Here is a 102,168-nt window from a genome sequence, read left to right as displayed (position 1 = left end):
TGTCCTGGTTGACCCAGTTCCGCAGTCCCTCGGGGCTGACGCCGATGTCCCGGGCGATCTCGGTGACCGTCTTGCACGACGAGTACACCAGAGCCACCGCGTCGCACTTGAACTCGGGCGTGTACCGCTTGCTCGTATTGCTCTTCTTGCTCACTACCTGGAACTGCTTCCTCCGGGACCGTCCGTCCCAGTATCAGGCTGTCCGGGCAGCGGGGGGAACTTCACGCCGGGCATGTCCCGTGACAGCAACTTCGCGGTCGGGGCGGCGATGGTCGGGCTCACGCACACGGATGTCGTACTGGCGATGCTTCATGAGGCCCTGGCCCGGCCGCCGTACGATGTTCCCCTGCCCACTCCCGTGTTCTCCAGCACCACGGTGACGCGGGAGTGAGTATCCCCTCGTAGCGTGGAGCCCGTGATTGCAGTCGCGCGCCCAGAATCGTCCTGTACGTCCACTCACGCCCAGCGTCCCCCCGCGCGACCGCGAACCGCGCCAGCGCCTCATCGTCCGAGAACGCACAGATGCACCGCACCCCGTTGAAATCCGCGGTCCACAGACTCCCGTAGTCGTCGAACGGCACCAGCACGGCAGTACGCCGGAATTCGCCGAGCAACCGCGCAAACTCCCGCCGCGCGGCCGCTACCTCGCCGGCCGATTTCCCATCCGGTACGGTCCCCGTCGGCGCAGGCTGGGCCACCGGCACCTTCAGCTGCTTCAGCTGCAGCTGGTACTTCGGAACCGGCACTTCCCCCAACTCGCTCAGATTCGAAAGCCGTTGAGGCTTCGATATGTCGTCCCCGTTCGCATTCACTCGCGCATGCTGCCACGCGACCATTTCCGGGAGCAACGCCGGGTTTAGGCATCATCGAGTGCTGAGGCGATTGGCTGGGCCCCAGGGCTCAGCCGATCAGGGCGGCCAGGGCCAGGAGTAGTACGGCCGTTACGTAGGCGAGGACCGCCGCGTGGACGCAGCGGAGTTTGGCCACGGCGATGCGGCTCACGGCGTGGAGTTCGGCGGCGAGACCGGTCATGGGGTCCTCCGCCGTCGCCGCTAGGGCGGCGGTCAGGGCCGCGCCGCCGCCGGTGCGGTGAATGTGGCCGAAGTAGGCGATGGGGTGGCCCGGGCTCCAGTCGGCGCGCAGCTGGCGGGGGGTGACCGCGGCCAGCAGGAGGAGCAGCGCGAAGAGCCAGCCCGCGCAGGCCGTCCACCACAGGATCTCGGCAGGCCAGCTCAGCCGGCCCGGCTGCCAGTGCGCTCCGGTGAGCGCCCCGGCGGCCACGGCTCCGGTGGTGCCGGCCACGGTCAGCAGGCCGAAGGCCTTCACGTCGGCCTGGGAGACCTCCCGCCGGGTCTCGTCGAGGAGCCGTACGGCCAGCTCGGCCGCGGGTGTGGGCACGGGAGCGGTCATGGGGTGCCTCCGGTCGGGTCCGGCGCGGCCGCGAGGGCGGCGCGCAGCGGTGCGGCGTGTTCTTCGAGTGCGGGGTCGGCAGCCGTGAGGGCGTCCAGGACAGTCGCGAGCCGTACGCGGTCGGGGCGGTCCGGGACGAGCCGGGCGACCTGGTCGCGGGCGCGGGGATACCGCAGGGTGGCGGCGAGTGCGGTGATCAGATGCGGCTCGTTGGTCCGGTCGTACAGGGCCTTGTGCCAGATCGCGCGGGCCTCGCGCCTGGTCCGCTCAGGGAACGGGAGATCGGCGTCGAGGAGTACCTCGAACAGCAGGGGCTCGGCGTCCGGATAGTCGTCCAGCGTGCAGGCATGAGCCCGGCACAGGACCTCCAGGGCGACCTGCTGCCGCCGGGCCTCGGGGTGGGTGACCCACTCGTGCACCCGGGCGACGATGGCGGCGACACCCTCGGGGTCCGCCGTCACACCGAGTTCGGACAGGACGTACCCGGCGGTGCCGTGCAGACTCGCCTCCGTCACCGCCCCGTCCTCGTCCGGCTCGTGCTCCTCCGGCCATATCAGCGGCTCCAGCAGGTCGAGCACCTCCCCATGGCGGGTTCCGTCGAACCACTGGAGGGTGATCAGCGCCGCCCAGCGGTAGTGCGAACCGCGTTCGGGAAACTCCCGCAACAGCTCCAGGACCTGGGTGCCCCTCGCTTGGTCGCCCCCCACGGCCAGCCCCAGCGCGTTCGCCGCGACCGCGGCCGTCGACTCGTTCTCGCTCCCGGCCCAGTCGACGAGCATCGGCCGGGCCACCCCGCGCAGATCCAGGGCGGTCAGCACCCCCAGGCCGTCCATCAGGGCGGTCTCGGCGGGGTCGAGAAGATGGAACGGCACGGCGGGGTTCTCCCCCAGCGGCACCAGTCCGCCCAGCCACTCCTTGAGCGGGCCCCGCACCACCGGGTGCTCGAACCAGAGCTGCGACAGCACATGGAGGACGTCGTCCGGGTCGCGGAAGGCGACCAGCTCCCTGGGGTGGCCCTCCCACTGCGTGCCCTCGGCCGGGATCAGCTCCGCGTGGGCCAGGCCGAGCAGCCGGGGCAGCCGGTCCGGGTCGAAGAGGGTGCCGCGTGGTTCCGGGCGGCCGCGTTCCTTCGCGTACAGCAGCTCGGCGAGCTGATCGCCGCACTCGACGAGCAGCGGGTAAGGCGCCGGGCCGAGGAAGGCGAGCGCGATGAGGAACGCCTTGTCCCAGAGCGAGACATGGGAGTTGCCCAAGGCGTCCGCGACCCTCCTGCGGTCGGTACGGATCGCGTAGGCGGCGAGCGCCGAGCGGGGGACGGTGCCGTGGTGGTGGCACGCCAGCATGGTGGCGTACTCCCGGCAGTCCCGCGGCCGGGGCGGTGAGTCGAGGAAGGCCTCGGTCTCCGGGAGCTGGAGCAGGCCCTGCCCGTGCCGGTGGTACGTGTCGTCGCCCAGCCGCAGCCGCAGATGCCGGCCGAGGACGACCTCAGGGGCGGCCGGCTCCCAGGCGACGCTGGGTACGTCGCTGAGGCGTACGCCGTAGTCGGTGACGATCACCGCGTACTGGTCGCGTTCGTGGAGCAGCGCGCCCAGCGCCTCCAGGGTGGTGCGGGTCAGCGGCTCGCCGTCCTTGGCCAGCGGCAGGACGAAGCCGCCGGGTCCGGAGTGGCGGGCCAGCTCGTCCATCGGGGCCGCGGTCTCCGGGAGCCGGAAGATCTCCCGGTCGGTGGCCTCGGACAGCAGCCGGATCGCCGCGGTCGTACGCCCGGTGCCCGGCTGCCCGCGCAGCACGGCGACGCGCTGCTCGTCGAGGACCTGCCGGGCGTGGCCGTGCCGGGGGCCGGGAGCGTACTCGCGCGCGACGGCCGCGATGCGTTCCTTGCTGATCGTGCCGGCGAGCAGGGGCAGGGCGTCGGCACTCTGGACGTACGTGGTGTGGGTGTAACCGCCGTGGTAGACGTTCCCGATGGTGTTGCGGCCGCCGTGGATGTCCTGAAGGGTCAGGGCGGCGCGCGGGCCGCGCTCGGTGCGGCGGCCCCGGCCGGCGGCGCGGCCGCCGGGGTCCCTCTCGTCCGACGCCATGTCAGTCCTCCGGGCCCGCGTCGCCGTGGTGTACGGCGCCGTGGAAGACGTTGCCGATGATGTTGTCGCCGCCGTGGATGTCCCGGACGGTGACGGTGGCGGCGGTCGTCCCGCGCCACGGCTCCGCGTGGGAGGGGACGGCGGCGGCGGGTTTCTCGCCGTACAGCCAGCCCAGCAAGGTCTCGTCACGGCTTCGCACGAGGATCTGGTGGAAGCGCTCGCGCCGGATGCCCTTGTGGTCGGGGCGGACGGCCTCGTCGTAGACGGCCTGGGAGACGCAGAGCGCGAAGGCGTCCTCGGGCCGCTCGCGCAGCCGCCGCTTCAGCGGGTCGCTGCCGAGCAGGACGAAGGCGTCGTTGACCGCGAAGCCGAGGACGTCGTCCTTGCGGAACGTCACCGCGCCACGGTGCAGTACGAAGCGCTGGCGTACCGGCGGGCCGGGCGTGCGCCGGTTGTGGTCGTCGAGCTCGTCCGGCACGGTGACGAGCAGGGTCCGCAGCAGGACGGGCAGCGGTACCCGCGGGTCGACGGCGACGAGCGCGCCGTCGCCACGGTAGGCGATCACGCAGTGGTCCGGGCGGGCGCCGGCCGCGTCGAGCAGGGCGTACATCACCGTGTCGAGGGCCTCGCTCACCGCGGTCAGCCCTTTGTCGTTGCGGGACTTGGAGTCCTCGGTGTCGATCAGCAGCAGATCCCGTCGGGCGTCCGCCTCATCCGTGTGCACAGTGCCTCCTTGAGCGTTCCTCCTCATCGTCGGTCGGCCGCGAGGGGGCGACAATGTCAGATGGCGTGTTCAACACGGGCAGTCCGGGCCGCCGTTGGGGCCCCGGGGCGGGAGGTCATGGCGATGACGACCGGGACGACCGGCGGGAATCCGGACAGCTATCTGGCCCGGCTGCGCGGGGCGGAGCTCGACCAGGTGCTGCGGCTCGGCACACCGGCCTCGAAGGAGCCGGGCGAACTGCTGCTGCGTGAGGAGGAGGAGTCCCGCCATGTGCTGCTGATCCTGGACGGCTGGGTCAAGGTCGCCCTGCCGGACTCGGACGGCCGGGGTGTGCTGCTGTCCTTGCGCGGACCGGGCTCGGTCGTCGGCGAACTGGCCGCGATCGACGGGCATCCCCGGCTCGCCCGGGTGACGGCGGGCAGCCGGGTGCGGCTGCGGGTGATAACCCGCGAGGCCTTCCTGCGCCATCTGGAGTCGGCGCCCGGCGCTGCGCTCGCCCTGCTCGGCGTGGTCGCCGACCGGTTGCGCGCCTCGGACCGGAGCAGGCTGCGTACGGCGGTACGGGACACCCCGGACCGGCTCGCCGCGCTCCTGCTCGAACTGCTCGCGTACGGATCGGGGCAGGGCCCGGTGCCGACGCGGACGCCACCGGTCGGGCTGACCCAGACCGAACTGGCCGACGCGCTCGGGGTGTCGCCCCGCACGGCGGCCCGGGCGCTGCGCACGCTCCGCGAGGAGGGTGCGGTGGAAACCCGTCGCCGGGCGGTGGTCGTCCTGTCCCCGGCGAAGCTGGCCGCACGGGCGGCGGGCGGCCGCTGACGGGGGGGGGCGGCGGGCGGACGGCGCCGTCAGGCGCCGTCAGGCCTCTCGACGAGGTTGGGCCTGTGGGCCCAATCAGGCCAGGGCGGCTGCGGCCAGGCCCGTTCAGGCCGAGCCGAACCCGGCTGACATGAGGCCCTGTCGAGGACCATGCCGTGTCGCGATCAGACCTGCCTGAAGTCACGCCCGCTGCGGCCGGGCCGCCGGGGCCAGAGCCGATGCAGCAGGCCCCCGGCAAACCCGCTGCGGCCAGACCCGCCTGACGTCACGACCGCTCAGGCCGGAGCCACCGCCGCCAGACCGCCTGCCGCCAAGCCCCCCAGCCTCACGCCTTGTTGAGGTGCGTCCAGAACTCGTCCCACGTCAGCTTGCCGTCGCCGTTGCCGTCCTGGGCGTTGATGACGGCCTGCGCCACCGGCTCGGTGACGTGGAAGTCGCCCAGCTGCGCCATGACGCTCTTGTACTCCGCGGCCGTGATCTGACCGTCGCCGTCCACGTCGAACCGCTCGAACGCCTTGCGTGCCGACTCGATGTCCGCCACTGCATCCACCCCTGTGTTCTCTGGTGCCCTTGTTGACGGGAGTCAGATTATCGGTGCGCTCGTGGCGCCCCGCATCGTGGTTCGATCGGCCCTCGCCGGGCCATACCGTTCACCCTTCCGTAACACGGAAAGCATATTTCGCGCCACGGAAAGTCAAGTTCCGGCCAAACAGAGCGCATTGCTCTCGTCACTCTCCGGCGCCACACGTAGCTTCATGCCGTCGTCGCCACACCAGGAGCACAGGGCTCCCAGGGACAAGCGACGCGAGGGCGATCACTCAGTGACTCTCATCGAAGACACCTTCACGGTCCGGCCCTTCACCCCCCTCTGCAACATCATCTGGGGCGAGGGCGATCACGTACTCATCGGCGTCTCGCCGGGCAACAGTTACTTCAACGCCGCCCGGATCGCCGAGCTGACCCGCTGGGCCACCCGGCGCTTCACCGCGGTGGACTTCGTCTATGCCGACCTGCACGTCGCGGAGATGTTCGCGGCGCTCGGCCATGACGAGGAGCACGCGGCGCGGCGGGCGGCCAAGGAGCTCAAGGCGGTGCGCCGAAGGGTGGTGGCCGGGGTGGAGGCGGCCGGGCCACCAGGCGTGCCGATCCGGGTGCGGGCTCTCTCCGAGTTCGCCGCCAACCCGGTCTACACCCTGCTGCACCGCCGCGTACGTCACTTCCTGGCCACGGACGCCGAGTTCCGCAAGGGCTGCGACGCCATGGTCGACACCTTCCTCGCCCCCAAGGTCGCGGGCGGCGCCCCGGTCACCGAGCGGCAGCGGACCGCCTGCCTCGACTACATCGCCGCCGAACTCCCCTTCTTCCTGGACACCCCGGGCATCCTCGACGTGCCCTCCTCCGTCTCCTGCTACCACCAGCTGATACCGCTGACCGAGCTGCTCTACGCCAAGGGCGGCGGTCTGCGCGCCGCCCGGAACCAGGGCTACGCCGTCGTCTGCCCCGCCGAAGGGAGCACCGGCCATGACCGTCGAGCCGCTTGAGACCCTGGAGTTCCCGCTGTCGCGGCGTGGCGACGTAATGCCGGCCGAGTGCGCGGCCCTGCGCGAGAAGGCCCCGGTGGCCCGGGTGCGTACCCTGACCGGCGACTCGGCGTGGCTGGTGAGCAGCCACGCGCTGGCCAAACAGGTCCTGGAGGACGAGCGGTTCAGCCTGCGGCACACGGCGTCCGAGGGGGTGCCGAGGCAGTACGCGCTGACGATCCCGCCCGAGGTCGTCAACAACATGGGGAACATCAACAGTGCGGGGCTGCGCAGCGCGGTGATGAAGGCGCTCAACCCACGCGCCGACGGACTGACCGAGTGGCTGCGCGCGACGGCGGACGAGCTCATCGACGCGCTGTTGACCGAGGGCCCGCCGGCCGACTTCCGGGCGGGGTTCGCCGACCCCTTCTCGGCGGCGCTGCACTGCCGGGTGATCGGGGTGCCGTTCGGCGAGTGGCGGCGGCTGATGTCCGGTCTGGACATCGCCTTCATGACCAGCGCCGAGCCCTTCGACGGGTCGCGGGTGAACTGGTACAAGGACGTCGACCTGATGGTCCGCCGGCTGAACGCCCCGCCGGAGCGGCGCTCCGGTCTGCTGGGCGCGCTCGCCGCCCTGCGCGAGGAGCGTGAGTCGGCGCATCTGACGGACGAGATGCTCGCCACGGTCGCGGTCTCGCTCTTCGGCGCGGGCGCGGTCTCCACGTCCTCGTTCCTGGTCCTGGCGGTGCTCGCGCTGCTTCAGCACCCCGAGCTGATCGGGTACCTGCGCGAGCACCCGGAGCGGATGGACCGGGCGGTGGAGGAGCTGCTGCGCTGGAACCTGTCCATCGGTGACGGTCTGCCGCGGATCGCGCTGGAGGACGTACGCCTCGGGGAGACGCTGGTCCGCAAGGGCGAGCTGGTGCTCGTACTGGTGGAGGCGGCCAACTTCGACCCGGCCGTCTTCAAGGATCCGGAGCGCCTGGACCTGGCGCGTGAGGACAATCCGCACCTGTCGTTCGGCGCGGGGCGGCACTTCTGCCCGGCCACCGCGCTGGGGCGGGCCCATGCGGCGACCGCGCTCGCGGCGCTGGTGGAGCGGATGCCGGAGCTGAGGCTCGCGGTGCCGCCGGAGCAGCTGGTGTGGCGTACGGGCTTCATCAAGCGGCTGCCGGAACGGCTGCCGGTGTTGTGGTGACCGGCCCGTGAGGAGGCGGCCCCCGGTGTGCGTGCGCCCGGGGGCCGTCCGCCGTGGCGGCCCAAAGCAAGTTTCAGCGGAAGACGCCGGTGTGGCCGAGGGAGTAGCGGCCGGGCTGCGGGTAGACCGCGAGGCCGTGGGGGCCGCCGCCGACGGGGATCCGGGCGAGCTGCTTCCCGGTCGTGGTGTCGATGGCGTACACCTCGGAGTCGTAGCGGCCGGACAGCCACAGCACCTTGCCGTCCGACGAGACGCCGCCCATGTCCGGGGAGCCGCCGTCGGGCAGCCACCACTTCTTGGCCAGCTTGTTCTGGGCGAAGTCGAAGACGGAGATGGAGCCCTCGCCGCGGTTGGGGACGTACATCTCCTTGGAGTCGCGGGAGATGTAGAGACCGTGGCAGCCCTTGCCGGTCGGCAGGAGCTTGGGCTCGGTGAACTTCTCGCCGTCCAGGACCCACATGCCGTGGGCCATCATGTCCGCGATGTAGAAGGTCTTGCCGTCGGGCGAGATCTTCACGTCCTGCGGCATGGCGCCCTCGAAGGGCAGCTTCTGCTGGCCGATGACCTTCATCTTCTCGGTGTCGACCTTGAGGAGTTCGCCGGAGAACTCGCAGGAGACGATGAAGTACTTGCCGTCGGCGGAGAAGTCGGCGTGGTTGACGCCGTAGCAGGAGACCGGCTCGGTGTGGACGCGGTCCATGGTGTGCGGGTCCCGGAAGACCAGCTCGCGGTCGAGGGAGGCCATGACGATCGCGTGCTTGCCGTTGGGCGTGAAGTAGAGGTTGTACGGGTCGTGCACCTCGACGGGCTTGCCGGCGACGCCGGTGGCCGGGTCGATCGGGGTGAGGGTGTGGCCGCGGTTGTTGTTCACCCAGAGCGTCTTCAGGTCCCAGGAGGGGACGACGTGCTGCGGCTGGATGCCGACCGGGATGGTCTCGACGACCTTGTACGTGGCCGGGTCGATCACCGAGACCGTGTTGGAGTTGGTGTTGGGGACGTAGACCCGGGACGGGAAGCCCTTGACCACCGGGGAGAGGTTGCCTGGGCGGTTGGCGGAGTAGATGTCCTTGGGGTCGAGGACGGGCGGCATGCCGGGGAGCCCGGGTGGCGTGGCCGGCTTCTTCTTCGTCACGCCGGGCGGCGCGGCGCCCTTCGTGCTGCTGTCCGTCGCCCGGTCCGAGGAGGTCCCGCAGCCGGCGAGGGCGGCGAGCAGCGCGGCGGCGAGCAGGATCGTCGATCGCTTGGTCAGGTGCAGCATCAGGTCAGCAGCTCCGTGGTGGTCACCGCGCGCAGACCGCGGCGGTCGAGTTCGTCGAGCAGGGCGGGCAGGGCGGCGACCGTGTCCGCGTAGCCGAAGTGCAGGCTCACCACCGATCCGTTGCGGATCTGCCGGGTGACCGTGCGCAGGACGGCGGGGGCGCCGGGCGAGGTGAAGTCGAGCGAGTCGACGTCGTACGACAGGACGTGCGGGTAGCCGGCCCGCTGGGCGAGCCGCTGGACGAGCGGGGAGGCAGCCTTGGCGCGGGAGGGCCGGAACCACGTGCCGATGGAGCCGGTGAGCCGCCGCAGCCGGGTCGCGCAGGTGGTGATCTCGGCGTAGGCCTCGTCCTCGGCCATGGCGTTGATGTCGAGGTGGCGCTGGGTGTGGTTGCCCAGCTCGTGCCCGCCGTCCAGGATGCGGCGGGCCATGGCGGGGTGCTCGTCGAGCCAGCTGCCGACGGCGAGGACGGTCAGGCGGGCGCCGCCGCGTTCGGCCTCGGCGAGCAGCGCGCGGGCGGTGGCGGGGTCGCCGCCGCCGTGGAAGGTGAGCGCGACCCGTGGGCGGCTGGTGGGTCCGTGGGTGATCTGCGCGGGCCGTCCGGGGAAGCGCCGGGGCCCAGGGGCCGGGGCGGGCGCCGGTGGGGTGGTCTCGGGCGCGGCGGGGACCGGTGGGGAGTCGTGGCCGGCGCAGGCGGTGGTGAGGGCTCCCGCGACGGCGGCGGCAGCGCCCATCCGCAGTGCGCCGCGGCGGTCGGTCAGGATCACGCGACCATTTAAGGGGGATAAAGACTGGTTCGGGGTGATTGACCCTCTTGGCGCCCTTTCGGGTCGCGGGGGCTCCGCTCTAGATCACGAGCGTCGAAACAATCAGCGCGCCCCATATTTATTCATAGTTTATGAGGCCAGTGGCTCACCTCACCTACGATTCACTGGTTAACTGTGGCGCTATGGTCTGATTTGCCCAGGTAGGCTCTTTTGGCGGCAAGGCCCCCGTCTGCCATAGTCGGAGACACGACCCCCATTGACCCGGGTTCAGGTCGCCCGAGCACCGTGGATACACCCCCCCGATCCGCGGCGCTCCATACACAGAAGCCCCCGCACGGGGGCTTCTGTGTATCAGCGGTCGGTCACGCGCATCTCGAACCAGGTGGTCTTCCCGCGCGGCAGCAGGTCCACGCCCCAGCGGTCGGAGAGCTTGTCGACGAGGAAGAGGCCACGGCCGCTGGTGTCCAGCTCACCCACCGGCATCAGGCAGGGCAGCCCCCGGGAGGGGTCGCGCACCTCGATCCTGATCCAGCCGCGGCGGCGGAGCATACGCAGCCCGAAGACCCGGGCGCCGGTGTGCCGGACGGCGTTGCCGACGAGTTCGGAGACGAGCAGCACGGTGTGCTCGGCCACCTGGGGGCCGAGCCCCCACTGGCGCAGGACCACGCACTGGGCGAGGCGGCGGGCGGTGGCGGCGGACTCGGGCCGGGACGGCAGCCGCACCTCACCCTCGACCGGATTGCCGAACAACTCGAGTACTTTCAGCGCCTGTTCGTCGTCGACGGCCGGCGCCCACCGCGCGGCCGTAGCGCCGCCACGCTGCCGCGGTTGCTCCATGTCCTCCAGGCCCGCCATGCCCCCATCATGGCTGCCCAAAGGGGCCCACGGGGCCGTTCCCGGGGAATCGGTCCCCCGGAGCTGACGGCCCCGGAGGCGTCGATCGGCATATGCCTGCGGCATGCAAATGGCCTCGCACCCATGCCCACCTGCGATGACACCGCGCGCACGGACGATCACGGATGATCACCGGTCGCGACGGCTTAAGGCTGCCTTAAGGCGTGGCTAAACCACCCACATGGTTGACGCGGAGCAACTCGGGGTTGATCAGAGGAATTTGGCCTTCCCCGGGCCCTCCTCCACGAAGCTGCGCATTCCGCGCTCCCGGTCCTCCGTCGCGAACAGCCCGGCGAACCAGTTGCGTTCGATGGTCAGGCCGGTGTCGATGTCGGTCTCCAGACCGGCGTCCACCGACTCCTTGGCCGCCCGCAGGGCGAGGGCCGGGCCCTGGGCGAGCCGGGCGGCCCAGGCGCGGGCCTGCTCGTACACCTCGTCCGCGGGGACGACCCGGTCGACCAGGCCGAGCGCCAGGGCCTCGTCCGCCTTGACCATACGGCCGGTGAAGATGAGGTCCTTGGCCTTGGAGGGGCCGATGAGGCGGGACAGACGCTGGGTGCCACCCGCGCCGGGGATCAGGCCGAGGAGGATCTCCGGCTGGCCGAGCTTGGCGCCCTCGGCGGCGATCCGGAAGTCGGCGCAGAGCGCGAGCTCGCAGCCGCCGCCGAGGGCGTATCCGGTGACCGCCGCGACGACCGGCTTGGGGATGCGAGCCACGGCGGTGAAGGAGTCCTGGAGGGCCTTGGAGCGCAGCACCATGGCCGTGTGGTCCATGTCCTGCATCTCCTTGATGTCCGCGCCGGCCGCGAACACCTTCTCGCCGCCGTACAGAATCACCGCGCGGACGTCGTCCCGGCGGGTCGCCTCCTCGGCGAGCTCGCGCAGCCGGTCCTGGGTCGCGATGTCGAGCGCGTTCATCGGCGGGCGGTCCAGGCGGATCGTGCCGACACCTTCGGAGACTTCGAGAGAAACGGTCATGGGGGCAGGTTAGCCCTCGTTAACGCGCGGGGGCCCGGTGCTGTCGGTCACAGCACCGGGCCCCCGCGCGGAACGCTTACTTGATCCACTCCGACCAGGGCATGTTCCAGCCGTTCAGGCCGTTGTCCGGCTTGATCTTCTTGTCCTTGGAGTTCTTCACGACCACGACGTCACCGATGATCGAGTTGTTGTAGAACCAGGCGGCCGGCGTCCCGCCGTTGCCCGCCCCTCGCACGTCCCGCAGACCGACGCAGCCGTGGCTGACGTTGGCCGAGCCGAAGGTGCCGCTCGAGGCCCAGTAGTTGCCGTGGACGAAGGTGCCCGAGGTCGACAGACGCATCGCGTGCGGCACGTCCTTGATGTCGTACTCGCCCCCGAAGCCGACGGTGGCGCCGTTCATCCGGGTCACCTTGTACTTCTCGCTGATGACCATCTCGCCGTTGTACGTCGTCGTGGACGGCGCGCCCGCGGTGATCGGGATCGTACGGATCGTCTTGCCGTCCCGGACGACCTTCATGGTCTTCTCGCTCGCGTCCACGGTGGAGACCTGGCTGCGGCCGATGGTGAAGCTGATCTTCTTCTTCTGCTTGCCGTAGACGCCGGGGCGGCCCTCGACGCCGTCCAGGTTGAGCTCCACGGTCACCTTGGTGCCCGCGGCCCAGTACTTCTCCGGGCGGAAGTCGAGGCGGTCGTTGCCGAACCAGTGGCCCTCGATCTGCACGGCCGGCACGGCCGTCACCTTGATGGCGTTCTCCACGGCCTGCGGGTCGGTGATGCCGCGGGTGAAGTTGATGGAGACCGGCATGCCGACGCCGACGGTCTGGCCGTCCTCGGGCGTGTAGTGGCCGATGAAGGTGTTCTTCGGGACGAGCGTGGTGAAGGTGGTGTCCTTCGCCGACTCACGGCCCTCGGCGTCCTTGGCGACCGCGTGCACCTTGTACTTGGTGCCGGCGGACAGGTGCCGTACGGGCTCCCAGCTGGCGCCGCCCGCGCCCATCTTGCCCTCGACGGCGTTGCCCTTCGAGTCGGTGACGGTGACCGTGGTCAGCGCGCCCTGGGCGGCGGTCACCTTGAGGGCGCCGCTGGTGGCGACCGACTCCGCGCCGTCCTTCGGGGAGACCGTCACCACGGCCTGGGAGGCGGAGTTCTCGGCGGCGGCGCCGCCCTCCTTCTTCCCCCCGCCGTTCTTGCCACTGCCCGCGGCGTCGCCGCCGCCGCAGGCCGTCACCAGGAGCAGCAGCGCCCCCAGTACCAGAGCCAGCAGACCGGTGCCCCCGCGCCGCCTGCCGCCCACCCCTGCCGATGCTCCCGATATCGGCTGCCCGTTCACGATGTCCGTCTCCCCTCGCACGGCCAGGCAACGCCATGGCCCGCACCCCCGCGCACTCCTCTCGCACGCACGGCGATAGATAATCACACCGCGGACAGCTCGCGTTCACCGCGAATGTCACCGTTCAGTCCCAACTTGTCCGGGACGGACGGGGTGCCACGGGCGGGGTCCAAGGGGCGCGGGGGGCGTCGGGGCGGGGGTCAGCCCAGGGCGGATCCGGCCTTCCACTGGGTCCAGTCCAGGTTCCAGCCCCCGAGGCCGTTGTCCGGAGCGACCTTCTGGTCATGGGAATTGACCACCTCGACCACGTCGCCGACCAGGGTCCGGTCGAAGAACCAGCCCGCCGGGGTGTCGGGGCTGCCGCCCTTCTCGTCGCGCAGGCCGACACAGCCGTGGCTGACGTTGGCCTTGCCGAAGGTGGCGGGGTCGGCCCAGTAGTTGCCGTGCAGGAAGGTCCCGGAGGCGGTGAGCCGCATCGCGTGCGGCACGTCCTTGATGTCGTACTCGCCCTGTCCGTCCTTCTTCTTGAAGCCGACCGTGGCGCCGTTCATCCGGGTGACGTCGAACAGTTCGGTCACCACCATCCTGCCGTTGTACGTGGTCGTCTTCGGCGCCCCGGCCGTGATGGGCAGGGTGCTCACCAGCTTTCCGTCGCGGCGCACCTCCATGGTGTGGGCGGCCGCGTCGACGAGGGAGACCTGGGAGCGGCCGACCTTGAAGCCGACGGTCTTGCGCTGGATGCCGTACACCCCCTTGGCGCCCTCCACATCACGCAGCGCCAGGTCGACGGTGACCTCGGTGCCGGGCCGCCAGTACTCCTCGGGGCGGAAGTCGAGCCGGTCCTTGCCGAACCAGTGGCCCTTGATCTCCACCGGCGGGTCGGAGGTGACACGGATGGCGCGCTCGACCGCGGCGCGGTTGTCGATCTGCCGGTTGAAGGTGAATGAAACGATCATGCCGGTGCCGACGATCGAACGGTTCTCCGGTTTGAAGTAGCCGATGAACCTCTCCTCCGGCACGAAGGTGGTGAAGGTGGTGTGCCGGGCCGAACGGCGGCCGTGGGCATCCAGGGCGACCGCGTCGACGCTGTACTTGGCGGCCAGCGCGAGCCTCGCCCCCTCGGCGGGCCGCCAGCGCAGCCCGTCCTCGCTGATGTCGCCGGGGACCTCCGCGCGCTGGGCGTCCTCGACCTGGACCACCTTGACCCGTTCGAGGCGGCCGCTGGGTACCCTGATCTCGACGGGGCCGTCCGCCGGAACGTTCTTGGTGCCGTCCTCGGGGGTGACCCGGATGATGTCGCCGGGCGCCCGGGCCTTGCCGGGCAGGCCGAGGGTCCCGCGGCCGCCAGGCGCGTCGTCGCCACCACCGTCACCGCCTCCGGTGCAGCCGGCCAGGGAGGCCGTCAGGGCGGCCACCGCGAAAGCCAGGACCACACCGGTGCGCGTCCGCTTCAGTACGTGTCTCACGCGTGGCCCAACGACCACCACCCTCCAGGGGAAACGTGCGTGCGGGTCATGTTGGGAGTGGACCACTCCGGGCAGAACAGGTGGAGGACCATGTGCGGGGAGCCACGGCCGGGACGCCGTCGGCGCCCGCGGCACACAGGGCCCGACGAGCCGCGGGAGGCCGACAGGTGTCGAGCGCAGCCGAGCAGGAGGCGGTACGGGAGGGAGCGGTGCTCTCCCCTGCCGTGGAGCAGGTCCGGGAGCGGCCGGGGCCGGTGGTGTGGCCGGGCGCGCCGACGCCGCTGGGGGCCCGGTGCCGGGTCGGGCCGGACGGGGTCGCGGGTACGAACTTCGCACTGTGGGCGGGCGGTGCGGAGGCCGTGGAGCTGTGCCTGTTCGCCCCGGACGGCACGGAGACCCGGCTGCCGCTGACCGAGCTGACCCACGAGATCTGGCACGGTTTCGTGCCGGGAGTGGCGGCGGGGCAGCGGTACGGCTACCGGGTGCACGGCCGCTGGGACCCGTGGACGGGGGGCCGCTGGAATCCGGCCAAGCTGCTCCTGGACCCGTACGCACGAGCGGTGGACGGGGAGTTCACGCTGCCGCCGGAGGTGTACGGGCACGTCCGGGACTGGCCGCAGCAGCATGTCGCCGACACGGTGCGCGACGAGCGGGACTCGGCGCCGTACGTCCCCAAGGGCGTCGTGGTGCAGGACGACGACGACTGGGCGGACGACCGCAGGCCCAAGACGCCGTGGCCCGACTCGGTCATCTACGAGCTGCACGTGAAGGGGTTCACCAAGCTGCATCCGGGGATCCCGGAGCGGTTGCGGGGCACGTACGCGGGGCTCGCGCATCCGGCGGCGATCGAGCATCTCGTACGGCTGGGGGTGACGGCGGTCGAGCTGCTGCCGGTGCACCAGTTCGCCCACGAGGACCATCTGCTGCGCCGGGGCCTGAAGAACTACTGGGGCTACAACTCCATCGGCTACTTCGCGCCGCACGCCGCCTACAGCGCCTCCGGCACCGCCGGGCAGCAGGTCGGCGAGTTCAAGCGGATGGTGCGGGCGCTGCACGACGCCGGCATCGAGGTCATCCTCGACGTCGTCTACAACCACACCGCGGAAGCCGGCGAACTGGGGCCGACGCTGTCCCTGAAGGGCATCGACAACCGCGGCTACTACCGCCTCCAGGCGGACGCCCGCCGCTACGCCGACTACACCGGCTGCGGCAACACCCTGCACGTGGTCCAGCCGCAGGTGCTGCGGCTCATCACGGACTCGCTGCGGTACTGGGTCACGGAGATGGGCGTCGACGGCTTCCGTTTCGACCTCGCGGCGGCCCTGGCCCGCTCCATGCACGACGTCGACATGCTCTCGCCGTTCCTGGCGGTGATCGCCCAGGATCCCGTGCTGCGCCGGGTCAAGCTCATCGCCGAGCCCTGGGACGTCGGCAACGGCGGGTATCAGGTGGGTGCGTTCCCTCCGCTGTGGACGGAGTGGAACGACCGCTACCGCGACGCGGTACGGGACTTCTGGCGCGGCGCGCTGCCGGACGTACGGGACCTGGGCTACCGGCTGTCGGGGTCGAGCGATCTGTACGCCTGGGGCGGGCGGCGGCCGTACGCCTCGATCAACTTCATCACCGCCCACGACGGTTTCACCCTGCGCGACCTCGTCACCTACGAGCACAAGCACAACGAGGCCAACGGGGAGGGCAACCGGGACGGCACGAACGACAACCGGGCCTGGAACTGCGGGGCGGAGGGCGAGAGCGACGACGAGCGGATCACCGCACTGCGCCGCCGGCAGATCCGCAACCTGCTCACCACCCTGCTGCTGTCGACCGGGGTGCCGATGCTGGTGGCGGGCGACGAGATGGGCCGCACGCAGGGCGGCAACAACAACGCCTACTGCCAGGACAACGAGATCGGCTGGCTGGACTGGTCGCTGCTCGACCAGCCGGGACCCGGCGGGCTGCTGGAGCTGACGACCCGGCTCCTCGCGCTGCGCCACACCCATCCGGTGCTGCGCCGCCGCGCCTTCTTCGACGGGCGGCCGCAGGGCGCGGACGGGCTGCGGGACCTGGCGTGGTTCACCGCCGAGGGCAAGGAGATGACGGAGGCCGACTGGTACGCGCCCCGGGCGACGCTGGGGCTCTACCTGTCCGGCCGTGACATACCGGGGCGGGACGCGCGCGGCGAGCAGATCACCGACGACAGCTTTCTGACACTTCTGCACGCCGGGGACCAGCCGCTGGAGTGCCGGCTGCCGGGCCCGCCGTGGGCGGAGGCGTACGAGCTGGTGGTGGACACCTCCCGGGAGGACCAGTCGCACGCGCCGGGCAGCATCCACCAGGGCGGGGAGAGCGTGACGGTGCCGGCGCGTTCGGTGCTGCTGCTGCGGGTGCGGACCTGAGCGGGCCCCGTCAGCCCAGGATCTTCCGCTCGTACGCCACGGCGACGGCGGCCGCCCGGTCCTTGGCGCCGAGCTTCGCGTAGACGTGGGTGAGGTGGGTCTTGACGGTGGCCTCGCTGATGAACAGTTCGGCGGCGATCTCGCGGTTGGAGGTGCCCTTGGCGACGAGTTCGAGGACTTCGCGTTCGCGGGCGCGGGGGTCGAGGCCGGTGGTGAGCTCGTCGAGGACGACGACCCTGGGGTCGCCGACGAGGGCGAGGGCGATGAACAGGCGCTGTTTCTGGCCTCCGGAGAGCTTTCCGAAGCGGGTGGAGAGCTTGTCGGTGAGGCCGGGGCGTTCGGCGAGCGTCCGCCAGTCGGCCGGTGCGGGGTAGCAGGCCGCGTACAGCTCCAGGGCCTCGTGGACGGTGAGTTTGGCCTGCAGCTCGCTCTCCTGGAGCTGCGCGCCGAGGATCCGGGTGACCTGCTCGCGGTCGGCCACGGGGTTCGTGGCCGGCGACCCGGACGGTGCCGGCGTCGGGGACGCGCAGCCCCTCGATGCATTCGACGGTGGTGGTCTTGCCGGCGCCGTTCGGGCCGAGGATGCCGAAGATCTCACCCTCGCCGACCGTGAAGGACACGTCGGCGACGGCCGTCCTGCCGCCGTAGGCCTTGGCCAGCCCGCTGACCTCGATGATTTCCATGCTGCGAGCCTGCCGGTCGGGACGGGGGCGGAGCATCGGCCATCGGGCTCGAACGGGCATCGTCCGATCGGCTGATGGCGGGTACGACCCCGCGCGGGCGTGCCGGGACGGCGGGCAAAAACCGGTGGGCGTTGTCAGGGGTGAACCGTAGGCTCGGGCCTGATGCCGGAGAACCATGCAACCGCCAAGGAAACCAAGGGTGCTTCGTCCGTACGGACCCTGCTGAGACTGTGGCCGTACCTCAGGCCGGTACGGGCGCGGTGGTTCGCCGCGGGCGTCGTGGCGGTGACCGCGTCGTGTTTGAGCCTGCTGATTCCACTGGTGTTGAAGTGGATGGTGGACGGGCCGGTCGCCGAGCGGGACCCGGGCGGGGTGTGGCTGGGGGCGCTGTATCTGCTGCTGCTCGGTGTCGCCGAGGCGCTGCTGTTCGGTCTGCGCCGGTGGCTGGTGGCCCGGCCGCTGACCGGGGTCGAGGCGGCGATGCGGGCGGATCTCTACCGGCATCTGCAGCGGCTGCCGGTGGCGTTCCACGACCGGTGGCCCTCGGGGCAGCTGCTGTCGCGGGGGACGGCGGACCTGGCGATGCTCCGGATGTTCCTGACGTTCCCGCTGATGTTCATAGTCGTCAACGGCGTGACGGTGGTGGCGGGTTGCGCGGTCCTGCTGGCGCAGGACTGGCTGCTGGGCCTGATCCTGCTGGTGCCGGTCGTCCCGCTGATCGTGATCTGCGCGCTCTTCGAGACGAAGTACGCGCTGGTGGCCCGCCGCGCCCAGGACCAGGTCGGCGATCTGACCACGGTGGTCGAGGAGAGCGTCCTCGGCATCCGGGTCGTCAAGGGCTTCGGCCGGCACCGCGCACAGGCGGAGGCGTTCCGCACGCTGGCGGTGCGGCTGCGCGGTACGGAACTGGACAAGGCGCGGCTGCTCGCCGCGATCTGGGCCGTCATCATGACCGTCCCGGAGCTGGCGGTCGGCGCCGCGCTGGTCCTGGGCACGGTGCGGGTGGCGGACGGGGCGATGTCGGCGGGCACGCTGGTGGCGTTCCTGTCGACGGCGCTGGCGCTGCGCTGGCCGGTGGAGTCGATCGGCTTCCTGCTGGCGATGACGCAGGAGGCGGCGACGGCGACCGAGCGGTACTTCGAGGTCCTCGACGAGCCGGTCGAGGAGCCCGCGTGCCGTCCCCGGGCAGAGTCGGTCAAGGCCCCGGGCGGCGGGCTGCGGTTCGACGGCGTCACCTTCCGGTACCCGGACGCGCCCCCCGGTACGGACCCCGTGCTCGCCCGGATCGATCTGCACGTCCGCCCCGGCGAGACGATGGCGCTGGTCGGCGCGACCGGCTCCGGGAAGACGACGCTCACCGCGCTGGTGCCACGGCTGCACGAGGTGACGGCCGGGCGGATCCTGCTCGACGGCGAGGACATCGCCACGATGGAACGGTCGCGGCTGCGGGAGCTGGTCGCGGTGGCCTTCGAGGAGCCGACGCTGTTCTCGGCGAGCGTCGGCGAGAACGTGCTGATGGGCGCGGGCGGTGAGGCGGACGAGGGCGCGCTGCGGCGGGCGCTGGCCGTGGCCCAGGCCGGGTTCGTGGACGGCCTGCCGGACGGTGTGCGCACCCAGGTCGGCGAGCAGGGGCTGAGCCTCTCCGGCGGCCAGCGCCAGCGCCTGGCCCTCGCCCGCGCGGTCGTGGGCCGGCCGCGCTTCCTGGTCCTGGACGACCCGCTGTCCGCGCTCGACGTGCATACGGAGGCGCTGGTGGAGGCGGCCCTGCGGGACGTGCTGCGCGGCACGACGGCCCTGGTCGTCGCCCACCGGCCGTCCACGGTGCAGCTCGCGGACCGGGTGGCGCTGCTGTCGGGCGGCCGGATCACGGCCGTGGGCACCCATCACGAACTGCTGCGGGAGAGCGCGGAGTACGCCTGGCTGATGTCGGGCACGGAGGCGGAAGGCGGCGGCTCACGATGACGACACCCACGACGGCGCCGGTCCCGGGCGGGAGCGGGGGCGGAGGCCCCGCTCCGGAGGAGGACGCGACCGATGGGGGCCGGGGTTCGGGCCCCGGCCGCGACGCCGACGCGACCGGCACGACCGGTGCGACCGACGGGACCGGTGCGACCGACGGGACCGGTGCGACCGACGGGACCGGTGCGACCGACGGGACGGACAGGATCGGCGAGGACGATCTGCCGACGCCCCCGGGGGCCACGGGGGCGCTGTTGCGGTCGTTGCTGCGGGAGCACCGGTGGTGGGTGGCGCTCTGCGCCGTGCTGCTGCTCCTTCATCAGGCCGCCGTGCAGGCGGGGCCGCTGCTCGTGGCGTACGCCATCGACCGGGGAGTACCCGCGCTGCGGCAGGACGACTACGGGCCGCTCGTCGCCGTCGGCGCGGGGTACGTCGGCTGCGCGCTCGGGGGCGGGCTGTTCCAGTACGCGTTCATCCGCGCCTCCGCCCGCGTCAACCAGAGCGTGCTGCTCGACCTGCGCGGGCGGATCTTCCGGCACGCCCAGGCCCTCAGCGTCGACTTCCACGAGCGGTACACCTCCGGCCGGCTCATCTCCCGTTCCACCACCGACGTCGAGTCGCTGCGGGAACTGCTCGGCGAGGGGCTCCAGGAGCTGGTCGGGGTCGTGCTCGCGTTCGGGTACATCTCGGTGATGCTGCTCTGGCTCGACCTGGGCACCGGCGCCGTGGCGCTGGCCTCGCTGCTGCCGCTGTTCCTGATGGTCCGGCGCTACCGCCGCCGCTCGCGGGTCGTCTTCGCCGCCCGGTCGACGGCGATCGCGGCCGTGATCGTGAAGTTCGTGGAGACGATGAACGGCATCCGGCCGGTGCGGGCGTTCCGCCGGGAGCGGGTCAACGACGCCGAGTTCGGGGCCCTGAACGACCGGCACGCCCGCCGGAACGCCGACGGGATGCTGGAGATGGCGCAGTACGTCGTCGGCTCGCGCCTGATCGCGAACACCGCCGTCGCGGGCATGGTCCTGTGGGGCGCCCACCGGGTCGCGAGCGGCGCCCTCGCGCTGGGTGTGCTGGCGGCGGCGGTGCTCTACCTGCGGCGGCTGTACGACCCGATCGACCGGCTCGGGATGTTCCTCAACTCCTACCAGTCGGCGGCCGCGTCCCTGGAGAAGATCGCCGGGCTGCTGGCCCAGGTCCCGTCGGTCCCGGAGGCGTCCGCGCCGCGCGCGCTGCCGCCGAGGCGGGGCGGTGCGGGGCGGGAGGTCGTCTTCGAGGACGTGCGGTTCGCGTACCGCACCGGCGGTGAGGTGCTGCCGCGGTTCGGTCTGACGATCCCGGCCGGGCAGACCGTCGCCGTGGTCGGGTCGACCGGCGCGGGCAAGTCGACCCTGGCCAAGCTGCTGGCCCGGTTCTACGACCCGACCGGCGGGCGGGTCCTCCTCGACGGCGTCGATCTGCGCGAGCTGGCCACGCCGGAGCTGCGGCGGGGCGTGGTGATGGTGACGCAGGAGTCGTTCCTGTTCTCCGGGACGGTCGCGGACAACATCGCGATCGGGCGGCCGGAGGCGACCCGGGAGGAGATCGAGCAGGCGGCCAAGGCGATCGGCGCGCACGACTTCATCACCGGCCTGCCGGACGGCTACGACACGGACGTACGCAAGCGGGGCGGCCGGATCTCGGCGGGCCAGCGGCAGTTGGTGGCCTTCGCCCGTGCGCTGCTCGCGGACCCGGCGGTCCTGATCCTCGACGAGGCGACCAGCTCGCTGGACGTACCCGGTGAGCGGGCGGTGCAGCGCGCGATGGACACGGTCCTCGCGGGCCGTACGGCGGTGGTGATCGCGCACCGACTGTCGACGGTGGAGATCGCGGACCGGGTGCTGGTGATGGAGGCGGGCCGGATCGTGGAGGACGGTGCGCCGGCCGAGCTGATCGGCGGCACGGGGAGGTTCGCGGGGCTGCACCGCGCGTGGCGCGAGAGCCTGGTGTGACCGGCATTGTGCGACCTGCCATGCCGGTCGGGGCACGGAAGCTGATGTCCGGTCGTCGGCCTCGTCCCAAGGTATGCGTGCGCCAGCACACGCATATGACTCTGAAGCGTACGACCGTCCACGTCGACGAAGAGGACCTCGCTCTGACCTAGGAGGCCGTGGCGCGCCTGGGCGTCCCGGAGGAGGAGCCGCTCGACTTCCCCACGTTCGACAGCGGTGATCCCGGCCGTCGACGAGGGCATCCTGCGCACGGCGGCCGCCGTCATGGCCGTCCACGCCGACCTCGCGCTCGACCTCGCCGACGCCGTGAACGTCACGCTCGCCCAGGAGTACCGAACGGACTGCCTGCTCACGGTCGACGAGCGGGACTTCCGTGCCGTACGCCCCCTCACGGCACACAAGGCGTTCCGGCTGCTGCCGCACGACCGCCGACGGTCTACCGACCGCTCCGTAGTCCGGCCTCGCGGTCGTGACGCCGGCTCCTTCACCGCCCCCTCGGTCAGCCGCGTACCGGTGTCGGCCGAGGCTGGGGCGTCAGTGGGCGCGTGCCGCGGAGCAGGGTCGCGCTGAGCGTCGCCGCCAGGAGCATGACGGCCGCCGCGCCGGCCGCCGCCCAGGTGAGGCCGGCTGTGAAGGCCTCCCGGGCCGCCCTCCCCACCTCGGGTGAGCCGGTGGCCAGGGCGGCGCCGAGGGTTTCGTGGGACGGGAGTTCTCGGGTAGAAGACGGCCGCGCCGATCGAGCCGAGGAGGGCCATGCCGAGGGCGCCGCCCAGCTCCTGGCCGGATTCCAGGACCGCCGCCGCCGAGCCGGCCCGCTCCGGCGGGGCCGCGGCGAGGGCGAGTTCGTTGGCGAGGGTCATCGCGGAGACCAGGGCCGAGGCGTAGACGGCGGAGGCCGCGAGGACGGTCCACAGCGGTGAGTCGGTACGGGTCTGGGTCAGCCAGGCGAACCCGGCGCCGGCGACGAGGAAGCCGCCCGCCATCACCCGGCCGCGGTCCAGCCGCTGGGCGAGCGCCGCGGCGAGCGGGGCTCCGGCCAGCACGCCCGCCGACGGGGCCAGGCTCCACAGCGCGGCCTCGAACGGGCTCTGGCCGAGGACGACCTGGAGGAACAGGCCCGGCAGGACAGCGGGATCACGGACGAGGAGTGGATGGTGCGGAACGAGCCACGCTTCGACGCGATCTCGGCGGCCGGTTCTTACCCTCTGCTCTCCGGCCTCTCGGAGGACCCGGAGTTCACGCTCGACCTCGGGACTCTCTTCGAATTCGGGCTGCGGAGAACGCTGGACGGCATCGCAACCATGATCGACGAAACGTCCGGTTAACGGATACCGGCTTTCGGGCAACGGACGAGTTCTGGCCAACTTGTTGACGCGCTCCTGACAGATGCCCGTCACGACTGTCACTCTTCCCCCGGCTCTGCGTATCACCGCTCCACAGCTCTGCTTGCACGCCCGGACGGCCCACCCAGCCGCCGGTACCCCCCTCGCAAAAGGAGTCCGCGTGAGACCCACGCCCAGCCGTCGCGCCACCGCGACGGGCGCTCTGATCGCCGCCGCCATGCTCGCCGTGAGCGTGCAGACCGGCGCCGCCACCGCCGACGACCGGTGGGTCGCCGCCCCCAAGGCCCAGGCCGCCGGCCAGGCCGACCCCGGCGCCCTGCCCGCCGATCTCTCCCCCGCCCAGCGCACCGCGCTGATACGCGCGGCCGACGCGGCCAAGGCGGACACCGCCAGGAAGCTCGGCCTCGGCTCCCAGGAGAAGCTGGTCGTCCGCGACGTCGTCCAGGACCGGGACGGCACCACGCACACCCGCTACGAGCGCACCTACGCCGGACTTCCCGTCCTCGGCGGCGACCTGGTCGTCGCCGCGACGAAGACGGGCGCGACCGAGAGCGTCACCAAGGCCTCCCGCGAGCAGCTGAAGAACGTCGACACCGCCACGGCCGTCTCCCCGGCCGCCGCCGAGAAGCAGGCGCTGAGCGCCGCCAAGGCGGAGGGCTCCAAGGCCACCGACGCCGAGCGCGCCCCGCGCAAGGTCGTCTGGATGGCGAAGGGCAAGCCCGTCCTCGCGTACGAGACCGTCGTCGGCGGCCTCCAGCACGACGGCACCCCCAACGAACTCCACGTCGTCACCGACGCCAAGAACGGCAAGAAGCTCTACGAGTGGCAGGCCGTCGAGACCGGCACCGGCAACACCATGTACAGCGGCCAGGTGACGCTGGGCACCGCGCCGTCGTACACACTGACCGACACCGGCCGCGGCAACCACAAGACGTACAACCTCAACCGCGGTACGTCCGGCACCGGCACGCTCTTCTCCGGCTCCGACGACATCTGGGGCGACGGCACCCCGCAGAACGCCGAGACCGCGGGCGCCGACGCCCACTACGGCGCCGGTCTCACCTGGGACTACTACAAGAACGTGCACGGCCGCTCCGGCATCAAGGGTGACGGCGTCGGCGCGTACTCCCGGGTCCACTACGGCAACGCCTACGTCAACGCCTTCTGGCAGGACAGCTGCTTCTGCATGACGTACGGCGACGGCGCGAACAACACCAAGCCGCTCACCTCGATCGACGTCGCGGCCCACGAGATGACGCACGGCGTCACCTCCAACACCGCGGGCCTGCGCTACAGCGGCGAGTCCGGCGGCCTGAACGAGGCGACCTCCGACATCTTCGCGGCCGCCGTCGAGTTCTACGCCAACAACCCCAAGGACCTCGGCGACTACCTCGTCGGCGAGAAGATCGACATCCGGGGCAACGGCACCCCGCTGCGCTACATGGACAAGCCCAGCAAGGACGGCTCGTCCAAGGACTACTGGTACGCGGGCATCGGCAACGTCGACGTCCACTACTCCTCGGGTCCGGCCAACCACTGGTACTACCTGCTCTCCGAGGGCAGCGGCACCAAGACCATCAACGGCGTGAACTACGACTCGCCGACCTCCGACGGCCTCCCGGTCGCCGGCATCGGCCGTGACAAGGCCTCGCTGATCTGGTTCAAGGCGCTCACCACGAAGTTCAACACCACCACCGACTACGCGGGCGCCCGCGCCGGCACGGTCGCGGTGGCCAAGGAGCTGTACGGCGCCACCGCTCCCGAGGTCACGGCCGTCGAGCACGCCTGGGCCGGTGTCAACGTCGGTCCCCGCCCCGGCGGCGACCCGCAGCCCGGCAAGGTCTTCGAGAACACCGCCGACGTCTCCATCCCGGACAACGGCGCCGCCGTCACCTCGGCCGTCAGCGTCACCGGCATCACCGGCAACGCCCCGGCCGCCCTCAAGGTCGACGTCGACATCGTCCACACCTGGCGCGGTGACCTGGTCGTCGACCTGGTCGCCCCGGACGGTTCGGTCTACAACCTGAAGCCCTTCAGCTCCGGCGACTCGGCCGACAACGTCAAGGCGACCTACACGGTCAACGCCTCCTCCGAGGTGGCCAACGGCTCCTGGAAGCTCCGCGTCCAGGACAAGGCCCGGCTGGACACCGGCTACATCAACAGCTTCAAGCTGACCTTCCCGTAACACCCCGGCTCGGACCGGCAGACCGCCCGGAGGGGATCCGTCCCCTCCGGGCGGCCGCGCGTGTGCTTAGGCTGACGCCATGATCAGGGTGCTGCTGGCCGACGACGAGACCATGATCCGCGCCGGGGTGAGGGCCATCCTCGCCACCGACCCGGGCATCGAGGTGGTCGCGGAGGCCGGCGACGGACACGAGGCCGTCGAACTGGCCCGGCTCCACCGGCCCGACGTGGCCCTGCTCGACATCCGGATGCCGCGCCTGGACGGCCTCGGGGCCGCCGAGGAGCTGCGGCGTACGGTGCCGGCCACCGCGGTCGTCATGCTCACCACCTTCTCGGACGACGCCTACATCGCCCGTGCCCTCGGCTCCGGCGCGCGCGGCTTCCTGCTCAAGTCCGGGGACCCGCGCGAACTGCTCGCCGGGGTACGGGCGGTGGCCGAGGGCGCCGCGTTCCTCTCCCCCGGGATCGCCCGGCGCGTCCTCGACCAGCTGGGCGGCGAGCGGCTGTCCCGTACCGCCGAGGCGCGCACGCGGCTCGAACCGCTGACAGGACGCGAGCGCGAGGTCGTCGCACTGGTCGGCGCGGGACTGTCCAACGCCGAGATCGCGGCCCGGCTGCATGTGGTCGAGGGGACCGTGAAGGCCCATGTCAGCGCGGTCCTCGCCCGCCTCCAGCTGCGCAACCGCGTCCAGCTGGCGATCCTCGCCCACGACGGCGGGCTCGTCGAGGACTGACTTTCGTCAGGGGTCACGGCCCGGGCCGCTCGGGCAAGCTGGTCGGATGCGCCGCGCACGACTCCGTCACCTCCTCCTCGACCTCGGCCTGTGGGCCCTGCTCGCCACCCCGGTCCTGCGGCGGCGGGTGCGGCGGGGCGTCGCCCAGGCGATCTGGATCCCGCTCGCCCTGCTCACGGCGCTCGCCGTGGTGATGCTGGGTTTCGGGCTCTACACCCAGTCCCGCTCGTTCCTCGACGGCGACGACTACTCCGCGCTCCGCACCGGGCAGAGCCGGGGGACGGTCGAGGAGCGGCTGCCGCCGCGTCCGCTGGACGGGCCGCCCGCGACCGCCCCGGCCGAACCGGCCGGGGCGGACAGCTGCCTGTACTACCGGTCGACGCTGATCGCGGCCGTCCCGGTCTTCCGGCTCTGCTTCACCGGCGGCGTGCTGAGCGACAAGGCGCTCATCTCATGAGGACGCCCGCCCCCTCCCCGGTCGACTCCGTGGGCAGCGCGACCAGGCCCAGGTCCGCCCCGGTGGCCAGGAGCCGGTGGGCGGGCAGGATCCGGACCGTGCAGCCGAACGAGCCGGTGCGGTCCAGGGCGAGCGGCCCCTCGAAGCACCAGCGGCCCTCCAGGTCGGGCCCGCCGGTGGGTTTCAGGGTGCAGATACGGGCGTCGCCGATCCGGTCGTCGGTGTCGACGCGGCCGGCGACCGCCTGGACCTCGACGTCCTCGGGGCGCAGTGGGCCGAGCGCGGCCCGCACGCGCAGGGCGAGGGTGGCGCCGAGTTCGACGACCCCGCACTCCTCGCCAGCCTCCACGTGGTCCACGGCGACCTCGGGCCAGGCGGCCCTGACCCGGGCCTTCCAGGCGGCCAGTTCCCGGGCCCGGTCGTGGTCGAGGGCGCGGTGGGCGCGGGCCGCGGGGGCGTAGAGCCGCTCCACGTACTGCCGGACCATCCGGTCGGCGAGGACCTTCGGGCCGAGGTTGGTGAGGGTCCTGCGGACCATCTCCGTCCAGCGTTCGGGGACGCCCGAGTCGCCGCGGTCGTAGAAGCGGGGGGCGACCCGGTCCTCGATGAGCTCGTAGAGCGCGTGGGCCTCCAGGTCGTCGCGGCGGTCCTCGCTCGGGGCGCCGTCGGCGGTGGGGATGGCCCAGCCGAAGTCGGGGTCGAACCACTCGTCCCACCAGCCGTCCAGGACGGAGAGGTTGAGGCAGCCGTTGAGCGCGGCCTTCATCCCGCTGGTGCCGCAGGCCTCCAGGGGCCGCAGGGGGTTGTTGAGCCAGACGTCGCAGCCGGGGTAGAGCGTGCGGGCCATGGCCATGCCGTAGTCGGGCAGGAAGACGATCCGGTGGCGCACCTTCGGGTCGTCGGCGAACCGCACCAGCTCCTGGACGAGCCGTTTTCCGCCGTCGTCGGCGGGGTGGGCCTTGCCGGCGACGACGATCTGCACCGGCTGGGTGGGATGGAGCAGCAGCCGGGTGAGCCGTTCGGGGTCGCGGAGCATCAGGGTGAGGCGTTTGTACGAGGGGACGCGGCGGGCGAAGCCGATGGTGAGGACGTCGGGGTCGAGGACGGAGTCGATCCAGCCGAGTTCGGCGGTGACGGCGCCGCGCTGGCGCCAGGAGGCGCGCAGCCGGTCGCGTACCTCGCCGACGAGCTGCTCGCGCAGGGTGCGGCGGAGCTGCCAGAGCTCGGCGGGGGCGGGGTCGGGGCCGAGGCGGTCCACCTCTGGGGCGACCCAGGTGGGGGCGTGGACGCCGTTGGTGACCGAGGTGATGGGGACTTCCTCGGGGTCGAAGCCGGGCCACAGACCCGCGAACATCTCCCGGCTGACCGCGCCGTGCAGGGTGGAGACGCCGTTGGCGCGCTGGGCCAGGCGCAGCCCCATGACGGCCATGTTGAACAGGCCGGGGGTGCCGCCGGGGTAGGTCTCGGTGCCGAGGGCGAGGATCCGTTGGACGTCGACGCCGGGCAGTTCGCCGCCCTCACCGAAGTGACGTCCGATCAGGTCGCGGTCGAAGCGGTCGATGCCCGCGGGCACCGGGGTGTGGGTGGTGAAGACCGTACCGGCCCGCACCGCCTCCAGCGCCTCGTCGAAGGCGAGGCCTTCGCCGGCCAGTTCGCGGATGCGTTCGAGGCCGAGGAGTCCGGCGTGGCCTTCGTTGGTGTGGAAGACCTCGGGGGCGGGGGCGCCGGTGAGCCGGCAGTGGGTGCGTACGGCGCGTACGCCGCCGATGCCGAGGAGCATCTCCTGGAGCAGCCGGTGCTCGCTGCCGCCGCCGTACAGCCGGTCGGTGACGTCGCGTTCGCCGGGCTGGTTCTCCTCGACGTCGGAGTCGAGCATGAGCAGCGGCACCCGGCCGACCTGGGCGACCCAGATGTGGGCGTGCAGGGCGCGGCCGCCGGGCAGGGCGAGGGAGACCCGGGCAGGGGTGCCGTCCTCCTCGCGGAGCAGGGTCAGGGGCAGCTCGTGGGGGTCGAGTACGGGGTAGTGCTCCTGCTGCCAGCCCTCGCGGGAGAGGGTCTGGCGGAAGTAGCCGTGACGGTAGAGGAGCCCGACGCCGGTGAGGGGGACGCCGAGGTCGCTCGCGGACTTCAGATGGTCGCCGGCGAGGATGCCGAGGCCGCCGGAGTACTGGGGCAGGGCGGCGTTGATGCCGAATTCGGGCGAGAAGTAGGCGATGCCGGCCGGCAGGTCGCCGTGTTGTTCCTGGTACCAGCGCGGTCTGTGCAAATAGTCGTCGAGGTCGCCGGCCGCCGCGGCGAGGCGGCCGAGGAAGTCCTCGTCCGCCGCGAGTTCGGCGAGCCGCGCGGCGGGGACGGAGCCGAGGAGCCGGACGGGATCACCGCCGGCGGCCCGCCAGCCGTCGGGGTCGACGGAGCGGAACAGCTCTCGGGTCTCGGCATGCCAGGACCAGCGCAGATTGCGGGCCAGGTCGCTGAGTGGTCGAAGGGTGTCGGGGAGGACGGGGCGCACAGTGAATCGACGGATTGCCTTCACGTGTTCCACCTTCGCAGGGGAGGTACAAATGGGGCGAACACACCACGCTGTGCGTCCGGCCGTGTCCGCACGACGGTAGACCGGCCCTCCCCGCGCAACCACGGCGCACGGAGTCACGGGCGCTCGCGGGGGCGCGGGGTCAGATCGGTGCGCCCAGCGGCGGGGCGTAGGGGGAGCCCCGGTTGACGGTGGCCGCGTCGAAGGCTCCGGTGGCCGCGTACCGTGCCGCGATCTCGGCCAGTTCCTCGCGCGGGATGACCTTCTCGATGTCGGTGAAGCCGTGCGGGGCGCGCTCGTGCGCCAGATTGATGACGATCTCGGGGCCGAGCTGCCGGTTGGCGTGCTGGAGTGCGGTCGTCGCGGGCCTGCGGTCGGCCTCGTAGGCCTGGAGCGCGGCGGCGGGGTCGCGGTGGTGCACGGCGAGCGCGTGTGCGAGGGCGCGGGCGTCGACGACGGACTGGGTGGCGCCGTTGGAGCCCGCCGGGTACATGGCATGGGCCGCGTCGCCGATCAGGGTCGTACGGCCGTGGCTCCAGCGGTCGAGGGGTTCCCGGTCGACCATCGGGTACTCGTAGGCGGTGCCGTCGGAGGCGCGCAGGATGTCGGCGACGGCGACGCCGTCGAACTCCCAGCCTTCGAAGTGGTGCACGAAGCTCGCCACGGGCACGGGCCGGTTCCAGTCGCCCCTGATGGTCTCGTCACCGGCGGCGGACGGCCCCACCAGCGCCCAGTTGACCAGGACGGCGCCGTACGCGTCCGGCTCGGTCAGCGGGTAGACGACGGCCTTGTTCCGGTCGTCGCCGGCGATGAACATGGTGTCGGGGGCCTGGTCGGCGGCCATCCAGGAGGTGCCGCGCCAGATGAGCCGGCCGTTCCAGGGCGGGGCGCCCTCCTCGGGGTTCAGTGCGGCGCGTACGGCCGAGCGGATGCCGTCGGCGCCGATGAGGAGGTCCGGTTCCAGGGAGGCGTGGCCGCGTACGGCTCCGTCGCGGTGTTCGAGGCGGACCCGCGGGCGGCCGCCGGGGTGGACGTCGACGCCGCTGACCCGCACTCCGGCGACCAGGGCGGTGGGGCCGAGCCGTTCGCGTACGGCGTCGGCGAGGACCTGCTGGAGGTGGCCGCGGTGCAGGGAGAGCTGGGGCCAGCGGTAGCCGGCGGCGAGACCGCGCGGGGTGCGCGAGATCAGACCGCCGGTGCGGTGGTAGTAGCGCAGTTCGCGGGTGCGGACGGCGCGGGCCTCCAGGCGGGCGAGGAGGCCGAGGGCGTCCAGCTCGCGGACGGCGTTGGGCAGGACGTTCAGTCCGGCGCCGACCGGCTGGATCTCGCGGGCCGCCTCGACGACGGTGATCCGGTCGAAGCCGGCGGCGTGCAGGGCGAGCGCGGCGGTGAGTCCGGCGACACCGCCGCCTGCGATCACTATCTGGGGCGAGTGGCGTGGGAGGTTCATGGGGTCTCCTCAGGCGGCCGTGGAGCCGGCGCCGGGCCTGAGGATGCTGCGGCGTACCAGCGTCTCGTTGTCCCGGGTCAGGTCGAGTATCGAGCGGAGCAGCGCCACCGGTGCGCCGCCGCTGCCCTCGTCGTAGAGGCGTATGCCGTCTTCGTAGGCCTTGCGGGCGATGCCGATGTGGCGGGCCCTGAAGGTCTTGAGCAGGCGCAGGACACGGGCGAGGGACTCGGCGGAGGCGGCGAGCACCGGGGGCAGCCGGTGGACGGTCTCCCAGCTGATGGCGGCGGAGAGCTTGGAGACGGCGGAGGTGGTGCCCGCGTGCCGGGCGTGGAAGGCCCGCCAGTCCGGGAGGCTGTAGCAGATCGAGTCGGCGAGGAAGGCGTCGTAGCCGGGGTGCGAGCGGTCGGACTGCCAGAGCGTCAGGTCGACCAGCCAGAGCGGGACCTGGGCGGCGGCCGGGCCGAGGTAGCTGCGGCCGCCGACGTCGATGTCCTCGAAGTACGAGCGCAGGGTGCGGGCGAAGAACACCGGTGAGACGTTGGCGACGGTGAAGTCGATGGAGTCGACCAGGACGCGGACGTGGTGGGCGGTGCGGTCGAGGACGTGGGCGAAGCCCGGGTCGTACGGTTCGAGCCGGGTCAGCTCCTCGCAGCTGTCGAGGGCGGCGACCAGACCGGGGAACGCCATGCGGACGGCCTCCTGGAGGTCGGCCTCCATGGGGTGTCCGGTGTACATGCGCTGGCGGCGGCCGAGCGGGTTCCAGGTGGTGTAGTGGTGCACGGTGTCGCGGGGCACCATGTCGGTGCGGCGGGCGAGCTCCTCCAGGACGGGCAGGACTTCGGGGACCGCGGTGAGCGGCTGGGTGCCGTGGCGTTTGAGGGAGCCGAGCAGCAGGCCGAGGTCGCGCATGGCGGCCAGGGCGTCGACGATGCTCCATTCGGCGACCCGGTCGAGGTCCGGCAGGAGGGCGCGGAGGGCGACGGTGAGCGCGGGGACGTCGGCGTCCCGGTTCATCGCGGGCACCGCGGCGAGCAGGGCGTCGGCGCCGAGCGGGTCGGCCGCGCGGATCTCGGCGATGCGGTAGCGCGGATCGCCGATGGTGTCGAGGCCGGGCGCGACGAGGTCGTACAGGGTCAACGGAGAGTCCCCCTCGGGAGAGGCGAGTCGGCGGGCGGGTGCGGTCCGCGTCAGGCGGTCACCGCGGGTCGCCCACCCGGTCCGGGCGCGGTGGCGCCGTCGCGGACCCGGGCAGGCGGAGCCGTACGGAGAGCAGGGCGGCCACCGCGGCGAAGGCGGCGCCGGTGAGCAGGGCCGCCGTGTGGCCGGTGGTCTCGGCGGCGAGCCCCGTTCCGGTACGGGCGGTGGTGGCCACGGCCACCAGGACGGCCAGGCCGAGTACCGAGCCGAACTGCTGGCTGGTGTTGACGAGTCCGGAGGCGAGCCCGGTCTCCTCGGCGGTGGCCTCTGCCGTGGCGGCCACATTGGTGGTGACCATGACCAGCGGCAGGGCGGCACCCAGGACGAGGCTGGGTGCGAGGACGGTGGTGAGGAAGGTGCCGTCGGCGCGCAGCGCCAGGGCGAGCCAGAGGGTGCCGGCGAACAGCAGCCCGAACCCGAGGGTCATGGTCCGGGTGACGCCGAGCCGGGTGATGATCCGGCCGGTTCGGGGTGCGACCGCGACCACCACAAGCGAGAGCGGCAGGAGGCCGAGGCCGCCGGTCAGCGGGGTGTGTTCGAGCACCCGCTGCAGATGGAGGCTGACCAGGAAGAACATCGGGAAGAGCGTCATCTGGGCGAGAGCGCTCAGGAGGTTGGCGCGGCGCAGCGCGGGCCGCCTCAGGACGGCCGGGGGGACGAGCGGCCGGGCGGCGCGCCGCTCCACCACGGCGAAGACGGCCAGCAGGACGAACCCGGCCGCGCCGGCGGCGAGCGTACGGACGCTCGTCCACCCGCTGTCGCCCGCGCCGACGAGCGCGAAGGCGAGCAGCGAGAGCCCACCGGTGGCGGTGAGCGCCCCGCCCAGGTCGAACCCGCCGGCGGCGCCGCGGCCCGGGGTTCCGCCCGCGAGGAGGCCCGGGCTTTCCCGGCCGGGCGGGTGCGGACGCGGCCCCTGCGCGGACCCCGCCGGACTCCGGCCACCCGGACCCACCTCCGCCGCCTCGTGGCGCGCAGCCGCCCTCCACGCCTGGCCGGGCAGGCCCGGGCGCGCGGCGGCGAGGACGCGGGGGGCCAGGGCGGCGAGGAGCAGGCCGAGGAGGACGTTGAGCCAGAAGGTGGAGCGCCAGCCGAGGAGGTTGGTGAGGACCCCGCCGAGGACGGTGCCCAGGACACCGCCGAGCCCGCCCATCGCGGCGAACGCTCCGAGCGCCTTGTGCCGGGCGGGGCCGTCGGGGAAGAGCAGGAGCAGGTGCGCGAACGCGGCGGCCGCGGCGAGCGCGGCGCCGACGCCCTGCGCGGCGCGTGCGGCGGTCAGCTCGGCCGCGCTGTGTGCGAGGCCGCCGGCCGCCGAGGCGGCGGCGAGCAGCAGGAGCCCGGCGGTGAACACCCTGCGGTGGCCGAGTAGGTCGGCCGCCCGGCCGCCGAGCAGCAGCAGTCCGCCGAAGGTGATCAGGTAGGCGTTGGCCACCCAGGACAGCCCGGCGGAGCCGGAGCCGAGGTCGTCGCCGATCGACGGCAGCGCGACGTTGACGAGCGCGGTGTCCATGATCAGCAGCAGCTGGGTGGTGGCGAGCAGCGCCGAGGCGGCGCGGAGGCCGGGGTTCATTGCCGCGGGCCCGTCTCCAGGCCGTAGCCGTCCAGGCAGGCCCGGGCCAGGCTCTCGCAGGCGTCGACGCCCTGCGTGGCCTGCTGGGTCAGGTAGACGTGCGGGGCGCCGTGGTAGAGGCGCTCGTACTGCTCGTGGCGGCCGGCGAACTCCGAACCGAGCGCGTCCCAGGCGAGCTTGAGGAGCTTGATCCGGTCCTCGGCGGGGCTGCCGGGTGCGCGCAGGTACGTACCGACGAGCGGCCCGAGCTCGGGGTGGAGCAGGTCCCGGCCGGAGGGGAGCTGGATGAGGCCGCCGCCGGCCAGGAGCCGGATCTCCTGGACGGCCTGGGGGTACACCTCGCCGGCCATGATGCGGTGGGCGAAGGAGATGTCCTGGCCGGGCGCGACGCCGCCGCGGCCGCCGTCGACCGGGGTGCAGGAGGCCTCGGCGGCGAGCACGAAGGCCTTGGCCTGGGCGACCTTGCCGAGGAGCCGGCCGATGGCCTGGGTGACGGGCGGCAGGTCGTAGGTGCCGTTCGCCTTGGCCAGCAGGATGGCGATGCCGGTGAGGAATTCGAGCTTGGTCCAGAAGCGGGCGGCGGCCTGGTGGCTGAGGTTGAGGTAGGCGGGGGTGTCCCACCACATCCGGAAGGTGACGTCCGGGTCGCGGTGGGCGAGCACGTTCTCCCAGGGCACGAAGACGTCGTCGCAGACGAGCAGCGCGTCGTTCTCGTCGAAGCGGGAGGAGAGCGGGTTGTCGAAGACGCTGCGGGCCGCGGCCTCGTAGGAGGTACGGGCGACGAGCCGCAGCCCGGGGGTGTCGACCGGGACGGAGAAGCAGACGGCCCGGTCGGTGTCGCCCGGGGCGAGCGGTTCGATGGTGCCGACGACGACCTCGTTGGCGAAGACTGCGGCGGTGCCGATCATCTTGGCGCCGCGGACCACGATCCCGCCGTCCTTCTCGGCGACGACCCGCACGACCGGATCGTCGTCCCCCGGGTGGGCGGACCCGGGGCGGGCGGTCGGCGGATTGGTGAGGGTGAAGGCGGCGAAGAGGTCGCCCTCGGCCAGCCTGCGGTGGTGGGCGAGGGCGTTCTCCGCGCCGTCGAACGCGTCGGTCGTGAAGACGTGGGGCACGGCGGCGAATCCGGCGGCGCCGCCCGCCATGCAGTCGGGGGTGCGGCCCAGGAAGCCGTAGCCGGCTTTGGCCCACACGCGGTACGCCTCGCGCCTGGCGACCAGGTCCTCGTACGAGCGGGGCACCGCGAACGCCCGGTGCGTGCCGTCCTCGGTAAGAACCGGGGTGTGCTCGGAGTCGTGCGCCAGGTCGTAGAGCCGGGCGATCGACGCCGCGGTGTTGCGGAAGGCCGGATGGCGGGTGATGTCCCCCACCCGCTCGCCGTCGAGCCAGATCTCCCGTTCGTCGCGCAGTGATTCCAGATAATCCCGTCCGGACCTCGTCACCAGTTCTCCTCATGCGTCACGGCCGCGCCCCGACGCAGAGCCTGTCCCCCCATGGCCACCTGCGGCAATGAACGTCCGTCCAGTGGTCCTTAAGAACCGGCCAGGCCGGGAGGAGCCGGGCAGGGTCGGCATATTCCGCTTGCGGTTTCGGACGGCGCTTGCGCAAGGCGCGCGTAGGGGCACGAACGGCAGGACGGGCTCAGGCGGCGCTGGCCGCCCCCGCCCGGTACTCCCCCGGCGTCTTGCCGAACCACTTGCGGAACGCCAGATGGAAGCCGACCGCGCTGCGGTAGCCGACCCGCTCGGGCACCGCGGACTGCGGTACCGAGGTCTCGCCGAGCAGCCGGGCCGCCTCCTGCATCCGCCGCCCCGTCAGATGCCGGGCCGGCGCCTCCCCGACGAGCGCCCGGAAGGCGGCGGTGAAGGCCGAGCGGGACATGCCGACCTCCCGGGCGAGGGACTCGATGGTCCACGGCTCGGCGTACCGGGTCGCGATCATCACCAGCGCGCGGCTGATGCCCGGGTGGCGCAGCACGGGCAGCGAGGCGGGGTTGTCGGTGAACTCGCGCAGCAGCGGGCGCAGGGCGAGGACGAGCGCCATCTCGAAGGCGCGCAGAGTGATGAGCCGGTCGCCGGGTCCGACGGGCCGGTCCGGGGAGGCGAGCAGCCGCAGGGTGTCGCGGAGCAGCGGCTCCCGGTCGACCTGTCCGCCGTCCAGGACCAGCGCCCAGGGCAGCGCCTGGTAGAGGCCGGTGGCGGCGCTGGCGTCGTAGTGGAGTCCGGCGCACAGGAGCCGGCTGGTGGGGCCGGTGCCTTCGATGCGGATCTCGCCGGAGGTGCCGGGCTGCCGTTCGGGCAGGACGGCCTTGAGGGGAACGCCCTGCCGGTCGGGCCGGTCGGAGAGGCGGTGGGCGGTGCCGGTGGGGAAGACGATGAGGTCGCCGGCGCGCAGTTCGAGGGGGGCCTGGCCGTCGCCGGAGATCCAGCAGCCGCCCTCGACGATGTAGTGGAGTACGGCGCAGCTCTGTTCGGCGTCGCCCTCGATGGCCCAGGGCGCGCTGACGTGCCAGCGGCTGTCGAAGACCCCCGTGAGCCTGAGCGGCTTCAGCAGCTCGCTGAGGAGGTCGTCACTGTCGGTTCCCGCGGTGTCCATGGACGATCCTTCAACTTCCGCCCCGGTTTGTTAATTGATCGGCCGAAGCCGCCGCGGCCAGCCTGAGAGAGCCGTGGAACGGCAGCAGTCACACCCTATCGAAGGGCACTTCAGACATATGTCCGATCAGTCCGAGCACACTCCGATGCGGGTCGCGGTCGTGGGGGCGACCGGCTATCAGGGCGGGGCCGTGGCCCGTCTGCTGAGCGAGCGGAACCACCGGATCCGTACGCTGACCCGCCGCCCGGACGGCGACCGGCCGCCACTGCCCGATCTCGAATTCGTCGCCGGCGATCTGGCCGACGCGGAGGACGTACGCCTCCTCTTCGCGGGCGCGACGCACGCCTCCGTGACGATGCCGCTGGTGTACGAGCCGGAGCGGGTGCGCCGCTACGCCCTGAACATCGCGCAGGCGGCCCTGGAGGCGGGTGTCGCCCGGTTCGTCTACAACGCCAACACCCGCATCCCGAAGGATCCGACGCGCCTGCCCGCGTTCGAGACCAGGCGCATCGCGGAGGAGGTCTTCCGCTCCGCCGGGCTGCCGCTGGTGGTGCTGCGCCCGCCGGTCTACCTGGACAACCTCTTCAGCCCGTGGAACGGGCCGGCCCTCGTCAACGACGGAGTCCTCGCCTACCCCCTGCCCGCGACCACGCCCACGGCCTGGCTCTCCCACCGCGACCTGGCGCGGGCGACGCTGGCCGCGCTCACCGGCCAGGGCCTCGAAGGCCGTACGTTCGACATCGGCGGCGCCCGCGCCCTGACCGGCGACGAACTCGCCCAGGCCTTCTCCCAGGGGCTCGGGCGCGCGGTCCGCTACCTCCCGCTGCTGCCGGAGGAGTTCGAGCGCAGCCTCGCCCGGCTCCTCGGCCCGGCCACGGCGGCCGGCGTGTCGGGCATCTACCACCACATGGCCACGGCGGCTGACCCACTGCTGATGGACGGTGACGGCGGACTGTCGCTCGGCGAGTTGGGCCTGCGCCCCGCGCCGGTGGACGAGTGGGTGACCCGCCAGCCGTGGCAGGTGTGGTCGAACAACACGGAGGAGCAGAACGCGGGGGCGTGATCCGGACAAGATCCGGCCGGGTCCAGAGGCTCCCAAGGGGGCTCGTTGCGGTGGGCGGGGTGGTGGGACGGTGGTCCCGCGCCCCGCCTTCCGGCTGTCGGGAGGCGGGAAATCAACCCCGGTGAACCCCCCGCACACCCCCGATGGCTTGTGCGCCCCCCTACCTCCTAGTAGTTAACACAGCGGCGGATTGCCGCGCCGAAAAGCGGGGCAGGGCTCCCCGGGTACGCACTCTCGAGTGCACGCCGCAGACGCGTCGCCGAATCGGCGTGCATCCGCCGTAGACCCGCTATCCGAGTGAACGCGGACAGGAGCGGCCATGCCCGCAGCCCGCCAGTCGTCGACGGAGCAGCTACAAAGAGCGCACCCGCACCCGATTGAGCAACCCCCAGGTGATGCCGTGAACTCGCAAATTGGCCGTATTCCCGTGCTTGACGTACGACCTCTGGTCGACTGCGGGCGCCGGCCCGCAAAGGCGGTGACAGGGGAGGCGTTCCAGGTGACCGCCACCGTGTTCCGTGAAGGGCAGGACGCGGTCGCCGCCAACGTCGTGCTGCGCGATCCGTCCGGCCGCCCCGGGCCCTGGACCCCGATGCGGGAGCTGGCGCCGGGGACCGACCGCTGGGGAGCCGAGGTGACCCCGGACGCGGTCGGCCGCTGGACGTACACCGTGGAGGCGTGGAGCGATCCGGTGGCCACCTGGCGCGCCCACGCCCGTATCAAGATCCCCGCCCGGATCGACACCGAGCTGGTCCTCGCCGAGGGGGCCGAGCTGCATGAGCGGGCCGCCGCGGGCGTGCCGAAGAAGGAGGGCCGCGAGACCGTTCTCGCCGTCGTGGACGCGCTGCGCGACGAGCGGCGCTCGGCCCGCCAGCGGCTCAGGGCGGCCCTTTCGCCGCAGGTGGCCGCGGTGCTCGACCGTTTCCCCTTGCGTGAACTGGTCAGCCAGAGCCCGGCGTTGCCGTTGCTCGTGGAGCGCGAACGGGCGCTGTTCGGCTCGTGGTACGAGTTCTTCCCGCGCTCCGAGGGGGCCCGGCTGCGCAAGCGCGGCGGCCCCGTCCCCGGCACGTTCCGTACGGCCGCGGAGCGGCTGCCGGCCATCGCCGCCATGGGCTTCGACGTGATCTATCTGCCGCCCATCCACCCCATCGGTACCACCCACCGCAAGGGCCCCAACAACGCGCTGAAGGCGGGCCGGTACGACGTCGGCGTGCCGTGGGCCATCGGCTCCCACGAGGGCGGCCACGACGCCGTCCACCCCGGCCTCGGCACCATCGAGGACTTCGACGCCTTCGTCGAACGCGCCCGCGAACTGCGCCTGGAAGTCGCCCTGGACTTCGCCCTCCAGTGCTCCCCGGACCACCCCTGGGTGCAGAAGCATCCGGAATGGTTCCACCACCGCGCCGACGGCACGATCGCGTACGCCGAGAATCCCCCGAAGAAGTACCAGGACATCTATCCGATCGCGTTCGACAAGGACATGACGGGAATCGTCCAGGAGACCGTGCGCATTCTGCGGCACTGGATGGACCACGGCGTCCGGATCTTCCGGGTCGACAATCCGCACACGAAGCCGGTGGTGTTCTGGGAAAAGGTGCTCGGGGAGATCAACCGCACGGATCCCGACGTCATTTTCCTCGCCGAGGCGTTCACCCGTCCCGCGATGATGCACACCCTCGGCGCGATCGGCTTCCAGCAGTCGTACACCTACTTCACCTGGCGTAACACCAAGCACGAGGTGACCGAGTACCTGACCGAGCTGTCCGGGGACGCCGCGGCCCACATGCGGCCGAACCTCTTCGTGAACACCCCCGACATCCTGCACGCCTACCTCCAGCACGGCGGCCGCCCGGCGTTCGAGGTGCGCGCCGTGCTCGCCGCCACCCTCTCGCCGACCTGGGGCGTCTACGCGGGCTACGAACTGTGCGAGAACACCCCGCTGCGCGAGGGCAGCGAGGAGTACCTGGACTCGGAGAAGTACCAACTGAGGCCGCGCGACTGGGAGTCGGCCGAGCGCGAGGGCCGCTCGATCGCCCCGCTGGTCACCACCCTCAACCGGCTCAGGCGCCGCCACCCGGCCCTGCGCACGCTGCGCTCGCTGCGCTTCCACGCCACGGACAACGACGCCCTCATCGCGTACAGCAAGCGGTCGGGCTCGAACACCGTTCTGGTAGTCGCAAACCTCGACCCTCACCACACCCAGGAGGCCACGGTCTCGTTGGACATGCCGGAGCTCGGCCTCGACTGGTCCGACTCCTTCCCGGTGCGCGACGAGCTCACCGGCGAGACCTACCACTGGGGCAGGGCCAACTATGTGCGCCTCGAGCCTGGCGTCGCGCCTGCGCACATCCTCACCCTGCGACCGTCCCCGCCGATCGGAGGGTCACCCACATCATGATCGTCAACGAACCCGTCCCCGACACCTTCGAGGACACCCCCGCCAAGGACCGCGATCCCGACTGGTTCAAGCGCGCCGTCTTCTACGAGGTGCTGGTCCGCTCCTTCCAGGACAGCAACGGCGACGGGGTGGGTGATCTCAAGGGCATCACCGCCAAACTGGACTACCTCCAGTGGCTCGGGGTGGACTGCCTGTGGCTGCCGCCGTTCTTCAAGTCGCCGCTGCGCGACGGCGGTTACGACGTCGCCGACTACACCTCCGTACTGCCCGAGTTCGGCGACCTGGCCGACTTCGTGGAGTTCGTCGACGCCGCCCACCAGCGCGGCATGCGCGTGATCATCGACTTCGTGATGAACCACACCAGCGACCAGCACCCGTGGTTCCAGGAGTCCCGCGCCAACCCCGACGGGCCGTACGGCGACTACTACGTCTGGGCCGACGACGACAAGCAGTACGAGGACGCGCGGATCATCTTCGTCGACACCGAGACCTCCAACTGGACCTTCGACCCGGTCCGCAAGCAGTACTACTGGCACCGCTTCTTCTCCCACCAGCCCGACCTCAACTACGAGAACCCGGCGGTGCGCGAGGAGATCCTCTCCGCGCTGCGCTTCTGGCTCGACCTGGGCATCGACGGCTTCCGGCTGGACGCGGTCCCGTACCTGTACCAGGAGGAGGGGACCAACTGCGAGAACCTCCCGGCTACACACGAGTTCCTCAAGCGGGTACGCAAGGAGATCGACGCGCACTACCCGGACACCGTGCTCCTCGCCGAGGCCAACCAGTGGCCGGAGGACGTCGTCGACTACTTCGGCGACTTCGCCAGCGGCGGCGACGAGTGCCACATGGCCTTCCACTTCCCGGTGATGCCCCGCATCTTCATGGCCGTCCGCCGCGAGTCCCGCTACCCGGTCTCCGAAATCCTGGCCAAGACCCCGGCGATCCCGGCGGGCTGCCAGTGGGGCATCTTCCTGCGCAACCACGACGAGCTGACCCTCGAGATGGTCACCGACGAAGAGCGCGACTACATGTACGCGGAGTACGCCAAGGACCCGCGGATGCGCGCCAACATCGGCATCCGGCGGCGGCTGGCCTCGCTGCTCGACAACGACCGCAACCAGATGGAGCTGTTCACCGCGCTGCTCCTCTCGCTGCCCGGCTCCCCGGTCCTGTACTACGGCGACGAGATCGGGATGGGCGACAACATCTGGCTCGGCGACCGGGACGCGGTACGGACCCCTATGCAGTGGACGCCGGACCGCAACGCCGGCTTCTCCTCCTGCGACCCCGGCCGGCTCTACCTGCCGACCATCATGGACCCGGTCTACGGCTATCAGGTCACCAACGTCGAGGCGGGCATGGCCTCGCCGTCGTCGCTGCTGCACTGGACCCGGCGGATGATCCAGATCCGCAAGCAGAACAAGGCCTTCGGGCTCGGTTCGTACACCGAACTCCCCTCGTCCAATCCGGCGGTGCTCGCCTTCCTGCGCGAGTACGGCGACGACCTGGTGCTGTGCGTGAACAACTTCTCGCGATTCGCACAGCCGACGGAGCTCGACCTGCGGGAGTTCAACGGGCTGCATCCGGTGGAGCTGCTCGGCGGGGTGCGATTCCCGGCCATCGGCGAGTGGCCCTACCTGCTGACTCTTGCCGGTCACGGCTTCTACTGGTTCCGTCTGCGACAGGACACGAAGTCGAGTTGAGCCGGAGTTCACCCGTACTGCCCAGGGTGAGGCGGTTTCCGTCGCCCCGCCCTGGGCAGTGTGACCCACAACACTTCGTCTGGTCCATCCGGACCTTCTTGTCGGGCCCATCCGGTTCTTCCCCGCCCGACACGTCCCGCACAGCCGGACAGTCAAGCCGCAATCCGGGACACTCTGCGCATTCCGAGTCGAGCTGCGCCCGGGGAAAGGACGCGACGCCATGCCGGAGACCGCTTCCACCACCCGGGCCCCGGCCGCCCTCCTTCCGTCACTCGCGCCGCTGCTGCGCGAATGGCTGCCCCGGCAGCGCTGGTTCGCGGGAAAGGGCAGGCCGGTCACCGGCTTCTCCCTCGTCTCGGCGACCGAACTGCTGCCGCTGGACGGAACCGGCCCAGGTCTGCTGCATCTCCTCGTCCGGGTCGAACAGCCGGACCACACCGCGCGCCCGGCGCCGGACTGCTACCAACTGCTCCTCGGCGTACGGACCGCGGTGCCGCCACGGCTGGGGCCGGCGATGATCGGCCGGGTCCGCCAGGGCCCGCTGGCCGGCCGTGCGGTCTACGAGGGGCTGTGCGACCCGCGCCTGGCCGATCTGCTCCTTGAGCGGCTGCGCACACCGGGCTCGCTCGGACCGCTGCGTTTCGAGGGGACCGCCGACCTGCCGGCCGCGCTCGCCCCCCGGCTGCTCGACCGAGAGCAGTCCAACTCCTCGCTGGTGTACGGCGATGCGTACATCCTGAAGATTTTCCGCCGGATCGGCCCGGGCGCCAACCCGGATCTGGAACTGCCGCTCGCGCTGACCGGCGCCGGCTGCCGGCGGGTGCCCGCCCCGGTCGCCTGGTTCGAGACCGGCGAGGGCCCGCAGGCGAGCACGCTCGGGGTGCTCCAGCCCTATCTGCGGGGCTCCCGGGACGGCTGGCGGCTGGCGCTGGAGGCGCTGGCTGCGGGCCGCGAGTTCACGGCCGAGGCGCACGCGCTTGGCCGGGCGACCGCGGAGGTGCACACGGCGCTGGCCGCGGCGCTGCCGACCCGGAGCCTGCGCGGTGCGGGCACGTCGGAGCTGGTGGCCGCGATGGTCGAGCGGCTGGAGACGGCCGCGCAGGCGGTCCCGGCGCTCGTGCCGTACGTCCCGGGTCTGCGGAAGGTGTTCGAGGCGGCGGCCGGGCCGGATGTCCCGGCGGGCGGCTGGCGCGCCCAGCGCGTCCACGGCGACCTGCACCTGGGCCAGACGCTGTGCACCGCGGACGGCGCCTGGTCGGTCATCGACTTCGAGGGCGAGCCCGCCCAGCCGCTGGCCGAGCGGTGCCGCCCGCATCCGCCGGTGCGGGACGTGGCGGGGATGCTGCGCTCCTTCGACTACGCGGCCCGCACGCACCAGCCGTGGAACGCGGCCTGGGCGGCGCGCTGCCGTGACGCGTACTGCGCCGGGTACGCCGAGGCGTCGGGCACGGACCCTCGCTCCGAACCGGCACTGCTGCGTGCCTACGAGACGGACAAGGCGGTCTACGAGGTCGTCTACGAGGCCCGGCACCGCCCCGACTGGCTGCCGGTCCCGATGGCGGCGATCCAACGCCTGTCCGGTCGATCCTGACCACCCGCCCAACCACAACCGCATACGCCCACCCCGACCGCCTCCACGGCGCGCGACCGCCTCGGCGAGTGAGCCGAAGGGGCGCGCGGGCGCCGAAAGGGAGAACGCGCGCAGGCTGCGAGGAACGAGCAGCCGAGCACGATCGACCGTCGGCGCACGCTCGAAGCGCCCCGGTGGGGGTCCCCCCGGCGAAGCCAGGGGGAGAACCGAGCCCCAAAAAAGAAGGAGCCTCTGCCTGTGACCCCCCGTCAGCCGTCGCGAAAGACCGCCCGTCCGGTGTCGGACGAGGAGTTGTCCGCGCCTGTGGTGCCGCCGCCCGCCAAGGAGCCGGCGAAGGAACCGGCGAAGAAGGCTCCGGCGAGAAGGACCGCCACGAAGACGGCGGCCGCCCGTACGCCCGCGCCTCGTAAGAACGGCAGCCGGGGTGTGCGGCCGGCGCCACCCCTGGACGAGGCCGACCGGGGCCGGCTGCTGGCGGGTGAGCATCACGACCCGCATGCCCTGCTCGGCGCCCATGTGGTGCGCGGCGGGGTGGTCTTCCGGGTGCTGCGGCCGTACGCGACCGAGGTCACCGTGGTCGCCAAGGGGTTGCGGGCGGAGCTGTTCGAGGACGGCGACGGGCTGTTCTCGGGGCTGTTGCCGCTGCGGAAGGTGCCGGACTACGAGCTGCTCGTGCGCTACGACGGCGACGAGATCCCGATGCGGGATCCGTACCGTTTCCTGCCCGCGCTGGGTGATCTGGATCTGTATCTGATCGGCGAGGGCCGGCACGAGGAGCTGTGGACGGCGCTCGGGGCCCGGCGGATGCGTCATCAGGGGGTCGAGGGGACCCGGTTCACGGTGTGGGCGCCCAACGCGCGCGGGGTGCGGCTCGCCGGGGACTTCAACTACTGGGACGGCACGGGGCTGCCGTTGCGCTCGCTGGGCGCCAGTGGGGTGTGGGAGCTGTTCGTGCCCGGGATCGAGGAGGGCACTCGGTACAAGTTCGACATCACCCGGCCGGACGGAAGCCATACGCTGCGGGCCGATCCGATGGCCCGGCGCACGGAGTGCCCGCCGGACACCGCGTCGATCGTGACCGAGTCGCGCCATGAGTGGCAGGACGGCCAGTGGATGGCCGGGCGGGGCGCCCGGCCGCACCACGAGGCGCCGATCTCGGTGTACGAGGTGCATCTGCCGTCGTGGCGCCCGGGCCTGAGCTATCGCCAACTGGCCGAGCAGCTGCCCGCGTACGTCCGCGATCTGGGCTTCACCCATGTCGAGTTCATGCCGGTCGCGGAGCATCCCTTCGGCGGCTCGTGGGGGTATCAGGTCACCGGCTTCTACGCCCCGACGGCCCGGATGGGCACGCCCGACGACTTCAAGTTCCTGATCGACGCGCTGCACCAGGCCGGTATCGGCGTCCTGATGGACTGGGTGCCGGCACACTTCCCGCGCGACGACTGGGCGCTGGCGGAGTTCGACGGGCGTCCGCTGTACGAGCACGAGGACTGGCGCCGGTCGGCGCACCCGGACTGGGGGACGCTGGAGTTCGACTACGGCCGTAAGGAGGTGCGGAACTTCCTCGTCGCGAACGCGGTGTACTGGTGCCAGGAGTTCCACATCGACGGGCTGCGGGTGGACGCGGTGGCCTCCATGCTCTATCTGGACTACTCCCGTGAGGACGGGCAGTGGGCGCCGAACGAGCACGGCGGCCGGGAGAATCTGGACGCGGTCCGTTTCCTGCAGGAGATGAACGCGACCGTCTACCGCCGCTGCCCCGGTGTCATCACCTTCGCCGAGGAGTCGACGGCCTGGGACGGCGTGACCCGGGCGACGGACCAGGTCGGTCCGGGCGGCTTCGGCGGGCTCGGCTTCGGCATGAAGTGGAACATGGGCTGGATGCACGACTCCCTCGACTACGTGGCGAAGGACCCGGTGCACCGCAAGTACCACCACAACGAGATGACCTTCTCGATGGTGTACGCGTACAGCGAGAACTACATCCTGCCGATCTCGCACGACGAGGTGGTGCACGGCAAGCAGGCGCTGGTGTCGAAGATGCCCGGCGACTGGTGGCAGCGGCGCGCCAACCACCGCGCCTACCTGGGCTTCATGTGGGCCCACCCGGGCAAGCAACTCCTCTTCATGGGGCAGGAGTTCGCGCAGGGTGCCGAGTGGTCGGCCGATCACGGCCCGGAGTGGTGGCTGCTGGACGACTCGTACCACTCGGCGGGCGACCACCGGGGCGTACGGGACCTGGTCCGCGACCTGAACACGGTGTACACGGCGACGCCGGCGCTGTGGGAGCGGGACACCCGCCCGGAGGGCTTCTCGTGGGTCGCGGGCGACGCGGCGGAGGACAACGTCTTCGCGTTCCTTCGGTACGACGCCGACGGCTCGCCGCTGCTGGCGGTCTGCAACTTCTCGCCGGTGGTCCGAAACGACTACCGGCTCGGCGTGCCGGAGCAGGTCGCGGCGTGGACGGAGGTGCTGAACACGGACGCGGCGCGGTACGGCGGCAGCGACGTGGTGGGCACGGACCCGGTGAAGACCGAGTCCGTGCCGTGGAACGGCCGCCCGGCGAGCATCCGGACGACGCTGGCGCCGCTGGCGACGGTCTGGCTCAGGCCCGCCTGACGACCCCGAGGCGCTGGGTCGCCCGGGTCAGCGCCACGTAGAGGTCGTTGATCCCGTGTGCGGCCCCGGACTCGATCGCGTCCGGGTCGACGACCAGGACCGTGTCGAATTCGAGGCCTTTGGCCTGGCGGGGGTCGAGCAGCACCACGGGGCGGGTCAGATCCGGGACCCGCCCGTGGGCCGCGTCCGGGAGCGCGGCGATCAGCGCCGGATGGAGCGCGGCGGGGGCGATGACCGCGAGCCTGCCCTCGGCGGGGAGTTCGTCGCCGACCGCGCGTACGGTCTCCGCCACCACGTCGTCCACGGTCCGCTCCCAGGGCTTCACGCCCGTGGAGCGGACCGAGCTCGGCGGCTCGAAGGCGGGGTCGTGGGCGCGACGGACCTCCGCCGCCACCTCCATGATCTCGGCGGGGGTGCGGTAGTTGACCCCGAGGCGTACGAGCTCCCAGCGGTCCTGGACGTACGGGGCGAGGATCCGCTCCCAGGAGCCGACACCGGCGGAGTCGCCGGTCTGGGCCGGGTCGCCGACGAGGGTCATCGAGCGGCTGGGGGTGCGGCGCATCAGCAGCCGCCAGGCCATCGCGGAGAGCTCCTGGGCCTCGTCGACGATGATGTGGCCGAAGGCCCAGGTCCGGTCGGCGGCGGCGCGTTCGGCGGCGCTGCGGTGGTCGGCCTCCTCGTGCCGTTCGGCGAACCGTTCGGCGTCGATGATGTCGTGCGCGGAGAGGACCTCGGAGGCGTCCTTGTCCTGTTCCTCCTTGTCCTCGAACTCGTAGGTACGGGAGGCGTACGACACGTCGAGGACGCCCTGGGCGTAGGCGATCTGCTGCTGGCGTTCGGCCTCCTCGCGGGCGCGGGCGGCGGAGTCGTCCTCGCCGAGGAGTTCGGCGGCCTCGTCGAGCAGGGCGACGTCGGCGGCGGTCCAGGGCCCGCCTTCGCGGCGGATGGCGGCGGCGTCCTCGTCGTCGAGGTGGGTGGGGTCGGCGAGGTAGTCGGTGAGGAACTCCTCGGGGGTGAGCGGGGGCCAGAGCGTGTCGATGGCGGCGTGCACGGCGGGGTTGGTCGCGACGCCCTTGGCGAGCAGGGCGATGTCGTCGGGGCCGAGGAAGTTGGGGCCGCCGTAGGGGTCGGCGCCGATCCGGTCGGCGAGCTGCTCGGCGAGGGCGTCGAGGAGCCGGAAGACGAAGTGCGGCCGGGCGAGGTTGTGCGGCAGGTCGGTCTCGCGGGCCTTGTGGCGGGCTTCGAGGGCCATGTCCCAGTCGAGGATCAGGTCGCCGTCGTCGTGCTCCACGATCAGCGGGGCGCCCCGCTCGGGGACCTGCTGGCGGTCGCGTACGGCCTGGGCCAGGGCGTCGGCCATGGCGGCGGAGCCCTTGACGGCTGCGGCGCGCGGGGTGTCGGTGCCGGTGGCCCGTACGCCGGGGAAGAGCTCGCCGGGGGTGGCGAGGAGCACCCCGGTCTCACCGAGGGAGGGCAGCACCTGTCCGATGTAGCCGAGGAAGGCGGGGTTGGGGCCGACGATCAGCACGGCCCGTTTGGCGAGCTGCTCGCGGTGGGCGTAGAGGAGGTACGCGGCGCGGTGCAGGGCGACGGCGGTCTTGCCGGTGCCGGGGCCGCCCTCGACGACGAGGACCCCGCGGTGCGGGGAGCGGATGATGGTGTCCTGCTCGGCCTGGATGGTCTGGACGATGTCGTGCATCCGCCCGGTGCGCGCGGCGTCGAGCGCGGCGAGGAGCACCTCGTCGGCGTCGCGGCTCTCGTGTCCGGTGCGGGTGGTGTCCTCCAGGTCGAGCACCTCGTCGTGGAGGGCGGTGACGTCCCGGCCGTGGGTGGTGATGTGCCGCCGCCGGCGCAGGCCCATGGGGGTGTGGCCGGTGGCGAGGTAGAACGGCCGGGCGACCTCGGCCCGCCAGTCGACGACGAGCGGGGTGCGGTGGGCGTCGTCCTCGCGGATGCCGATGCGCCCGATGTGGTGGTCCCGCCCGTCGCGGAAGACGAGCCGCCCGAAGCACAGGCCGGTCTCCCCCGCGTTGTAGGCGGCGAGCAGCCCGGACTGCTCGGCGACGAGCACGTCCCGCTCCAGCCGGGCCTGAAGGGTGGACCCGCCGACCTTGAGCGCCGCGGCCATGGCGCTCTCGGCCTGCTCCCTCAGGTGGTCGAGTCGCGCATAGAGCTCAGTGATGAATTGCTGCTCTTCCCGAAATTGCTCGGTTGACAATTCGACTCCCACCGCGATACAGTGCCTTTAATGAACTTCCCTGTTACTTCTCCATGGCTTTGATGGATGAAGACACAGGAACTATTCAATATACGCGCTGCATTGCCCTGGCTGTCAATTCGAGCCGGGGCTTTTTCATGTACGGCGGGGCGTGGTCACGGCGGGCCCGAATCAGCCCAGCACATCCTCCAGGTCCTGTCGCAGCCGGCGCTTGGGACGGGCGCCCACCAGCGACTTCACCGGCTCGCCCGCCTGGAACACCATCAGGGTCGGGGTCGCGAGGACGCCGTAGCGGACCGTGATCTCCGGGTTGTTGTCCACATCCACCTCGACGACCTTCAGCCGGTCGCCCTCCTCGGTGGCGAGTGCGGCGAGGACCGGCTTCAGCTGACGGCACGGGCCGCACCAGTCCGCCGTGAATTTCACCAGTACGGGACGGTCCGCGCCCAGTACCTCCGCGTCGAATGTCTCCTGCGTCACCACATCGACGTCCGCGCTTACGTTCATGTTTCCCGCTCTCCCAGTTCGCACAGTGGTTGGGGGCCGCCGGGCTGCTCCGCCTCGGCCCGCAGGAGCTGCGCGCCCACCTGGGCGCGGATCTCCTGGAGCCGGTCGATGAGGCCGTCCAGCTCGGCGATTTTGCGCCGGTAGACGGCGAGCGAGGCCGGGCAGGTGTCACCCGCCGGATGGCCGGCCCGCAGACAGTCGACGAACGGCCTGGTCTCCTCCAGCTCGAACCCGAAGTCCTGAAGGGTCCGGATCTGCTGGAGGAGCCTGAGGTCGTGCTCGTCGTAGGTGCGGTGCCCGTTCTCCGTACGCCGCGCGGGCAGCAGCCCACGGGACTCGTAGTACCGCAGAGTCCGCGTGGTGGTGCCCGCCCGCTCGGCCAGCTCGCCTATGCGCATGTCCCCGAACGTACGCCTTGACGTCGACGTCAAGGCAAGCGTCGGTCGGGGAATCAGGCGCTGGCCCGCAGCAGCGGCAGCACCTGTTCCTCCTCGTACGCGAAGTGGGTCTCCAGCTCCGCGGCGAGCCGGTCGAACTCCCCGCGCAGCCGCTCGGGGTCCGCGTCGTCGAGACGGGCGAGGAGCTCCTGGAGTTCACCGAGGATCCGCGCCACCGTGCCGTGTTCCCGCTGGAGGCGGTCGAAGGCGTCGGCCTTGTCGGGGAATTCCCGGGTCAGGTACGGGAAGAGGCCCGCGTCTTCCCCGCCGTGGTGGACGGCCATCGCCGAACAGAAGGTCAGGCAGTGCTTGCGCAGCTCCACGGTGAGGACGGGAGTGGTGCGGGCGCCGAGCCCCCCCGCGCAGGGCGGCCAGTTCGCCGCGGAGCCAGTCGTGGATCGCGACCAGCTCGTCGGCGAGTGCGTCGAGCCTGGTCGGCGGGGTGTAGGTGTCCTCGGGGAGGCGGTAGAGCGCCACGACCGGGAGGATCCGGTCGGTGCCCTTCTGGTAGTCGGCGTAGCCGGGGGCCACCGCGACGACCTTGGCGAAGAGCGCGTCCCGCTCCTCGCCGGTCGCGGCCACGGCGGTGGCCTGCCAGGTCTCGGTGCCGGTCTCGACCGTGACCGTGGGGTTCACGAGGATGTTGCGGTACCAGTCCGGGTGCCGGTCGGAGCCGCCGGCCGAGCCGACCACCAGCAGCCGGTCGCCGTCCTCGACGAAACCGAGCGGGGTGGTGTGTTCCCGGCCGGAACGGGCGCCGGTGGTGGTGAGGAGAAGAAGCACCCATCCCGCGAAGGGACCGCCGAGGACGCCGGCGTTGGTGCGGAAGTCGGAAATGATGTTGTCGTTGAAGCCGAGAGGCAAGAGCCGTCCCTACTGCCGTCGAGCCTCCATGCCTCCGCTTTCCAGCGCGGACCGGCACGCGACGCGACCCGGATATGACAACCCGGTCCGCGTCGGCCTGTCAAGGATCAATTCCCGGAGGGAAGCAGGGGTTTGCGTTCGACCGGCGACGACAGCACGATCGAGGTGGTGGTGCGGCCGAGGGCCGAGGTCTGCTCCAGGATCTCCTCCAGGTGGATCGTGTCGGTCACGGCGACCTTGAGGATCCAGCAGTCCTCGCCGACCACGTGGTGGACCTCGACGATCTCGGGACGGGCGGTCAGCTCCAGGGTCCTGGGGTGCTTCAGGTTGTAGCCGGCGTGCGGGTTGACGCGGATGAACGCCTGGATGCCGTAGCCGAGCCGGGCGGGCGAGACATGCGCTCCGTAGCCGGTGATGGCCCCGCACGCCTCCAGGCGGCGGACGCGTTCGGTGACCGCCGCCGGGCTGAGCCGGACGCGCCGTCCGAGCTCGCTCAGCTTGATGCGGCCGTCGCGCTGGACCAGCTCCAGGATCTGCCGGTCCACCGGGTCGAAGGCGGCCGCCGAGGTTTCGGTGGCGGCGGGCCGCAGATGCCGTGGTTCTTTCGGTGCGGCGGCCTGGACTCCCATGTTTCCCCCTTCAGATGACGGTCCGACAACGTAACACTTGGCCTCTCGCGCAAAGGAGTTGGGATTCATGGACGTTCTGGTCATCGGCGGAAGCCGCTATTTCGGCAAGCGGTTGATCGCCCGGCTGCAGGCCGCCGGGCACCGCGTGACGGTGCTCAATCGCGGTTCTTCTCCCGCCCCGGAAGGGGCTTTCCATGTGATTGCCGACCGGAATGACGAGACGTCCTTGCGGACCGCGCTCGACGGCCGCTCTTTTGACGCCGTGGTGGACCAGGTCTGCTACACACCGCGCCAGGCACTCGTCGCACGCCGCGTTCTCGGCCCCCTGACGAAGCGCTATGTGATGACCTCGACCGTGGAGGTGTACGAGTACGAGGACTCCTTGGCACCCGTGCCCGAAGAGGCCGTCGATCCGCGCACGGTCACGGTCGACACCGGCCTGCCCTGGGACGATCCCCAATTCGCCGAGGCGCACTACGGCGAGGGGAAGCGGCAGGCCGAGGCGGTCTTCGCGGCGGATCCGGAATTCCCGTACACGGCGGTGCGGGTCGCCCACGTGCTGGGCGGCGAGGACGATTTCACCGGCCGCGTCGGGCATTACGCGGACCGGATCCGGGCCGGTGAGCCGATCGCCGTCCCGGCCGTGAACCACCCCGCCACCTATGTGTACGTCGAGGAGATCGCCGCATTCCTCGCCTGGGCGGTGGAGCGGGAATTCACCGGCCCCGTCAACGCGCATTCCCACGGCACGCTGACCACGGCCGAGATCTGCGCGGAGATCGAGAAGCTGGTGGGCGGCCGGACCGTGTTCCGGGAGGTGGAGGTCGGCGAGGTCTCGCCGTTCTCCTTCGCCCGCTCGTACGCGATGGACAACTCCCGGGCGACCAGGTTCGGTTACTCGTTCCGGCATGTCGCGCAGTGGCTGCCGCAGGCGCTCTCGGAGACCGTGCGATGAGGTACCGCCGGCTGGGAGACCTTCAGGTGAGCGCGATCGGTCTCGGCACGATGCCGCTGTCGATCGAGGGGCGTCCCGACGAGGCGCGGGCGCTCGCCACCGTGCATGCCGCGCTGGACGCGGGCGTGACCCTGCTGGACACGGCCGACTCGTACCACCCGCCGGGTGGCGAGCCGGGCGCGGGCGAGCTGCTGGTCGCCCGGGCGCTGGCGGCGTACGGCGGCGACCGGGACGCGGTCCTGGTCGCCACCAAGGGTGGCCGGGGCCGCACCGCCGACGGCGGCTGGAGCGTCGACGGGCGCCCGGAGCACCTGCGCCGGGCGGCGCGGGCGTCACTGAAGCGGCTGGGCGTGGCGGCGATCGGCCTCTACCAGCTGCACAAGCCGGACCCGCACGTGCCGTACGCGGAGTCGCTCGGGGCGGTCCGCGAGCTCCTCGACGCGGGTGTGGTCCGGCTCGCCGGGATCTCCAACGTGGACGCGGACCAGATCCGGCTGGCCCGGGACGTGCTGGGCGACCGGCTGGTCTCCGTACAGAACCGCTACTCCCCCGAGGCCCAAGGCAGCGAGGCCGAGCTGCGGCTGTGCACGGAACTCGGCCTCACCTTCCTGCCCTGGAGTCCGCTGGGCGGGATCTCCCGCAGCTCCCTCGACGGCGCCTCCGCGCAGGAGGCGGACCCGCGGTTCGGGGCGTTCCACCGGGTGGCGCGGGAGCGCGGAGTGAGCCCCCAGCAGACCGCACTGGCCTGGCTCCTCGCCCGCTCCCCCGTGGTGGTGCCGATCCCTGGCGCGAGCCGTCCGGAGACGGCCCGCGCCTCGGCGGCCGCGGCCGACCTGACTCTGGGGGAAGAGGAGTTGGCGCTCCTTGACGGGGCCGGCGGCTAGCGGCGTACGGGCTCAGGCGAAGTCGGCGGCGATTCCGTACCCGACGGCGGTCCCCCGGCCGCGCGAGGGGCTCGGCGGCCGGGGGGCGGCGGGTCAGACCCTGGCCGGGAGTTCGTCGCGCTGTTCCGGGACGTCCGAGGGGGCGGGGGCGTGGTCGTCGACCAGGGTCTTCTCGTCGAACGGCACCCGGCCGGCCAGGACGTCGGCGGCGCGCGCCTTGTCGATCTCCTTGGTCCACGTGCCGACCAGGACGGTCGCCACCGCGTTGCCCGCGAAGTTGGTCAGGGCGCGGGCCTCGCTCATGAAGCGGTCGATGCCGACGATCAGGCCGACGCCGTCGACGAGTTCGGGGCGGTGCGACTGGAGGCCACCCGCGAGCGTGGCCAGTCCCGCCCCGGTGACGCCCGCCGCGCCCTTCGACGCGATGATCATGAAGACGAGGAGCGAGATCTGCTCGGCGATGGAGAGCGGGTTGCCCATCGCCTCGGCGACGAAGAGCGAGGCCATCGTCAGGTAGATCGCGGTGCCGTCCAGGTTGAAGGAGTAGCCGGTGGGGACGGTGATGCCGACGACGGGCTTGCTGACGCCCATGTGCTCCATCTTCGCGATCAGCCGGGGCAGCGCGGACTCCGAGGAGGAGGTGGAGAGGATCAGCAGGAACTCCCGGCCCAGGTACTTCAGCAGGGTGAAGATGTTGATGCCCGCGATCAGCTTGAGCAGGGCGCCGAGGACGACGAAGACGAAGAGCGCGCAGGTGACATAGAAGCCGATCATGATGACGGCGAGCGACTTCAGCGCGTCGAGGCCGGTCTCGCCGACCACTGCCGCTATGGCGCCGAACGCGCCCACCGGGGCCGCCCACATGATCATGCCGAGGATGCGGAAGACCAGCCGCTGGATGTGCCCGATGCCGCGCAGGACCGGCTCACCGGCCGCGCCCATCGCCTGCAGTGCGAAGCCCGCGAGCAGGGCGACCAGCAGGGTCTGCAGGACCTCGCCCTCGGTGAAGGCGGAGACCAGCGTCTTGGGGATGATCCCAAGGAGGAAGTCGGTGGTGCTCTCGCTGGCGCCGGACGCCTGCTTCTCGCCGGCCGCCGCCACCTCCTTCGTCAGCTGGAGACCGGAGCCGGGCTCCAGGAGGTTGCCGACGAGCAGGCCGATGGCGAGGGCGACGGTCGACATCACCATGAAGTAGCCGAGTGCCAGGCCGCCGACCGCGCCGACCTTGGCGGCCTTGCGGACCGACCCCACGCCGAGCACGATCGTGCAGAAGATGATCGGCGAGATCATCATTTTGATGAGATTCACGAACCCGGTGCCGAGCGGCTTGAGCTCGACGGCCACGCCGGGTGCGACGAAACCGACGCCGATGCCGAGGATGACGGCGGCGATGACGGCCAGATAGAGATAGTGGGTACGGTCCCGGCGTGCGGCCACGGGATCCTCCTCGTCCAGGGGAAATGTCTACGTCCCGTAGACCCCGCGACTATCCATCACCCCTGTGACGGCGGTCACCCTTGCGTTCCTTTCGTTCACACGATTCCGGAACACAATTGCGTCACGCAGTCCCTGGGCAATTCCGCCGTACATTTCCGGACAGGCAGACTGAGCAGATGCGCCTACCCCTCCTGCGGCCGCGAAGCCTGGCCGGCCAGCTCTTCGCGATGCAGGTCGTGCTGGTGGCGGCGATCGTGGCCGGGTGCGCGGTCTTCGCGTATGTGACGGACCGCGCGCAGGCCGAGGAGACCGCACGGCGGCAGTCCACGGCGACCGCGACCGCGGTCGCGAAAGCCCCCTCGGTGGCCGAGGCGGTCCGCTCCGCCGATCCGACGGCCACCCTCCAGCCGTACGCGGAGGCGCTCCGGCGCGAGTCCGGGGTCACCTTCGTGGTGGTGATGGCGACCGACGGCACCCGCTGGACCCATCCGGAGCCGGACGAGATCGGCCGTACGTACCTCGGCCACATCGAGCCCGCCGTAGCGGGCCGGACCTTCTCCGAGACGCATATGGGGGTGCTCGGGCCGTCCGTGCGCACGGTCACCCCGGTCGTCGCCGACGGCGAGGTGATCGCGCTGGTCAGCGCGGGCATCACCATCGAGCGGATCAGCGCGCAGGTTCGGGAGCAGGTGACCGCGCTGCTGGTGATGGCGGGCGCGGCGCTGGCGCTCGGCGGGGTGGGGACGTACGTCATCAACGCCCGGCTGCGACGGCACACCAAGGGCATGAACGCGGCGGAGCTGAGCCGGATGCACGACTATCACGAGGCCGCGCTGCACGCGGTGCGGGAGGGGCTGGTGATGCTGGACGGGCAGCGCAGGATCGCGCTGATCAACGACGGGGCGCGCGATCTCCTGGGGGTCGGCGAGGAAGCGGTGGGAACGTCCGTCGCCGACCTCGGGCTGCCCACGTCGCTGACGGGAGCGCTGCTCTCCAGCGAGCCCCGCGTGGACGAGCTGCATCTGACCGCGGAGCGGGTCCTCGTGGTCTCCACCCGGCCGGTGATCGGCGGGGAGCGCCGGGGCACCGTGGTGACGCTGAGGGACCACACCGAACTCCAGGCGCTGTCGGGCGAGCTGGACTCCGAGCGGTGCTTCACGCAGGCGCTGCGCTCGCAGGCCCACGAGGCGGCCAACCGGCTGCACACGGTGGTCTCGCTGATCGAGCTGGGCCGCTCGGACGAGGCGGTCCGGTTCGCCACGGCCGAACTGGAGCTGGCCCAGGCGCTCACGGACCGGGTCGTCGACGCGGTGGCCGAGCCGGTCCTCGCGGCGCTGCTGCTCGGCAAGGCGGCCCAGGCCAACGAACGCGGCGTGGAACTGGTCCTGACCGACGACAGCCATATCGACGACGGCCTGCTGCCGCCGACCCTGCCGCCCCGGGACCTGGTGACGATCCTGGGCAATCTGATCGACAACGCGGTCGAGGCCGCCTCCGACCCGGGCTCCGGCTGGCCCGCCCCGCCGCGGCAGCGGGACGGCGAACCGGAGCCGGACGCGCCGGCGCTCCTCCGGGCCCGGGTGACCGTCACGGCCCGCGCCGACGCCGGTGAACTGCTGGTGCGGGTCGCTGACAGCGGGCCGGGCGTACGGGCCGAGGACTCTGCGGCCGTCTTCGAGCGCGGCTGGTCGACCAGGGGCGCCGGCCGGGGCCTCGGTCTCGCGCTGGTCCGGCAGGCGGCGCACCGCGCGGGTGGCACGGTCGTGCTGGCCCAGGGCCCGTACGGCGGCGCGGAGTTCACCGTACGGCTGCCGCTTCGCTGCCCGGCTCCCTCCGGTGCACGGTCCCCGGAGGTGGTCGCGTGATCAAGGTGCTGGTGGTCGAGGACGATCCGGTCGCCGCCGACGCGCACGCGCTGTACGCCGGGCGGGTGGAGGGCTTCACGGTCGTCGCGGTCGCCCACTCGCGGGCGGCCGCCGTGCGGGCGCTGGAGCGGTGCGAGGTGGATCTGATCCTGCTGGATCTGTATCTGCCCGACGGGCATGGCCTCCAGCTGCTGCGGGCGCTGCGCGCCGCCGGGCACGCGGCCGATGTGATCGCGGTGACCTCGGCGCGGGACCTGGGGATCGTGCGCGAGGGCGTCTCGCTCGGGGTGGTGCAGTACGTCCTGAAGCCGTTCACCTTCGCGACGCTGCGCGACCGGCTCTCCCGCTACGCCGAGTTCCGCGCCGCCGCGGGTGAGGCCTCCGGGCAGGAGGAGGTCGACCGCGCGCTGGCCGCCCTGCGCGCTCCCCAGCCGGCCGCGCTGCCCAAGGGGCTGAGCGCGCCGACGCTGCAGGCCGTGACACGGACGCTGCGCGAGGCACCCGGCGGAGTGACCGCGAGCGAGGCGGGCGCCGCGGTCGGGATCTCCCGGATCACCGCGCGCCGCTATCTGGAGCACCTCGTCGGCGAGGGCCGCGCCGGGCGCAGCCCGCAGTACGGCCAGATCGGCCGCCCGGAGCTCCAGTACCGCTGGATCCCATCCACCAGATGAGATTCGCGGGAGATCCGCGTCAACCCTTCCCGGTTACCCATGAGTTCGCTACAGTGCACCGAGCCCTGCCCTGGACCCGGGTTACACGTATGCTCGGACGTTCCTACGAGCCATGGCGTTGGGTGAACACACCGTAGCCATTGGTGACCATCGGTCTTACCGTGGCCGCGTGCAATCCTCCCCACCCTTCAATGCCCCCGCCGCGCGCCGACTGCGCGAAGCCCTGGGCATGGCGCCCGGCCATGTCGCCTACGGCCTGCGGGCGCAGTACGGGCTCATGGTCACCCCGGACACCGTCATCGCCTGGGAACGCGGGCACCTCCCGCCCACCGCCCGCGAGCTCACCGCGCTCGCCGGCGTCCTGTGGTGCGCCCCCGCCGAGCTGCTCGCCGCCGCCACCACGCTCAAGGAGCACCGGATGGCGCGGGGCATCCCGCCCGAGGATCTGGCCCGGCGGGTGGGGCTGGACGCGGGCGCGTACCGGCGCATGGAGGAGTCCAACCGCTGGAAGGGCAACGAGCGCCAGACCGGGGCGCTCGCCGAGGCCCTCGGCCTCACCCCGCGCGCGCTGGTGGCGGCGACGGGCCGGGCGGCGGAGCTGGCCGAGGTGCTGAAGGACGCGGCGACGACCCGCTGGCAGGCGTATGTGAAGCCGGTCGCGAAGCTGGTCGCGCTGGACCGGGCCGCTCTGGAGCGGGTGCTCCAGCAGTTGCACGGCGAGTACCACGCCCGGATGGCGGCGACCAGCAGCTGGGGCGCGTCGGGGGGCAGCGGCGAGTCGGGCCGGGAGTTCCTGGACCGGATATCCGACCACTTCTGGGAGCTGGCCGGCGGCTGAGCCGCTCCCGCGCCCCCGGGGATCTCACACCCATAGGTCCGCAGGTCGCAGCCGAGTCGCCGCCGCGCTCCCGTCCGGGTTTCCGCCTCCCGCACCCTCAGGTCCTCGGGTCGAAGCTGAACAGCTGCCTCGCCCCGTCGGCCGCGCACTCCGCCTGTTCCAGCCGGGCCCACCGGGCCTGAGCGGCGCCCACGACCCCGACGCACAGTTCGGTGTGCGTGGGCCGCATCCGGTAGCCGACGGCCGGGGATCCGAAGGCTTCGAACCGGAACGCCTCCGCCGCCCCGCGCTTGCCGCACACCCCGTCCTGCAGCGGGCCGCCCACAAGGCGGGCCTCCGCCGGGATCCCGGAACAGCCGGGTCCGTAGTCCGGATGCAGCGAAACGATCCTCCATCGGTCGCCGCCGATCCGTTCGAGTTCGTACAGCGGGACCGTCGCGTCCGCGCACTCCACCTGGTAGACCTGACCGTCGTCCTTCTTGGGGCGCTCGTTCAGGCACAGCCCGGAGTGGAGCGCCCGTATCTTCACCGGCCCCGGCGCGGGCGCCGACAGCGGCTTCGGCCCGCCGGGGCCTCCCGCACCGCCCCCGTCCCGTACCAGCGCGACGACGCTGATGACCGCGACGACCAGGGCGGTGAAGGCCACCACGGCGACCAGGAGTCGGGGCATCCGGGAGCGGCCGGCCGGGGGCGGCGCGGCGGCCGCGGCGGGGCGCGGGGCGGTGTCGCGGGGATCGTCCTCCGGCCACGCGTCCGCGGGCCGGTCCACTTCGTCACCCTCCCCTTCGGCCTCCAGGGACTCGACGCGTCCCCGTACCGCCAGCTCCTTGCGGACCGCCAGCCAGCTCTCGACCGCGGCGGGCCCGGCGCCGCAGGCCCGGACGAACGCGGTGAGCAGCTCCTCGCGCGGGACGGTCGTACGGGCCAGCATGTTCGCCACGGTCGAGCGGGGCAGCACGTCCCCGACGGCCTCGGCGCGCGCCGTCAGCTCCCGGTAGGTCAGTCCGGACCACTCCTTGAGCGCGGACAGCTGGGCGATGAATTCGGCGGGACTGCGTGCCTCGCGAGGATCGAGGGCCCTTTCCCCATCGGTCATGCGCGCCCTCCCCTGGGTGCCACGTTCCCCCTCCCGACGGCCGTCGTCCGCGCCCGGACAGAGGTGGGACATGTCCGGGACAGGCGTAAGCCTTGTTGATCCCGCGCTCCGGCTCAAGAGTGGAATGAGGCAATTCCGGTGGCTGCCGGGTTGCGCGGGGGAAGCGAACAGCCCTGGTCGCCCACGGGGGGCGATCAGGGCCTTCGGTTCGCGTGCCCGGGGGCGGCCTGTCCCGGACAAGGCAGGGACGGCGCAGGCGGGGACGGCCGGGGCCGCCGGCCGGGTGGGTCAGAAGACGGACTCGGCCTCGAACATCCGGTCCTCGGGGACGGTCTTCAGCCGCGTCACGGCCTCGGCGAGCGGGACCATGGTCACGTCCGTGCCGCGCAGGGCCGTCATCCGGCCGAAGTCTCCGCGGTGCGCGGCCTCGACCGCGTGCCAGCCGAAGCGGGTGGCGAGCACCCGGTCGTAGGCGGTCGGGGTGCCGCCGCGCTGGACGTGTCCGAGGATGACCGGCCGGGCCTCCTTGCCCAGGCGCCGCTCCAGCTCGACGGCGAGGCGGTTGCCGATGCCCTGGAAGCGCTCGTGGCCGTACTGGTCGATCTCGCCCTTCTGGTACTCCATCGAGCCCTCGGCCGGGTGGGCGCCCTCGGCGACGCAGACGACCGCGAACTTCTTGCCGCGGGCGAAGCGTTCCTCGACCATCTTGACCAGGTCGTCGACCTGGAAGGGGCGCTCGGGCAGGCAGATGCCGTGGGCGCCGCCCGCCATCCCGGACTCCAGGGCGATCCAGCCGGCGTGCCGGCCCATCACCTCGACTACCATGACCCGCTGGTGGGACTCGGCGGTCGTCTTCAGCCGGTCTATGGCCTCCGTGGCGACCATGACGGCGGTGTCGAAGCCGAAGGTGCGGTCGGTGGAGGAGATGTCGTTGTCGATGGTCTTCGGCACGCCGACCACGGGCATACCGGCGTCGGAGAGCATCCGGGCGGCGGTCAGGGTGCCCTCGCCGCCGATCGGGATGAGCGCGTCGATGCCGTACCGCTGCTGCAACTCCTGGCAGTTCTCGGCGGCTTCGCGCAGCCGGGCGCGCTCGAGCCGGGCCGAGCCGAGGATGGTGCCGCCTCGGGCGAGGATGCCGCTGACCGCGTTGAGGTCGAGGGGCCGGTAATGCCCGTCGAGGAGGCCCTTGAATCCGTCCTCGAAGCCGATGACTTCATCGCCGTAGCCGGTCATCGCCCGATGCACGACCGACCGGATCACTGCGTTCAGGCCGGGACAGTCGCCGCCTGCGGTGAGAACTCCGATGCGCATCGTGCCGTGTCTCCTGCTCGATAGTGGTACGTGTGAGCTTTTCCGATTCTCCCATGGGAGACCGGGCTCACGCGCTTCCGGATACTCCGCGCACCCGCCCCACCGGGCCTTTCGCGCCGTTCCCCCAGGCCATGAGTCCGGCGGGCGCCCTAACCATGCGCAGAGGTATTGTCAAGAGGGCAATCCCACCCTATCGAGGTTTTCTCACCGCACTCGCTTGACAGGAGACGACGGCGTGACGCGCAGCGTGTACGTGACCGGGATCGACCGCGGAGACGGCCGCCAGGTCGTGGAGCTGGGAGTCATGGAGCTCCTGACCCGCCAGGTGGACCGGGTGGGGGTGTTCCGCCCGCTCGTGCACGACGGTCCGGACCGGCTCTTCGACCTGCTGCGGGCCCGCTACCGGCTCTCCCAGGACGCGGCCACGGTCTACGGCATGGACTACCACGAGGCGTCCGCCCTCCAGGCCGAGAAGGGCACCGACGAGCTGGTCTCCCGGCTCGTCGACCGTTTCCACCGGGTCGCGCGGGAGTACGAGGTGGTCCTCGTCCTCGGCACGGACTTCGCCGCCACCCAGCTCCCCGATGAGCTGGCGATCAACGCCCGGCTCGCCAACGAGTTCGGCGCCTCGGTGATCCCGGTGGTCGGCGGCAAGGGCCAGCCGGCCGATGCCGTACGGGCCGAGGCGCGCAACGCCTTCCGGGCCTACGACGGGCTCGGCTGCGACGTGCTCGCGATGGTGGTGAACCGGGTCGCGGCCGAGGACCGCGAGGCGATAGCGGAGCGGCTCGCCGCCCGGCTGCCCGTCCCCTGTTACGTCCTGCCCGACGAGCCCGCGCTGGCCGCGCCGACCGTCTCCCAGATCACCCACGCGCTCGGCGGCACGGTCCTGCTCGGCGACGACTCCGGGCTCGCCCGGGACGCCCTCGACTTCGTCTTCGGCGGCGCCATGCTGCCGAACTTCCTCGGCGCCCTGACGCCGGGCTGCATGGTCGTCACCCCCGGCGACCGCGCCGACCTGGTGGTCGGCGCGCTGGCCGCGCACTCGGCCGGCACCCCGCCCATCGCCGGCGTCCTGCTCACCCTGAACGAGCGCCCGAGCGAGGAGATCCTCACCCTCGCCGCCCGGCTCGCCCCCGGCACCCCGGTCATCTCCGTGGCCGGCAACAGCTTCCCGACCGCCGCCGAACTCTTCGGCCTCGAAGGCAAGTTGAACGCCGCCACGCCCCGCAAGGCGGAGACCGCGCTCGGACTGTTCGAGCGTCATGTGGACACCGCCGATCTGCTGAGGCGCGTCTCGGTGGCCCGCAGCGGCCGCGTCACCCCGATGATGTTCGAGCACGAGCTGCTGGAGCAGGCCCGCGCCAACCGCCGCCGGGTGGTCCTGCCCGAGGGCAGCGAGGAGCGGGTGCTGCGCGCCGCCGACGTGCTGGTCCGCCGCGGGGTCTGCGACCTGACCCTGCTCGGCGACGTGGAGGTCATCCGCAAGAAGGCCGCCGACCTCGGCGTCGACCTCGGCGACAGCCAGATCGTCGACCCGCAGACCTCCGAGCTGCGCCAGGAGTTCGCCGAGCGCTACGCCAAGCTGCGCGCCCACAAGGGCGTGTCGGTGGAGCTGGCGTACGACGTCGTCTCGGACGTCAACTACTTCGGCACCCTGATGGTCCAGGAGGGTCTGGCCGACGGCATGGTCTCGGGATCGGTCCACTCCACCGCGGCCACCATCCGCCCCGCCTTCGAGATCATCAAGACGAAGCCGGAAGCCTCGATCGTCTCGTCCGTCTTCTTCATGTGCCTGGCCGACCGGGTCCTCGTCTACGGCGACTGCGCGGTCAACCCGGACCCGAACGCCGAGCAGCTCGCGGACATCGCCATCCAGTCCGCCGCCACCGCGGCCAGGTTCGGCGTCGAGCCGCGGATCGCGATGCTCTCGTACTCCACCGGCACCTCCGGCTCCGGCGCGGACGTCGACAAGGTGCGCGCGGCGACCAAGCTGGTGCGCGCGGCCCGCCCCGACCTCAAGATCGAGGGCCCGATCCAGTACGACGCGGCCGTCGAGCCGTCCGTCGCCGCGACGAAGCTGCCGGAGTCCGAGGTGGCCGGCCAGGCGACCGTACTGATCTTCCCGGACCTCAACACCGGCAACAACACCTACAAGGCCGTGCAGCGTTCGGCCGGCGCGGTCGCGGTCGGACCGGTCCTCCAGGGCCTGCGCAAGCCGGTCAACGACCTGTCACGCGGCGCGCTCGTCAGCGACATCGTGAACACCGTCGCCATCACCGCCATCCAGTCCCAGGGTCAGGAGCTCCCCGCATGACCGCCCACCCGTCCCGTGTCCTCGTCCTCAACTCCGGCTCCTCGTCGGTGAAGTACCAGCTGCTCGACATGGCGGACAGCTCGCGCCTCGCCGTCGGCCTGGTGGAGCGCATCGGCGAGGAGACCTCCCGGCTGGTGCACACCCCGCTCCAGGGCGACGGGGCCGGGAAGCGGGAGAAGAACGCTCCGATCGCCGACCACGCGGCGGCGCTGAAGGCGGTCGCCGAGGAGCTGTCGGCGGACGGGCTCGGCCTGGACTCCCCCGAACTGGCCGCGATCGGCCACCGGGTGGTGCACGGCGGGCTGAGGTTCACCGCGCCGACGGTGGTCACGGACGAGGTGCTGGCGGAGATCGAGCGCCTGGTGCCGGTCGCTCCGCTGCACAACCCGGCGAACATCACCGGGATCCGTACGGCCCAGGCCCTGCGCCCGGACCTGCCGCAGGTCGCGGTCTTCGACACGGCGTTCCACACGACGATGCCGGAGCACGCCGCCCGCTACGCGATCGACGTGGAGACCGCGGACGCGCACCGCATCCGCCGCTACGGCTTCCACGGCACCTCGCACGCCTATGTCTCGCGGGCGACGGCCGCGCTGCTCGGCAAGGCGCCCGAGGACGTCAACGTGATCGTGCTGCACCTGGGCAACGGGGCCTCCGCGTCGGCCGTGCGCGGCGGTCGGTGTGTGGACACCTCCATGGGGCTCACCCCGCTGGAGGGCCTGGTCATGGGCACCCGCTCCGGGGACATCGACCCGGCGGTGACCTTCCACCTCCAGCGGGTCGCCGGGATGAGCACCGACGAGATCGACGTGCTGCTGAACAAGAAGAGCGGTCTGGTCGGGCTCTGCGGAGACAACGACATGCGGGAGATCCGCCGCCGGATCGACGAGGGGGACGAGCGGGCGCGGCTCGCCTTCGACGTCTACGTCCACCGGCTGAGGAAGTACATCGGCGCGTACTACGCGGTGCTCGGGCGGGTGGACGCGGTGGCGTTCACGGCGGGTGTCGGTGAGAACGCGGCCCCGGTGCGGGAAGCTGCCATCGCGGGTCTGGAGGAGCTGGGCCTGGCGGTGGACAGTGGACTCAACGCCGTACGGTCCGACGAGCCGCGGCTGATCTCGCCGGAGTACGCGCGGGTGGCGGTGGCGGTCGTACCGACCGACGAGGAGCTGGAGATCGCGAACCAGACCTTCGCGCTCGTGGCGGCCGGGCCGGGAGAGGACGCCGTCGGCGGCCTCGCCTGAGCGCCGCCCCGCCCATTTGTACATTCCACCAGACGGAATATTCCGCGTAGAAACAAACCGATAGGATCCGCCTCATGCGCCGTTCCAAAATCGTCTGTACGTTGGGCCCCGCCGTCGACTCCTACGAGCAGCTGAAAGCGCTCATCGAGGCCGGCATGAACGTGGCCCGTTTCAACATGAGCCACGGAACCCAGGCCGAGCACCAGGAGCGGTACGACCGTCTCCGCCGGGCGGTGGATGACACCGGCCGTGCCGTCGGCGTCCTCGCCGACCTGCAGGGTCCCAAGATCCGTCTGGAGACCTTCGCCGAGGGGCCGGTGGAGCTGGTCCGCGGTGACGAGTTCACCATCACCACCGAGGACGTCCCCGGGGACAAGTCGATCTGCGGCACGACCTACAAGGGCCTGCCCGGCGACGTCTCCAAGGGCGACCAGGTCCTGATCAACGACGGCAACGTCGAGCTGCGGGTCGTCGAGGTCGAAGGGCCGCGGGTCAAGACGATCGTCGTCGAGGGCGGTGTCATCTCCGACCACAAGGGCATCAACCTGCCCGGCGCGGCGGTGAACGTCCCGGCCCTGTCCGAGAAGGACGTCGAGGACCTCCGCTTCGCCCTGCGGATGGGCTGCGACATGGTCGCGCTCTCCTTCGTCCGGGACGCCAACGACGTCAAGGACGTCCACAAGGTGATGGACGAGGAGGGCCGCCGGGTCCCCGTCATCGCCAAGGTGGAGAAGCCGCAGGCGGTCGCCAACATGGCGGACGTGGTCGCCGCGTTCGACGCGGTCATGGTGGCCCGTGGTGACCTGGCCGTCGAGTACCCGCTCGAGAAGGTCCCCATGGTGCAGAAGCGCCTGGTGGAGATGTGCCGGCGCAACGCCAAGCCGGTGATCGTCGCGACCCAGATGATGGAGTCGATGATCACCAACTCCCGTCCGACCCGCGCCGAGGCCTCCGACGTGGCCAACGCGATCCTGGACGGCGCGGACGCGGTCATGCTCTCGGCGGAGTCCTCCGTCGGCGCGTACCCGATCGAGACCGTGAAGACGATGTCGAAGATCGTCGTCGCGGCCGAGGAGGAGCTGCTCTCCAAGGGTCTGCAGCCCCTCGTCCCCGGCAAGAAGCCGCGGACGCAGGGCGGCTCGGTCGCCCGTGCGGCCTGTGAGATCGCGGACTTCCTGGACGGCAAGGCGCTGGTCGCCTTCACCAAGTCCGGTGACACCGCCCGGCGGCTCTCGCGCTACCGCGCGACCCAGCCGATCCTCGCCTTCACCACCGACGAGTCGACCCGCAACCAGCTCACCCTGAGCTGGGGCGTGGAGTCCTTCCTCGCGCCGTTCGTGGAGACCACCGACGCCATGGTCGACCTGGTCGACGCGGCGCTGCTGAAGCTCCAGCGGTACAACGAGGGCGACACCATGATCATCACGGCGGGTTCGCCCCCCGGCGTGCCCGGCACCACCAACATGGTCCGGGTCCACCACCTGGGCGGCGCCGCCCCGGCTCCCCAGGCCTGATCGCGCGTACGACTGTGGGCCGCCCCCCGATCGGGGTGCGGCCCACAGTCGTGCTGCGGCTCCCGGAGAAAGTCGTACGTCCGGTGGTGCGGGGTGCGGTCGTCAGCCGCGCTCGATGGTGTTGCGCAGGCCGGGCACCTTGAGCGTGCCGCCGAACTGGCCCGCCTGCTTCACCTTGACGTTGGTGAACATGGCGTGTGGCACGTTGAGCGGGGGCGGGCTCTCGGGGCTGAAGGTGATCGGGATGATGCCGAAGAGGTTGCCCTTCAGCTCCTCCGTGTACATCGTCACCGTGCCGCCCGTGATCGTGGACGTCCTGCCGCGGTCGGAGCGGACGTGGCCGGTCAGGCCCTCCGAGTGGACCGTCAGCTGGTGCAGGTCCTTGATGTCGACCTCGTCCGCGGTGAACTTGAGCACCTTCTTGATCTTGCCGCTGCCGGTCTTCACCTCGACGATGCCGTGGTAGTCGAGACCCTTCAGCGTGAGCCTGGTGCTCTCCAGCCGCCAGGGCTCGTCCGGCAGCAGCGGGATTCCGGGCTCCAGCTTTGCGTTGGCGAGCGCCTCGGGGTCCGGGGTGGGGCACGGGAAGCGCGGCTTCTCGCCCTGGGCGCCCTCGGGGATGTCCTCGTCCTTCTTGGGGTCGAGGCCCTTGGCGCTCTCCGGAAGTTCCTCGACCTTGGCGCCGGCCTTTTCGGCGGCCTCCTTGATCGCTTCCTTCGTTCGGTCGACGGGGCCGGCGGACGGAGCGGTGGGCGGTTTGGCGGACGGGACCGGGACGGTCGGGGTCACGCTCGGCTTCGGCTTCGGCTTCGCGGTCGGCGAGGCCGTCGTCGCGGTGGGCGTGGGGGTGGGCGAGGGCTTGTCGGGGCCGTCGAAGAGGTCCTTGATCTTGTCGCCGACACCCAGCGGGTCCAGCGGGTTGACCGTCTTCGTCGGGGTGGGGGTGGCGCGCGGCGCCTTGTCCGGCGTACCGGCCTGCGGCGCGGTGGCCGGAGGCGAGGAACTCGGGCTCGCGGAGGGGCTCGCGGACGGCGTGGGCCGCTCGTCCTTGTCGCCGTCGCCCTGGCCCGCCGACGCGCTCGGGCTCGGCTCGGCCGTCGGCTTCGCGGACTCTTCCTTCTTCTCCGGGCTCTTGGACTCCTCGGGCTCCACCGGCGCGTCGGAGCGGGTCACACAGGGACCGGGGGCGAAGGGGATGTCCTTCTCGTCCGCGAGTGCGAGCTTGGGAGTCAGGCCGAGGCCCACGAAGACGGCGGTCGGCATCGCCGCCAGGGCCATCGCCTTGCCGGCCGGCCCCTGGATCTTCGTCAGCAGCGACTTGCGCGGGGCCGCGTGGCGCGGCCCTCTTCTTACCTCAGCAGCGTCGCCCCCAGCCGCCGGCTGTATCTCGTCACCCCGCACTGTTCCTCCCGCCGTTGGCGTCGATCGTCGTTTCGGGGACGTTCGCGTTCTCGTTCGCGGTCTCGGCCGGGCCCGCGGTGGCGACGGCGTACGGCTCCTCGTCGGTGCGCTGCTCCGGCACCGAGGCCGCCGCGGCCTGATCCGGCTCGGCTCCGGGCGCCCAGGCCACGGAGAGCCCGCCGCCGATCAGCGCCAGCAGGAAGCCGACGACGAACCCGCCGATGTTGGCGACCGGGATCGAGACCAGCGCCAGGACGATCGCGGCGACACCCGCGAAGACCCGGACGGCGGCCTGGAACCACATCGTCAGACCGAGCGTGACGAGCAGGACACCGATGATCAGCGATCCGGCGCCCGCGGTCGTGGCCATCGCGATCGTCATGTTGCCGAGTCGCATGTCGGCGTACGGCAGATAGGCGATGGGTACGCCGCCGAGCATGGTGAGCAGCCCGCCCCAGAACGGGCGGTTGCCCCGCCAGGTACGGAAACGCAGCCGCCAGTAGGTGAATCCGCGGGAACCAGTGGACTCGGCGCTCATGGAAAACAGCTCCCTGGAAGCGGTGTTGCTGAGAAAAGGTGGTGAATGTAGTCATTCGACCCGGCGGGCGGGGCAGCGGTGATCACGGCCCCACCCGCCCGGCGCGTACTACTCGGAGAAGCACTCCTTGGTGCCCTTGTGCAGCTTGAGGCTCAGGTCGGGCAGCTTGAAGGTGCCGGCGGTGGTCGCCCAGGCCTTCTGCTCGACGTTCGACAGCTTCGCGCCCTTGGCGCGCTGCGCGAAGCCGTACGGGTGGACCTTGTCCTCGGTGTTGGGCTGGATGCCCGGGTTCTTCAGGGCACCGGCGGCGACGCCGATGTCGATGTTCGAGAACTCGGCGTCGGCCTTCAGCGAGGAGACATCGAGGTAGATGTCCTTCGCGTAGACCTTTTCCTTGCCCGTACCGGCGCGCAGCTCAAGGCTGACGTTGCCGATGAACGGCACGTCCGGCGTCACGACGGACTGGCACATGTCGGTGATCCAGGCCTCGCTGAAGCCCGACACGGCCACGGGCTCGTGGAAGGTCTTGCCCTTGAGGTCCTTGCCACCGACGTAGCTGCCGTACTGGACGAAGTCGTTGCCCTCGAGGGACTTCGCCTTAACCTTGAACTCCTGGCCGGAGATGCTGAACGACGCGGCCAGGGCGCCCTGCGCCAGGCCGACGCCTATCGCGGCCGTCGCGGCCACGCTCGGCACCATGACAAGCGCGAAGCGCTTCCATCTGGTCCCGCCACGAACCTGGGACTTCATGAGAATTCCTCCTTCTCGGACGTACATCTCCGGATGGGCCAGGGCCCGTCCTGGGATGGGAGAAGTGCTACGTCCTCGGGAAGGAGAGCGCCGTACTCCAGGCGCGAGGTGCGTCCGAATCACCGGCGATCACCCCCGAGCGACAACCACTGATCACGCCTTCGCGCGACCTGCTGGACAGGCCCTGCCGGTCAGCAGGAACCCCCCTGTCCACGGCCGGCGTCACTGCCGCCGGCCGGCTCGGTGGGGACCCTCGCCGCTCATCCCGCCGGTTGCCGGGCTGGTGCGGTATTGGACCGAGCGTCGCCGATCGTGGTCCATTACCGGCCGGGGCACAAGGGGTTCGTTACTGGCTAGTAACGGGTGCATAACCACGCCACGACAGGGCGATGTCGCCCGGCCACACAGGGTGCCACCGGTGCATGCGACTTAGAAGGAGATGGCCGGAAATACCCGGACAGAAACAATCGGCCGATTTACTCCGAGTAACAGCGGCCGCGTTTGCCAAGTTTTGGCAAAACGCGGCCGCGTCATGTCGCTGTGTCGCCAAATCGGCGGCGTGCGGGGTGGGTCAGGGGCTCAGGTCCCGGCTCGGGTCCGGACTCAGAAGAGCACCCGTGCCAGGGCCTGCCGCGCCGCGGTCACCCTGGGGTCGTCCGGGCCGATGACCTCGAAGAGTTCGAGCAGCCTCAGCCGCGCCGCGTCCCGGTCCTCGCCTGCCGTGCGCCGCACCGCGTCCACCAGCCGCCCGAAGGCGTCCTCGACATGCCCGCCGACCAGATCCAGGTCGGCCGCGGCGATCTGCGCGGGGACGTCGGCCGGGTTCTCGGCCGCGTTCTTGCGGACCTGCTGGGGGTCCATCTCCTGCACCCGGCGGAGCAGTTCGGCCTGGGCCAGGCCGAGCTTCGCCTCGGTGTTGCCGGGGTCGTCGGCCAGCACGTTCTTGTACGCCTGCACCGCGCCGCCGAGGTCACCGGCGTCCAGCGCCTGGACGGCCGCCTCGAGCAGCGCGTCGTACGGGCCCACGGGCGCGGGGGCCGGGGCCGACGGGTCGGCGTTCTGGTCGACCGTGATGCCGGTGAGGCCGAAGCGCTCCTCGCCGACCTGGATCAGCTGGTCGAGGGTGGCCCTGATCTGGGCCTCCGGGGCGGCGCCCTGGAAGAGCGGCAGCGCCTGACCGGCGACGACCGCGAAGACGGCCGGGATCCCCTGGATCCCGAACTGCTGCATCAGCATCTGGTTCGCGTCGACATCGACCTTGGCGAGCACGAACCGGCCGTTGTATTCAGTGGCGAGCCGCTCGAGGAGCGGGCCGAGCTGCTTGCAGGGCTCGCACCACTCGGCCCAGAAGTCGATGACGACCGGCACCTCGGTGGAGCGCTGCAGGACATCACGCTCGAAGCCGGCCTCGTCGACATCGATCACCAGCGCGGAGGGCGCGACGGCCGCGGAGCCGCCCCGCCGGGCGGCCTCGGCGCGGGCCTCCTCCGCCTTGGCCTTGGCCTCTCCGGCCGCCTTCACCGCGGCGAGGTCGACGACGCCGCTCATGGACATGTTCCTAGGCTGCATACGTACATCCTCCCCCTTCCGCGCGCGTAACCGGTAAGCCTCTTGCCACCTCGTGGTCGGCGCCGGGTCCCCACCTGGCGCCAGTGGTTGTCGCTGGGGCCGCTCAGGCCTTTCGCTACGGGTCGTAGCGTAACTGGATCGCCCGCCGGCCGTCCGGACTCGAAGGGGTGAACTGGCTCACAGCACCGCCCCCCTGGCGCGTTACCTACTCGCCGGTATGGTCAACCGTCATGTGTAGCCGCACCACGTCCCGCAGCCGTACCGGACGCCCCCGCTCCCTGGAGGCGGACGCCGCCATCCTGGAGGCGACCAGGGCGGCCCTGGTCGAGCTGGGCTGGTCGAAGCTGACGATGGGCGACGTGGCCAGCCGCGCCAAGGTCGCCAAGACGACCCTCTACCGGCGCTGGGCCGGCAAGAACGAACTCGTCGTCGACGCCGTCGCCGTGCTCTTCGACGAACTCGAACTGCCCGATCTCGGCAGCCTCCAGGCCGACATCGAGCATGTGGTCCTGCAATTCGCGGCGCTGCTCGAGCGGCCGGAGACCCGCACGGCCCTCATGGCGGTGGTCGCCGAGTCCACCCGCGACCAGCCGCTGCGCGAGCGGATCAGGCTCTCGATCGTGGACCGGCAGAAGCGGCTCGTCCTGGAGGGCCGCCAGCGCGCCCAGGCCCGCGGCGAACTCCCCGCCGGCCGCGACCCGCTCGCCACGGACGCCACCGACGACCTGATCTTCGACGTGATCGCGGGCGCGGTGGTGCACCGGGCGCTGGTGAGCGCGGAACCGGTCGACGAGGCCTGGGTCCAGCGCTTCACGGCGCTGCTCATCGGCGGCCTCGGCGCCGCCGCGGCCGCCTCGTGACGGCCGCGGGCGCCGGGAGCCGGCAGGTCGCTCAGACCTGGTAGCGGTCGGCCGCGAAGAGACCGAGGTGCTCCGCGATCCACTCCGAGGTGAGCTTCAGCCCCTCCTCCAGCGGCACCTCCGGCCGCCAGCCGGTCCAGGCGCGCGCCCGGCCGTTGTCCGACAGCAGCCGCTCCACCTCGCTCCCGGCGGGCCGCAGCCGGGCCGGGTCGACCACGACCTCGGCGTCCCGCCCCGAGGCCTCGATCAGCTTGCGCGCCAGCTCACCGACGGCGATCTCCTGCCCCGAACCGAGGTTGACGACCTGACCGAGCGCCCGGTCGCACTCCGCCGCCGCCAGGAACCCCCGCGCGGTGTCGGTGACATACGTGAAGTCGCGCGTGGGCGTCAGCGAACCGAGTTTGATCTGCCGTGCTCCGGCGTGCAGTTGGGCGAGGATCGTGGGGATCACCGCACGGGCCGACTGGCGCGGTCCGTAGGTGTTGAAGGGACGGACCACGGTCACCGGCAGTTCGAAGGCGTGCCAGTGGGACAGCGCCATCATGTCGGCGCCGATCTTCGAGGCGGAGTACGGCGACTGCGGCTGGAGCGGGTGGTCCTCGCCGATCGGGGCGGTGCGGGCCGTGCCGTACACCTCGCTGGTGGAGGTGTGGACGAGGCGGCGCACCTGATGGCGGCGGCAGGCCTCGGCGACGTTCTCCGTACCGACGACATTGGTCTGCACATACGCGCCGGGCGAGTCGTAGCTGTACGGGATGCCGATCAGGGCGGCCAGGTGGAAGACGGTGTCGCAGCCGGCGACGGCGTCCGCCACCCGCCCCGGGTCGCGCACGTCACCGGCGATCAGCTCCACGTCGTCCCGGCGGTGCGCCAGATTGCCCTTGTCGCCGTACGGCTTGTAGTGGACGAACGCCCGCACCCGGGCGCCCCGTTCGACGAGCAGGTCCACCAGGGTGGAGCCGATGAAACCCTCCGCCCCGGTGACGAGGACGGTGCGGTCGTTCCAGTTCGTCGTGGTCATCGTGCGTACTCCTTGGCGGTGCGGGAAGCGAGGGCGAGGACCCGCTCGGCGAGCAGGTCGGCGGCGCGGGCGTGCGGGCCGGGGGTGGCGGCGCCGCTCATCGCGGCGAGCCGGGCCGGGTCGGCGAGCAGCGGCTCGACGAGCGCGGCGAGCCGGTCCGCGGTGGTGTCGGCGTCGGCCAGGAGCAGTCCCGCGCCGGCGTCGGTGAGGACCCGGGCGTTGTGGGTCTGGTGGTCGCCGGGTGCGTGCGGGTACGGCACCAGGACGGCGGGGACGCCGGTGGTCGCCAGCTCGGCGACGGTCGCCGAACCGGCCCGGCAGACCACGAGGTCGGCGGCTGCGTAGGCCAGGTCCATCCGGTCCAGGTAGCGGACCGCGCGGGCGACCGGGTTGCCGTCGAGCGCGCGCCGGGTCGCGTCGAGGGCGGCCGGTCCGGTCTTGACGAGGAGATGGACGTCGCGCCGGTGGCGCCAGCGCTCGGCGAGCCCGAGCGCCGCCTCGGTGAGCCGGGCGGCGCCCAGGCTGCCGCCGTTGAACAGCACGAGCCGTGCCCCGTCGGGGACCTGCAGCTCCCGCCGGGCGGCCGGGCGCAGCGCCTCCCGGTCGAGGGCGGCCAGGGAGGCGGCGATCGGCATGCCGGTGGTGACGGCGCCGGGGAGGTGGCCGGTGTCGAAGGCGACGGCGATGTGCGGGGTGAGGCGGGCGGCGAACTGGTTGGCCCGGCCCGGTACGGCGTTGGACTCGTGGATCAGACACGGCAGGCCGGCCGTCCGGGCGCCGAGGACGACCGGTGCGCTGGGGTAGCCGCCCATGCCGACCGCCACCTGCGCGCCCTGGTCACGCAGGACGGTCCGGCACTGGGCGGCCGACTTCAGCAGGGCGGCGGGCAGGAGGTAGCGCCGGGCGCCGAGCGCCGGGTCGAAGGGGATCATGTCGACGGTGTGCAGCGGGTACCCGGCGGCCGGTATCAGCTCGGTCTCCAGGCCCCGGCGGGTCCCGACGAAGGAGATGACGGCGCCGGGCGCGGCCCGGCGCAGGGCGTCGGCGAGGGCGAGCCCGGGATAGATGTGGCCACCCGTGCCTCCCGCCCCGATCACGACTGACAGTGGAGTGCGCATGGCACGGCACGGTCCCGGGGCGGTCTAAGAGGGTTCTAAGAGACCGCTTTGGCAGGCTGGGCCCATGAGCGCAGCGAAGATCCTGGTGGTCGACGACGAGCCGGAGGTCCGGGCCGCCCTGGAGGACGGCCTGGCGGTGGAGGGGTACGAGGTGCGCGGCGCCGCCGACGGGCTGGCCGCGCTCTCCGCCGTGGCCGACTGGCAGCCGGACGCGATCGTCCTCGACGTGATGATGCCCGTACTGGACGGGCTCGCCGTCTGCCGCCGCCTGCGCGCCCTCGACGACCGGACACCGGTGATCGTGCTGACCGCGCTCGGCTCGGTGAGCGAGCGCGTCGACGGCCTGGACGCGGGCGCGGACGACTATCTGGTGAAGCCGTTCGCGCTCGACGAACTGACCGCGCGGCTGCGGGCGCTGCTGCGCCGGACGGCGCCCGGCCCGCACGAGCCGGTGGCGCTCGGGTTCGCGGACCTGCTGGTGGATCCGGAGACGAGGACCGGCAGCCGGGGCGGCCGTCCGCTGGAGTTCAGCCGTACCGAGTTCGCGCTGCTGGACCTGCTGCTGCGCCATCCGCGCCAGGTGCTGCCCCGGGAGCTGATCCTGGAGCGGGTGTGGGGCCAGGACTTCGGCCCGGACTCCAACTCCCTCGCCGTCTACGTCGGATACCTGCGCCGCAAGCTGGAGGCGGGCGGCGAACCCAGGCTGGTCCACACCGTGCACGGCGTCGGCTACCGGCTGGACGAGTCGTGAGCGCCCGGCGCCGGCTGGGCGCCAGGTGGCGGCGGTACCGGCCGCTGCGCACCCGGCTCGCCGTCGCCGCGTCGACGGCCGTCGCGCTGGTCGCGGTGGGGGTGTGCGCGGCGGCGTTCGCCGTGATCCGCTACGAGCTGTACCACCAGCTCCAACTGAACCTCACCCAGTCGGCGACCCTGGCCACCCAGCAGAACCGAGGCGCGGCGCCCGGCGTCCTCGCCGGGGAGTGCCGGTTCCTGTCCGCCCCCGCCTGCGCCCAGATCGTTCCCGCGGACCCGGCCGCCGACCCGGCGGAGCCGTACCTGCTGCCGGTCTCGGAGCCGGTGCGCGAGGTGGCGGCCGGGCAGCGGGCCCCGTACTACCGCGACATCACCCTGGACGGCCGGCCCGGCCGGATGCTGACCACGCCGTTCGGCAAGGGGAAGGCGCTTCAGGTCGCGCTGCGGGCGGACACGGTCGAGCAGGGCGTACGGCAGGCGGCGGGCCTGCTCGCGCTGGTCGGCGGCGCCGGGGTGCTGCTCGCCGCCGGGCTCGGCTACGCGGTGTCCCGGACAGGACTTGCGCCGGTGGCCCGGCTGACCGCGACGGCCGAGCGGATCGCCGCGACCCGGGACCCGCGCCACCGCATCGAACTGCCGCCGGGCCCGCCGGGCCGCGAGGACGAGGTGACCCGGCTGGCCGCGACGTTCAACACGATGCTGGGTGAGCTGGAGCAGTCGGTCACCGCACAGCGGCGGCTGGTGGCGGACGCCTCGCACGAACTGCGCACCCCGCTGACGGCGCTGCGCACCAACGCGGAGCTGCTGGCCCGGGCGGACCGGCTCGACCCGGCGCGGCGCGAGCGAGCGTCGGCGGCGCTCGGCCGGCAGCTGCGGGAGGTGACGGGCCTGGTCAACGACCTGATCGAACTGGCGAGGGACGAGGAGCCGCAGCCGCTGGTGGAGGACGTACGGCCGGCGGCGCTGCTCGCGTACGCGGTGGCGTCCGCCCGGGCGCACTGGCCCGGCGTGGAGTTCCGGACCCTGGTCGAGGAGGAAGCGGCGGAGCTGACGATGCCGGGGGTGCCGGCCAGACTCTCGCGGCTGCTGACCAATCTGCTCGACAACGCCGCCAAGTTCAGCCCGCCGGGCGGGCCGGTCGAGGTCGAGCTGACGCCCCGGGCGCTGACGGTACGGGACCACGGCCCCGGAATCGCGCCGGAGGACTTGCCGTACGTCTTCGACCGCTTCTACCGCGCCGAGTCGGCCCGCGCCCTGCCCGGCTCGGGCCTGGGCCTCGCCATGGCCCGCCAGATCGCCCGCGCCCACGCCACGGACCTGACGGCCGAGAACGCCCCGGGCGGCGGGGCGCTGTTCCGCCTCCCGCTCCCGCCGGGCGCGAAACGTCCGGCGGGAGGGGAGGCGTGAGGCGGGAGGCGCGAGGCGGCGCCGGGGGGATGGGGCGCCGCCTCCCGCGTTCTCATGACGGGGGCTAGAAGCCTGGGGGCTCGGTGTACGTGCCCCACTCGTCCCGCAGCGCGTCGCAGATCTCGCCGAGGGTGGCCTCCGCCCGTACGGCGTCCAGCATCGGCGCGATCATGTTGGAGCCGTCCCGGGCCGCCGTCAGCATCGCCTCCAGCGAGGCGCGCACCTTGGCGTCGTCCCGGCGGCCCTTGCGCTCGCCGAGTACCCGGACCTGCTCCCACTCGACCTCGTGGCTGACCCGCAGGATCTCCAGGTCGCCGGTGACCGAGCCGTGGTGGACGTTGACGCCGACGACCCGCTTGTCGCCCTTCTCCAGCGACTGCTGGTAGCGGAAGGCGGACTCGGCGATCTCTCCGGTGAACCAGCCGTCCTCGATACCGCGCAGGATGCCGGAGGTGATCGGCCCGATCGGGTGCTTGCCGTCCGGGTGGGCGCGCAGGCCCCGCTCCTTGATCTGGTCGAAGATCTTCTCGGCCTCGGCCTCGATCCGGTCGGTGAGCTGCTCGACGTACCAGGCGCCGCCCAGCGGGTCGGCGACGTTGGCGACGCCGGTCTCCTCCATCAGGACCTGCTGGGTCCGCAGCGCGATCTCGGCCGCCTGCTCGCTGGGGAGCGCGAGGGTCTCGTCGAGGGCGTTGGTGTGCAGGGAGTTGGTGCCGCCGAGGACGGCCGCGAGCGCCTCGACGGCGGTGCGGACCACGTTGTTGTACGGCTGCTGGGCGGTGAGCGAGACACCGGCGGTCTGGGTGTGGAAGCGCAGCCACTGGGCCTTGTCGGTCTTGGCGCCGTACACCTCCTTCATCCAGCGCGCCCAGATCCGGCGGGCGGCGCGGAACTTGGCGATCTCCTCGAAGAAGTCGAGGTGCGCGTCGAAGAAGAAGGAGAGGCCGGGCGCGAAGACGTCGACGTCCAGGCCGCGGGAGAGGCCGAGCTCGACGTAGCCGAAGCCGTCGGCGAGGGTGTACGCGAGCTCCTGCGCGGCCGTCGCACCGGCCTCGCGGATGTGGTAGCCGGAGACGGAGAGCGGCTTGTAGGCGGGGATGGCGGAGGCGCAGTGCTCCATCAGGTCGCCGATCAGACGCAGATGGGGCTCGGGCTGGAAGAGCCACTCCTTCTGCGCGATGTACTCCTTGAAGATGTCGGTCTGGAGCGTGCCGTTGAGGACGCCCGGGTCGACACCCTGGCGCTCGGCGGCGACCAGGTACATGCAGAAGACGGGCACGGCGGGCCCGCTGATGGTCATGGAAGTCGTGACGTCGCCGAGCGGGATGTCCTTGAAGAGGACCTCCATGTCGGCTGCGGAGTCGATGGCGACGCCGCAGTGGCCGACCTCGCCGAGGGAGCGGGGGTCGTCGGAGTCGCGGCCCATGAGCGTCGGCATGTCGAAGGCGACGGAGAGCCCGCCACCGCCGGCCGCCAGGATCATCTTGTACCGCTCGTTGGTCTGCTCGGCGTTGCCGAACCCGGCGAACTGCCGGATCGTCCAGGTGCGGCCGCGGTAGCCGGTCGGGTGGAGGCCGCGGGTGAAGGGGTACTCACCGGGCCAGCCGATCCGCTCGAAGCCCTCGTAGGTGTCACCGGGCCGGGGCCCGTAGACCGGCTCCACGGGATCACCGGAGAGCGTGGTGAAGTCGGCGTCGCGCTTGCGGGCCGCGTCGTAACGGGCCTGCCAGCGTCGGCGGCCCTCCTCGATGGCGTCAGCGTCCATACCCTCGAATTTACTAGGACGTCCTAGTAAATGTCGATGGGAAGCCTCCGCACATTTGTGCGGAGGCTTGGGGTCAGGCCTTGGCGGGAGCCGGCTCCGCGCCGCTGACCAGCGGAAGCGTCTCGCGGACGACCTTGCGCTCGACGAAGAAAGCGGCGAAAGGAATCGTCCCGGAGAGCAGGATCCACAGGAGCTTGCCGAACGGCCACTTCGCCTTGGAGCCCAGGTCGAAGGCGAAGATCAGGTAGATGATGTAGAGCACGCCGTGGGCCTGGGAGACCGCGAAGGTCACATCCTCGCCCGTGTCGAAGCCGTACTTGAAAACCATGCAGGTGCAGAGCACCAGCAGCATCACGGCGGTCACCAGGGCCATGACCCGGTAGCGGGTCAGCACGCTCTTTTTCATGGCATCGAGCGTAACGGGCCGTTCCGGGCGATCTTCGCGGGGGCCGGGGGGCTACCCCTCGTCGAAATCGTGCGCCGCGACCCGCAGGGGGCGCAGGAGGGCGAAGATCTCGGCGCACTCCTCCGCGTCGTACACCCCGAGCCCGAAGTCCATCTCCATCAGGTCGCGGGTGGCCGCCTCGACCACCTCGCGGCCCTTGTCCGTGATGGAGGCCAGCGTGCCGCGCCCGTCGTTGGGGTTGGGGCGCTTGGAGACCAGGCCGGACCGCACCAGCCGGTCGACGGTGTTCGTCACCGACGTGGGGTGGACCATCAGCCGCTCGCCGATCTTGGACATCGGCAGCTCACCGGCCTTGGAGAAGGTGAGCAGGACCAGCGCCTCGTAGCGGGCGAAGGTCAGTCCGTACGGCTTGACGACCGCGTCGACCTCGGCGAGCAGGATCTGGTGGGCGCGCATGATCGAGGTGATCGCGGCCATCGACGGCACGGGGCCCCAGCGGTTCTGCCAGAGCTCGTCCGCGCGGGCGATCGGGTCGAAGGGGAGGCTGAGCGGTTTCGGCACGGCACGACCTTACCGACTGGTCACATGCTGGTCAGCCCCGTCTCGTTCTTCGGTCCTGCGGACTTCAAGGACGAGGGCGAGGACGACGGCGGTGCCGACGACCCCGGCGCCGGTCACCACGGTGTGGACGGCGAAGAACTCGGCGGCGGCCCCGGCCGCGGCCATGCCGACGCCCTGGACGGTCATCGTCCCCGCCGAGAGCAGCGTCATCGCCCGGCCGCGCAGCTCCTCGGGGACGGCCGCGACGAACCAGCCGTCCAGGCCGAGGGTGTACGCGCCGGTGGCGCCGGCCAGGGCGAGCGCGAGGACGGTGAGGGTGATCCCGGGGTGGAGCGCGTACAGCAGGTAGGGCAGCAGCCCTACGGCGGCCAGGGGCAGCACGAGCCGGGCGCGGGCCGCGGGGCCGAGCAGCGATCCCGCGAACAGTTCCCCGGCGATGGTGCCGACGGGCAGCGCGCACATGAGGACGCCGAGGGCGGCGGCGGAGGCGCCGACGGAGTCGGCGTACGGGGCGGCGAGCGCCTCGGGCACGACGGCGAACATCGGCGGCACCCAGAACAGCAGCAGGAGCGCGCGGATCCGGCGGTGCCGCAGGACGGCGAGGTTGCCGCGCCGGGTCGCGGCGCCGGTACGGGCCCGGGCGGGCCGGTGCCGGGTTCCGTACCGCAGCAGCAGCGCGGAGGCGACGAAGGTGACCGCGGTGATCCCGATCGCGGCGCGCGGGGCGACGACGGAGAGCAGCAGGCCGCCGGCGGCGAACCCGGCGAGGAGGGCGCCCTGGGAGACGATCCGGAGGAGGGAGCGGCCGAGGACGTAGAGGTCCTCGTCACCGAGGATGTCGGCGAGGGTGGCGAGGCGGGTGCCGCTGAAGACGGGCGCGACGAATGCGGTCGCGCACCGCAGGACGAGCAGCCCGGCGACAGGCGTGCCGGGCAGCACCATCACCGCGACGCACCCGGCACACACGAGGTCACAGACGACGAGCACGCGCCGGGCCGGGTACCGGTCGGCGACCCCGGCGAGCAGGGTGCCGCCGAGCAGGTAGGGCAGGAACCCGAGGGCGAAGGTGAGCGAGCTGAGCAGCGGGGAGCGGGTGAGGTCGTAGACGAGGACGGTGAGGGCGACCTCACTGACGGCGATCCCGAGCAGCGACAGCGTATGCGCGGCAAAGACGACCCGAAACTCCCGCACCCGGAACACGGCCCGGTATCCGGGAGACGCGCCGGATCCGCCGGAACGGGGGCCGGGGCCGGAGGCGGTCACCGGACGCGGGCCGGGGTCCGAGGCTCCCGGGCCCGCCCCGGCGCCCCTGGCCGCCGCTTCGGGCCTCCGGCCCTTGGCCGCTCGGCACGACTCCCGGCCCGTGGCCGCCCGGTTCGGCCTCAGATCGGGGGTCGACGGTTCGGGGCCCAGGCCCGAGGCCGTCGGGCCGGGGCTGGCGCCCGCCGGGCTCGCTGCTTCGCCGCGCGGTGGAGGTGTGGACATGGCGTCCACACTCGCCGCGCCCATCCCTCCCCCCTAGACTTTCGGCTCCAGCCGAATCCTGGGGGCGTCATCCCGCATCATCTCCACTTCAGCGACACCGACCTGCTCCGCTGCCGGTTCGCCGTCTCGCCCCTCTGGGAGACCCACGCCGCCGTGCGTACCCTCGCGCGGCCCGGGCAGCACGGGTACCACCTGCCGTGGCTGCGGCGGATCAAGGAGGCGGCCGGGCGGCTGGATCTCCGGGCGCTGCAGCTGTTGATGCCCCGGCACGGGCACTCCCCCGACTGCCTGTTTCCGCCGCCGCTGGGGCCCGCCGCCTCGTTCGAGGAGGAGATCGCGGCCGTGCGGGCGACGGATCCGGCCGCCGCCCGTGAGGAGATGGCGCGGGCGCTCGCCGATACGCCCGGTGCCGCCGGCAGCGAGGCCGGGCGGGCGATGCTCGACGATCCGGCGCGGGCCGTGCGGGAGCTGGCCGGGCTGCTGGAGCAGGCCTGGGAGGCGCTCGTGGCGCCCGAGTGGCCGCGGCTTCGTGCCCTGCTGGAGGCCGACGTGGCGTTCCACTCCCGGCGGCTCGCGGACGCCGGTCTGGAGACGCTGCTCGGTGAGCTGAGCCCCCGCGTCTCCTGGGACCGGTCCTCGGCCCGGCTCACCATCGACTACCGCGAGGAGCACACCCGTACGCTCGACGGGCAGGGGCTGGTGCTGATGCCGTCCGTGTTCGTCTGGCCGGATGTGGTCAGCGGTTTCGACCCGCCGTGGCAGCCGACCGTGGTGTATCCGGCGCGCGGCATCGGCGGGCTGTGGGCCGAGCGCGGCAGCCGCACCCCGGACGCGCTCGCCAAGCTGCTGGGGCGGGCCCGGGCGGATGTGCTGTGCGCGCTGGACGAGCCCGCGAGCACGACGGCGCTGGCGCACCGGCTGGGCCTGGCGGCGTCGTCGGTGTCGGCGCATCTGTCCGTACTGCGGGGCGCCGGGCTGCTGGTCTCGCGCCGCCACGGACATCAGGTGCTGTATGAACGCACCCCGCTGGGCATCGCGGTGTCGCGGCCCGGCGCCGACTGACGTCCACCGTCGCCCGAGGGGGCTGGATGCCCGGCCGCAGACATGGCGGACTCGTCCGCGTACTCACCGCGCCGGTCGTGTCCTGCGCGCTGCTCGCCGGCTGCGCAGGCACGGAGGCGGACAGGGAGCCGGCGCTGCGACGGGAGCAGACCGAGCGAGCGACGGCGAAGCCCCCGCCGCGGTGGCCGGGGGCTTCGAGGCATTCGGGTGTCACCCGCGGGTTGTGCGGGTGGGCCGTGCGCCGTCAGGCGGACAGGTGCCGCTCCACGGTCTGGACCTTGCTGGTGAGTCCGTCGGTGACACCGGGGCGCACGTCTGCCTTGAGTACGAGCGAGACCCGCGGGGCGCGCGCCTCGACGGCGGCGACGGCGCGCTTGACGACGTCCATGACCTCGTCCCAGTCACCCTCGACGGAGGTGAACATCGCGTCCGTGTGGTTCGGCAGCCCGGATTCGCGGACGACCCGGACGGCGTCGGCGACGTACTCGCCGACCTCTTCGCCGACGCCCAGCGGGGTGACGGAGAAGGCGACGATCACGCGTTCACCGTGCCCTCGCGGCGGGCGCGGGAGGCGATGACGGCGTTCTCGGCCTCGCGCTTGAGCTTGCGGTCGGCGAAGAAGCCGCCGAGCGGCAGCACGGAGAGGACGAAGTAGAGCGCGGCGGTCTTGAACTGCCACTTCGTGCGGTTCCAGGCGTCCAGCCAGAAGAGCACGTACAGGATGAAGAGGATGCCGTGGATCGCGCCCATCACCGGCACGGCGTTGAAGTCGGTCGTGCGCTTGAGCACCGAGCAGACCAGCAGGAGCAGGAAGGAGACGGCCTCCGGGGCGGAGACGAGTCGGAGTCGGTGGAGGGAGGAGGCGGTCTTGATGTCCACGGGGTCACCTTCGGTGGGAGGGGCCGGTGATCTTGTGAATGGATGCACAAGCGCACCTATTGTGGCAGTTGCCTTTACCGGGACTTTGACCGGGGCCTTGGACCCTGTCGGGGAGCGCCACCTGCAAGTAACGTCACCCCGTGGCAACGTTTCGACTCCAAGGCAGCAAAGTGCTCGCCGTCGACATGACCGGCGACACCGTCAAGGCCAAGAACGGCTCGATGGTCGCCTACGACGGCCAGATGGCGTTCAAGAAGATGTCCGGCGGCGGTGAGGGCATCCGCGGCATGGTCACCCGCCGGCTCACCGGCGAGCAGATGACCGTGATGGAGGTGAAGGGGCAGGGCACCTGCTACTTCGCCGACCGGGCCTCCGAGATCAACCTGGTCTCGCTGCACGGCGACAAGCTGTACGTCGAGGCGAGCAACCTGCTCTGCACCGACGGCGGCCTGCGTACGGGCACGAGCTTCACCGGGCTGCGCGGCGGGGCGACCGGCAACGGCCTGTTCACCACCACCGTCGAGGGCAGCGGCCAGGCCGCGATCATGTCCCACGGCCCGGCGGTGGTGCTGCGGGTGACCCCGCAGTACCCGCTCTCCGTCGACCCCGGCGCGTACATCGCCCACCAGGGCAACCTCCAGCAGAGCTTCCAGTCCGGTGTGACCTTCCGCACGTTGATGGGCGAGGGCGGCGGCGAGGCGTTCCAGATCCGCTTCGAGGGCGACGGGATCGTGTACGTGCAGCCGAGCGAGCGCAACACGGTGGGGGGTGACATCTGATGCCGTTCCGCGAGATCAATTCGAAGATGGTCGAGGCCCAGGTCGTGCCGGGGCAGCGGATGTTCAGTCAGCGCGGGGCGATGCTCGCCTACCGCGGCGACGTCACTTTCACGCCGAACATCGCCGGCGGCCAGGGCGGCGTGATGTCGATGATCGGCCGCCGGGTGGCCGGTGAGGCGACCCCGCTGATGACCGTCGAGGGAAACGGCACGGTCATGTTCGGTCACGGCGGTCACCACATCCAGGTGATCCAGCTGACCGGCGACACCCTGTACGTCGAGGCGGACCGGCTGCTCGCCTTCGACGGGTCCCTGGAGCAGGGCACGATGTTCATGGGCGCCCAGGGCGGCGTCATGGGCATGGTGCGCGGCCAGGTGACCGGTCAGGGGCTGTTCACCACGACCCTGAAGGGTCATGGCGCGGTGGCGGTGATGGCCCACGGCGGAGTGATCGAGCTGCCGGTCACCCCGGGCCGGGCGGTCCATGTGGACCCGCAGGCGTATGTGGCCCACCACGGCGACGTACGCAACAAGCTCTCCACCGCGCTGGGCTGGCGCGACATGGTGGGGCGCGGCTCGGGCGAGGCGTTCCAGCTGGAGCTGAGCGGCAGTGGTGCGGTGTACGTCCAGGCGTCGGAGGAGAAGCTGTGAGCGCCCCTGTGGTTTTCGACCCCCACACCTTGCCGTCGGACGACAACGTCAGTCCGTACACCTTCTGCGTGGAGCTCAAGGGCTCCCAGTGGTTCCTGCAGAAGGGCAAGATGATCGCCTACTACGGGCAGATCGAGTTCAACGGCATCGGCCATGGCCGCTTCGAGCGGCTGCTGCGCACCAGCTTCCATTCGCCGCTGCATGCGAGCGACTGGGTGGTGGCCGAGGGCAGCGGCAAGATGCTGCTGGCGGACCGGGCCTTCGACGTGAACTCGTTCGACCTGGACGAGGGCAATCTGACCATCCGCTCCGGCAATCTGCTGGCCTACCAGCCGTCGCTGGCGCTGAAGCAGTCGATCGTGCCGGGGTTCGTGACGCTGATCGGCACGGGGAAGTTCGTGGCGGCGTCGAACGGTCCGGTGGTGTTCATGGAGCCGCCGCTGCGGGTGGATCCGCAGGCGCTGGTGGGCTGGGCGGACTGCCCTTCGCCGTGCCACCACTACGACCACGGGTACATGACCGGCGTGATGGGCGGTCTGCGGGCGCTGACGGGCCTGGGCGGCGTCTCCGGCGAGGAGCACCAGTTCGAGTTCGTGGGGGCGGGTACGGTCCTGCTCCAGTCGACGGAGACGCTGATGGCGGAGCAGCCGACGGGCGCCGTGCCACATGAGCCGGGGGTGCCCGGAGGCCAGGGTGGAGCCGGATTTGGCCATGGTTCGGCCGGTTCGGTACCGCGCCTTCCCGGACAGCTCGGAGACCTCCAGCGCCGCTTCGGGCTGTAGCCGGTAGTCTGCGGAGTGTGACGCCCTCGAACGTCTGCGCCTTTGTGTGCGGGACCCGGGGGACCGCCAGTCGAACGCGCGGGCGCGCCGACTCGTATCCGGCGTCACACTCCCCAACTTCGTCCAGTATTCAACTTCTTAGGTAGAATCCATATATGGAGACCGAGACCGCCACCCTCCCTCAGAGCGCCGCCGAGGGGACCCGCTGGCTGAGCGACGCCGAGCAGTGTGCCTGGCGCACCTATCTGGACGTCAACAGGATGCTGACGTACCAGTTGGAGAAGGACCTCCAGCCGTTCGGCCTGACCATCAACGACTACGAGATCCTGGTGAATCTCTCGGAGTCGGCCGAGCGCCGCCTGCGCATGAGCGACCTCGCGGCGGCGACGCTCCAGTCCAAGAGCCGGCTCTCGCACCAGATCACCCGTATGGAGAACGCGGGCCTGGTCCGCCGCGAGAACTGCGAGTCCGACCGGCGCGGGCTGTACGCCGTCCTCACCGACCACGGCATGGACACCATGCGCAAGGTCGCGCCGCACCACGTGGAGTCCGTCCGCAAGCACTTCATCGACCTGCTGTCGCCCGAGGCCCTCGCGGATCTACGCGAGTCACTTTCCCCGGTCGCCGACCACCTGCGCGGCCGCCGCGGCAAGCCGTAACCGGCCCGAGCCGACGGCGGCCGGCCGCATCTCAGCCGTTCGTCAGTGTGTGCACCAGTTCGTCGGCGGCCGCGTACGGGTCGAGTTCGCCCGCGACGATGCGTTCCGCCAGCGCGTCCAGGCGCCGGTCGCCGTGGAGGTCGCCGATCCGCTCGCGCAGGGCCGTGACGGCGATGGTCTCGACCTCGCGCGCCGAGCGCGCCCGGCGGCGGTCGGCGAGTACGCCCCGCTCCTCCATCCAGGCGCGGTGCTTCTCCAGGGCCTCGACGACCTCGTCGATGCCCTCCGCGCGGGCGGCGACCGTCTTCACGATCGGCGGCCGCCAGTCGCCGGGCCCCCGGGATTCGCCGAGGCCGAGCATGTGGTTGAGCTCGCGGGCGGTGGCGTCGGCGCCGTCCCGGTCGGCCTTGTTGACCACGTACACGTCGCCGATCTCCAGGATGCCCGCCTTCGCGGCCTGGATTCCGTCGCCCATGCCCGGCGCGAGCAGCACGACGGAGGTGTCGGCCTGGGAGGCGATCTCGACCTCCGACTGGCCCACACCCACCGTCTCGACGAGGATCACCTCGCAGCCGGCCGCGTCCAGGACGCGGATGGCCTGGGGCGCCGCCCAGGCGAGGCCGCCGAGGTGGCCGCGGGTGGCCATGGACCGGATGTAGACGCCCGGGTCGGAGGCGTGCTCCGACATGCGCACCCGGTCGCCGAGGAGCGCGCCGCCGCTGAACGGCGACGAGGGGTCCACGGCGAGCACGCCGACCCGCTTGCCGGCCCGCCGGTAGGCGGAGACCAGCGCGGACGTCGACGTGGACTTGCCGACGCCGGGTGAGCCGGTCAGGCCCACCACGTACGCCCCGCCGGTCAGCGGGGCCAGCGCCGCCATCACCTCACGCAGCTGCGGGGACGCCCCCTCCACGAGTGAGATCAGCCGGGCCACGGCCCGTGGCCGGCCTTCCCGTGCCTGGGCGACCAGCTGGGGGACGTCCACCATCACGCAGCTCCGTTCGTCGAGTCTTACTTACCCGGCACGCGCACGATCAGGGCGTCGCCCTGGCCGCCGCCTCCGCACAGGGCGGCCGCGCCGACCCCGCCACCGCGCCGCTTCAGCTCAAGCGCCAGGTGGAGGACGACCCGCGCGCCGGACATGCCGATGGGGTGCCCCAGCGCGATCGCGCCACCGTTGACATTCACCTTTTCCGGGGTAACGCCCAGGTCCTTCATTGACTGGACGGCGACCGCGGCGAAGGCCTCGTTGATCTCGATGAGGTCGAGGTCGTCGACGCTCAGGCCCTCCTTCTTCAGGGCCTGCTGGATGGCGTTGGAGGGCTGGGACTGGAGGGAATTGTCCGGGCCCGCGACATTGCCGTGGGCGCCGATCTCGGCGATCCAGTCCAGGCCGAGCTCCTCGGCCTTGGCCTTGCTCATGACCACGACGGCCGCGGCGCCGTCCGAGATCTGCGAGGACGTGCCGGCGGTGATCGTGCCGTCCTTGGCGAACGCCGGACGCAGCTTGCCGAGGGACTCGACGGTGGTCTCGGCGCGGATGCCCTCGTCCTTGGCGAAGACGACGGGCTCGCCCTTGCGCTGCGGGATCTCGACCGGGGTGATCTCGGCCTCGAAGATGCCGTTCTTCTGCGCGGCGGCCGCGCGCTGGTGCGACAGCGCGCCGATCTCGTCCTGGTCCGCGCGGGCGATGCCGAGGCGGGTGTTGTGCTTCTCCGTGGACTCGCCCATGGCGATCGTCTCGAAGGGGTCGGTCAGACCGTCGTACGCCATCGCGTCGAGCATCTCGATCGCGCCGTACTTGAAGCCGTCCCGGGACTTGGGCAGCAGGTGGGGGGCGTTGGTCATCGACTCCTGGCCGCCGGCGACCACGATGTCGAACTCACCCGCGCGGATCAGCTGGTCCGCCAGGGCGATCGCGTCCAGACCGGACAGACAGACCTTGTTGATCGTCAGCGCGGGGACGTTCATGGGGATGCCCGCCTTGACGGCGGCCTGGCGGGCGGGGATCTGGCCGGCACCCGCCTGGAGCACCTGGCCCATGATCACGTACTGCACCTGATCGCCGCTGATGCCGGCCCGGTCGAGCGCGGCCTTGATGGCGAAACCGCCGAGGTCCGCGCCGGAGAAGGACTTGAGCGAGCCGAGCAGACGGCCCATGGGCGTCCGGGCGCCCGCGACGATCACTGAAGTGGTACCGGTCGTTCCAGACATGAGGCACGGCCCCTTGGATGAGGAGTGAACGAGGGTTTACCTCAATGTACTGAGCGGTACTGGCCTCGGTCATCGGCCAGTCAGTGTGATCGCGCGCACGTTGCGTAACCAGCCTCCGGAGCGCTGCACTAGAGGCATGCTGACGCGTATCGACCACATCGGGATCGCCTGTTTCGACCTTGACAAGACTGTCGAGTTCTACCGTGCGACCTACGGCTTCGAGGTGTTCCACACCGAGGTGAACGAAGAGCAGGGCGTCCGGGAGGCCATGCTCAAGATCAACGAGACCTCGGACGGCGGCGCCTCCTACCTCCAGCTCCTGGAGCCCACCCGCGAGGACTCCGCGGTCGGCAAGTGGCTGGCCAAGAACGGCGAGGGCGTCCACCACATCGCCTTCGGCACCGCGGACGTCGACGCCGACGCCCAGGCCATCGGTGAAAAGGGTGTGCGGGTTCTGTACGAGGAGCCGCGCATCGGGTCCATGGGGTCCCGGATCACCTTCCTGCACCCCAAGGACTGCCACGGCGTGCTGACCGAGCTGGTCACCTCGGCACAGCCGTCCGCTGACTCCTCCTCAGCCGAGCACTGACCTCCCGATTCCTGGCCCGGTAGAGTGGCGGCTCCGGGCCGGGGCCGGATCGGGGCCGTGCCGCGGTGTCGTGATTGATCTGACACCATTCCCCGGGGGGCCGTTCGCCGGCGAACGGTGCTCGTTTGGAGAGAGTTGCGACCAGGGGACGGATGGGACCGCGCAGTGCGGGGCTACGAACGCCAGGAGAGCCACCGGGCTGAAGACGACCATCTCTCGCGGTTCGAGGCCGAGATGGACCGGCTGAAGACCGAGCGGGAGAAGGCCGTCCAGCACGCCGAGGACCTCGGTTACCAGGTCGAGGTATTGCGCGCCAAGCTCCACGAGGCGCGCCGTACGATCGCGTCCCGGCCCGCCTACGACAGCGCGGACATCGGCTACCAGGCCGAGCAGCTGCTCCGTAACGCCCAGATCCAGGCCGACCAGCTGCGCTCGGACGCCGAGCGGGAGCTGCGCGAGGCCCGCGCCCAGACCCAGCGGATCCTCCAGGAGCACGCCGAGCACCAGGCGCGCCTCCAGGCCGAGCTGCACACCGAGGCGGTGCAGCGCCGCCAGCGCCTGGACCAGGAGCTCGCCGAGCGCCGCCAGACCGTCGAGGCCCACGTCAACGAGAACGTGGCCTGGGCCGAGCAGCTGCGCGCCCGTACGGAGTCCCAGGCCCGCCGCCTGATGGAGGAGTCCCGCGCCGAGGCCGAGCAGTCCCTGGCCGCCGCCCGCGCCGAGGCCACCCGCCTCGCCGAGGAGGCCCGCCAGCGCCTGGGCGCCGAGGCGGAGTCCGCCCGCGCCGAGGCCGAGGCGATCCTGCTGCGCGCCCGCAAGGACGCCGAGCGGCTGCTGAACGCCGCCTCCACGCAGGCCCAGGAGGCCACCAGCCACGCCGAGCAGCTGCGCTCCACCACCACCGCCGAGTCCGACCAGGCCCGTCAGCAGGCCGCGGAGCTCAGCCGGGCCGCCGAGCAGCGGATGCACGAGGCCGAGGAGCGGCTGCGTGAGGCCCGTGCGGAGGCCGAGAAGACGCTGGCCGAGGCCAAGGAGGCGGCGGCCAGGCAGCTGGCGAGCGCCGAGTCGGTCAACGAGCAGCGCACCCGGACCGCCAAGGCGGAGATCGCCCGGCTCGTCGGCGAGGCCACCAAGGAGTCGGAGACCCTCAAGACCGAGGCCGAGCAGGCGCTCGCCGACGCCCGCGCCGAGGCGGAGAAGCTGGTCGCGGAAGCGGCCGAGAAGGCGCGTACGGCCGCGGCCGAGGACTCGGCGGCCCAGCTCGCCAAGGCGGCCCGGACCGCCGAGGAGGTCCTGACCAAGGCGTCCGACGACGCCCGCGAGACCACCCGCAAGGCCTCCGAGGAGGCCGACCGGATCCGCCGCGAGGCCGAGGCGGAGGCCGAGCGGCTGCGCTCGCAGGCCGAGGAGCAGGCCGACCAGCTCAAGGGCGCTGCAAAGGACGACACCAAGGAGTACCGCGCCAAGACGGTCGAGCTCCAGGAGGAGGCGCGCCGACTGCGCGGCGAGGCCGAACAGCTGCGGGCCGAGGCGATCGCCGAGGGCGAGCGGATTCGCGGCGAGGCCCGCCGGGAGGCCGTCCAGCAGATCGAGGAGGCGGCCAAGACCGCCGAGGAGCTGCTGACCAAGGCGAAGGCCGACGCGGACGAGCTGCGCTCCGGCGCCACTGCGGACAGCGAGCGGGTCCGCACGGAGGCCGCCGAGCGCGCCGCCACGCTCCGTAACCAGGCCGAGGAGGCCCTGGAGCGGGCCCGCGCGGAGGCCGAGCAGCTGCGCACGGAGGCCGAGGAGCAGGCCGAGTCCGTGCGGACCGCCGCCGAGCGGGCGGCGGCCGAGCTGCGCGCCGACGCCGAGCGGGCCGCCGAGGCCCGCGCCGCGGAGGCCGCCGACGAGCTGGCCCGGCTGCACACCGAGGCCGAGTCCCGGCTGACCACCGCCGGGCAGGAGCTGACCGACGCCCGCGCCGAGGCCGAGCGGATGCGCCGGGAGACCGCGGAGGAGACCGAGCGGCTGCGCGCCGAGGCCGCCGAGCGGATCCGTACGCTCCAGTCCCAGGCCGAGCAGGAGGCCGAGCGGCTGCGCACGGAGGCGGCGGCGGACGCGTCGACCGCCCGCGCCGAGGGCGAGAACATCGCCGTACGGCTGCGGTCCGAGGCCGCCGCCGAGGCGGAGCGGCTCAAGTCGGAGGCGCAGGACACCGCCGACCGCGTGCGCGCCGAGGCGGCCGCCGCGGCCGAGCGGGTCGCCGCCGAGGCCGCCGAGGCGCTGTCGGCCGCCCAGGAGGAGGCCAACCGGCGTCGCCGCGAGGCCGAGGAGACCCTCTCGTCGGCCCGCGCGGAGGCCGACGGCGAGCGCGCGCAGGCTCGTCAGCAGAGCGAGGAGCTGCTCGCCTCCGCCCGCAAGCGGGTCGAGGAGGCGCAGGCCGAGGCGCAGCGTCTGGTCGAGGAGGCGGACCGGCGCGCCACGGAGATGGTGTCGGCGGCCGAGCAGACCGCCCAGCAGGTACGGGACTCCGTCGCCGGGCTGCAGGAGCAGGCCGAGGAGGAGATCGCCGGGCTGCGCTCCGCCGCCGAACACGCGGCGGAGCGGACGAGGACCGAGGCGCAGGAAGAGGCCGACCGGGTCCGCTCCGACGCCTACGAGGAGCGGGAGCGGGCCACCGAGGACGCCAACCGCACCCGCACCCGCGCCCAGGAGGAGGCGGACGCGGCCAAGGCGCTCGCCGAGCGGACCGTCACGGACGCGATCGCCGAGGCCGAGAAGCTGCGCACGGACACCGCCGAGTACGCGCAGCGGGTACGGACCGAGGCGACGGATTCGCTGGCCCAGGCCGAGCAGGACGCGGCGCGCACCCGGGCGGACGCCCGTGAGGACGCCAACCGGATCCGTTCCGAGGCGGCCGCGCAGGCGGACCGGCTGGTCGGCGAGGCGACGAACGAGGCCGAGCGGATCACCACCGAGGCCGCCGAGCTGCTCGCCGCGGCGGAGCAGGACGCGGCCCAGGCCCGTACGGACTCCGAGCGGGTCAGGGCGGAGGGCGAGGCGCACGCGGAGCGGCTGCGTGCCGAGGCCCGTACGGACGGTGAGCAGGTCCTCGACGAGGCCCGCAAGGCCGCCGACAAGCGGCGCGCGGACGCCGCCGAGCAGGCCGACCAGCTGATCGGCGAGGCGAGCCGCGAGGCCGAGCGGGTGACCGCCGAGGCGTCCGGCGAGGCCGAGCGGCTGCGCGCGGAGGCGGCGGAGACCGTCGGTTCGGCGCAGCAGGCCGCCGAGCGGATCCGGGCGGAGGCCGAGCGTGGCAGGGCCGAGGCCGAGGCCGCCGCCGAGCAGATGCGCACCGAGGCGCGCGAGGAGGCGGACCGTACGCTCGACGAGGCGCGCGAGGCCGCGGCCAAGCGGCGCGCGGACGCCGCCGAGCAGGCCGACCAGCTGATGGCGAAGGCCCAGGAGGAGGCGCTGCGCGCCACCACCGAGGCGGAGTCGCAGGCCGACACGATGGTCGGCGCGGCCCGCAAGGAGGCCGAGCGGATCGTCTCCGAGGCGACCGTCGAGGGCAACACGCTGGTGGAGAAGGCCCGTACGGACGCCGACGAGCTGCTCGTCGGCGCGCGCCGGGACGCCACCGCGATAAGGGAGCGTACGGAGGAGCTGCGTACGCGCACCGAGAGCGAGATCGAGGAGCTGCACGAGCGGGCCCGCCGTGAGAGCGCCGAGCAGATGAAGACGGCCGGGGAGCGGGTCGACAAGCTGGTGGCCGCCGCGACCCAGCAGCAGCAGGAGGCCGAGGAGAAGGTCAAGACGCTGGTGGCCGAGGCGAATTCGGAGGCGGGCAAGGTCCGGATCGCGGCGGTCAAGAAGGCGGAGGCGCTGCTCAAGGAGGCCGAGCAGAAGAAGGCGACGCTGGTGCGCGAGGCGGAGAAGATCAAGGCGGACGCCGAGGCCGAGGCCGACGCGATGATCGCGGAGGGCAAGCGGGAACTGGAGGTCCTGGTGCGCCGGCGCGAGGACATCAATGCGGAGATCTCCCGTGTCCAGGATGTCCTTGAGGCGTTGGAATCATTCGAGGCACCGTCAGCCGGCGGGAAGGACGGAGGCAAGACGGCTGTCTCGGCGGGGGTTACACGTTCGAGTGGCAAGTCGTCCGACGGCTAGCCACTCAAAAGGCTGGACATTCTCCAGATCAAACGGGCATCCGCTCGATGACACGCCGCTTCGACCCCTAGGATTCCCCCTAACACCTCACCGGTCTCATTCGACAGGAACCCCATGAGCGACACTTCCTCCCCCTTCGGCTTCGAGCTCGTGCGGCGTGGTTACGACCGCGGTCAGGTGGACGACCGCATTACTAAGCTCGTCGCCGACCGAGACAGTGCTCTGGCCCGAATCACTTCTCTGGAAAAGCGCATCGAGGAGCTCCACCTCGAAACGCAGAACGCTCAGGCCCAGGTCAGCGACGCGGAACCGTCGTACGCCGGTCTTGGCGCGCGTGTCGAGAAGATCCTCCGTCTCGCCGAGGAGGAGGCGAAGGACCTGCGCGAGGAGGCCCGTCGCGCCGCCGAGCAGCACCGCGAGCTGGCCGAGTCGGCCGCCCAGCAGGTGCGCAACGACGCCGAGTCGTTCGCGGCGGAGCGCAAGGCGAAGGCCGAGGACGAGGGCGTTCGGATCGTCGAGAAGGCCCAGGGCGAGGCGAACTCGCTGCGCGCCGAGGCGCAGAAGGACGCGCAGTCGAAGCGTGAGGAGGCGGACGCCCTCTTCGAGGAGACCCGCGCCAAGGCCGCGCAGGCGGCGGCCGACTTCGAGACCAACCTGGCCAAGCGCCGCGAGCAGTCCGAGCGGGACCTGGCCTCGCGTCAGGCGAAGGCCGAGAAGCGTCTCGCCGAGATCGAGCACCGCGCCGAGCAGCTGCGCCTGGAGGCCGAGAAGCTGCGTACGGACGCGGAGCGCCGGGCCCGCCAGACGGTGGAGACCGCGCAGCGCCAGGCCGAGGACATCGTGGCCGACGCGAACGCCAAGGCGGACCGGATCCGCAGCGAATCGGAGCGCGAGCTGGCGGCGCTCACCAACCGCCGCGACTCGATCAACGCGCAGCTGACCAACGTCCGCGAGATGCTGGCGACGCTGACCGGCGCGGCGGTGGCCGCGGCCGGTTCCCCGATCGACGACGAGCCGGCGACCCGCGGCGTCCCGGCTCAGCAGTCGCGGTAACGACGAGCAGAGCCTCGTAACGTACGCCGAACGTCTCGTTCCACAGATCCCCCTGTCACTCCGGTGGCGGGGGGATTCGTGCGCCCGTAGCGTGGCGACATGATCGAGCTTGAGGGTCTCACCAAGCGGTTCGGCACGAAGGTGGCGGTCGACCATCTCTCCTTCCAGGTCCGGCCGGGTGTGGTGACGGGGTTCCTGGGGCCCAACGGGGCCGGGAAGTCGACGACGATGCGGATGATGCTCGATCTGGACAATCCGACCAGCGGGAGGGTCCGGATCGACGGGAAGCACTACCGCGATCTTGAGGAGCCGCTGAAGTACATCGGGGCGTTGCTGGAGGCCAAGGCGATGCACGGCGGTCGCTCGGCGTACAACAACCTGCTCTGTCTGGCGCAGTCCAACCGCATTCCGGAGCGCCGGGTCGCCGAGGTGCTCGACACGGTGGGGCTGACCTCGGTGGCCCGGAAGAAGTCCAAAGGATTTTCGCTCGGCATGGCCCAGCGCCTGGGAATCGCCTCTGCCTTGCTGGGCGATCCGGAGATTCTTATGTTCGACGAACCCGTCAATGGTCTGGACCCCGAGGGAATTCACTGGATCCGCAATCTGATGAAGGCGTTGGCGGCTGAAGGCCGGACGATCTTCGTTTCCAGCCATCTGATGAGTGAAATGGCCCTGACGGCAGATCACTTGATCGTCATCGGGCAGGGGCGACTGCTCGCCGATACATCGATGGCCGATTTCATTCAGCGGAACTCACGGAGTTTTGTGCGGCTTCGCTCCCCTCAGCAGGAGCGGCTGCGCGATCTGCTGCACGAACACGGCTACCAGGCGGTCGAGTCGGGCAACGGCACTCTGGAGATCGACGGGGCGACCACGGAGTCGCTCGGTGAGCTCGCCGCCCGCCACCAGCTGGTCCTGCACGAGCTGAGCGCCCAGCGCGCCTCGCTGGAGGAGGCGTTCATGCAGATGACGGCGGGCGCGGTCGAGTACCACGCGCACGGCACGGACGTACATCCCGGTACGGACAGCGGGCCCCGCTGGGGCGACCAGGCGCCCCGGTGGGGCACGACCTCCCAGGGGAAGTGAGCATGGCATCGGTACCCGCGGTCCTCCAGTCCGAGTGGACCAAGATCCGTACGGTCTCGTCGACCAGCTGGACGCTGGCCAGCGCACTGCTGGTGACGGTCGCCATGAGCGCGGCGCTCTGCGCGCTGATGAAGGCCACCTTCGACGAGCTCTCCCCCGCCGAGCGGGCCACCTTCGACCCGACCTTCATCAGCTTCTCCGGGATGATCCTGGGGCAGCTCGCGATGGTGGTCTTCGGCGTGCTGGTGGTGGGCACCGAGTACAGCTCGGGCATGATCCGCACCTCCCTGGCCGCCGTCCCGCAGCGGGCCACCTTCCTCTTCAGCAAGATCGCGGTGGCTGCGGCGCTGGCCCTGGTGGTGGGTCTCGCGACCAGCTTCCTGTCGTTCTTCCTGGGGCAGGCGCTGCTCGGCGAGCACCGGACGACCCTGGGCGCGGACAACGTCCTGCGCGCGGTGATCGGCGGCGGGCTCTACATGGGTCTGATCGCGCTGTTCTCGATGGGTGTGGCGGCGATGCTGCGCTCGTCGATGCTGTCGCTGGGCATCCTGGTGCCGTTCTTCTTCCTGATCTCGCAGATCCTCTCGGCCGTGCCGAAGGCCAAGGAGGTGGCGAAGTACTTCCCCGACCAGGCCGGCGCCAAGATCATGCAGGTGGTCCCGGAGGCCCTGAACACCGAGAAGGCGCCGTACGGGCCCTGGGGCGGGCTGGGGATCATGCTGATCTGGGTGGCCGCGGCCCTGGTCGGCGGCTATCTGGTGATCAAGAAGCGGGACGCCTGACGGCCATAACCCCCTGGCCACCGGCCCTGACCGTCCGGCCGCGGGCCGCCCGGCGCCGCCGGTCTTCGTCCGGCTTCGGCGGAACCGTCAACGGCTCGATATCCTCCTAAGTCTTACGGGGGGCTTCCGGCCGCGGCCGCTGCCCCGACGACACCTGACCTGTCGATGGGGCTGGAGAATGATCGAGGCAGTCGGCCTGACGAAGCGCTACGGCGCCAAGACGGCCGTGTACAACCTTTCCTTCCAGGTGCGGCCCGGCGCCGTCACCGGCTTCCTGGGGCCCAACGGCTCCGGGAAGTCGACAACCATGCGCATGATCCTCGGCCTCGACCAGCCGACTTCCGGCCATGTCACCATCGGCGGCCACCCGTTCCGGCAGCTGCCGAACGCGCCCCGGCAGGTCGGCGCCCTGCTCGACGCCAAGGCGGTGCACGGCGGGCGCAGCGCGCGCAACCACCTGCTGTCCCTGGCGCAGCTGGCCGGCATCCCGGCCCGCCGGGTCGACGAGGTGCTCGGTGTCGTCGGCCTCCAGGACGTGGCCAAGCGGCGCTCCAAGGGCTTCTCGCTCGGCATGGGGCAGCGCCTCGGCATCGCGGCCGCGCTCCTCGGCGACCCGCAGGTGCTCCTCTTCGACGAGCCCGTCAACGGTCTCGACCCCGAGGGCATCCTCTGGGTGCGCAACCTGATGAAGAAGCTCGCCTCGGAGGGCCGCACGGTCTTCGTGTCGAGCCATCTGATGAGCGAGATGGCGCTCACCGCCGACCACCTGATCGTGATCGGCCGCGGCCAGCTGCTCGCCGACATGAGCGTCAAGGACTTCATCTCGGCCAACTCCGCGGACTTCGCCCGGGTGCGGACCCCGCAGACCGCGCCCGAGCAGCGCGAGAAACTGACGGGCGTGCTCACCGAGGCGGGCGGGCAGGTGCTGTCCGAGCCGGACGGCGCGATGCGGGTGACCGGGCTCGCGCTGCCCCGGATCAGCGATCTCGCCCATGACGCCGACGTACGGCTGTGGGAGCTCTCCCCGCACCAGGCCTCCCTGGAGGAGGCGTACATGCGGATGACGCAGGCCGCCGTGGACTACCGCTCCACCGAGGACCAGCTCGCCGGCCTCCAGCAGCCGGTGCCCCCGGGGTACGCGCCGCCGCAGCCGGTGATCCCCGAGGTGCCGCAGCAGGGCTGGTACGCCCCGCCGCCGCCAGGACAGAACCCGTACGCGGGCGCGCCCGCGGCGGCGCCCGTAGCGCCGCAGGCGGCCCCGGCCGTGCCGCCCGCCGCCGCTCCGGCACCGGCACCGGCCGCCGCCCCCGACCTGACCAAGCGCGAGAACGACGAGGACGCCCGATGACGACCCCGTACCAGCAGCCGGGCGCGCCGTTCGGCACGTACACCTCCCCCATCCCGGTGCGCCGGGCCCACCTCGGTGACGCCCTGGCCTCCGAGTGGACCAAGATCCGTTCCGTACGGGCCACGGTGTGGACGCTCGGCGTCATGGTCCTGCTGATGCTCGGCGTCGGTCTGGGCGTCGCGGCGATCGTGTCGAACGCCAACGTCGACACCGAGGGCGAGCCGGCGCTCGGCATGGGCTTCTTCGGCGTGCTGCTCGGTTCGATCTGTGTGATGACCCTGGGCGTGCTGACCATCGCGTCCGAGTACGGCACCGGCATGATCCGCACCACGCTGACCGCCTGCCCGAGCCGCGGCCGGGTGCTGGCCGCCAAGGCGATCGTCTTCTTCCTGCTGGTGTTCACGCTCACCACGGCGATCGCGGCGTTCGTCGCGGTCGTCCAGACCGGGATGGTGGAGGCGCCGGACGCGACCGGGGCGCAGTGGCTGCGTGCGACCGTCGGCATCGGGCTGTTCGTCGCGCTGCTGGGGCTGCTGGCGCTCGCGGTCGGCTCGCTGATCCGGCACTCCGCCGGCGCGATCACGATCATGATCGGCCTGATGCTGTTCCCGCTGGTGGCCGCGATGTTCATGATGTCGGAGTCGCTGCAGGACCTGCAGCAGGCGCTGCTGGAGTACTCGATCCCCAGCCAGCTCATCGCGATCTACAGCGAGTCGGGGGTCTCCGAGTCCGCCCCGGCCGGCTGGGAGCCGGTGTGGATCATGCTCGGTGTCACGGCCGTCGCGCTGGGCGCCGCCTTCGCCGTCCTCAACACCCGGGACGTCTGACCGGACCCCCAGGTGGGCCGCTCGTCCGGGCGGCTAGTACTTCGGCGCGTTACGGGACCGCTGCACCCGCGAGGTGCGGCGGTCCTTCGCGTTCCAGCACGCCTTGTGCCAGTGCCGGCGGTCGTCGACGCCGCCGTACTCCGGCCAGGCCACCACGTGCGGCGTGCCGGAGGGGATCTCCTGGTCGCAGCCGGGGCAGCGGTAGCGCTTGCCGGCCGCGCTCGCGCCGGCCACATGCCGGACCGACCACTCCTCCCCCAGCCAGGACTCGGTGCGCTGGGCACCGCCGTACCGGTCGCCGGAGGCGCCCTCGTGCTCGGCGGGATTCTCGCCGCCACGGGGGCGGTTGCGACGCGGGGACACGGAACACCTCACGGGGCCGACTCGTAACGGACACGGGAAAGACGCCATCCAGCGTACGGGCCACAACGCTGGGTACACGCCCCCCACGGGTCCTATGGCACCCGCCAGGGGGGCTAGTTGCCGGAAAATCGCAAGAACTTCCCGGGCGGCCGTTGCCTTTGGCACGTGTCAGGCGTTGATGCCGGTAACAGGGGGAGAGCCGCGTCGGCCGAGCAAGGAGGCAGAAGGCGATGCGCGTGGGTACGTTTGTTCTGGCCGCCCAGTTCCCGGGCCAGGGACAGGGGGAGGCACTGCACCGCGCGGTGCGGACCGCCGAGGTGGCCGAAGAGGCGGGACTCGACTCCGTCTGGCTGGCCGAGCACCACTTCGTGCCGTACGGGGTCTGCCCGTCGGCGGTGACCCTGGCCGCGCTGCTCCTCGGCAGGACCCGCCGGATCCGGGTGGGTACGGCGGTGACCGTGCTGCCCACGAACCACCCGGTCGCGGTCGGCGAACAGGCCGCGCTGCTGCATCTGACCTCGGGCGGCCGGTTCACGCTCGGCGTGGGCCGGGGTGGCCCCTGGGTCGATCTGGAGGTCTTCGGCGCGGGCCTCGACGCGTACGATCGCGGCTTTCCCGAGGCGCTCGGTCTGCTGCTGCGCTGGCTGCGTGAACCCCGTGTGGGAGCGGAGGGGGAACGATTCGCTTTCCGGGAAGTGGCGGTCGTGCCCCGGCCGGACGAGCTGATCACCGACGGGGGCGTCGGCGGTCCGGGTGACGGGCCGGAGGTGATCGTGGCCTGCACTTCGCCGCGGAGCGTCCGGCTGGCCGCCGAGCGCGGGCTGCCGATGCTGCTCGGGATGCACTGCGGCGACGAGGAGAAGGCGGAGATGGTGGCGTCGTGGCGTACCCAGGCGCTCGCGGCGGGTCACGCGCCGGACGCCGTCGCGCGCGCCGCCCGGCTGCATGTGTCCGCCGGTGTCGTCCAGCTCGCCGACCGCTCGGCCGACGCGGCGGAGGTGCTGCTCAAGGCGATGCCCGGCTGGCTGAAACAGGGACTGGACGCCCATGTGACGGTCGACGGCCGGCACCGCGCGATGCGCGACCCGGTCGCCTACACCGAACTCCTCTGTTCCCTGCATCCGGTGGGCACACCGCGGCTGGCGGCCGACCGGCTCGCCGCCACCTCGGAGCGGACCGGCATCACCCGCTTCGCGCTGCTCGCCGAAGGCTCGGGCGAACTCGGCGCCACCGAGGAGAACGTACGGCGGCTGGGCGAAGAGGTGCTTCCGCGGCTCGGCTGAGGCACCGTGGAGCGGTACCGAACTGCTGCCGCCCCGGCGTCTCTTGCACCTCCCGCGACGCGGAGCGGCAGCCCAAGACATCAGCAGTCGCGCAGTTCCGGCGACTGGTTCAGCAGCTGGCCGCGGATCGAGGTGAAGCGGGCCAGCCGCTCGTCCACCGAGGCGTCCAGCGGGAAGACCGCCACGCGGTGGCAGTTCTGGAAGGCCAGACGCACACCGAAGTGCCGCTGGAGCGCACCGCGAATCGCGTCACTCGCCAGCGCGCGCAGCAGCTGACCACGAGCCTGCTCGTCCGGCGGCGGCGTCTGGTTGTCGGCGAACTCGCCACCGTCCACCTTCAGCTGAGCCACCAGAGAACTGATCATCTCCCATGCGTAGGGCAGGGAGGTCCGGACGCAGTCGACGAAGTCGGCTTCGTCGACCTCGCCTCGCTCGGCCTGTTCCAACAGAGCCGGTGAGACGTCGAGCGACATGGGTTCTCCTCTCGCGACCCCGCGGAAGGCGAGGTCTTACGGGCAGGGAAGGAGGAGCCCCCGTACGCACGCAGAGTGCACGAGCGACAACCTCCCGCTTCCACGGTAAGCGTGCTGTCCGGACCGCACCAGGAGATTGGGACCACAACCGGCCAATAACGAACGGGGCTTTAGGGCCGAATCGCGCGGAAGCGTATGCGTCGAGTAGCGTTGCGCCCCATGCGTCTCGTCATCGCCCGCTGCTCCGTGGACTACGCGGGCCGGCTCACCGCCCACCTGCCCTCCGCCCCCCGTCTGATCCTGGTCAAGGCCGACGGCAGTGTCTCCATCCACGCCGACGACCGGGCGTACAAGCCCCTCAACTGGATGTCGCCGCCCTGCACGCTCAAGGAAGGCGTCGACGGCGAGGCGGGCGTGTGGACCGTGGTGAACAAAGCGGGCGAGAAACTGATCATCACGATGGAGGAGATCCTCCACGACTCCTCGCACGAGCTGGGTGTCGACCCGGGCCTTATCAAGGACGGCGTGGAAGCGCACCTTCAGGAGCTTCTCGCCGACAGGATCGAGACACTGGGCGATGGATACACGCTGATCCGCCGCGAGTACCCGACCGCCATCGGCCCGGTCGACATTCTCTGCCGGGACGCCGACGGCGCGACGGTGGCGGTGGAGATCAAGCGGCGCGGCGAGATCGACGGTGTGGAGCAGCTCACCCGCTACCTGGAGCTACTCAACCGCGACCCGCATCTGGCGCCGGTCAAGGGCATCTTCGCGGCGCAGGAGATCAAGCCGCAGGCGCGGGTGCTGGCGACGGACCGCGGCATCGACTGCGCGGTGCTCGACTACGACGCGCTGCGCGGCATCGAGGACGACAAGCTGCGGCTCTTCTAGGGCCGACGTACGCGAACGGCGGCCCCGGGCGGATGATCATCCGCCCGGGGCCGCCGTCTGCGTACGGGGGTCAGGTGGCGCTGGGGGCGCCGGCGCCGTCCGTCGTGCCGGTCGTACCACCGGCGGCGCCGGTGGAGGTCGCCCCGCCCGAGGCGCCACCCGTCTGCTCGCCGCTCGCTCCCCCGTCGGTGGTGCTGCCGCCGGGAGTGCCGGCGGTCGACCCGTCGGAGCTGCCGCCCGAGCCGCTCGGGCTGCCGGCCGTGGTCGTCCCCGTGGTCGGGCTGCTCGTCGTCGATCCGCTGCCCGACGGAGACCCCGAGCCGCTCGGGCTACCGGAGGTGGAGGGGCTGCCGCTGGTCGAGCCGGTGCTCGACGGGGAGCCGGAGCCGCTCGGGCTGCCGGACGTGGTGGTGCCTCCGCCCGACGGGGAGCCCGAGGAGGAGCCGCCGGTGGACGGGCCGCCCGTTGTCGTACCGCCCGTCGCGCTGCCCGAGGAGGACGGCTTGTCGGGGGTACGGGAGGTGCCGCCGCCCGTCGTGGAGCCGTTGCCGCCCGGGGCCGCCGAGCCCGAGGGGTCCGGGGACTGGCCGCCGCCCGGCCGGCTCGGGTCGGGGGCCTCGTCCTGGCCGCCCGGCTCGGACGCGTCGAGGCCGCCGTCGCCGGGGTCCTCGGTGGCCGACTGGTCGGAGGTGACCCGGTCGGAGCCCGGGGCGTCGTCGCTGTCCGAGGTCGCCCCGAGGGTGACGACCGTGCCGAGGACGGCCACGAGCAGGGCGCCCGCGCCGGCCGCGACCAGGTTGCGCCGGGCGCCGCCCAGGAGGGCGCGCGGGGTGCTCAGCTTGGGCAGCCCGCCGACGGGCGTGTCCCGGCGGGTGATCAGGGTGACGGGCTCGTCGGGGAAGCCCGGCAGCGACCGGGCCGCGGGGATGCCGCGGGGCGGGGAGGCCGACTCCTCGGACCGCGCGGCGGGCACCGCGTCGCCCGAGGGCGTACGTCCGCCGGAGAGCGGGCCGCGCTCGCGGTCGGCGACCAGGGCGAGGGCCCGGCGGCCGGCGACGGTGCCGCGCTTGTCGGCGAGCGCGCCGCGCAGGGCTATGGAGGCTTCGAGTTCGGCGCGGGCCCGTTCGACGTTTCCGGCGCAGAGCGCGAGGACACCCAGCTCGTGGTGGAAGTACGCCTCTTCGGCGACCTCGCCGGCGATCCGGGCGGCCTCCTGGCCGGCGCGCAGGGCCCGCTCCCAGGCGCCCCAGTGCAGCCCGGCCGCGAGGGCGGGGGTGGCGCTGCGGGCGAGCAGGACGGCGGCGCTGGTGTGGCCGGCCTCCGAGCCGGGGACGAGCACGTTCATGGCGGCGAGCAGGGCGTCCGCCTCGGCGGCGGCCCGTTCGGGGGTGACCGAGGGGTGGCCGGCCCACCAGGCGTAGTGCTGGGCGACGGTGTGGGCGCGGCCCTCGGCGCCTTCGCCGTACCCCTTGGCCTCCAGCTGGGCGAGGACTCCGGCGGCGAGCCGGTAGCGGGGGCCGACGGGAGTGAGCAGTCCGCAGCCCGTGAGTTCGCCGAGGGCCGCGTCGGCGTGGGTGTCGCCGACGAGCGCGGGCAGATGGGCCTGGTGGGGCACCTCCCCGCCCAGGGCGACGGCGAAGCGAAGGGTCTCGCGGGCGGACTCGCCGAGCCGGGAGGCGAGCAGCGGGGCGGGGGCCGCGCCGTCGCCGAGGGTGGGCAGCGGTACCTCGGGCAGTTCCTCGGGCAGCGGGGTGTCGTCGTCAGCGTCCCGGTCGCCGGTGCCGAAGGCATCGAAGGAGCCCTGTCCGGCCCGTAGCGCGTCGCGCTGCCGCAGCAGGGCGCCCGCCTGGACGAAGCGCAGCGGCAGCCCCTCGGACTCGAACCAGAGGTCGCCCGCCCAGTTCGCCTCGTCGTCGGTGAGCGGCCGGTCGACGGCGTGCTCCAGGAGTTCCAGGGCGGAGCTGCGGCCGAGACCGGCGAGGAAGACCTCTTCGAGGTGCGAGTCGGGGCTGGGTGCGGCCACGTCGGGGGTGGCGGCCAGCAGATAGGCGCACTCGGGGGTGGCGGCGAGGAGTTCGTCGAGGGCGGCGCCGCCGAATTCGAGGTCGTCGACGACGACGACCGCGCCGATGTCGTGGACGGCGGCGAGCAGCCCGGCCCGGTCCGGCCGGTGGCGCGGGGCGTGCAGGACGGTGGTGTAGAGGTCGTGGAGAAGTTCGACGGGGGTGCGGTGGTGGCCGGAGAGGCGTACGACTCCGTCGGGGGCGATGTCGGCGCAGTCGGCGGCGACGGTGTCGAGGAGGACCGTACGGCCGGAGCCGGCGGGGCCGGTGAGGCGTACGGAACGGCCGCGGGCCAGGAGCCGTACGAGCCGTTCGCGTTCCTCCTGGCGTTCCAGGAGCGGCGGCTGGGCCGCGGCGGGGCCCGGGGGCAGCGGCGGGGCGACGGCCCGGGCGAGCTCGGCGCGTTCGTCGGCGGTGCGCTTGCGCGGCCGGTCCGGGGTCTCCCCCGGCGGGCAGGGCTCTATCTCGCTGCCGTCTATGGGGTTGATGGTGAGCAGCAGATCGCCGGTGACGATCTTGGCGGTGCGGGCGGGTCCGGTCGAGGCCGGGCCGCTGCCCTTGGTCGGTCCGCCCATGGGCAGGGCGGCCTCGCGGCGGCCGCCGTCGGCGGCCTCGTTGTCGTGACCGTGCTCTTCCGGTCCTCGGTTCATCGGGTCCATGGCCAAAGCCCCCCAAAAGCGTCCGCGTGCCGAAGCCCCTCCCGGCCGATCTGCACGCTCCGCTGTCGCTTCTGGTCCGGTGCCCGCCGTGTGGGTCCGTCAATCGGCGGGCGACCGAACCCTAGACGTTCGCAGAGTATTCGTGAACAGGCGGGGTGCCAGGCCGCCCAAGACGTCACCTTCTCGTGAGGATTGGGCGGGGCGGGCGATTTTCACAGCCGCTCCACACCCGGTGACCTCGCCGTAACCGCTGTTCAGACGCGTGGCAGCGACTCGGCCGCGAGTCCGCCCTCGATGGCGAGGATGCGGTGCAGCCGGGTCGCCACCAGCAGGCGCTGCATCTGGGGCGGGACACCGCGCAGCACCAGGCGGCGGCCGCAGCGGCCGGCCCGGCGGTGCGCGCCCATGATGACCCCGAGCCCGGTGGCGTCCCAGGAATCGAGGCCGGTCAGATCGAGCACCAGGTCGCCGACTCCGTCGTCGACGGCCGAGTGCAGGACCGTACGGGCGTCCGCCGCGCTGCGGACGTCGAGGCGGCCCCCGACGACCAGCTCGGCGTGGTCGCCCCTGATGTGCATATGCGCTCCCCGAGAGTGCTCCGTCTTTGCAACAACTGACTGCCAGACCGGCAGAAGCGTTGCGCCTTGTAAGCGAACCGAGACCGAATTCACCCGTCGGGGTGAAGGGGGTTTCAGTGCTTGTAGAAGCCCTGCCCGCTCTTGCGCCCGATGTCACCGGCGTCCACCATCCGGCGCATCAGCTCCGGCGGCGCGAACTTCTCGTCCTGGGACTCGGTGTAGATGTTGCTGGTGGCGTTGACGAGGATGTCGACGCCGGTCAGGTCGGCGGTGGCCAGCGGGCCCATGGCGTGACCGAAGCCCAGCTTGCAGGCGATGTCGATGTCCTCGGCGGTGGCCACGCCCGATTCGTACAGCTTCGCGGCCTCGACGACGAGGGCGGAGATGAGGCGGGTGGTGACGAAGCCGGCCACGTCGCGGTTGACGACGATGCAGGTCTTGCCGACGGACTCGGCGAACTCGCGGGCGGTGGCGAGGGTTTCGTCGCTGGTCTTGTAGCCGCGGACGAGCTCGCAGAGCTGCATCATCGGGACGGGCGAGAAGAAGTGGGTACCGACGACCCGCTCGGGGCGCTCGGTGACCGCCGCGATCTTGGTGATCGGGATGGCGGAGGTGTTGGAGGCGAGGACGGCGTCGTCGCGTACGAGCTTGTCGAGCGTCCGGAAGATCTCGTGCTTGACCTCGAGCTTCTCGAAGACGGCCTCCACGACGACGTCGACGTCGCCGACCGCGTCGAGGTCGGTCGTGGTGGTGATGCGGCCGAGGGCGGCCTCGGCGTCGGCGGCCTCGAGCTTGCCCTTGGCGACGAACTTGTCGTACGACGCCTTGATGCCGTCGGTGCCGCGGGTCAGGGCGGCGTCGGTGACGTCACGGAGCACGACCTCCCAGCCCGCCTGGGCCGAGACCTGCGCGATACCGGACCCCATGAGTCCGGCCCCGATGACGGCGAGCTTCCTGGCCACGTTCTACCCCTTAACGGCTGTTTACTTCTGGGCTCTTCGGCGGAGATTAGCGTCCGTGAGGGACCGTGTGAGCGGGAAGAGATGCGCGTCACGTCTCGAATGACGGACATCACACTGGTACGGCTCATTCCGCACGGGGCCCCCCGCGGGTCCGCGGCGCGGCCGGGGCGTAACTACGCTGGCCGTATGGTCAATCTGACGCGCATCTACACCCGTACCGGCGACCAGGGCACCACCGCCCTTGGCGACATGAGCCGGACCGCCAAGACCGATCTGCGGATCGCGGCGTACGCCGACGCCAACGAGGCCAACGCGGTCATCGGCACGGCGATCGCCCTCGGGCAGCTCGGCGAGGAGGTCGTGAAGGTCCTCGTCCGGGTCCAGAACGACCTGTTCGACGTGGGCGCGGATCTTTCGACGCCGGTGGTGGCGGACCCGAAGTACCCGCCGCTGCGGGTCGAGCAGCCGTACATCGACAAGCTGGAGGCGGACTGCGACCGGTTCCTGGAGGAGCTGGAGAAGCTGCGCTCCTTCATCCTGCCGGGCGGCACGCCCGGCGCGGCCCTGCTGCACCAGGCGTGCACGGTGGTCCGCCGCGCGGAGCGCTCGACGTGGGCGGCGCTGGAGGTGCACGGGGAGACGATGAACCCGCTGACGGCGACGTATCTCAACCGCCTCTCCGACCTCCTGTTCATCCTTGCGAGGACA

At 71.8% G+C, this 102,168-nt stretch carries 87 protein-coding genes and 5 pseudogenes; 44 read left to right on the top strand and 48 right to left on the bottom strand.

Translation table 11 applies throughout. The annotated features are described in order from the left end of the window. Positions 1 to 154 (bottom strand): transposase (locus tag IEZ01_RS36050; RefSeq protein WP_189202012.1); only part of this gene is annotated, 154 nt, incomplete at its 3' end. A gap of 78 nt (positions 155 to 232) precedes the next feature. Between IEZ01_RS36050 and IEZ01_RS14715 the strand changes: the two genes are divergently transcribed. Beyond that, positions 233 to 391, top strand: a complete 159-nt coding sequence (locus tag IEZ01_RS14715) for a hypothetical protein (RefSeq protein ID WP_229832954.1) — start codon at positions 233 to 235, stop codon at positions 389 to 391. Between the two features lie 31 nt (positions 392 to 422). Here the strand turns inward: IEZ01_RS14715 and IEZ01_RS36045 are convergent. The 4 genes and pseudogenes from IEZ01_RS36045 to IEZ01_RS14700 form a co-directional block, all read right to left on the bottom strand. Further along, positions 423 to 812 (bottom strand): annotated as a pseudogene (locus tag IEZ01_RS36045) (SseB family protein); the annotation flags it as partial. A gap of 88 nt (positions 813 to 900) precedes the next feature. Beyond that, positions 901 to 1,410, bottom strand: a complete 510-nt coding sequence (locus IEZ01_RS14710) for a Pycsar system effector family protein (protein WP_019889614.1) — start codon at positions 1,408 to 1,410, stop codon at positions 901 to 903. Further along, entirely contained in the window at positions 1,407 to 3,491 is a 2,085-nt protein-coding gene (locus IEZ01_RS14705) for a hypothetical protein (protein WP_189202009.1), read from the bottom strand. Before IEZ01_RS14705 ends, IEZ01_RS14710 begins: the two co-directional genes overlap by 4 nt. 1 nt (position 3,492) lies before the next feature. Further along, positions 3,493 to 4,215, bottom strand: coding sequence for a hypothetical protein (locus IEZ01_RS14700; RefSeq protein WP_189202007.1), 723 nt, complete (start codon positions 4,213 to 4,215; stop codon positions 3,493 to 3,495). Positions 4,216 to 4,338: 123 nt separating this feature from the next. Here IEZ01_RS14700 and IEZ01_RS14695 point away from each other — a divergent pair, with 123 nt between their 5' ends. Continuing rightward, positions 4,339 to 5,034 (top strand): Crp/Fnr family transcriptional regulator, encoded by a 696-nt coding sequence (locus tag IEZ01_RS14695; RefSeq protein WP_189202005.1) that lies wholly within the window; start codon positions 4,339 to 4,341, stop codon positions 5,032 to 5,034. Positions 5,035 to 5,359: 325 nt separating this feature from the next. Here the strand turns inward: IEZ01_RS14695 and IEZ01_RS14690 are convergent, their stop codons facing one another. Beyond that, positions 5,360 to 5,575 (bottom strand): EF-hand domain-containing protein, encoded by a 216-nt coding sequence (locus IEZ01_RS14690; RefSeq protein ID WP_019889610.1) that lies wholly within the window; start codon positions 5,573 to 5,575, stop codon positions 5,360 to 5,362. Between the two features lie 280 nt (positions 5,576 to 5,855). Here IEZ01_RS14690 and IEZ01_RS14685 point away from each other — a divergent pair, with 280 nt between their 5' ends. Beyond that, entirely contained in the window at positions 5,856 to 6,575 is a 720-nt protein-coding gene (locus IEZ01_RS14685; protein WP_189202003.1) for a cyclodityrosine synthase, read from the top strand. Further along, the gene (locus tag IEZ01_RS14680) at positions 6,556 to 7,752 is read left to right on the top strand and encodes a cytochrome P450 (protein ID WP_189202001.1); all 1,197 of its coding nucleotides are present in this window, start codon (positions 6,556 to 6,558) and stop codon (positions 7,750 to 7,752) included. Before IEZ01_RS14685 ends, IEZ01_RS14680 begins: the two co-directional genes overlap by 20 nt. Before the next feature lie 73 nt (positions 7,753 to 7,825). On the opposite strand, the gene IEZ01_RS14675 is transcribed toward IEZ01_RS14680, so the two are convergent. The 6 genes from IEZ01_RS14675 to IEZ01_RS14650 all read right to left on the bottom strand — a co-directional run bounded on the left by IEZ01_RS14675 (position 7,826) and on the right by IEZ01_RS14650 (position 14,445). Then, positions 7,826 to 9,010, bottom strand: coding sequence for a YncE family protein (locus IEZ01_RS14675; protein ID WP_189201998.1), 1,185 nt, complete (start codon positions 9,008 to 9,010; stop codon positions 7,826 to 7,828). Then, a complete protein-coding gene (locus IEZ01_RS14670; RefSeq protein ID WP_373287612.1) occupies positions 9,010 to 9,744 on the bottom strand; it encodes a polysaccharide deacetylase family protein in 735 nt (244 codons plus the stop codon). Before IEZ01_RS14670 ends, IEZ01_RS14675 begins: the two co-directional genes overlap by 1 nt. A 384-nt stretch (positions 9,745 to 10,128) precedes the next feature. Beyond that, positions 10,129 to 10,632, bottom strand: coding sequence for an ATP-binding protein (locus IEZ01_RS14665; RefSeq protein WP_019889605.1), 504 nt, complete (start codon positions 10,630 to 10,632; stop codon positions 10,129 to 10,131). Between the two features lie 249 nt (positions 10,633 to 10,881). Beyond that, a complete protein-coding gene (locus IEZ01_RS14660) occupies positions 10,882 to 11,649 on the bottom strand; it encodes an enoyl-CoA hydratase/isomerase family protein (protein WP_019889604.1) in 768 nt (255 codons plus the stop codon). A 76-nt stretch (positions 11,650 to 11,725) separates the two neighbouring features. Then, positions 11,726 to 12,979: a L,D-transpeptidase gene (locus IEZ01_RS14655; RefSeq protein WP_189201992.1), complete on the bottom strand. Its 1,254-nt coding sequence runs from the start codon at positions 12,977 to 12,979 to the stop codon at positions 11,726 to 11,728. Between the two features lie 200 nt (positions 12,980 to 13,179). Further along, on the bottom strand, positions 13,180 to 14,445 hold the full coding sequence (locus IEZ01_RS14650; RefSeq protein ID WP_189201991.1) for a L,D-transpeptidase: 1,266 nt from the start codon (positions 14,443 to 14,445) through the stop codon (positions 13,180 to 13,182). A gap of 167 nt (positions 14,446 to 14,612) precedes the next feature. On the opposite strand from IEZ01_RS14650, the gene glgX reads away from it, so the two are divergent. Then, entirely contained in the window at positions 14,613 to 16,841 is a 2,229-nt protein-coding gene (gene glgX / locus IEZ01_RS14645) for a glycogen debranching protein GlgX (RefSeq protein ID WP_028798001.1), read from the top strand. Positions 16,842 to 16,851: 10 nt separating this feature from the next. Here the strand turns inward: glgX and IEZ01_RS35645 are convergent. Then, a pseudogene (locus tag IEZ01_RS35645) lies at positions 16,852 to 17,524 on the bottom strand (ABC transporter ATP-binding protein). A 162-nt stretch (positions 17,525 to 17,686) separates the two neighbouring features. On the opposite strand from IEZ01_RS35645, the gene IEZ01_RS14630 reads away from it, so the two are divergent. The 4 genes and pseudogenes from IEZ01_RS14630 (at position 17,687) to IEZ01_RS36035 (ending at position 22,038) form a co-directional block, all read left to right on the top strand. Further along, positions 17,687 to 19,486 (top strand): ABC transporter ATP-binding protein, encoded by a 1,800-nt coding sequence (locus IEZ01_RS14630; protein WP_019889598.1) that lies wholly within the window; start codon positions 17,687 to 17,689, stop codon positions 19,484 to 19,486. Next, positions 19,483 to 21,468, top strand: coding sequence for an ABC transporter ATP-binding protein (locus IEZ01_RS14625; protein WP_019889597.1), 1,986 nt, complete (start codon positions 19,483 to 19,485; stop codon positions 21,466 to 21,468). The genes IEZ01_RS14630 and IEZ01_RS14625 overlap by 4 nt, the downstream gene beginning before the upstream one ends. Before the next feature lie 34 nt (positions 21,469 to 21,502). Further along, positions 21,503 to 21,688 (top strand): annotated as a pseudogene (locus tag IEZ01_RS36040) (hypothetical protein); the annotation flags it as partial. Next, positions 21,685 to 22,038 (top strand): PIN domain-containing protein, encoded by a 354-nt coding sequence (locus IEZ01_RS36035; protein WP_019889596.1) that lies wholly within the window; start codon positions 21,685 to 21,687, stop codon positions 22,036 to 22,038. The pseudogene IEZ01_RS36040 and the gene IEZ01_RS36035, both read left to right, overlap by 4 nt. A gap of 218 nt (positions 22,039 to 22,256) precedes the next feature. Here IEZ01_RS36035 and IEZ01_RS34905 read toward each other — a convergent pair. Beyond that, a pseudogene (locus IEZ01_RS34905) lies at positions 22,257 to 22,538 on the bottom strand (multidrug transporter); the annotation flags it as partial. 81 nt (positions 22,539 to 22,619) lie between these two features. Between IEZ01_RS34905 and IEZ01_RS36030 the strand changes: the two are divergent. From IEZ01_RS36030 to IEZ01_RS14590, 4 genes are all read left to right on the top strand, one after another. Then, positions 22,620 to 22,793: a TetR/AcrR family transcriptional regulator C-terminal domain-containing protein gene (locus IEZ01_RS36030; protein WP_019889592.1), complete on the top strand. Its 174-nt coding sequence runs from the start codon at positions 22,620 to 22,622 to the stop codon at positions 22,791 to 22,793. Positions 22,794 to 22,971: 178 nt separating this feature from the next. After that, entirely contained in the window at positions 22,972 to 24,996 is a 2,025-nt protein-coding gene (locus tag IEZ01_RS14600) for a M4 family metallopeptidase (protein ID WP_189201986.1), read from the top strand. Between the two features lie 79 nt (positions 24,997 to 25,075). After that, entirely contained in the window at positions 25,076 to 25,729 is a 654-nt protein-coding gene (locus tag IEZ01_RS14595; RefSeq protein ID WP_028798000.1) for a response regulator, read from the top strand. 46 nt (positions 25,730 to 25,775) lie between these two features. After that, positions 25,776 to 26,186 carry a hypothetical protein gene (locus IEZ01_RS14590; RefSeq protein ID WP_028797999.1) on the top strand — a complete coding sequence of 137 codons (411 nt, stop codon included), beginning with the start codon at positions 25,776 to 25,778 and terminating at the stop codon, positions 26,184 to 26,186. Here the strand turns inward: IEZ01_RS14590 and glgP are convergent. The 6 genes from glgP to IEZ01_RS14560 form a co-directional block, all read right to left on the bottom strand. Beyond that, the gene (gene glgP, locus IEZ01_RS14585) at positions 26,176 to 28,719 is read right to left on the bottom strand and encodes an alpha-glucan family phosphorylase (RefSeq protein ID WP_028797998.1); all 2,544 of its coding nucleotides are present in this window, start codon (positions 28,717 to 28,719) and stop codon (positions 26,176 to 26,178) included. The genes IEZ01_RS14590 and glgP overlap by 11 nt on opposite strands. A 139-nt stretch (positions 28,720 to 28,858) precedes the next feature. Continuing rightward, positions 28,859 to 30,166: an FAD-dependent monooxygenase gene (locus IEZ01_RS14580; RefSeq protein WP_189201984.1), complete on the bottom strand. Its 1,308-nt coding sequence runs from the start codon at positions 30,164 to 30,166 to the stop codon at positions 28,859 to 28,861. A 9-nt stretch (positions 30,167 to 30,175) separates the two neighbouring features. Beyond that, a complete protein-coding gene (locus IEZ01_RS14575; RefSeq protein WP_189201981.1) occupies positions 30,176 to 31,303 on the bottom strand; it encodes a monodechloroaminopyrrolnitrin synthase PrnB family protein in 1,128 nt (375 codons plus the stop codon). A 58-nt stretch (positions 31,304 to 31,361) separates the two neighbouring features. After that, positions 31,362 to 32,930: an MFS transporter gene (locus tag IEZ01_RS14570; protein ID WP_189201979.1), complete on the bottom strand. Its 1,569-nt coding sequence runs from the start codon at positions 32,928 to 32,930 to the stop codon at positions 31,362 to 31,364. Continuing rightward, positions 32,927 to 34,375 (bottom strand): 4-hydroxyphenylacetate 3-hydroxylase family protein, encoded by a 1,449-nt coding sequence (locus IEZ01_RS14565; protein ID WP_189201977.1) that lies wholly within the window; start codon positions 34,373 to 34,375, stop codon positions 32,927 to 32,929. The genes IEZ01_RS14570 and IEZ01_RS14565 overlap by 4 nt, the downstream gene beginning before the upstream one ends. Positions 34,376 to 34,574: 199 nt before the next feature. Next, a complete protein-coding gene (locus IEZ01_RS14560) occupies positions 34,575 to 35,528 on the bottom strand; it encodes an AraC family transcriptional regulator (RefSeq protein WP_019889584.1) in 954 nt (317 codons plus the stop codon). 118 nt (positions 35,529 to 35,646) lie between these two features. On the opposite strand from IEZ01_RS14560, the gene IEZ01_RS14555 reads away from it, so the two are divergent. From IEZ01_RS14555 to glgB, 5 genes are all read left to right on the top strand, one after another. Then, on the top strand, positions 35,647 to 36,591 hold the full coding sequence (locus tag IEZ01_RS14555) for an SDR family oxidoreductase (RefSeq protein ID WP_019889583.1): 945 nt from the start codon (positions 35,647 to 35,649) through the stop codon (positions 36,589 to 36,591). Positions 36,592 to 36,910: 319 nt separating this feature from the next. Beyond that, complete coding sequence (locus IEZ01_RS14550) at positions 36,911 to 38,989, top strand: alpha-1,4-glucan--maltose-1-phosphate maltosyltransferase (RefSeq protein WP_078513414.1); 2,079 nt, start codon at positions 36,911 to 36,913, stop codon at positions 38,987 to 38,989. Continuing rightward, positions 38,986 to 40,692, top strand: coding sequence for a maltose alpha-D-glucosyltransferase (gene treS, locus IEZ01_RS14545; protein ID WP_019889581.1), 1,707 nt, complete (start codon positions 38,986 to 38,988; stop codon positions 40,690 to 40,692). The genes IEZ01_RS14550 and treS overlap by 4 nt, the downstream gene beginning before the upstream one ends. Before the next feature lie 220 nt (positions 40,693 to 40,912). Further along, positions 40,913 to 42,283 carry a maltokinase N-terminal cap-like domain-containing protein gene (locus IEZ01_RS14540; RefSeq protein WP_019889580.1) on the top strand — a complete coding sequence of 457 codons (1,371 nt, stop codon included), beginning with the start codon at positions 40,913 to 40,915 and terminating at the stop codon, positions 42,281 to 42,283. 303 nt (positions 42,284 to 42,586) lie between these two features. Further along, complete coding sequence (gene glgB / locus IEZ01_RS14535) at positions 42,587 to 44,902, top strand: 1,4-alpha-glucan branching enzyme (RefSeq protein ID WP_019889579.1); 2,316 nt, start codon at positions 42,587 to 42,589, stop codon at positions 44,900 to 44,902. Here the strand turns inward: glgB and IEZ01_RS14530 are convergent. From IEZ01_RS14530 to IEZ01_RS14510, 6 genes and pseudogenes are all read right to left on the bottom strand, one after another. Continuing rightward, on the bottom strand, positions 44,889 to 47,120 hold the full coding sequence (locus IEZ01_RS14530) for a HelD family protein (protein ID WP_189201975.1): 2,232 nt from the start codon (positions 47,118 to 47,120) through the stop codon (positions 44,889 to 44,891). The two genes, glgB and IEZ01_RS14530, sit on opposite strands and share 14 nt — an antisense overlap. 171 nt (positions 47,121 to 47,291) lie before the next feature. After that, positions 47,292 to 47,627, bottom strand: a complete 336-nt coding sequence (gene trxA / locus IEZ01_RS14525) for a thioredoxin (RefSeq protein ID WP_019889577.1) — start codon at positions 47,625 to 47,627, stop codon at positions 47,292 to 47,294. Then, positions 47,624 to 48,025: a MerR family transcriptional regulator gene (locus IEZ01_RS14520; RefSeq protein WP_019889575.1), complete on the bottom strand. Its 402-nt coding sequence runs from the start codon at positions 48,023 to 48,025 to the stop codon at positions 47,624 to 47,626. The genes trxA and IEZ01_RS14520 overlap by 4 nt, the downstream gene beginning before the upstream one ends. Positions 48,026 to 48,078: 53 nt before the next feature. After that, positions 48,079 to 48,387 carry a hemerythrin domain-containing protein gene (locus IEZ01_RS35875; protein ID WP_308427170.1) on the bottom strand — a complete coding sequence of 103 codons (309 nt, stop codon included), beginning with the start codon at positions 48,385 to 48,387 and terminating at the stop codon, positions 48,079 to 48,081. A gap of 205 nt (positions 48,388 to 48,592) precedes the next feature. Beyond that, positions 48,593 to 48,847: pseudogene (locus IEZ01_RS35870) on the bottom strand (nitroreductase/quinone reductase family protein); the annotation flags it as partial. Between the two features lie 188 nt (positions 48,848 to 49,035). After that, the gene (locus tag IEZ01_RS14510; RefSeq protein ID WP_019889572.1) at positions 49,036 to 49,557 is read right to left on the bottom strand and encodes an Lrp/AsnC family transcriptional regulator; all 522 of its coding nucleotides are present in this window, start codon (positions 49,555 to 49,557) and stop codon (positions 49,036 to 49,038) included. 67 nt (positions 49,558 to 49,624) lie between these two features. On the opposite strand from IEZ01_RS14510, the gene IEZ01_RS14505 reads away from it, so the two are divergent. Beyond that, positions 49,625 to 50,512 (top strand): NAD-dependent epimerase/dehydratase family protein, encoded by an 888-nt coding sequence (locus IEZ01_RS14505; protein ID WP_019889571.1) that lies wholly within the window; start codon positions 49,625 to 49,627, stop codon positions 50,510 to 50,512. Further along, a complete protein-coding gene (locus IEZ01_RS14500; protein ID WP_019889570.1) occupies positions 50,509 to 51,396 on the top strand; it encodes an aldo/keto reductase in 888 nt (295 codons plus the stop codon). The genes IEZ01_RS14505 and IEZ01_RS14500 overlap by 4 nt, the downstream gene beginning before the upstream one ends. A 93-nt stretch (positions 51,397 to 51,489) precedes the next feature. On the opposite strand, the gene IEZ01_RS14495 is transcribed toward IEZ01_RS14500, so the two are convergent. Then, on the bottom strand, positions 51,490 to 52,833 hold the full coding sequence (locus tag IEZ01_RS14495) for a cation:dicarboxylate symporter family transporter (RefSeq protein WP_019889569.1): 1,344 nt from the start codon (positions 52,831 to 52,833) through the stop codon (positions 51,490 to 51,492). Positions 52,834 to 53,009: 176 nt separating this feature from the next. Here IEZ01_RS14495 and IEZ01_RS14490 point away from each other — a divergent pair, with 176 nt between their 5' ends. From IEZ01_RS14490 to IEZ01_RS14480, 3 genes are all read left to right on the top strand, one after another. Further along, a complete protein-coding gene (locus IEZ01_RS14490) occupies positions 53,010 to 54,698 on the top strand; it encodes a sensor histidine kinase (protein ID WP_019889568.1) in 1,689 nt (562 codons plus the stop codon). Beyond that, positions 54,695 to 55,369, top strand: coding sequence for a response regulator (locus tag IEZ01_RS14485; protein ID WP_019889567.1), 675 nt, complete (start codon positions 54,695 to 54,697; stop codon positions 55,367 to 55,369). Before IEZ01_RS14490 ends, IEZ01_RS14485 begins: the two co-directional genes overlap by 4 nt. Positions 55,370 to 55,598: 229 nt before the next feature. Beyond that, positions 55,599 to 56,207 (top strand): helix-turn-helix domain-containing protein, encoded by a 609-nt coding sequence (locus IEZ01_RS14480; protein ID WP_019889566.1) that lies wholly within the window; start codon positions 55,599 to 55,601, stop codon positions 56,205 to 56,207. 97 nt (positions 56,208 to 56,304) lie between these two features. Here IEZ01_RS14480 and IEZ01_RS14475 read toward each other — a convergent pair whose 3' ends face one another. Beyond that, on the bottom strand, positions 56,305 to 57,303 hold the full coding sequence (locus IEZ01_RS14475; RefSeq protein ID WP_019889565.1) for an RICIN domain-containing protein: 999 nt from the start codon (positions 57,301 to 57,303) through the stop codon (positions 56,305 to 56,307). Positions 57,304 to 57,591: 288 nt separating this feature from the next. Then, on the bottom strand, positions 57,592 to 58,617 hold the full coding sequence (locus IEZ01_RS14470; RefSeq protein WP_019889564.1) for an ATP-dependent 6-phosphofructokinase: 1,026 nt from the start codon (positions 58,615 to 58,617) through the stop codon (positions 57,592 to 57,594). Positions 58,618 to 58,852: 235 nt separating this feature from the next. Here IEZ01_RS14470 and pta point away from each other — a divergent pair, with 235 nt between their 5' ends. The 3 genes from pta (at position 58,853) to pyk (ending at position 63,692) form a co-directional block, all read left to right on the top strand. Further along, positions 58,853 to 60,934 (top strand): phosphate acetyltransferase, encoded by a 2,082-nt coding sequence (gene pta, locus IEZ01_RS14465; protein ID WP_019889563.1) that lies wholly within the window; start codon positions 58,853 to 58,855, stop codon positions 60,932 to 60,934. Further along, the gene (locus IEZ01_RS14460) at positions 60,931 to 62,178 is read left to right on the top strand and encodes an acetate kinase (RefSeq protein ID WP_019889562.1); all 1,248 of its coding nucleotides are present in this window, start codon (positions 60,931 to 60,933) and stop codon (positions 62,176 to 62,178) included. The genes pta and IEZ01_RS14460 overlap by 4 nt, the downstream gene beginning before the upstream one ends. A 74-nt stretch (positions 62,179 to 62,252) precedes the next feature. Then, positions 62,253 to 63,692 (top strand): pyruvate kinase, encoded by a 1,440-nt coding sequence (gene pyk / locus IEZ01_RS14455; protein WP_028797993.1) that lies wholly within the window; start codon positions 62,253 to 62,255, stop codon positions 63,690 to 63,692. Between the two features lie 102 nt (positions 63,693 to 63,794). Here the strand turns inward: pyk and IEZ01_RS14450 are convergent, their stop codons facing one another. The 4 genes from IEZ01_RS14450 to IEZ01_RS14435 form a co-directional block, all read right to left on the bottom strand. After that, a complete protein-coding gene (locus tag IEZ01_RS14450; protein ID WP_028797992.1) occupies positions 63,795 to 65,093 on the bottom strand; it encodes a hypothetical protein in 1,299 nt (432 codons plus the stop codon). Further along, on the bottom strand, positions 65,083 to 65,631 hold the full coding sequence (locus IEZ01_RS14445; RefSeq protein ID WP_019889558.1) for a DUF6114 domain-containing protein: 549 nt from the start codon (positions 65,629 to 65,631) through the stop codon (positions 65,083 to 65,085). Before IEZ01_RS14445 ends, IEZ01_RS14450 begins: the two co-directional genes overlap by 11 nt. 108 nt (positions 65,632 to 65,739) lie before the next feature. Beyond that, positions 65,740 to 66,381, bottom strand: coding sequence for a DUF6230 family protein (locus tag IEZ01_RS14440; protein WP_019889557.1), 642 nt, complete (start codon positions 66,379 to 66,381; stop codon positions 65,740 to 65,742). Positions 66,382 to 66,984: 603 nt separating this feature from the next. Further along, positions 66,985 to 67,950: a tetratricopeptide repeat protein gene (locus IEZ01_RS14435; protein ID WP_078513413.1), complete on the bottom strand. Its 966-nt coding sequence runs from the start codon at positions 67,948 to 67,950 to the stop codon at positions 66,985 to 66,987. Between the two features lie 230 nt (positions 67,951 to 68,180). Here IEZ01_RS14435 and IEZ01_RS14430 point away from each other — a divergent pair, with 230 nt between their 5' ends. Beyond that, positions 68,181 to 68,810 (top strand): TetR/AcrR family transcriptional regulator, encoded by a 630-nt coding sequence (locus IEZ01_RS14430; RefSeq protein WP_019889555.1) that lies wholly within the window; start codon positions 68,181 to 68,183, stop codon positions 68,808 to 68,810. Positions 68,811 to 68,841: 31 nt separating this feature from the next. Here IEZ01_RS14430 and IEZ01_RS14425 read toward each other — a convergent pair whose 3' ends face one another. Both IEZ01_RS14425 and IEZ01_RS14420 read right to left on the bottom strand, forming a co-directional pair. Beyond that, positions 68,842 to 69,831, bottom strand: a complete 990-nt coding sequence (locus IEZ01_RS14425) for a GDP-mannose 4,6-dehydratase (protein WP_019889554.1) — start codon at positions 69,829 to 69,831, stop codon at positions 68,842 to 68,844. Then, entirely contained in the window at positions 69,828 to 70,949 is a 1,122-nt protein-coding gene (locus tag IEZ01_RS14420) for a UDP-N-acetylglucosamine--N-acetylmuramyl-(pentapeptide) pyrophosphoryl-undecaprenol N-acetylglucosamine transferase (RefSeq protein ID WP_028797991.1), read from the bottom strand. The genes IEZ01_RS14425 and IEZ01_RS14420 overlap by 4 nt, the downstream gene beginning before the upstream one ends. A gap of 64 nt (positions 70,950 to 71,013) precedes the next feature. Here IEZ01_RS14420 and IEZ01_RS14415 point away from each other — a divergent pair, with 64 nt between their 5' ends. Continuing rightward, on the top strand, positions 71,014 to 71,700 hold the full coding sequence (locus IEZ01_RS14415; RefSeq protein ID WP_019889552.1) for a response regulator transcription factor: 687 nt from the start codon (positions 71,014 to 71,016) through the stop codon (positions 71,698 to 71,700). Next, positions 71,697 to 73,109 (top strand): sensor histidine kinase, encoded by a 1,413-nt coding sequence (locus IEZ01_RS14410; RefSeq protein ID WP_189201973.1) that lies wholly within the window; start codon positions 71,697 to 71,699, stop codon positions 73,107 to 73,109. Before IEZ01_RS14415 ends, IEZ01_RS14410 begins: the two co-directional genes overlap by 4 nt. 64 nt (positions 73,110 to 73,173) lie before the next feature. Here the strand turns inward: IEZ01_RS14410 and icmA are convergent, their stop codons facing one another. The 4 genes from icmA to IEZ01_RS14390 all read right to left on the bottom strand — a co-directional run bounded on the left by icmA (position 73,174) and on the right by IEZ01_RS14390 (position 77,041). Continuing rightward, positions 73,174 to 74,874: a coenzyme B12-dependent isobutyryl-CoA mutase large subunit gene (icmA, locus tag IEZ01_RS14405; RefSeq protein WP_019889549.1), complete on the bottom strand. Its 1,701-nt coding sequence runs from the start codon at positions 74,872 to 74,874 to the stop codon at positions 73,174 to 73,176. A gap of 73 nt (positions 74,875 to 74,947) precedes the next feature. Continuing rightward, complete coding sequence (locus IEZ01_RS14400; RefSeq protein ID WP_028797990.1) at positions 74,948 to 75,280, bottom strand: DUF3817 domain-containing protein; 333 nt, start codon at positions 75,278 to 75,280, stop codon at positions 74,948 to 74,950. Between the two features lie 51 nt (positions 75,281 to 75,331). Continuing rightward, the gene (locus IEZ01_RS14395) at positions 75,332 to 75,841 is read right to left on the bottom strand and encodes a MarR family winged helix-turn-helix transcriptional regulator (RefSeq protein ID WP_019889547.1); all 510 of its coding nucleotides are present in this window, start codon (positions 75,839 to 75,841) and stop codon (positions 75,332 to 75,334) included. A 9-nt stretch (positions 75,842 to 75,850) separates the two neighbouring features. Further along, entirely contained in the window at positions 75,851 to 77,041 is a 1,191-nt protein-coding gene (locus IEZ01_RS14390; RefSeq protein WP_019889545.1) for an MFS transporter, read from the bottom strand. Positions 77,042 to 77,395: 354 nt separating this feature from the next. On the opposite strand from IEZ01_RS14390, the gene IEZ01_RS14385 reads away from it, so the two are divergent. Then, positions 77,396 to 78,388 (top strand): ArsR/SmtB family transcription factor, encoded by a 993-nt coding sequence (locus tag IEZ01_RS14385; RefSeq protein ID WP_028798363.1) that lies wholly within the window; start codon positions 77,396 to 77,398, stop codon positions 78,386 to 78,388. Positions 78,389 to 78,632: 244 nt separating this feature from the next. Here IEZ01_RS14385 and IEZ01_RS14380 read toward each other — a convergent pair whose 3' ends face one another. Continuing rightward, entirely contained in the window at positions 78,633 to 78,926 is a 294-nt protein-coding gene (locus IEZ01_RS14380; RefSeq protein ID WP_019889543.1) for an MTH1187 family thiamine-binding protein, read from the bottom strand. Further along, entirely contained in the window at positions 78,923 to 79,267 is a 345-nt protein-coding gene (locus IEZ01_RS14375) for a DUF3817 domain-containing protein (RefSeq protein WP_019889542.1), read from the bottom strand. Before IEZ01_RS14375 ends, IEZ01_RS14380 begins: the two co-directional genes overlap by 4 nt. Before the next feature lie 140 nt (positions 79,268 to 79,407). On the opposite strand from IEZ01_RS14375, the gene IEZ01_RS14370 reads away from it, so the two are divergent. The 4 genes from IEZ01_RS14370 (at position 79,408) to IEZ01_RS14355 (ending at position 82,137) form a co-directional block, all read left to right on the top strand. Continuing rightward, positions 79,408 to 80,046, top strand: coding sequence for an AIM24 family protein (locus IEZ01_RS14370; protein ID WP_028797989.1), 639 nt, complete (start codon positions 79,408 to 79,410; stop codon positions 80,044 to 80,046). Further along, on the top strand, positions 80,046 to 80,696 hold the full coding sequence (locus IEZ01_RS14365) for an AIM24 family protein (protein WP_019889539.1): 651 nt from the start codon (positions 80,046 to 80,048) through the stop codon (positions 80,694 to 80,696). Before IEZ01_RS14370 ends, IEZ01_RS14365 begins: the two co-directional genes overlap by 1 nt. Beyond that, on the top strand, positions 80,693 to 81,478 hold the full coding sequence (locus tag IEZ01_RS14360; protein WP_028797988.1) for an AIM24 family protein: 786 nt from the start codon (positions 80,693 to 80,695) through the stop codon (positions 81,476 to 81,478). Before IEZ01_RS14365 ends, IEZ01_RS14360 begins: the two co-directional genes overlap by 4 nt. Positions 81,479 to 81,633: 155 nt before the next feature. Continuing rightward, positions 81,634 to 82,137, top strand: a complete 504-nt coding sequence (locus IEZ01_RS14355; RefSeq protein ID WP_019889537.1) for a MarR family winged helix-turn-helix transcriptional regulator — start codon at positions 81,634 to 81,636, stop codon at positions 82,135 to 82,137. A gap of 31 nt (positions 82,138 to 82,168) precedes the next feature. Here IEZ01_RS14355 and meaB read toward each other — a convergent pair whose 3' ends face one another. Both meaB and IEZ01_RS14345 read right to left on the bottom strand, forming a co-directional pair. Next, positions 82,169 to 83,125, bottom strand: coding sequence for a methylmalonyl Co-A mutase-associated GTPase MeaB (gene meaB, locus IEZ01_RS14350; RefSeq protein ID WP_019889536.1), 957 nt, complete (start codon positions 83,123 to 83,125; stop codon positions 82,169 to 82,171). Between the two features lie 23 nt (positions 83,126 to 83,148). Next, positions 83,149 to 84,351 carry an acetyl-CoA C-acetyltransferase gene (locus IEZ01_RS14345; protein WP_189201971.1) on the bottom strand — a complete coding sequence of 401 codons (1,203 nt, stop codon included), beginning with the start codon at positions 84,349 to 84,351 and terminating at the stop codon, positions 83,149 to 83,151. Between the two features lie 136 nt (positions 84,352 to 84,487). On the opposite strand from IEZ01_RS14345, the gene mce reads away from it, so the two are divergent. The 7 genes from mce (at position 84,488) to IEZ01_RS14310 (ending at position 94,188) form a co-directional block, all read left to right on the top strand. Beyond that, positions 84,488 to 84,940 carry a methylmalonyl-CoA epimerase gene (gene mce, locus IEZ01_RS14340; protein WP_019889534.1) on the top strand — a complete coding sequence of 151 codons (453 nt, stop codon included), beginning with the start codon at positions 84,488 to 84,490 and terminating at the stop codon, positions 84,938 to 84,940. A gap of 165 nt (positions 84,941 to 85,105) precedes the next feature. Beyond that, on the top strand, positions 85,106 to 89,092 hold the full coding sequence (scy, locus tag IEZ01_RS14335; RefSeq protein WP_189201968.1) for a polarized growth protein Scy: 3,987 nt from the start codon (positions 85,106 to 85,108) through the stop codon (positions 89,090 to 89,092). Positions 89,093 to 89,206: 114 nt separating this feature from the next. Further along, a complete protein-coding gene (locus IEZ01_RS14330) occupies positions 89,207 to 90,145 on the top strand; it encodes a coiled-coil domain-containing protein (protein ID WP_019889532.1) in 939 nt (312 codons plus the stop codon). 99 nt (positions 90,146 to 90,244) lie between these two features. Beyond that, positions 90,245 to 91,231: an ABC transporter ATP-binding protein gene (locus tag IEZ01_RS14325; RefSeq protein WP_019889531.1), complete on the top strand. Its 987-nt coding sequence runs from the start codon at positions 90,245 to 90,247 to the stop codon at positions 91,229 to 91,231. A gap of 2 nt (positions 91,232 to 91,233) precedes the next feature. Further along, the gene (locus IEZ01_RS14320) at positions 91,234 to 92,013 is read left to right on the top strand and encodes an ABC transporter permease (protein WP_189201966.1); all 780 of its coding nucleotides are present in this window, start codon (positions 91,234 to 91,236) and stop codon (positions 92,011 to 92,013) included. 178 nt (positions 92,014 to 92,191) lie between these two features. Further along, positions 92,192 to 93,361, top strand: a complete 1,170-nt coding sequence (locus tag IEZ01_RS14315; protein ID WP_019889529.1) for an ABC transporter ATP-binding protein — start codon at positions 92,192 to 92,194, stop codon at positions 93,359 to 93,361. Continuing rightward, positions 93,358 to 94,188: an ABC transporter permease gene (locus IEZ01_RS14310; RefSeq protein ID WP_189201964.1), complete on the top strand. Its 831-nt coding sequence runs from the start codon at positions 93,358 to 93,360 to the stop codon at positions 94,186 to 94,188. Before IEZ01_RS14315 ends, IEZ01_RS14310 begins: the two co-directional genes overlap by 4 nt. A 33-nt stretch (positions 94,189 to 94,221) precedes the next feature. On the opposite strand, the gene IEZ01_RS14305 is transcribed toward IEZ01_RS14310, so the two are convergent. Beyond that, positions 94,222 to 94,551: an Rv1322 family protein gene (locus IEZ01_RS14305; protein ID WP_019889527.1), complete on the bottom strand. Its 330-nt coding sequence runs from the start codon at positions 94,549 to 94,551 to the stop codon at positions 94,222 to 94,224. 230 nt (positions 94,552 to 94,781) lie between these two features. Between IEZ01_RS14305 and IEZ01_RS14300 the strand changes: the two genes are divergently transcribed. Then, positions 94,782 to 95,834: an LLM class flavin-dependent oxidoreductase gene (locus IEZ01_RS14300; RefSeq protein WP_019889526.1), complete on the top strand. Its 1,053-nt coding sequence runs from the start codon at positions 94,782 to 94,784 to the stop codon at positions 95,832 to 95,834. 80 nt (positions 95,835 to 95,914) lie between these two features. Here the strand turns inward: IEZ01_RS14300 and IEZ01_RS14295 are convergent, their stop codons facing one another. Continuing rightward, the gene (locus IEZ01_RS14295; protein WP_019889525.1) at positions 95,915 to 96,307 is read right to left on the bottom strand and encodes an SCO5389 family protein; all 393 of its coding nucleotides are present in this window, start codon (positions 96,305 to 96,307) and stop codon (positions 95,915 to 95,917) included. Between the two features lie 219 nt (positions 96,308 to 96,526). Here IEZ01_RS14295 and nucS point away from each other — a divergent pair, with 219 nt between their 5' ends. Continuing rightward, positions 96,527 to 97,198, top strand: a complete 672-nt coding sequence (gene nucS, locus IEZ01_RS14290) for an endonuclease NucS (RefSeq protein ID WP_019889524.1) — start codon at positions 96,527 to 96,529, stop codon at positions 97,196 to 97,198. A gap of 70 nt (positions 97,199 to 97,268) precedes the next feature. Here the strand turns inward: nucS and IEZ01_RS14285 are convergent, their stop codons facing one another. The 3 genes from IEZ01_RS14285 to IEZ01_RS14275 all read right to left on the bottom strand — a co-directional run bounded on the left by IEZ01_RS14285 (position 97,269) and on the right by IEZ01_RS14275 (position 101,460). Further along, positions 97,269 to 99,920 carry an ATP-binding protein gene (locus IEZ01_RS14285; protein WP_019889523.1) on the bottom strand — a complete coding sequence of 884 codons (2,652 nt, stop codon included), beginning with the start codon at positions 99,918 to 99,920 and terminating at the stop codon, positions 97,269 to 97,271. 254 nt (positions 99,921 to 100,174) lie between these two features. After that, complete coding sequence (locus IEZ01_RS14280) at positions 100,175 to 100,498, bottom strand: STAS domain-containing protein (RefSeq protein ID WP_019889522.1); 324 nt, start codon at positions 100,496 to 100,498, stop codon at positions 100,175 to 100,177. 113 nt (positions 100,499 to 100,611) lie between these two features. Next, positions 100,612 to 101,460 (bottom strand): 3-hydroxyacyl-CoA dehydrogenase family protein, encoded by an 849-nt coding sequence (locus IEZ01_RS14275; RefSeq protein WP_019889520.1) that lies wholly within the window; start codon positions 101,458 to 101,460, stop codon positions 100,612 to 100,614. Between the two features lie 186 nt (positions 101,461 to 101,646). On the opposite strand from IEZ01_RS14275, the gene IEZ01_RS14270 reads away from it, so the two are divergent. After that, positions 101,647 to 102,168, top strand: a 522-nt coding sequence (locus IEZ01_RS14270) for a cob(I)yrinic acid a,c-diamide adenosyltransferase (protein ID WP_189201962.1), incomplete at its 3' end; no start/stop codon positions are given.

Origin of the sequence: Streptomyces purpureus (assembly GCF_014648195.1) — a bacterium.
Taxonomy (GTDB): Bacteria; Actinomycetota; Actinomycetes; order Streptomycetales; family Streptomycetaceae; genus Streptomyces; species Streptomyces purpureus.
Note: the sequence above shows the minus strand (reverse complement) of the source record. Positions and strands in the feature narration are given on the sequence as shown.

What these genes read in the sequence shown, in the direction of transcription:
- IEZ01_RS14715 (WP_229832954.1), top strand. Translation starts at nt 233, where the DNA reads ATGTCCCGTGACAGCAACTTCGCGGTCGGGGCGGCGATGGTCGGGCTC.
- IEZ01_RS14710 (WP_019889614.1), bottom strand. Translation starts at nt 1,410, where the DNA reads ATGACCGCTCCCGTGCCCACACCCGCGGCCGAGCTGGCCGTACGGCTC.
- IEZ01_RS14705 (WP_189202009.1), bottom strand. Translation starts at nt 3,491, where the DNA reads ATGGCGTCGGACGAGAGGGACCCCGGCGGCCGCGCCGCCGGCCGGGGC.
- IEZ01_RS14695 (WP_189202005.1), top strand. Translation starts at nt 4,339, where the DNA reads ATGACGACCGGGACGACCGGCGGGAATCCGGACAGCTATCTGGCCCGG.
- IEZ01_RS14680 (WP_189202001.1), top strand. Translation starts at nt 6,556, where the DNA reads ATGACCGTCGAGCCGCTTGAGACCCTGGAGTTCCCGCTGTCGCGGCGT.
- IEZ01_RS14675 (WP_189201998.1), bottom strand. Translation starts at nt 9,010, where the DNA reads ATGCTGCACCTGACCAAGCGATCGACGATCCTGCTCGCCGCCGCGCTG.
- IEZ01_RS14670 (WP_373287612.1), bottom strand. Translation starts at nt 9,744, where the DNA reads ATGGGCGCTGCCGCCGCCGTCGCGGGAGCCCTCACCACCGCCTGCGCC.
- IEZ01_RS14665 (WP_019889605.1), bottom strand. Translation starts at nt 10,632, where the DNA reads ATGGCGGGCCTGGAGGACATGGAGCAACCGCGGCAGCGTGGCGGCGCT.
- IEZ01_RS14660 (WP_019889604.1), bottom strand. Translation starts at nt 11,649, where the DNA reads ATGACCGTTTCTCTCGAAGTCTCCGAAGGTGTCGGCACGATCCGCCTG.
- IEZ01_RS14630 (WP_019889598.1), top strand. Translation starts at nt 17,687, where the DNA reads ATGCCGGAGAACCATGCAACCGCCAAGGAAACCAAGGGTGCTTCGTCC.
- IEZ01_RS14625 (WP_019889597.1), top strand. Translation starts at nt 19,483, where the DNA reads ATGACGACACCCACGACGGCGCCGGTCCCGGGCGGGAGCGGGGGCGGA.
- IEZ01_RS36030 (WP_019889592.1), top strand. Translation starts at nt 22,620, where the DNA reads ATGGTGCGGAACGAGCCACGCTTCGACGCGATCTCGGCGGCCGGTTCT.
- IEZ01_RS14595 (WP_028798000.1), top strand. Translation starts at nt 25,076, where the DNA reads ATGATCAGGGTGCTGCTGGCCGACGACGAGACCATGATCCGCGCCGGG.
- IEZ01_RS14590 (WP_028797999.1), top strand. Translation starts at nt 25,776, where the DNA reads ATGCGCCGCGCACGACTCCGTCACCTCCTCCTCGACCTCGGCCTGTGG.
- IEZ01_RS14580 (WP_189201984.1), bottom strand. Translation starts at nt 30,166, where the DNA reads ATGAACCTCCCACGCCACTCGCCCCAGATAGTGATCGCAGGCGGCGGT.
- IEZ01_RS14570 (WP_189201979.1), bottom strand. Translation starts at nt 32,930, where the DNA reads ATGAACCCCGGCCTCCGCGCCGCCTCGGCGCTGCTCGCCACCACCCAG.
- IEZ01_RS14560 (WP_019889584.1), bottom strand. Translation starts at nt 35,528, where the DNA reads ATGGACACCGCGGGAACCGACAGTGACGACCTCCTCAGCGAGCTGCTG.
- IEZ01_RS14555 (WP_019889583.1), top strand. Translation starts at nt 35,647, where the DNA reads ATGTCCGATCAGTCCGAGCACACTCCGATGCGGGTCGCGGTCGTGGGG.
- IEZ01_RS14550 (WP_078513414.1), top strand. Translation starts at nt 36,911, where the DNA reads ATGCCCGCAGCCCGCCAGTCGTCGACGGAGCAGCTACAAAGAGCGCAC.
- treS (WP_019889581.1), top strand. Translation starts at nt 38,986, where the DNA reads ATGATCGTCAACGAACCCGTCCCCGACACCTTCGAGGACACCCCCGCC.
- IEZ01_RS14540 (WP_019889580.1), top strand. Translation starts at nt 40,913, where the DNA reads ATGCCGGAGACCGCTTCCACCACCCGGGCCCCGGCCGCCCTCCTTCCG.
- trxA (WP_019889577.1), bottom strand. Translation starts at nt 47,627, where the DNA reads ATGAACGTAAGCGCGGACGTCGATGTGGTGACGCAGGAGACATTCGAC.
- IEZ01_RS14520 (WP_019889575.1), bottom strand. Translation starts at nt 48,025, where the DNA reads ATGCGCATAGGCGAGCTGGCCGAGCGGGCGGGCACCACCACGCGGACT.
- IEZ01_RS14510 (WP_019889572.1), bottom strand. Translation starts at nt 49,557, where the DNA reads ATGGGAGTCCAGGCCGCCGCACCGAAAGAACCACGGCATCTGCGGCCC.
- IEZ01_RS14505 (WP_019889571.1), top strand. Translation starts at nt 49,625, where the DNA reads ATGGACGTTCTGGTCATCGGCGGAAGCCGCTATTTCGGCAAGCGGTTG.
- IEZ01_RS14500 (WP_019889570.1), top strand. Translation starts at nt 50,509, where the DNA reads ATGAGGTACCGCCGGCTGGGAGACCTTCAGGTGAGCGCGATCGGTCTC.
- IEZ01_RS14490 (WP_019889568.1), top strand. Translation starts at nt 53,010, where the DNA reads ATGCGCCTACCCCTCCTGCGGCCGCGAAGCCTGGCCGGCCAGCTCTTC.
- IEZ01_RS14480 (WP_019889566.1), top strand. Translation starts at nt 55,599, where the DNA reads ATGGCGCCCGGCCATGTCGCCTACGGCCTGCGGGCGCAGTACGGGCTC.
- IEZ01_RS14475 (WP_019889565.1), bottom strand. Translation starts at nt 57,303, where the DNA reads ATGACCGATGGGGAAAGGGCCCTCGATCCTCGCGAGGCACGCAGTCCC.
- IEZ01_RS14470 (WP_019889564.1), bottom strand. Translation starts at nt 58,617, where the DNA reads ATGCGCATCGGAGTTCTCACCGCAGGCGGCGACTGTCCCGGCCTGAAC.
- IEZ01_RS14460 (WP_019889562.1), top strand. Translation starts at nt 60,931, where the DNA reads ATGACCGCCCACCCGTCCCGTGTCCTCGTCCTCAACTCCGGCTCCTCG.
- pyk (WP_028797993.1), top strand. Translation starts at nt 62,253, where the DNA reads ATGCGCCGTTCCAAAATCGTCTGTACGTTGGGCCCCGCCGTCGACTCC.
- IEZ01_RS14445 (WP_019889558.1), bottom strand. Translation starts at nt 65,631, where the DNA reads ATGAGCGCCGAGTCCACTGGTTCCCGCGGATTCACCTACTGGCGGCTG.
- IEZ01_RS14440 (WP_019889557.1), bottom strand. Translation starts at nt 66,381, where the DNA reads ATGAAGTCCCAGGTTCGTGGCGGGACCAGATGGAAGCGCTTCGCGCTT.
- IEZ01_RS14435 (WP_078513413.1), bottom strand. Translation starts at nt 67,950, where the DNA reads ATGCAGCCTAGGAACATGTCCATGAGCGGCGTCGTCGACCTCGCCGCG.
- IEZ01_RS14430 (WP_019889555.1), top strand. Translation starts at nt 68,181, where the DNA reads ATGTGTAGCCGCACCACGTCCCGCAGCCGTACCGGACGCCCCCGCTCC.
- IEZ01_RS14425 (WP_019889554.1), bottom strand. Translation starts at nt 69,831, where the DNA reads ATGACCACGACGAACTGGAACGACCGCACCGTCCTCGTCACCGGGGCG.
- IEZ01_RS14420 (WP_028797991.1), bottom strand. Translation starts at nt 70,949, where the DNA reads ATGCGCACTCCACTGTCAGTCGTGATCGGGGCGGGAGGCACGGGTGGC.
- IEZ01_RS14415 (WP_019889552.1), top strand. Translation starts at nt 71,014, where the DNA reads ATGAGCGCAGCGAAGATCCTGGTGGTCGACGACGAGCCGGAGGTCCGG.
- icmA (WP_019889549.1), bottom strand. Translation starts at nt 74,874, where the DNA reads ATGGACGCTGACGCCATCGAGGAGGGCCGCCGACGCTGGCAGGCCCGT.
- IEZ01_RS14400 (WP_028797990.1), bottom strand. Translation starts at nt 75,280, where the DNA reads ATGAAAAAGAGCGTGCTGACCCGCTACCGGGTCATGGCCCTGGTGACC.
- IEZ01_RS14365 (WP_019889539.1), top strand. Translation starts at nt 80,046, where the DNA reads ATGCCGTTCCGCGAGATCAATTCGAAGATGGTCGAGGCCCAGGTCGTG.
- IEZ01_RS14355 (WP_019889537.1), top strand. Translation starts at nt 81,634, where the DNA reads ATGGAGACCGAGACCGCCACCCTCCCTCAGAGCGCCGCCGAGGGGACC.
- meaB (WP_019889536.1), bottom strand. Translation starts at nt 83,125, where the DNA reads ATGGTGGACGTCCCCCAGCTGGTCGCCCAGGCACGGGAAGGCCGGCCA.
- IEZ01_RS14345 (WP_189201971.1), bottom strand. Translation starts at nt 84,351, where the DNA reads ATGTCTGGAACGACCGGTACCACTTCAGTGATCGTCGCGGGCGCCCGG.
- mce (WP_019889534.1), top strand. Translation starts at nt 84,488, where the DNA reads ATGCTGACGCGTATCGACCACATCGGGATCGCCTGTTTCGACCTTGAC.
- IEZ01_RS14330 (WP_019889532.1), top strand. Translation starts at nt 89,207, where the DNA reads ATGAGCGACACTTCCTCCCCCTTCGGCTTCGAGCTCGTGCGGCGTGGT.
- IEZ01_RS14325 (WP_019889531.1), top strand. Translation starts at nt 90,245, where the DNA reads ATGATCGAGCTTGAGGGTCTCACCAAGCGGTTCGGCACGAAGGTGGCG.
- IEZ01_RS14320 (WP_189201966.1), top strand. Translation starts at nt 91,234, where the DNA reads ATGGCATCGGTACCCGCGGTCCTCCAGTCCGAGTGGACCAAGATCCGT.
- IEZ01_RS14315 (WP_019889529.1), top strand. Translation starts at nt 92,192, where the DNA reads ATGATCGAGGCAGTCGGCCTGACGAAGCGCTACGGCGCCAAGACGGCC.
- IEZ01_RS14310 (WP_189201964.1), top strand. Translation starts at nt 93,358, where the DNA reads ATGACGACCCCGTACCAGCAGCCGGGCGCGCCGTTCGGCACGTACACC.
- IEZ01_RS14300 (WP_019889526.1), top strand. Translation starts at nt 94,782, where the DNA reads ATGCGCGTGGGTACGTTTGTTCTGGCCGCCCAGTTCCCGGGCCAGGGA.
- IEZ01_RS14295 (WP_019889525.1), bottom strand. Translation starts at nt 96,307, where the DNA reads ATGTCGCTCGACGTCTCACCGGCTCTGTTGGAACAGGCCGAGCGAGGC.
- nucS (WP_019889524.1), top strand. Translation starts at nt 96,527, where the DNA reads ATGCGTCTCGTCATCGCCCGCTGCTCCGTGGACTACGCGGGCCGGCTC.
- IEZ01_RS14285 (WP_019889523.1), bottom strand. Translation starts at nt 99,920, where the DNA reads ATGGACCCGATGAACCGAGGACCGGAAGAGCACGGTCACGACAACGAG.
- IEZ01_RS14280 (WP_019889522.1), bottom strand. Translation starts at nt 100,498, where the DNA reads ATGCACATCAGGGGCGACCACGCCGAGCTGGTCGTCGGGGGCCGCCTC.